Raw genomic sequence first — 112,854 nt, forward strand, 5'->3', positions numbered from 1 at the left:
CGGCGGTCACCGCGGACATCTTCGTCGCCAACCCGGCCCGCGCGTACGCCGTCGACTGGCGGCGGTGACCGCACCGCGGCCGACCCGGTGACCGGGCACGCTGCCGGCCGGCGGCAGTGCCGGGTACACCGGCGCGCAGCCCACGCCCGGCGGTGGTACCACGAGGGCCGCCCTCGGCAGCACCACGAGGGCCGCTCCCGGCGGCGGCGCTACGAGGGCCGCTCCCGGCGGCGGCGCTACGAGGGCCGCTCCCGGCGGCGGTGGGTCAGCGGGCGGCGGGGGCGCCGATCGTGGGCATGCCGAGCAGCACGCCCGGGGTGCTCGGGGTGCGGCCGGCCTCGGCGGCGTCGCCCGCGGCGGTACGCCGGTGCGAGGTCACCGGGCCGTCGGCGACCAGGTGGTGGGGCGCGCCGTAGCTGATGGTGGTGGTGACCACATCGCCGGGCCGGATCCCGTCGGCGCCGGTGAAGTGCACCAGCCGGCCGTCCCGGGCACGCCCGGACAGCCGCCCGGTGGCCTGGTCCTTGCGGCCCTCGCCGACCGCGACCAGCACCTCGACCTCGCGCCCCTCCAGCTTGCGGTTCTCCGCCCAGGAGATCTCGTCCTGCAGCGCGACGAGCCGCTCGTACCGCTCCTGGACGACCGGCTTCGGCACCTGGTCGGCCATCGTCGCGGCCGGGGTGCCGGGCCGGATCGAGTACTGGAAGGTGAACGCGGAGGCGAACCGGGCCTCGGCGACCACGTCGAGGGTGGCCTGGAAGTCCTCCTCGGTCTCGCCGGGGAAGCCGACGATGATGTCGGTGGTGATCGCCGCGTCCGGCATCGCCTCCCGCACCCGGCGCAGGATGTCGAGGTAGCGGCCGGACCGGTAGGAGCGGCGCATCGCCTTGAGCACCGCGTCGGACCCGGACTGCAGCGGCATGTGCAGCTGGTGGCAGACGTTCGGCGTCTCGGCCATCGCGGCGATCACGTCGTCGGTGAAGTCGCGCGGGTGCGGGCTGGTGAACCGGACCCGCTCCAGCCCGTCGATGTCGCCGCAGGCGCGCAGCAGCTTGCCGAACGCCTGCCGGTCGCCGAACTCCACCCCGTAGGAGTTGACGTTCTGGCCGAGCAGCGTCACCTCCAGCACGCCCTGCTCGACCAGCGCTCGTACCTCGGCGAGCACGTCACCGGGCCGGCGGTCGGTCTCCTTGCCGCGCAGCGACGGCACGATGCAGAAGGTGCAGGTGTTGTTGCAGCCGACCGAGATCGACACCCAGCCGGCGTAGGCCGACTCGCGCCTGGCCGGCAGGGTGGAGGGGAACACCTCCAGTGACTCGAGGATCTCCACCTCGGCCGCCTCGTTGTGCCGGGCCCGCTCCAGCAGCGCCGGAAGCGACCCGACGTTGTGGGTACCGAAGACGACGTCGACCCACGGAGCCCGCCGGACGATCTCGCCGCGGTCCTTCTGCGCCAGGCAGCCGCCGACCGCGATCTGCATGCCGGGGTGCGCGTCCTTGGTCGGCCGCAGGTGGCCGAGGTTGCCGTACAGCCGGTTGTCGGCGTTCTCCCGCACCGCGCAGGTGTTGAACACGACCAGGTCCGGCGTGTCCTCGGCCGGCGCCTGGACGTACCCGGCGGATTCCAGCAGGCCGGCGATCCGCTCGGAGTCGTGCACGTTCATCTGGCAGCCGTACGTGCGGACCTGGTACGTGCGGGCGGCGGCTGGGGTGTCCACGGCGATACTCATCTCGACTGCAGCACTCATCTCAATCGACCAGGGTAGCCGCGCGCGGTGCCGCCGATCCCGGCACGTCCACGGCGGCCCGCCAGGATCGAGCGCCGTCGCCCGACAGCGACGGAAAGGGATCATCTGATCACGGAAGGCGACATCGCTCGCCGGACTGCCCCTTTTTGCCCGGTCACCTGACCACAAACAGCGCTCGTTACCTCGCCGTGACACCAGTCACCGCGTGCCGTGTCGGTCGGTACCGTTACAGTTGCCGCCACGGTGCAAGGCAAGCAGACGGAAAACGCCACCCGGGATCGCCGAACCCCCGCACGATTGAGGACGAAGCAGTGGACACCCAGACCGAGGCCACCACTCCCGAGCCGACCGAGCCGCCGCACACCGGTGAGCCGCTGGTCGTGCTGGACGGCGTCAACAAGTGGTTCGGCCCTCTGCATGTGCTTCAGGACATCAACCTGACGGTGCACACCGGCGAGGTCGTCGTGGTGATCGGCCCGTCCGGTTCGGGCAAGTCGACGCTGTGCCGGGCGATCAACCGGCTGGAGCCGATCGACTCCGGCACGATCACCGTCGACGGCTCGGTGTTGCCGGAGGAGGGCAAGGCGCTCGCCCGGCTGCGCAGCGAGGTCGGCATGGTCTTCCAGTCCTTCAACCTGTTCGCGCACAAGACGATCCTGGAGAACGTCACGCTCGGCCCGGTGAAGGTGCGCCGGGAGAAGTCCGACCTCGTGCGTGAGCGGGCGATGGGCCTGCTGGAGCGGGTCGGCGTCGCCAACCAGGCGGAGAAGTACCCCGCCCAGCTGTCCGGTGGCCAGCAGCAGCGGGTGGCGATCGCCCGGGCGCTGGCCATGCAGCCCAAGGTGATGCTGTTCGACGAGCCCACCAGCGCGCTCGACCCGGAAATGATCAACGAGGTGCTGGACGTGATGACCTCGCTGGCGCGCGAGGGCATGACGATGATCGTGGTCACCCACGAGATGGGCTTCGCCCGCCGGGCGGCGAACCGGGTCGTGTTCATGGCCGACGGCCAGATCGTCGAGCAGGCCACCCCGGACGAGTTCTTCACCAACCCGCAGTCCGAGCGGGCCCGCGACTTCCTGTCGAAGATCCTGACGCACTGACGGCGTCGTGGTCGGCGGGGCGACGCACCCGCCGACGGTTCCCGTGACGGTGCGCGACGGCCATGCCGTCGCGCACCTCCCCCATCCAAGAGAGGCACTGATGAAACTGAAGCGACTCCTCGCGGTCGCCGTCATCGGCTCGCTCGCGCTCGGCACCGTCGCCGCGTGCGGTGGCAGCAAGCTCGACGAGAAGACCAAGAAGGACAAGGCCGCCTCCGGGGCCTACACCATCGTCAAGGACCCGAAGTTCCCCGCGGGCTCGACGATGGACAAGATCCACAAGGCCAAGCACATCAAGATCGGCGTCAAGTTCGACCAGCCGGGCATCGGCTACAAGAACCCGACCTCCGGCAAGGTCGAGGGCTACGACATCGAGATCGGCAAGATGATCGCCGGTCAGCTGGGCCTGGACTACAACGACAACAAGCAGGTCGAGTTCGTCGAGACGGTGTCCAAGAACCGGGAGACGTTCCTGGAGAACGGCACCGTCGACCTGGTGATCGCGTCGTACTCGATCACCGACGAGCGCAAGCAGCTGGTCGGGTTCGCCGGTCCGTACTACGAGACCGGTCAGGACATGCTGATCCGCAAGGCGGACAAGGACAAGATCAAGACGCCGGACGACCTGGCCGGTAAGAAGGTCTGCTCGGTGACCGGCTCCACCCCGCTGGCCAACATTGAGAAGAACTACCCGAAGGCCAAGCCGGTCGCGCTGGCGCAGTACTCCGACTGCGTGACCCAGCTGCAGAACTCCACCGTCGACGTGCTGACCACCGACGGTGCGATCCTGCTCGGCTACGCCGCCCAGGACCCCGACCACCTGATGGTCGTGGGCAAGCCGTTCTCCACCGAGAAGTACGGCATCGGCATGAACAAGGACCGCACCGACCTGCGGAAGTGGATCGACGACCGGCTGGACGCGTCCTTCTCCGACGGCAGCTGGAAGAAGGCCTACGACCTGACGCTCGGCAAGTCCGGCTCCGAGGCGCCGAACCCGCCGACCCTCGACCGCTACTGACCGATCGCGGACCGGGCCGGCGCCATGGCGCCGGCCCGGTCCGCGCCACCGTCCCGTGGAGGACACGTGGTTCTCGCCGAAACCGCCGGTGCGTCCACCGGCGGCCTGGAATTCCTGTGGCAACAGCGCGGGGCGTTCTTCAGCGGCCTGCTCGGCACCGTCGAGCTGTCGGTCGTCGCCGGCATCCTCGCCACCATCATCGGGCTGATCGTCGCCGCCATGCGGGTGTCGCCCATCGCGGCGCTGCGGGTGGCCGGTACCGCGTGGTCCGGCTTCTTCCGCAACACCCCGCTGACGCTGGTGTTCCTCGCGACCTCGGTGGTACTGCCGCTGGTCGGCATCCGGTTCGCCTGGGCCGACGCGATCGGCGTCGACACGTTCTTCATCTTCGCCGTGATCGCGCTGTCCACCTACACCTCCTGCTTCGTCGCCGATGCGATCCGGTCCGGCTTCAACGCGGTACCGGTCGGACAGGCCGAGGCGGCCCGCGCGGTGGGCATGACGTTCGGCCAGACGCTGCGGCTGGTGGTGCTGCCGCAGGCGCTGCGGTCCGTGCTGCCGCCCCTGGCCAGCATGTACATCGCGATGATCAAGAACTCCGCGATCGCCGAGTTCTTCAACGTCAGCGAGCTGACCAAGTTCTTCGACGACCAGGTCCGGGACCATCCCGAGCATCTCTACGCCGAGTTCATCGCGGTGGCGGTCGGCTACATCGTGCTGACCCTGCTGGTGTCCGGAGCGTTCAACCTGGCCGAACGGCGACTGGCGGTGTCTCGATGACGAGCGTGCTGTACGACAACCCCGGGCCGGCCGCGCGCCGCCGGATCCGGTTCTGGACCGCGGTGAGCATCGTGGCGCTGGCCGCGGTCGTCGCGTTCGTGATCTGGCAGGTGGCCCGCAAGGGCCAGCTGTCCGCCGCCATGTGGAGCCCGTTCGTCGACTCCGGGCTGTGGCGGCAGCTGTTCGAGTCGCTGTTCGCGACGATCAAGGCGGCGCTGCTGTCGATCGTGCTCGCGCTGGTGCTGGGGGCCATCCTCGCCACCGGCCGACTGTCCGACCGGGGCTGGCTGCGCTGGCCGGCGTTCGTGGTGATCGAGTTCTTCCGCGCCGTGCCGCTGCTGCTGCTGATCCTGTTCGGCCTGTTCACCTGGGGCCCGCCGCTGTCGTTCATCGGTACCGCGATCGGCGCCACCCCGCCGGACGCGTTCGCCGCGCTGGTGGTCGGTCTGACCCTGTACAACGGGTCGGTGCTCGCCGAGGTGTTCCGCGCCGGCATCAACGCGGTACCGCGGGGCCAGTCCGAGGCGGCCTACGCGATCGGCATGCGCAAGACCGCGGTGATGCGGATGATCCTGGCGCCGCAGGCGATCCGGATGATGCTGCCGGCGATCGTCGCGCAGTGCGTGGTGGCGCTGAAGGACTCCGCGCTCGGTTTCATCGTCGGCTACCAGGAGCTGCTGAGCTTCGGCAAGCGGATCTACCAGGGCGGCGCCGACATCTGGGAGCTGCCGCAGCCGCCGGTGGTCACCACGCTGATCGTGGTCGTCGCCATCTACATCGTGATCAACCTGCTGCTGTCCTGGCTGGCCTCCTGGCTGGAGCGGCGGATGTCGCGCTCCCGCAAGCTCGCCGCCGCGCCGCTGACCGCGATGCAGACCGGCGAGGAGCCGGTGGCCGCCGGCCCGCTCGGTGGCGGCGAAGCACCGAAGTAGCACCACACCGCTGCGTACGACTCGGCGCCCCTGTCACCGACAGGGGCGCCAAGTGCCGTCCGGCCCCGGGCCGGGTTGCCGCCGGGCCGGGTCACCGCCGGCCCGGGTGCCGCCGGGCCGGTCGCGGTCAGGCTGCCAGCGCCGGCTCGGCCACCCGCTCGCCGAGCACCTGGGCGTAGATCTCCTCGTACCGCCGCAGGGTCGCCGGCACGGCGTGCTGCTCGACCCGGCGCCGGCCCGCCGCACCCATCCGTACCCGCAGCTGCGGATCGGCGGCGAGCATCCCGAGCCGGGACGCCAGCCCCGCCACGTCGCCCGGCTGGTACAGCCAGCCGTTGTCGCCGTTGCGCACCAGGTGCGGCAGCGCCATCGCATCGGCGGCGACCACCGGGCGACCGGCCGCCATCGCCTCCATCGTCACCAGGCTCTGCAGCTCGGCGATGCCCGGGATGCAGAAGATGTCGGCCCGCTCGTACGCGGCCGGCAGCTCGTCGTCCGGCACGAACCCGCTGAACCGGACCCGGTCGCCGACACCCAGGTCGGCGGCGAGCCGCTGCCACTCGTCCCGGCGCGAGCCGGTACCCACCAGCTCGACGTCGAGCGGCAGCGCCGCCGGCAGCAGCGCGAGTGCCCGGATCAGCTCGTCGACCCGCTTCTCGGCGTCCAGCCGGCCGACGAACAGCACCGTCGGCACTTCCGCGTCCGGCGCCCGGCGGGCCTCGAACCGGTCCAGGTCGATCCCGCAGGAGACCGCCTCGGCGTGCTCGATCCCGTTCTCCTGCAACAGCTCCACCGCCCGCTGGGTCGGCGCGGTGACCGCCACCGCCCGGTGGAACACCCTGGCCGCATCCCGCCAGGCCGCCGACCGGGCCGCATCGTGCAGCACGCCGGGCAGCCGCAGGTAGCCGAACAGGTTCTCCGGCATGAAGTGGTTGGTCGCCACCAGCGGCACCCGGTGCCGGTTCGCGGCCACCGACAACGCCCGGCCGATCAGCATGTGCGACTGGATGTGCACCACGTCCGGCGCCAGCTCCGCGAGCAGGTCGTCGGCCGCGGCGGACGCCTGCCACGGTGGGCAGAACCGGAACGTCGGGTGGAACGGCGTGCGCCGCGCCCGCACCCGGTGCACGAACACACCCTCCATCATGGACACTCCAGCGGCCCCGTCCGGAGACGGCGCCAGCACGTGCACCTCGTGCCCGCGGGCCGCCAACCCCGTCGCCAGCCGGTACGAGAACCGCGCCGCACCGTTGACGTCCGGTACGAACGTGTCCGCACCCACCACGATGCGCCGAGCCGCACTGTCGCCACCGTTCACCGTCTGCTCCCTCGTCCGTGACGGCGCCGTCGCCGTCGTTCGTGATCCGTTCGATCCGCCTGCTCCCGGCACCCCCGCCGGGAGCCCGTGCCCTGCCTTGTCCCCGCGGCTCACCGCGTTCTCGCCTCCGGCCGGCGCCCGATCCCCGGTCGGCGCGGGCGACTGCGACCCGCCCGGCAGCGCGGCCGGCTCTCCGCCGTCGCGCGCCGGTCGCGGGGCCGCATCCGGGTGGAACCTGGCCAGCAGCACCACGCCGCCCGCCGCCACCAGCGCCAACGCCACCTGACCGGCCACCGTCGCCGGCGACATCGCGGCACCCTCGCCCAGCAGCACCGCACCGACCAGTACCGCGAAGAACGGGTCGGCCATGGTCAGGCACGCCACCACCACCGTCGGTGGCCCCGAGGCGTACCCGAGCTGGATCAGCGCGCCGCCGACCAGCAGCGCCACCACCAGCCCGACCAGGACCAGCACCGGTACCGCGCCGATGCCGCCGACCAGCAACCGCTGCACCACCACCCGGGTCGACACCGACACGAACCCGTACGCCAGGCCGCCCGCCGTGGCGAGCGCGAGGCACCGCGCCCGCCCCCGTACCAGCGGCGCCAACGCACCGAGCACCGCGACACCCGCCGCGGCGAGCAGTGCGGTGCGGCCGATGGCCACGTCCGAGATCACGGTGTCCCGGGCCTGCCCCGAGGTGAGCAGGACGAACCCGCCCACCGCCGCGGTCGTCGCACCGATCGCGGTCAACGTCACCCCGCCCGGCCAGCGCCGGGCCGTGACCGCCGACAGCGCCGCAACCAGTACCACCGCGAGCACGCCCAGCGGCTGCACCACGCTCAGCGGCGCCAGCCCCAGCGCGGCCGAGTGCAAACCGGCGCCGACCCCGATCAGCAGCAAGCCGCCGAACCAGCGGCGCTGCCGTACCAACCGGGCGAGCCGGCCGCGGCCCGGGGCGCACGCGGTGCGCACCGCGGCGTGCTGCACGTGCGCGGCCAACGCGTACGCCACCGCGCCGGCCAGCGCGAGCACGATCGCCACCGCGGTCATCGCGCCACCTCCGCCCCGGCCGGGGCGACCGCAGCCGCCGCCGGCACCGGCGTGGCGGGAAGCCCGGTACGGATCAGCCGGGCTGCCACGACGACCACCAGCGCCAGCTCCGGCGCGAGTACCAGCCGCTCGAGCAGTCCCTGGGCCCCCACCAGCACCTCGCCGCCCGGGAACGGCATCCCGAACAGCGGCAGGTAGCTGGTCAGGAACCCGGCGAACAGCCCGATCGACAGCCACGCCAGCCACCGCAGCGGGCGACCCACCGCCCGCCACCGGTCCCGCCGCGAGCCCGCCACCAGGGTCAGCACCGCGACCGGTACCGCACCGAACAGCAGGCCGCCGGCGAGCTTGTGCACCAGGCCGGTCGTGGTCACCGGCGCACCCGTCACGTCGGCCGGGAACAACCCGATCAGCGCCGAACCCAGCGCCGCGGCCGCGACCAGTACCCCGGTCCACCGGCCGGCGGCGCCCGCCACGAGCAACGCCCGTCGCAGCACCATCAGCCCGGCGGCGAGCACCAGCACCGCGACCGGCAGCAGCACCGACCCGAGCGGCGTGAACACGTAGTCGCTGACCATGCCGTGCACCGGGTCCACCCCGGCCGCGGCGTGCAGGTACCCGATCAGCAGGAGGGCGAGCCCCACCAGCGACAGGGACAGCACCGCGGCACCAGGTACCGATCGCACCGTCTCACCCCCGGCCGTGTCCACCGCGGTACCGGCCGCTCCGGCACCGCCAGGTACACGGTCACATCCCGGATCGGCAGGCACACTGCCGCAAGCACCTGAATCGGACCTGGCGGCAGCCGCAGCCGCGGGGTAGGGCTGACCACAGTGCGGGGACTCGACCCCAGCCGGAAGTACGGGTCCGGCGCCGGCCCGGCGCGAACCCACGGCGCCGTCCCGGCGTGCGGGCAGAACGCCGGCCTGGCGTGCGGGCAGAACGCCGGCCTGGCGTGCGGGCAGGGCGCCGGCCTGGCGTGCGGGCAGGGCGCCGGCCTGGCGCGGCGCGAGGAGATCGTCTGGCATACCTACGACCCTCGCGGGCGGGGAGCTTCGGCACATCCGGGGCGCTGCCCCGGTTACCCCCGGTGCCCGACCCCGGAGTGGCGATCCGGGTCATCCCCGATGCCGGCATCGCCGAGACGACCGGCGTCGGCGCCCGCCCCGTTCGAGCGGTCCATGGCCCGCCCGGGACCGGCGTCCGCGCCCGCTCCGTTCGAGCCGTCGATGGCCCGCCCGGGACCGGCGTCCGCGCCCGCTCCGTTCGAGCCGTCGATGGCCCGCCCGGGACCGGCGTCCGCGCCCACTCCGTTCGAGCCGTCGATGGCCCGCCCGGGGGACCGTGCCGCCACGGCGGCAGCCGGCTGGAAGGATCAGCGGGCGATCTCGGTGGCCCGCGACTCGCGCACCACGGTGACCCGGATCTGACCCGGATAGGTCAGCTCCTCCTCGATCTGCTTCGCCACGTCCCGCGCCAGGACCGCGGAGCCGATCTCGTCGACCTCGTCCGGGCGCACCATCACCCGGATCTCCCGGCCGGCCTGCATCGCGAAGACCTTCTCCACGCCGGCCTTGCCGCCGGCGATCTCCTCGATGCGTTCCAACCGCTTCACGTACGCCTCGAGGCTCTCCCGGCGGGCGCCGGGCCGGCCACCGGAGCACGCGTCGGCGGCCTGGGTCAGGACCGCCTCGATGGTCTGCGGTGCCACCTCGTTGTGGTGCGCCTCGATCGCGTGCACCACCACGTCGGCCTCGCCGTACTTGCGGGCCAGGTCGGCGCCGATCAGGGCGTGGCTGCCCTCCACCTCGTGGGTGAGCGCCTTGCCGATGTCGTGCAGGAACGCGCACCGCTTGATCACGCTCGGGTCCAACCGCAGCTCGGCGGCCATGATGCCGGCGATGTGCGCGGTCTCCACCAGGTGCTTCAACACGTTCTGCCCGTAGCTGGTGCGGTAGCGCAGCCGGCCCAGGTGCGCCACCAGCTCCGGATGCAGCTCGGTGATCCCCACCTCGACCAGTGCGTCCTCCGCCGCCCGCAGGCACAGCCGCTCGACCTCCTGGCGGGCGGCGTCGTGCACCTCCTCGATCCGGTGCGGGTGGATCCGACCGTCCAGTACCAGCTTCTCCAGCGTCAACCGGCCGATCTCCCGGCGCACCGGATCGAAGCAGGACAGCAGTACCGCCTCGGGGGTGTCGTCGATGATCAGGTTCACTCCGGTCACCGACTCGAACGCGCGGATGTTGCGGCCCTCGCGGCCGATGATGCGGCCCTTCATCTCGTCCGACGGCAGGTGCAGCACGCTGACCACGCTCTCCGCGGTCTGCTCGCTCGCCACCCGCTGGATCGCGTCGACCACCAGCGCACGAGCCCGCAGCTCCGCGGTCGAGCGGGCGTCCGCCTCGATGTCGCGGACCAGGATGGCCGCCTCCCGCTTGGCGGCGGTCTCGATCGACTCGACCAGCTCGCCCTTCGCCGCCTCCGCGGTCAACCCGGCGACCCGCTCCAGCTCCCGTCGGCGTTCCTGGTCGACCTCGGCCACCGCGGCGGACCGCTCCGCAAGTTCGGTCTCGCCGGCGGCCAGCCGGCGGTCGCGCTCGGCGAGCCGCTCGACCTCCTCGTCCAGCCGGCGTTCCCGCTCGTCGAGCCGCTGCTCCCGCCGCTCCAGCTCGGCCAGCCGCTCCCTGGCCTCGCTCAGCACCCGCTGCTGCTCCTGCTCGCCGGTACGCCGGGCCTGGGCCAACGCCTGCTCGGCATCCTGGTCGGCCTGCCGGCGCGCGCGCTGGCGCAGCTGGTCGGCCTCCTCGCGGGCGGCGACCCGCACCCGCTCGGCCTCGGTACGTGCCGCCGTCGCTTCGGCCTGAGCCGCCACGGTCTGCGCCCGCGCCCGCTCGAGCTCGACGGTCGCCTCGTCGACCGCCACCCGGGCGGAGCGCAGCGCCGCCTCGTGCCGCTCACGCTCCGCGACGACGGCCGGATCCTCCTCCGGCAACACCGCCGGGGGCTGCGGTGCGGCCTGGATCCGTCGCACCAGAACCACGGCCACGACGACCACGACCACCGCCACCACGACGAGCACCAGCGCCACCAGCACCAGCAGGTCGCTCGCGGTCATGGCCGCCTCCCTCCTTCGCGGCCGTGCGAACGCACGGCACCCGGAAAGGAGAGCCCGGCGGCGAGCATGCACGAACGCCAGCGGCGCATCACTGCACCTGCTGGACCCCAGCCAGGACCGGCAGCGCCGGTCACCTGCGTTGCTCCTCGCTCTTGCGACGGTGTGACTTCTCGCCGCCCACGACGGCGTGGCGCTGTCACTCTCGCGACGATATGGCGTTGTGTCGTGCACGCTATGTGCGGGCCCACTGCCCGCGTGGTTCGGACTGCTCCTTTGGTACGGCTGAGGCTAAGTCGCGCCGCGACCCCGGTCAAGGATCCCCACCCGCGCGCTGGGCACGGCAGCCGGCACCTCGGCCGAAGCGACGTCACCGGTGCGGACCGAACCGCAGGTCCCACCGAGAATCGGCGGTTCGCCCGAGGCACCAAGCCGCGACACATCGGGCAGCCGCGACACGCCGATGTCACCCGATCGAGTCGGCCACACACCGGTCACTATCGCCCACCAGCGCCTTCGCCACCCGAGTCATCCGTCGGTCACGGCATCACCGTCACCGACCGCGGGCATCACGATCCGGTTCGTCACCGACCGCGCGCGGCACGCTCCGAGCCGTCGCCGCCGGCAAGGGTGTCCCCGCCGACACTGTCGGCCAAAGCGTCGTTGCCGACACTGTCGGCCAAAGCGTCGTTGCCGACACTGTCGGCCAAAGCGTCGATGTCCACGCCGTCGGAGAAGTCGTCGGCGTCGGGCCGGTCGGCCAGCGCATCGCGCACGGTGCGCACCGCGAGACCGGACGAGTAGCCCTTACGGGCGAGCATGCCGACCAGTCGCCGGAAGGCGACCTCGGCCGGAACCCCGGCCATGGCACGAAGCCGACGGTCGACCAGCGCCCGCGCCGTGGTCGCCTCGGTGTCACCGTCCAGCTCGGTCAGCGCCGAGCCGATCGCCGACGAGTCGACGCCACGTTGACGAAGCTCGCGGGCCAGCGCGCCGCGGGCCAGCCCGCGACCGGTGTGCCGCGAGGTCACCCACGCCTTCGCGAAGGCCTCGTCGTCGATCATGCCGACCTCGCCGTACCGCTCCAGCACGGCGGTCGCATCCTCGTCCGGGATGCCGCGCCGGTGCAGTGCGGTGGCGAGCTCGGCTCGGGTGCGGGGACGCACCGCGAGCAGTCGCAGACAGATGTTTCGCGCCTGCTGTCGCGGATCGGCCGGCGGGGTGGATGCGGCAGCGCCGCGCTCCCCCGCCGTCCGCCGTCGGCGGCCCCGCCCGGGCTGCCGTTCGGTCATCGGCTCAGAAGTCCGCCGCGTCGTCGGCGACGGTCTCGGCCGCGTCGGCGCCCGGCACCGCACCGATGTTCAGCTTCTCCTTGATGCGCTTCTCGACCTCGTTGGCCACGTCCGGGTTGTCCCGCATGAACTGCCGGGCGTTCTCCTTGCCCTGGCCGAGCTGGTCACCCTCGTAGGTGTACCAGGCGCCGGACTTGCGGATGATGCCCTGCTCGACGCCCACGTCGATCAGCGAGCCTTCGCGGCTGATGCCCTTGCCGTACATGATGTCGAACTCGGCCTGCTTGAACGGCGCCGCGACCTTGTTCTTCACCACCTTGACCCGGGTGCGGTTGCCGACCACGTCGCCGGCGTCCTTCAGCGATTCGATCCGGCGCACGTCGAGACGAACCGAGGCGTAGAACTTCAGCGCCTTGCCGCCGGTGGTGGTCTCCGGCGAGCCGAACATCACGCCGATCTTCTCGCGCAGCTGGTTGATGAAGATGGCGGTGGTGCCGGAGCTGTTGAGCGCGCCGGTCACCTTGCGCAGCGCCTGGCTCATCAGCCGGGCCTGCAGGCCGACGTGGCTGTCGCCCATCTCGCCCTCGATCTCGGCGCGCGGCACCAGCGCCGCCACCGAGTCGATCACGACGATGTCGATCGCGCCGGAGCGGATCAGCATGTCCATGATCTCCAGCGCCTGCTCGCCGGTGTCCGGCTGGGACACCAGCAGCGCGTCGGTGTCGACGCCGAGCGCCTTGGCGTACTCCGGGTCGAGTGCGTGCTCGGCGTCGATGAACGCCGCGATGCCGCCGGCCGCCTGGGCGTTGGCCACCACGTGCAGCGCCACGGTCGTCTTGCCGGACGACTCCGGCCCGTAGACCTCGATGATGCGGCCCCGGGGCAGGCCGCCGATGCCGAGCGCGACGTCCAGCGCGATGGACCCGGTGGGTATCGCGGAGATCGGCTGCGCGGTCCGGTCGCCGAGCCGCATCACCGAGCCCTTGCCGAACTGCTTGTCGATCTGGGCGAGCGCCATGTCCAGCGCTTTCGTCCGATCGGAGCTTGCTCCCCCAGTTGCCATGCCTGCCACCCCTACTGCCGCCTTAGCGTTCGATCGCTTGGTCACGGCTGACACGCTAGGCGCCCGGTCTGACAGAAACGACCCGGCGCACCGCGTCTGTGGACAACGACCTACCCTGTGGACAGTACCCGAACGTCTGTTCGAATGCTGCGCGACACGCCCCGCCGAGGTCAGCGAAGCGTGCCGGGCACCCGATCGGCGTACGCCTGGCAGACGGCACGCCACACCGCGGCCGTCTCCTCGCCGCCGGCGAACGCCTGCTCGACGGTGCGCCCGTCGAGTTGTGGCAGCACCTGGTCGGCGGCCACGCTGCGGGCGTAGGCCGAGCCGAAGACGTGCTCCATCCGACGCCAGAAGTCGGTTCGCCGCACCGTGTCCTCCGCAAACGGGTCGTGCCGGGTGGTGGTGGCCTCGACGGTATCCCGCGACACCGGTGGGCTCCCACTCCGCGTCGCGCCACGGCGACCGCCGAGACGCCCACCACTCCGGCGCGGCGCCCCGTCGGGCTCCGACGCCGATCCGACGGCACGGGTCAGGCACCGTACCCGACGGGGCGGTCGGCGACCGCGGCGGCGATCGCGCCGGCCAGCGCGCCGACCTCCGCGACCTCGACACCGCTGATCGTGACCCGCAGCCCGGGCGTGCTGCGCAGCCGGAACGCGGCACCGGGCGCCACCACCCAGCCGGCGTCTCGCAACCGGGTCAGCGGCACGGTCTCGTCGGCCACCGGTACCCACACGTTGATGCCGCTGCGGCCGTGCGCGGTGATGCCGCGGTCGGCCAGCGCGGCGACGAGGCCGTCGCGGCGACGCGCGTACTCGGTACGGGCGGCGGCGACCTGCGCGCCGACCTGCGGGTCGCGCCACAGTTCGAGCACCAGTTGCTGCAGCACGGTGGACACCCAGCCGGCGCCGACCCGCTGCCGGCCGCGCAACCGCCCCACCGTACGGGCGTCGCCGGCGAGCACGGCGAGCCGCAGGTCCGGCCCGTACGGCTTGGAGACCGAGCGCAGGAACGCCCAGCGGTCGGTGGCGCCGGTCAGCGTGGCGAGCGGCGTCTCGGACAGCTCGGCGGCGTGGTCGTCCTCGACCACGAGCACGTCGCCGCGATTCACCAGCAGCGACCGGAGCCGGTCGGCGCGGTCGGCGGTGAGGGTGGCGCCGGTGGGGTTCTGCGCCCGGTTGGTGACCAGCACCGCGCGTACCCCGGCGGCCAGGGCGGCGCGCAGCCCGGCCTCGGTGGGGCCGTCGTCATCGACCGGTACCGGGACCGGCTCCAGCCGCAGCGCGGCGAGCAGGTCGATCAGGTTGGCCCAGCCGGGGTCCTCGACGGCGACCCGGTCGCCGGGGGTGAGCTGGGCGGTGAGAGTGCGTTCGATGCCGTCGAGGGCGCCGCCGGTGACGGCCAGCGCGTCCGCGGGCACCCCGTCGGCGGTCAGCCGGGCGGCGGCGTGGTCGAGCAGGTCGGCCAGCGGCCCGGCGGTGTCGTACCCGTGCCCGGTGCGCCAGGCGGGCTGGTCGGCGAGGCGGGCCAGCGGGGCGGCGAGGGCCGGGAGCAGCCGCGCGTCCGGACCACCGCCGGACAGGTCGCGGGCGCCCGCCGGCAGGTCCAGCCGGTACGCCATCCGGCCGGGCCGGGGTGCGCCGACGGCGGGGCGGGCCCGGACCCGGGTGCCGGCCCGGCCGGCCGTCTCGATCACCGCCCGTTGCCGCAGCTCCCGGTACGCCGCGGCGACGGTGGCCGGGCTGACCTGCAGCTGCGTGGCGAGCGCCCGCACGGTGGGCAACGCGTCGCCGGGCGCGAGCTCGCCGCTGGTGACGGAGCTCTCGATGCTCGCGGCGATGTCCACCGAGGTACTGCCGTGATATTGTGCTGTCACAATCAAGAGATTGTACTAGAACAAAATCGGGAACGCATCGAGGGCGCGCCATGACCTACCCCGCCAGCACGACCACCACCCCCCGCCGGTACCCGGACCGGATGCATCGAGACCACGAGACGGTCCACCAGATCCTCGACGAGGCGCTGCACTGCCACCTCGGCTACGTGGTCGACGGGCTGCCGCGGGTCGTGCCGACCGTGCACGTACGCATCGGGGAGACCGTCTACCTGCACGCCTCCAGCGGTGCCAGCAGCTCGCTCGCGGCCCGCGACGGCGGGCTGCCGGTCACGGTCGCCGCGACGATCCTGGACGGGCTGGTGTTCGCCCGCGCGCAGGCGCACCACTCGGCGCCGTACCGGTCGGTCGTCGCGCACGGGCTGGCCCGGCTGGTGACCGACGAGCGGACCAAGCTCGCGGTGTCCGCGGCGCTGGTCGACAAGCTCGCCGCCGGACGCTCCGCCGAATCGCGGCCGCCCAACCGCCGGGAGCTGGCCAGCGTCGGCATGCTGGCGCTGCCGCTGACCGAGGTCGCGGCGAAGATCCGGCCGGCCACCGTGGGCGACGACGAGGAGGACCTCGGCCTGCCGTACTGGGCGGGAGTACTGCCGCTACGCACCGTCGCCGAGGCCCCGGTGCCGGTCAACGACCGCCCGCTCCCCGCCTACCTGGTCGGCTGGCAGCGCGGCGCCGAGCCGGCCCGGTCACCGTGGCTGACCGCCGAGCCGATCACCGGCGAGCGGGTGCGGCTCGAACCGCTGTCGCTCGACCACGTCGACGACCTGTTCGAGGCGAGTCGCGACCCGCAGGTGTGGCGCTGGCTGACCGCGCCGCAGCCGACCACCCCGGCCGAGATGGCGCGCGAGATCACCCGTGCCCTGACCGCGGCAGCGGCCGGCGACCGGGTGCCGTGGGCGCAGATCGACCTCGCCACCGGCCGGGCGGTCGGCGTGACCAGCTACTATGAGGTGGTGCCGGCGCACCGGCGGCTGGAGATCGGCCACACCTGGCTCGGCTCGGCGTACTGGCGTTCCGGACTGAACACCGAGTCGAAGCTGCTGCTGCTGACCCGGGCGTTCGAGGCGCTCGGGGCACGCCGGGTCGCCTGGCGTACCGACATCGGCAACGAGCGATCCCAGCGGGCCATCGAGCGGCTCGGCGCCACCCGGGAGGGGGTCCTCCGGGCGCACCAGGAGCGGGTCGACGGCAGCCTGCGCGACACCGTGTACTACGCGATGACCGCCGACGAGTGGCCGGCCGCCCGCGACCGGCTCCGCGCCCGCCTCTCCCGGGGCTGACCCGGCCGCAACCGCCCAGGCCGCCGCATTCGGCCCGGACCATGCGGTACGGGGCGATGCCGGCGGGGTGGGCGGGAGCGTCACACCGCCGCGGCAGGATGAAGGGATGGCAGACGAGGAGGCGCTGGCCGGGTTCGGTCCGGCCACCCGGCAGTGGTTCGACGCCGCGTTCGCGGCACCGACCGCGGCGCAGGCCGGTGCGTGGTCGTCGATCCGGTCCGGCGCCAACACGCTGGTGGTCGCACCGACCGGGTCGGGCAAGACGCTCGCCGCGTTCCTCTGGTCGCTGGACCGGCTCGCCGCCGCGCCCGCGACCGAGCCGGCCCGACGGTGCCGGGTGCTCTACGTCAGCCCGCTCAAGGCGCTCGCGGTCGACATCGAGCGCAACCTGCGCGCACCGCTCGCCGGCATCGGCCAGGCCGCCCAGCGGCTCGGCCTGGACCGGCCGGACATCACGGTCGGCATGCGCACCGGCGACACTCCGGCGGCGGAACGACGCAGCTTCGCGCGCACTCCACCCGACATCCTGATCACCACACCGGAGTCGCTGTTCCTGCTGCTGACCTCCGCCGCCCGGGAGTCGCTGCGCGGCGTCGAGACGGTCATCGTCGACGAGGTGCACGCGGTGTGCGCCACCAAGCGCGGCGCGCATCTCGCCCTGTCGCTGGAGCGGCTCGACGCGCTGCTACCGGCCCCGGCGCAGCGGATCGGGCTGTCCGCCACGGTGCGGCCGGTCGACGAGACCGCCCGGTTCCTGGCCGGCAGCCGGCCGGTCGAGGTGGTGGCACCGGCGTCCGGGAAGACCGTCGAGCTGTCGGTGCAGGTACCGGTGGCCGACATGACCGCGCTCGACGAGGTGCCGGCCGACGAGGCCGATCCGTACGATCCGGCGTCGCCGCCGCCGCGCCGACCGTCGATCTGGCCGGCGGTGGAGAGCCGGGTGCTGGACCTGATCCTCGCGCACCGCTCCACCATCGTGTTCGCGAACTCCCGCCGGCTCGCCGAGCGGCTCTGCGCCCGGCTCAACGAGCTGCACGCCGAACGACTCACCGGCACCCCGCCGCCGGACGAGCTCGGCCCGGTCGCCGTCGAGCCGGCCGGGTTCGCCCCGGACACTCGACCGCCCGGCGTCGACGGGCCCGGCGGCGGAGCCGAGGTGGCGGCGCCGCAGCCGATCCTGGCGGGTGGGCCGGCCGAACGGTTCCCGGCCGAGGCGATCGGCGAGTCCGGGGTCGCGGCGGGCGCGGCGGCGGTCATCGCCCGGGCGCACCACGGCTCGGTCTCGCGCGAGGAGCGCAAGCTGATCGAGGAGCAGCTCAAGTCCGGGCAGCTGCCGGCCGTGGTCGCCACCTCCAGCCTCGAGCTGGGCATCGACATGGGCGCGGTCGACCTGGTGGTCCAGGTGGAGGCGCCGCCGAGCGTCGCCTCCGGGCTGCAGCGGGTCGGCCGGGCCGGGCACCAGGTGGGTGCACCGAGCCGTGGCGTGGTGTTCCCGAAGCACCGCGGCGACCTCGCCCCGTGCGCGGTGGTCGCGACCCGGATGCGCGGCGGCGAGATCGAGGAGCTGCACTACCCGCGCAACCCGCTGGACGTGCTGGCGCAGCAGATCGTCGCGATGGTGGCGCTGGACGACTGGACCGTGCCCGACCTCGCCGCGCTGGTGCGCCGGGCGGCACCGTTCGGCGAGCTGCCCGACTCGGCGCTGCACGCGGTGCTGGACATGCTCTCCGGGCGGTACCCGTCGACCGCGTTCGCCGAGCTGCGTCCCCGCCTGGTGTGGGACCGCGCCACCGAGCAGCTGTCCGGCCGGCCCGGCGCGCAGCGGCTCGCGGTGATCTCCGGCGGCACCATCCCCGACCGCGGCCTGTTCGGCGTCTACCTGGCCGGGGCGGAGAAGGCGGCCCGGGTCGGCGAGCTGGACGAGGAGATGGTGTACGAGTCGCGCGTCGGCGACGTGTTCCTGCTCGGCTCGACCAGCTGGCGTATCGAGGACATCACCCCGGACCGGGTTCTGGTCTCCCCCGCGCCGGGCGTGCCGGCCCGGATGCCGTTCTGGAAGGGTGACACGGCCGGCCGGCCGGCCGAGCTGGGTCGGGCGATCGGGGCGTTGCAACGGCAGCTGGCGGGCGCCGGCCCGGCCGAGGCGACCGAGGCGCTGCGGGCTGCCGGGATGGACGAGTGGGCCGCCGGCAACCTGGTGCGCTACGTCGGCGAGCAGCGGGAGATCGCCGGGCACGTGCCGGACGACCGGACGATCGTGGTGGAGCGGTTCCGCGACGAGCTGGGCGACTGGCGGCTGGTCGTGCACTCGGTGTTCGGCGAGCGGGTGAACGCGCCGTGGGCGCTCGCGATCGCCGCCCGGCTGCGCGAGCGGTACGGGCTGGACGCGCAGGCACAGCCGGCGGACGACGGCATCGTGGTGCGGCTGCCGGACACCGCGGACGAGCCGCCCGGCGCCGATCTCGTCGCGTTCGACGCCGACGAGCTGACCCAGCTCGTCCGCGACGTGGTCGGCACCTCGGCGCTGTTCGCGTCCCGGTTCCGGGAGTGCGCGGCGCGGGCGTTGCTGCTGCCGCGGCGCGATCCGCGGCGCCGCCGGCCGTTGTGGCAGCAGCGGCAGCGGGCCGCCCAGCTGCTGGACGTGGCCCGGGAGTACGACGACTTCCCGATCACGCTGGAGGCGGCCCGGGAGTGCCTGCGCGACGTGTTCGACCTGCCGGCGCTGGGCGAGCTGGCGACCGCGATCGCGTCCCGGTCGGTACGGCTGGTGGAGGTGGAGACGCAGCGGCCCTCGCCGTTCGCCCGGTCGCTGCTGTTCGGCTACGTCGGGGCCTTCCTGTACGAGGGGGACGCGCCGCTGGCGGAGCGGCGGGCGGCGGCGCTGGAGCTGGATCCGGTGCTGCTGGCCGAGCTGCTCGGCGCGGCCGAGCTGCGCGAGCTGCTCGACCCGGAGGTGGTCGCGGAGACGGAGCGCCGGTTGCAGTGGCGTACCCCGGACCGGCGGGCCCGCGACGTCGAGGACGCGGCCGAGATCCTCCGGTTGATCGGCGATCTGTCCACTGTGGAGGGCTCGGAACGCGGCATCGACCCGGCGTGGCTCGACGAGCTGGTCGCCGCCCGCCGCGCCATCGTGGTCCGCATCGCCGGGGTCGACCGGGTGCTCGCGATCGAGGATGCCGGCCGGGTCCGGGACGCGCTCGGGGTCGCGCTGCCGGTCGGGGTGCCGGAGGCGTTCACCGAGCCGGTCGCCGATCCGCTCGGTGACCTGCTCTCCCGGTACGCGCGCAGCCACGGGCCGTTCCACCCGGCGAGCTGCGCGGCCCGGTTCGGGCTGGGTGTGGCGGTGGTGGAGCAGGCGCTGCACCGGCTGGCGGCCACCGGGCGGGTGGTGACCGGCGAGTTCACCCCGGGCGGTACCGGCGTGGAGTGGTGCGACGCGGAGGTGCTGCGGATCCTGCGCCGCCGGTCGCTCGCCGCGCTGCGCCGCGAGATCGAGCCGTCCCCGCCGAAGGCGCTCGCCGCGTTCCTGCCGCAGTGGCAGCAGGTCGGCAGCGGCGGGCGCGGGGTCGAGGCGGTCGCCGCCGCGATCGAGCAGCTGGGCGGGGTCGCCATCCCGGCGAGCGCGCTGGAGCGGCTGGTGCTGCCGGCCCGGGTGGCCGACTACACGCCGGCCTACCTCGACCAGCTGTGCTCGTCCGGCGAGGTGGTGTGGGCCGGTGCCGGCGCGCTGCCGTCGTCCGACGGCTACCTGGTGCTCGCGTTCGCCGACACCGCCGAGCTGCTGCTCCCACCACCGGTGCCGGATCTCGCCGTCGGCGAGCTGCACGCCGCGCTGCTGGACGCGCTCGACGGTGGGCAGGCGCTGTTCTTCCGCGACCTGGCCGACCGGGTCGCCACCGCGCTCGGCGCACCGCCGGCCGACGAGGAGCTGACCGCGGCGCTGTGGGACCTGGTCTGGGCCGGATACCTGTCCAACGACACGCCGGCGCCGCTGCGCGCGCTGCTGTCCGGCGGCGGCGCGCACAGGTCGCGCCCCGCCCCGGCCCGCGCCCGGTACCGGCGGGGTGGCCGGTCCGGCATGTCGCTGCGGCGCGGCGGACTGCCGTCGCGGGGTGGGCCGCCGAGCGCCGCCGGCCGGTGGTACCGGCTGCCCGAGCCGGACGCCGACCCGACCCGCCGCGGCGCGGCCCGGGCCGAGGCGTTGCTGGAGCGGCACGGGGTGCTGACCCGCGGCGCGGTCGCCGCCGAGCAGGTGCCGGGCGGTTTCGCCGCGGTGTACCCGGTGCTCGCCGCGCTGGAGGAGCGCGGCGCGGCCCGGCGCGGGTACTTCGTCGAGTCGCTGGGCGCCGCGCAGTTCGCGGTGCCGGGGGCGGTCGACCGGCTGCGCGCGCTCGCCGACCGCTCGTCCGACGTGGACGGCGCCGGCTGGGCCCGTCGCCCCGGTCCGCCCGCGCCGCCGCTGGTGCTCGCGGCCACCGACCCGGCCAACCCGTACGGGGCGGCGCTGGGCTGGCCGACCCGACCGGTCGCCGAGTCCGGTACCGGGCACCGGCCGGGGCGCAAGGCGGGCGCGGTGGTGGTGCTTTCCGCCGGTGATCTCGCGCTGTACGTGGAGCGCGGCGGGCGGACGATTCTGTCCTATGCGGACGACACGGACACGTTGCTCGCCGCGGCCCGGGCGCTCGCCGACGCGGTCCGGTCCGGCGCGCTCGGTGCCCTCGCGGTGCAGCGCGCCGATGGCGAGCCGGTGACCGCGACGCCGCTGTCCGCGGCGCTGACCGAGGCCGGGTTCCGACTCACCCCACGCGGGCTGCGGCTGCGCGCCTGAACCGCACCCGATCAAGTAACCAGTGAAATCGCTATACCGGTTGCACGCACTCGAACGCAACCGGCATACTGCGTTCACTGGTTACCAGCGTGAACCGTCGACCGGTTCGACACGCTGTCCCGCGCACACGTCCACACTGCCGCCGGGCGCAGCGCGCCACCGGCAGAACGCCAGTTCTCCACCCGACGCACGAGGAGGCCCCACGCCATGACCGGCATCGCCCGACTCACCACGATCGTGCTCGACTGCCCCGATCCGCGGGCGCTCGCCGCGTTCTACGCCGAGCTCACCGGCTGGCCGGTCACCGAGACCGACGACGAGTGGGTCGACCTCGCCGACGACGGCGCCGGCGTACGGCTGGCGTTCCAGCGGGTCGACGACTACCGGCCGCCGCAGTGGCCCGGCCAGGACCAGCCGCAGCAGTTCCACCTCGACCTGCACATCGAGCCGGCCGAGGTGCAGGCCGCGCAGGACAAGGTGCTCGGCCTCGGCGCGACGCTGGCCGACACACAGCCCGGCACCAGGTTCCGGGTCTTCCTCGACCCGGCCGGTCACCCGTTCTGCTTCTGCTGGTGACGCCGCCGAGGCTTCGGTCGCCCGGCCGGTGACCCGAGCGACGCCGGCAACGACGTCCCGGCGGTCGGCCGGCGGTGACGGCGATCCCGCCACGGCCCCGCTCGGGACGGCAGCTGGTGTGCCGGGGAACAGCCGCAGCCGATGCCGGCGGACCACCCGGTACCGGCGACGCCGCGGTCGACGTCGACCCGGCTCACGTCGTACGGGAGCCGGGCCGGTGGCGGCTCACAACTTCGCGACCTGTGGCATGACCTCGGCCGCCACCAGGTCCAGATGGTCCAGATCGGACAGGTCGAGCGTCTGCAGGTACATCCGGCTGGCGCCGCGCTCGGCGAACGCGCCGAGCTTGTCGACCAGCTCGTCCGGAGTGCCGGCCAGGCCGTTGGCGCGCAGCTCGGGCAACTCGCGACCGATCGCGGCAGCCCGCTCGCGCAGCTGCGCCTCGGTCCGGCCACAGCACAGCACCTGCGCCGCCGAGTACCGCATCGAGTCCGGGTCGCGGCCGGCCCGCTCGCACGCCGCCCGTACCCCCGCGAACAGCCGGGCGGTGTCGTCCACCCCGGCGAACGGCACGTTGAACTCGTCGGCATAGCGGGCCGCGAGCCGCGGCGTGCGCTTGGCCCCGGAACCGCCGATCAGGACCGGCGGGCGCGGCGACTGGGCCGGCCGGACCAGCGGCGGCGCCTCGGTGAGCTGGTAGTACTCCCCGTCGTAGGAGAACGTCTCGGTGGCCTCCCACAGCCCGGTGATGATCGCGAGCTGCTCGGTGTACCGGTCGAAGCGCTCACGCAGCGACCCGAAGCCCATCCCGTACGCGGTGTGCTCCCGCTCGTACCAGCCGCTGCCCAGGCCCAGCTCGACCCGCCCGCCGGACATCTGGTCCACCTGCGCCACCGCGATCGCGAGCGGCCCGGGCAGCCGGAACGTGGCCGCCGACATCAGCGTGCCGAGCCGGATCGTGGACGTCTCCCGGGCCAGGCCGGCGAGCGTGATCCAGGCGTCGGTCGGCCCCGGCTCCCCCGACACGTCGCCCATCTTCAGGTAGTGGTCGGAACGGAAGAACGCGTCGTAGCCACACTCCTCGGCCCGCTGCGCCACCCGCAGCAGCTCGTCGTAGCTGGCACCCTGCTGGGGCTCGGTGAACACCCGAAGCTGCATGACCCACCCGTCCGTACGGCATCGCAGACCAGCACGACGCTACCCCGAGCGGGTGCCCGGTCGTTGCGGCGTGGTTCACGACGACCGCGCGCCGTATCCTGCGCCCGACGCGAGTCCCCGCGCTGTCCTCGGCCGACGCGACCCGGCACGGGAGGGCGAGCGCCGGCGGCGCCAGCCGAGCATCCCGGCGACCGGCGAGAACGGCATCGCCCTGCACGACGAGATCCGGCTGGAAGGGCAGGTCAGCGCGGCAGGCGACCGGCATCGGTAGGCTGACCGGCGTGACCGACACGGGCGGGTACAGGTGGATCAGCCTCACCACCGACTACGGCACCGTCGACGGATTCGTCGCGGCCTGCAAGGGCGTCGTGGCGACCATCGCACCGGACGTCTCGATACTGGACGTCACCCACCACGTGCCCCCCGGTGACGTGCGCCGCGGCGCTCTGGTGCTCGCGCAGACCCTGCCGTTCCTGCCGCCCGCCGTGCACGTCGGCGTCGTCGACCCCGGCGTCGGTACCGCCCGGCGCGCGGTGGCGATCCGGGTCGGCGGCAGCGTGCTGGTCGGCCCGGACAACGGCCTACTGCCCTGGGCGGCGACGGAGCTGGGCGGCGCCGACCGGGTCGTCGTGCTGGACCGACCCGACTGGCACCTCACCGCGGTGCGGGCCACCTTCCACGGCCGCGACATCTTCGCCCCGGTCGCCGCGCATCTCGCGACCGGCCGCCCGTTCGAGCAGGCCGGTACCCCGATCGACCCGGCGGAGCTGGTCACCCTCACCGACCCGGTCGTGCGCGCCGGCCACGGGTACGTCGAGGTCGAGGTGCTCACCGTGGACCGGTTCGGCAACGTGCAGTTGGCGGCCGGGCCGGAGGTTCTCGCCGAGCTGGGGCCGAAGGTCGCGGTCGCCGTCGCGGCCGGCGCCGCCGCGTTCCAGGTGCGTACCGGCGACACGTTCGGCTCGGTGCCGCCCGGGGTACTGCTGCTCTACCTCGACTCGGCCGACCACGTGACCCTGGCGGTCAACGGCGGCTCGGCGGTGGAGCGGCTCGCGCTCGCCCCCGGCGACGTGATCCGGCTGTCCCCGGCCTGACCCACCGCTCGGTGCCTCCCGGCCGGGAGGGTCGGCCGGCGCCACGCGCGGCCGGCCGTCGCGGCCCGGGCCGGGCCGTCGCGGCGTGCGGCCCGCCCCGCCTCGCGCCGTTCGGCGACCGCGCCGTGCCGGCCGGGCACGAACCGCCGGGTGGCCAGCGGATGCGGGGCGAGCTGGCGGGTGCCGAGCCGTGCGGCCGGTGTCCAGGGCAGCCGGCCCGGCCAGAGGGTGCCGACCAGGCCTCGGCGGGCCAGCACCGGCCAGAACCCGACGCCGACGAACAGGCAGAGCAGGTGGCCGAGCGAGGTGAGGTCCGCGGCCACGGCCAGCGCGCCGCCCGCCGCGGCAGCGGCGAGGCCGAGTATCGGCCAGCGCAGCGTCCGGGGCAGCAGCCCGAGCACCGCGCCGAGGGCGGTCAGCAGCAGGTAGCTCGCTCCGACGTCCAGCCGGCTCAGCGCGGCCGCCGGCATCGCCCCGGTGTGCACCGCGACGGCCACCCCGGCCTCGGTCGCCAGGCTGACCCCGACGTGACCGCCGCCGACCAGCGCCAGCGCCCGCAGCCCGCCGAGCCGGCGCTCCAGCGGAGCGAGCGTCACCGCGAACCCCACCGCGTACGGGAGCCAGGCGCCGTCGGGCAGCCACACGGCCGAACCGATCAGCGCCCGCACCGGATGGCTGGTCAGCTCCACCACGTTGGTACTGGAGGCGGCCAGCAGCCGCGTCGCGTCGTCGGCGCTGAGCGCCCGGAGCAGGATGACGCCCGCCAGCAGCGCCAGCAGGTAGCCGACGGTGACCGGGGTCTCGCGCGGTCCGGGCAGGGCACGCCGCATGGTGCGGATCACCCGGGCCCAGCGTGGGGGGTTCTGCGGCACTGCCACCTCCCGGTGCAGCACGCCTCGGCTGCGACGCACCGACCTGGGAGACGCGGGGCCAGGGGGCGCGGCGGCCGGTGCGCCCGGCCACCGCAACGACTGTCGCCGAGAACCGGACGGGGCGCCAAGTCACGACCCGGACAGCGCGGAACACACCACGCGTGAATCCGGCCACTTCCGGCCGGCGCGAGGCGGGGAGGTCAGCTGGCGGGCTCGCGCAGCTCGGCGAGGCCCGCGGCGAACGCGGCCATCCGATCCGCCGCCTCGGTCAACCGGTACTGCGCGCCGGTGTCCGTGCCTGCGCCACTGGCGGCCGCGGCGGCCGTCGCGGCCGCCAGCCGTTCGTAGGTGGACACACCGTCCGCGAGCTGGCCGGACAGCGTCTGCTTCGCCGCGGCCAGCGTGGGCGCGGCATCCGGGCCGGCAAACCGGGACGCCTTCTCCACCGTGAGCAGCCGATGCGCCAGGTCGCGCAGCGCGCGCTCGCCGTCGGCGGCCTCGGCGAGCGCCTCGTCCACGTACTCGCTGCGGGTGCCGGCGCGGACGTCGTCGAGGGTGCGCACCGCGGTGCCCAGCCGCGCCATCGGGGCCGCCGCGGCCGTCCCGCCGTACTTGCGTCGCTCGGCTCGCCGGCCGACCTCGTCCACCGCGGCCCGTGCGAGCGGGTTGGCCGTGAGCGCCGCTCGCATGGCCTGCCGCACCGCCTCGCCGGCACCGACCTGCGGCCGTTCCGGCGGCAGGGGCTCCGCGGCGAGCGCGTGGTAGTCGCGCCAGCGGAACACCGCGAGCGCCACCGAGACGCCCGCCCCGGCCGCCCAGGCGGCGTCCGGCAGCCCGATCCCCGCGTACGGCGTGAGGACGGCCGCAGCGCCGGTCAGCCCGGCGCCGAGCACCACCCAGCGCCGAAAGGCGCGCCGCAACCTGCCCAGCCGGCGCAGCCGCTGCTCCCGCGTCTCGGCCATCCGGTGCCCTCCCCGACCGGCGTACGCCGCGGGCGACCAGCCCGCCCCGACGTCGGGCGATCTACCGCCCGGGCGTCGCTTCGCGGGCGGTCAGCCCGCCGAGGCGTCCTGGCTGCCGTTCTTGTTCATGTTGGCGCGCAGCTGCTCCAGCCGGGCCACGCCGGCGGTCTGCTCGGCGTCGGCGGCCTGCGTCGAACCGGACTCGACCGCCTTCTGCGCGGGTGCACTGGTCAGCTGCTCGCCGGCCATGCTGGCCCGGATCTGCTCCAGCCGAGCGTTGCCGGCCATGTCCAGGCTGGACTTCTGCACCTCGAGCATCCGGCCCTCGACCGAGTTCTGCGCGAGCTCGGCACGGCCCATCGCGTTGGCGTAGCGGCGCTCGATCTTGTCCCGCACCTCGTCCAGCGACGGGGTGTTGCCCGGCGCGGCGAGGTCGGACATGCTCTGCAGCGAGTTGGCCACCTGCTCCTGCATCTTGGCCTGCTCGAGCTGACTGAGCAGCTTGGTGCGCTCGGCGAGCTTCTGCTTGAGCATCATCGCGTTGTCGTCGACCGCCTTGCGGGCCTGCTGGGCCGCCGCGATCGACTGGTCGTGCAGCGTCTTCAGGTCTTCCATCGACTGCTCGGCGGAGACGAGCTGGGTGGCGAGCACCTGCGCGGTCTGCTCGAACTGCTGCGCCTTGGTCTCGTCGCCGTCGGCGCGCGCCTTGTCGGCCATCACCAGTGCCTGCTTGGCCTGCCCCTGGAACTGCTCGACCTGCGACATCTGCCGGGACAGCTTCATCTCCAGCTGCCGCTGGTTGCCGATGACCGCCGCAGCCTGCTGCGTGAGCGCCTGGTGCTGGTGCTGCGCGTCTTCGATCGCCTGCTGGATCTGCACCTTCGGATCGGCGTACTCGTCGATCTTGGCGCCGAACAGCGCCATCAGGTATCGCCAGCCCTTGACGAACGGGTTCGCCATTGTTCGCGGTCCTCTCTGCGGCTCTAGCAGCGCCGGCCTCGACGCGTTCGTCCCATCGTGTCAGGCGAGTGCGACCGTCGTCACGCCGCCCCCGGCGGGCGATCGCGGAATCCTCGGTAGGAAACCGCCGAAACACCACGATGTCCCCGGTGCCGAAGCGCCCGGACCTCGCTTGCCCTGCGGCACGCCGACCCGACTCCACGCCAACCCGCGCACCAGATCAAGTGTGCCTGAACTCGCCGGCAAGTGAGAGACCCGAAGCCGCTTTATCCGCAATGCCCGGGACACTTCAGGGGCGCCCCTGAGACCGGCGGCTCAGGCCGCGCACACCACTTCACGTGCCGGGCGCCGCGGCGCCGGACCGACCGAGCGAGCCAGCGTGGGCCGCCCACGCATCGCCACCGAGTTGGTCACCGCGCCCGGCGGCACCGCACCGGCGGGCACCGCACCCGCCGGGACCGGCTCGGCGGGCGCCGGATCGGCCGTTCCGGGCTGGTCGGCACCGACCGGGGCAAGCACCCCGGCCATCTCCTCGGCCAGCGCGACCGTGTCGCTCACCTCGCGCAGCACGTCGGACAGTTGCACTCCGAGTGCCTCGCAGATCGAGCCCAACAGCTCGCTGGAGGCCTCTTTCTGACCGCGTTCCAGCTCGGACAGGTAACCCAGGCTCACCTTGGCCTCGGTCGACACGTCCCGAAGCGTGCGGCGCTGGTCCAACCGCCGTTCACGCAGCGTGTCACCCAGGACCCTGCGCAGCAGGACCATCGCACACCTCCTCCGGCGACCGACACCACTCGGCCCGACCGTGGCCCGAGGGCGTCGCACCCGGACCGGGATGTTCGCCACGGTACCGCGCCGAGCCGACACCGACACCGTGCCCCACGACGTGATGCAACACAGTACCGCGGGATGATCTTCCCGAACGAGGTACGCAACCGGGCCGGATCACGCTGCCGGCAGCGACCGCAGCAGCAGATCCAGCGCGGCGGCGACGGTCCCGGAACGCACGGCGGCCCGATCACCAGGCAGGGCGAGCCGCTCGGCCAGCAGCACCTCCGGGCCGGCCAGGCCGACGTAGACGGTGCCCGCCGGCTGCCCGCCGTGCGGCTGTGGCCCGGCCACGCCGGTGGTCGCCAACGCCCAGGTGGCGCCGCAGCGCTCGCGAGCGCCGCGGGCGAGCTGCCGGGCCACCTCGGGGTGCACCGGGCCGTGTTCGGCCAGCAGCCGCTCGTCCACGCCGGCGAGCGACGCCTTCAGGTCCACCGCGTACACGATCAGGCCGCCACGCAGCACCGCACTGGCGCCCGGCACGTCGGCGACCGTACCGGCGAGCTGGCCGGCGGTCAGCGACTCGGCCGTGGCGAGCGTCTCACCTCGCCGGGCCAGCTCGGTGACCACCTCCGCCGGTGCGGTCACGACCGGTCGGCGGCGCCGCGACGTAGCGCGAGCGCGCGGAACAGGTAGTCGATGCCGGTGCCGACGGTGACCAGCAGCGCGGCCAGCATGATCCAGAAGCCGACGGCCGACACCGGATCGGGCCACGGGGCGAGATACCAGGCGATACCGAGGATCTGCAGTACCGTCTTGAGCTTGCCGCCCCGGCTGGCTGCGATCACGCCGTGCCGCAGCACCCAGAACCGCAGGAGGGTGACCCCGGCCTCCCGGAACAGGATCAGCCCGGTCATCCACCACGGCAGCCCCGCGTACACCGACAGCACCAGCAGCGCGGTACCGGTCAGTGCCTTGTCCGCGATCGGGTCGGCGACCTTGCCGAACGGGGTGACGAGATTGCGCGCGCGGGCCAGCCAGCCGTCCGCGAAGTCGGTCACCGAGGCGACGCAGAACACCACGCAGGCGAGGATCCGCCAGTCGGCGGCGATCAGGCCGGAGGAGACCGAGATCCATACGAACACCGGCACGAGCACCAGCCGCAGCGCGGTCAGCGCGTTGGCCGGGTTCACCAGCGGTGCGGTGGGTGGCGGCGGCTCCCGCCGGGCCGGTGGTACGGCCCGGCCGGGCGCGCTCGATGCGGCCTCAGTCACGGCCACCACTCTGCCCTCCGGCGGCCGCCGGGTCGAGTACCCGCTCGACCACCGCGGTCAGATCGACCCCGATGGTGCCGGTCACCCGGGCCCGGACGAGATCACCGGGACGCAGCGTCGCGGGGTCCACGGAGCCGCCCGCCAGCAGCGCGGTGCTCCCGTCGACCTCCGGCGCCTGGTGCGCCGCCCGGCCCTCGACCTCGTCGCCGTCGGTGCGGTCGACCAGCACCTCGACCACGCTGTCGAGCCGGTCCTCGGCGCGCTGCGCGACCAGTTCGTCGACCAGCGCGGAGATCCGGTTGACCCGGGCGTCCACCTCGTCGGTGGGCACCTTGTCGGGCAGCCCGACCGCCTCGGTGCCCTCCTCGTCGCTGTAGCCGAACACCCCGATCGCGTCCAGGTCCGCGCCGGTCAGGAACCGCTCCAGCTCGGCGACGTCGGCCTCGGTCTCCCCCGGGAACCCGACGATCACGTTGGTTCGGGCGCCCAGCTCGGGCGCGATCTTGCGGGCCGAGGCGAGCAGGTCCCAGAACCGCTCGGTGGAGCCGAACCGGCGCATCCGGCGCAGCAGCGGCTCGCTCGCGTGCTGGAACGACAGGTCGAAGTAGGGCGCGACGCCGGGCGTGCCGGCGAGCACCTCGACCAGGCCGGGACGCATCTCGGCCGGCTGCAGGTAGCTGGCCCGCACCCGCACGATGCCCGGCACCGCGGCGAGCTGCGGCAGCAGCTTCTCCAGGGCCCGCGGATCGCCGAGATCCTTGCCGTACGACGAGGAGTTCTCGCTGACCAGCACCAGCTCCCGGACGCCCTGCCCGGCCAACCATTCCGCCTCGGCCAGCACCTCGTCCGGGGTACGCGACAGGTACGCGCCGCGAAACGACGGGATGGCGCAGAACGCGCAGCGCCGGTCGCAGCCGGAGGCGAGCTTCAGCGAGGCGACCGGGCCGTCGTCGAGCCGGAAGCGCAGCACCTTCAGGTGCGCCGGGGCGTGCTCGTCGACGTCACCGTGGCCGGGCACCGGCGCCGGATGCGCGTGCCGCTCGACCGGGGTGATGGGCAGCAGGGTGCGCCGGTCCCGGGGCTCGTGCGCGGTCAGCGAACCGCCGGCGAGCACGGTGCGCAGTCGGTCGGAGATGTCCGGATAGTCGTCGAAGCCGAGCACCGCGTCGGCCTCGGGCAGGCTGTCCGCAAGCTGCTTCCCGTACCGCTCGGCCATGCAGCCGGCGGCCACCACCTTGGCGCCGTTCTCCCCCGCGTCCAGCAGCGTCTCGATCGAGTCCTGCTTGGCCTGTTCGATGAAGCCGCAGGTGTTGACGAGGACCACGTCGGCGTCGGCGCTGTCGCCGGTCACCTGCCAGCCGTCCGCGGCGAGGCGGGCGGCGAGCTCCTCGGAGTCGACCTCGTTACGGGCGCACCCGAGGGTGAGCATGGCGACACGGCGGGGGGATTCGGCGGCTGACACGTACCGAGCGTACCGACCGATCCTGGGTGCCAGCGCAGACACCGCCCCGCGGCGGCGGCAGGTCGGTGAAGTTTGCCACCGATGATCGTCGCCTCGACGACACACGGCTAGCCTGGGCGACGAACGGTGGATCTGCCACCGGTCCCGGACGAGCAGCGCGACGTACCCGGCCCAGCAAAGACGCCGCGCCACCTACCATGACCGACATTTTGCAGATCGTGGGCGCTGTTCTGGTGCTCGCCGGATTCTTCGCCAGCCAGATCGGCGCCGTCGACGCCCGCTCACTGGCCTACCTGATCGTCAACGCGCTCGGCTCCGGAGTGCTCGCCGTGCTCGCACTGCTGGGGCACGAATGGGGCTTCCTGCTGCTCGAGGGCGTCTGGTGCCTGGTCGCGCTCGCCTCCCTGCTCGGGGTGCTCGGCCGGGCCCGACGGCAGCGCCCGCACCTGCTGCGGGCCGGACACCGCTCCGCACCCACCGACTGAGCCGGCGCGGCCGGGCGGTCGACGGTCCGGATCTCCGGGTCGTCGGCGGGCTCCGGCCTCGCGGCTCATTCGATGTTCAGCGCCGACACCAGCCACCGATCGTGCGGCCGTACCAGCGAGAGTCGGATCCGGTAGTGCACCGTCCTACCCTTCGGTGTGCTGGTGTTGCGCACCGTGGCATCGGCCGCGACCAGAACGGTTGCCGCCGTCGAACCGGCCTGCGTCGGCGCGACGCCGAGCACCTTCCCGGTCTGTTGCACGTGGTTCTGCACGATCCCGCTGCGCAACTGCGTCCGGCGCGCCTGGTACTGCGCGCGGAACTTCCCGGTGCTCAGGTCGAGCATCCGCTTCAGGTCGGCGTCGACGTGATCCGCGCTCACGTTCAGGAACACCAGCGTCGCGGTACGGGCGGCCTTCGTCGCCGCCGGCACGTACGCGGCGCGGCCGGCGGCGGTGCGCGTCCCGGCGAGGCCCACGAGTAGGGCGAGGGTCAGCAACAACGCCAACCCCAGCGCGCCGATCGCGATCAACCAGCCGACCGGGCGCCGGTGGGGCGCGGGCACGGTGGTCACAGCGACTCCAGCTTCTCGATCCGCCAACCGTCGCCGGTACGGCGCATGACCAGCCGAACCCGGATCTGATCGAGCCTGGCTTCGGTACTGGTGCGGTTGGTGCTGTGCAGGTCCACGTAGGCCAGCAACGTCACGGTGTCGGTAGCGGACGACACGACGCCGATCTCCTTCGCCTGGGCGGAGACCATCGCGTGCCGCTCGGAGATGTCCTTGCGCAGCCTCGTCATGGTCTTGGTGTAGTTCGCCCGCATCGACCCGGTGCACCACTTGCGGGCGGCCGCCACGTCGGCGTCGAGCGACCGGTAGTCGTAGCCGAGTACTGCCGGGACCGCCTTGCTCGCCGTGGCGGTGGCGGCCTGCACCGAAGCGTCCGGCCAGCTGGTGGGCGGCGACGAGGTCAACCGGTCGACCCCGAGCACCGCGGTCGTGCCGCCGGCCGCCAGCAGCAGCACGGCCAGCACCAGCACGGCCATCAGGTACCCGATCCGGCGTCTGGCCGCCGGCGGGGCCGCACCCCACGCCGGTGGTTGCGGTGGCAACGCGCCGGCCGGCGGCGGCGGTACCCGCAGCGCACCCTCGGCGACCACCAGCTCCGGTTGCTCCAACACCACCGGGGCGATGCCGAGCCGCTCGTGCAGCAGGGCGGCGAGCATCGGCACCCGGCTGGCCCCGCCGACCAGGAAGACACCGGTCAGCTGCGGTGCCGACAGGCCCGCGTCGGCGATCGAGCCAGCCAGCAGTTCGACCACCCGGTCGAGCCGGGGCCGCGCCACCTCTTCGAACTCGCCGCGGGTCAGGTGCAGCGCCGCTGCACCGGGCACGTGCACCGGCGCCGACGACAGCCGGGACAGCGCCTCCTTCGCGCCGCGCACGTCGTCCCAGAACAACCAGCGGTCCCGGTGGTCCTCCGGCGAGGACGGCTCGGTCAGCCTCATCCACGGCGCCGCGCCTTCGACGACCGCGGGCCGATCGTCGGAGGCGGCCCCTTCGGTGGACCCGGTCGGCGGCCCGGACGCCGGCGTGCCGGTCCGGTCGGCCTCGACCGGCGCCAGCGCGTCGGCCTCGACCGGTGCCGGCGCGTCGGCGTCGACCGGTGCCGGCGCGTCGGCGTCGACCGGTGCCGGCGCGTCGGGCAGCATCGTGCCGATCCGGTCGACCAGCGCGGCATCCAGGTCGAGACCGCCGAGGTCGGCCAGACCGGCCGTGGCGAGCACCTGGTAACCGCCCGGAGCCAGCCGGACCAGCGCGGCGTCGGTGGTGCCCGCGCCGACGTCGAGCACGGCGAGAACGCCATCCGCGGGCAGGGTCGACGCGAGCACCGCGGTGAAGTACGCGGCGGCGGCCACCGGCTCCGGCAGCAGCGCGGCGACCGTCAAGCCGGCCCGCGCGGCCGCCGTGGCGAGCCGGTCGCGGCGGGGCGCGCCCCAGTCGGCCGGATGGGTCAGTACGACCGGCGGCAGTTCGCCGGCCACCCGGACCGCTTCGTCGGCCACCCGGCGCAGCACGGCGGCGAGCAACTCGACCACCGGCACCGAAACGCCGAGCAGCACCGTCTCCTCGTCGATGCGGCGCTTGGGATTCGGTTCGTACCGCCCGGGATCGGCGCGGCCGGCGCGCACCGCGTCGCGACCGACCGAGGGCACGCCGGCGGCGTCGACGAACGCCGCGGACGGCAGCAACTCGGCGCCGTCGAACAGCAGTGGCCGGGTGTGGCCGTCCGGCCATCGCAACACCGCGACAGTGTTCGAGGTGCCCAGATCCACCCCGAGTAGGAACGCGCCCGCCATGTCCCTCCCTGTGCCGCAATCCGGCACAGCCTAGGACATCGACGCCACCGTGCGGTCAGCCGTTCTCGCCGCGGATGCTGGCCAGCATGTCCTCCAGCTCGTCCGGCTTGATCAGCACGTCGCGCGCCTTCGAGCCCTCCGACGGGCCGACGACGCCGCGGGTCTCCATCAGGTCCATCAGCCGGCCGGCCTTGGCGAACCCGACGCGCAGCTTGCGCTGCAGCATCGAGGTCGAGCCGAACTGCGAGGTCACCACCAGCTCGGCCGCCTGCAACAGCAGGTCGAGGTCGTCGCCGATGTCCTCGTCGATCTTCTTCTTGCTCTCCTGGGCGACCGTCAGCACGTCGTCGCGGAACTCCGGCTGCCGCTGCTCGATGCAGTACTTGACCAGGTCGTGGATCTCCGGCTCGGTGACCCAGGCGCCCTGCAACCGGACCGGCTTGCTCGCGCCCATCGGCAGGAACAGCCCGTCGCCGCGGCCGATCAGCTTCTCCGCGCCGGGCTGGTCCAGGATGACCCGGGAGTCGCCCAGCGACGAGGTGGAGAACGCCAGCCGAGACGGCACGTTCGCCTTGATCAGGCCGGTGACCACGTCGACGCTCGGCCGCTGGGTGGCGAGTACCAGGTGGATGCCGGCGGCGCGGGCGAGCTGGGTGATGCGCACGATCGCGTCCTCCACGTCGCGCGGCGCCACCATCATCAGGTCGGCCAGCTCGTCCACGATCACCAGCAGGTACGGATAGGGCCGGTACTCGCGCTCGCTGCCGGGCGGCGCGGTGATCTCGCCCTTGAGCACCTTGCGGTTGAAGTCGTCGACGTGCCGCACCCCGGCCGCGGCCAGGTCGTCGTAGCGCATGTCCATCTCGCGGACCACCCAGGCAAGCGCGTCCGCCGCCTTCTTCGGGTTGGTCACGATCGGCGTCACCAGGTGCGGGATGCCCTCGTAGCTGGTCAGCTCGACCCGCTTCGGATCGACCAGCAACAGCCGCACCTGGTCCGGCGTGGCCCGCGCCAGGATCGACACCAGCAGCGAGTTGATGCAGGACGACTTGCCGGAACCGGTGGCGCCGGCGACCAGGAGGTGCGGCATCTTGGTCAGGTTGGCCACCACGTTGCGGCCCTCGATGTCCTTGCCCAGCGCCACCACCATCGGATGCGGATCGGCGGCGGCCTCGGCGCTGCGCAGCACGTCGCCGAGGACCACGTCCTCCCGGTCGGTGTTCGGGATCTCCACGCCGACCGCGGACTTGCCCGGGATCGGGCTGATGATCCGCACGTCCGGGCTCTTCACCGCGTAGGCGATGTTGCGCGACAGCTGGGTGATCCGCTCGACCTTCACCCCCGAGCCGAGCTCGATCTCGTACCGGGTGACCGTCGGGCCACGGGTGAACCCGGTCACCGCGGCGTCCACGTTGAACTGCTCGAAGACGCCCTGCAGCGCGGCGATCGCGTCGTCGTTGGCCCGGCTGCGGGTCTTGCCGGGGCCGCCCTTGCGCAGCAGTTCCGGTGGCGGCAGCCGGTAGTCGCCCTCCGCCGCGCTGAGCACCGGCTGCTCCACCTTCGGCGGTGGCAGTGGACCGTGCTCCGGCGGGGTCAGCTTCTTGCGCGGCTTGCGCTGGACCGGCAGCTCCGGCTCGTCGGCGGCCTCCTCGCCCGCCGGCGACACCGTGGCCGGGTCCTCGGCCCGGCTGCCCTGCCGGCGCCGGGACGGTCGGCGCAGCCGCACCGGCGGCCCGGAGACCTCGTCCGCCTCGTCCGCGTCGTCCTCGGCGGGCGCCGCGGCCCGGCCCAGGGCGAGATCACGCAGCCGGCGGAACCGCTCCGGGATCCGGTTCAGCGGGGTCGCGGTCACCACCAACAAGCCGAACAGCAACAGCAGGACCAGCAGCGGTACCGCCACCCACGAGGTCACCGCGCGAGCCAGCAGGCCGCCGACCAGGTCGCCGACGATGCCACCGGCGTACGCCCGCCCGTCCGCGGTACCCGGACCCCCGCGGAACAGGTGCAGCAGCCCCAACGCGGCGAGCAGCAGCGCGCTCCAGCCGACCAGGTGCCGGCCACGGTGCGCCGGGTCGGGGGCCTGGCGCAGCACCCGGACGGCGGCGAAGGCCAGCAGTACCGGCAGCGCCGCGGCGGCCGCGCCGACCACCCAGCGCACCGCGTACGCCACCCAGGAGCCGACCGGGCCGGCGGCGTGGAACCAGACCGCGACGGCCAGCACGATACCGAACGCCAGCAGGGCGAGGCCGAGGCCGTCGCGCCGGTGCGCCGGGTCCAGCTCACGCGCGGTGGCGGCCTGCCGACCGACCGCCCGGGCGAGGAACCCGACCCCACGGGCCAGGCCGCCGAACGCGCCGCTCGCGACCCGCGCCGACGCCGACCGCTTCGGCTTGCGCCGAGCGGGGCGCCGGGCGGGGCTGCGGCGCGGGGTGGCACGGCTAGCCGTACCCGTCTTCTTCTTCGCCGAGGTGCGGGCACGGCTCGTGGCAGACGTGCGGCCAGCCATGACCGCCACGCTAGCCGGAACCGAACGCAAACCCCCGGTCCGACACGGCCGGTGACAGAATTCCCTGGTCGGCCCGGGGGCTCAGCCGCTACGCCGGCCGGACCGGCGCTGCCAGGCCGGGCGCCACCAGCGCAGCGCCACCAGCACCCAGGAGACGAGTACCACCGTGCCGAGCAGTACCTGGGCGAGCGTCTCGGCGCCGCTGGGGTAGAGCACCCCGCGCACGTAACTGGCCAGGAAGCCACCGGTCAGCGGCGGCAGCCCGGCGGCATGCCGGGCGGCGTCCTGCGCGGCGGTCAGCGGGCAGGACAGGTGGCCCGCGACCACCACGACCGCCCACCCGGCGGCGAGCAGGTGCAGCACGAGCGTGCGCGGCCGGCGGATCGCGACGAAACCGCCGAGCAGCAGGTACGCCAGGTAGCCGAAGTGCACGGCGACCAGCGCCCAGCCGAGCCATCGATAGCCCATGGCCGCAGCGTATGCCCGTTTTCACTGGCCGGGACGTTTCGGCGGGCAGCCCGCCGGCCAGGTAGCCTGCGGCTCATGCGTATCGGGATTGTCGGAGCAACAGGCCAGGTCGGCGGCGTGATGCGCCGCATCCTCGCGGAGCGCGAGTTCCCCGCGGACGAGCTGCGGCTGTTCGCCTCGGCGCGGTCGGCGGGGCGCACGCTGCCCTGGCGGGACGGCGAGGTGACGGTCGAGGACGCCGCGGCCGCGGACTTCCGCGGGTTGGACATCGTGTTGTTCTCCGCCGGCAAGGGCACGTCCAAGACGCTCGCGCCGAAGGTCGCCGCGTCCGGCGCCGTGGTCGTCGACAACTCGTCGGCGTGGCGGATGGACCCGGACGTACCGCTGGTGGTGGCCGAGGTGAACCCGCGGGCGCTGGCGAACCGGCCGCGCGGCATCGTCGCCAACCCGAACTGCACCACGATGGCCGCGATGCCGGTGCTGCGGCCGCTGCACGACGAGGCCGGGTTGACCAGCCTGGTGGTCGCCACGTACCAGGCGGTGTCCGGTTCCGGTCTGGCCGGCGTGGCCGAACTCGACGAGCAGGCCAGGAAGGTCGTCGACGGCGCGGCCGGACTCACCTTCGACGGCGCGGCGGTGCAGTTCCCGACGCCGGAGAAGTTCGTCCGACCGATCGCGTTCAACGTGCTGCCGTACGCCGGATCGCTGGTCGACGACGGGCTGGGCGAGACCGACGAGGAACAGAAGCTGCGCAACGAGAGCCGCAAGATCCTGGCGATCCCGGACCTGAAGGTGTCCGGTACCTGCGTCCGGGTGCCGGTGTTCACCGGGCACTCGCTGCAGGTCAACGCCCGGTTCGCGGCGCCGCTGAGCGTCGAGAAGGCGCGCGAGCTGCTGGCCGACGCGCCCGGGGTCGCGCTGTCGGACGTCCCGACGCCGCTGCAGGCGGCCGGCCAGGACCCGACGTTCGTGGGCCGGATCCGGCCGGACGAGACGGTCGACAACGGCCTCGCACTGTTCCTGTCCAACGACAACCTGCGCAAGGGCGCGGCGCTCAACGCGGTCCAGATCGCCGAGCTGCTCTGCGCGTAGCCCTGAGCCAATCGCCGCGCAGCCCTGCGCCATTTGGCGCGCAGCGCTGAGCCCATCTGGCGCGCAGCGCTGAGCCCATCTGGCGCGCAGCGCGGGGCGGCTCGGTGCGGCACGAAACAGGCCCCGGCCGGGTGGCCGGGGCCTGTTTCGTGCCACCCTGTGACTTACATCGTAAGGTATTGCCGCCGCAGCCGAGGCCGGCCACCCTGTTCCTTACGGCGTAAGTCAGATCAGGGAGGCCCTCATGACCAGCACCGAACAGCTCGCCCGCCGCTTCGTCGAGACGATCAACGAGCGCGACTTCGACGCGCTCGACGCGTTGCTGTCCCCCGACCTCGTCGCACCGCCGCTGGTGGTGGACGCGCCGGCCGAGTCGTTTCGGACCGGGCTGGAGATGGCCGTCGCGTCGTTCCCCGACGTGCGGCTCGACCTCGACGACCTGCTCGTCGCCGGCGACCGGGCCGCGCTGCTGCTGCGCATCTCGGCGACCAACACCGGCCCGTACCGGCGGGGCGCGGCCACCGGTCAGCGGGCCAGCTGGCCGGCGGTGTTCGTGCTCCGGTTCGCTGGCGGGCAGCTCACCGAGCTGGGCGGGGTCTCCGAACGGTTCGGCTGCCTACAGCAGTTCGGGCTGATCGGCTCCGACGACGAGATCGCCGCGGCCGCACCGGACGACCCGAACGCCGGGCGCTACCTGGTGGTCGACTCGGTCGCGCTGGACGCTGCCGCCGACCCGGACCGGGCGCTCGAGCTGTTGCGGCACCGGCGGACCGGCCCGGCCGGCGCGCGCGTGTACACCGCCCGGCACGTCGACGACCCGCGCCGGCTGATCCGGTACGCACACCTCGCCGGTTCGCGCGAGCAGGTGTCGGCCCGGGTCGCCGCCGCCGGGCCCGCAGCCACCGGTACTAGCATCGCCACCTACCGGGTGGTCGCCATCGACGACCTGCCCTGAGCGACGAGGAGCATGGCGTGGCCGGTAGTGCGTCCCGTCGGCGCGCCGGGCTGAGCCGCGACCGGGTGTTCGAGGCCGCGCTGCGGATCGCCGACGCCGAAGGCGTCGAGGCGCTGTCGATGCGCCGGCTCGGCCGGGAACTCGGCGTCGAGGCGATGTCGCTGTACCACCACGTGCCGGACAAGGCAGCCATCGTCGCCGGGCTGGCCGGCCGGGTGTTCGCGGAGGTCACCGTCCCGACTGCCGATCCGGCGGCGGACTGGCGCACGGTGCTCGGCCGCCTGCTGTGGTCGCTGCGCGGCACGCTGCTGCGGCACCCCGGCGCGCTGCCGGCCGTGGCCACCCACGAGGTGACGGCCGGCCCGGGGCTTGCGCTGTACGAGGCGGCGATGCGGCTGCTACACGACGCCGGGTTCGACCTGGCGCGGGCCAACTACGCGCTGAACAACCTGGTCACCTACACGATCGGGCACTGCCTGGCGATGGCCGGGCGACCGCCGCTCGGGGTTGCCGAACCGACCGCGGCGCAGCGACGCGAGACCGCCGCCGCGCTGGATCCCGACCGGTACCCGACCGTGGCCGCGTGGCTCGCACAGCTCGGCGACACCGGCTACGACGCGGACGCGCTGTACGAGCAGGGCCTGACCGCGCTGCTCGACGGTCTCGCCGAGCCGCACGGCCACGGCTGAGGCCCGCGGTGTCGCGGTCCCGCCGCCCGGTCAGTGCCGGCGGCGGTGCCGCAGGTCGACCGCCGCCGCGGCCAGCACGGCGACACCGGTCAGCGCGAACGGCAGTACCCCGGCGGCCAGCCGGGCGGTCGTCACCAGCAGCGCGGACACCGCCGCCCCGGCCAGCATCGCCGCCACCAGCAACACCAGCCGGGGCAGCCCCCGGCCCGCTGCGCCACCGGTGATCCGGCTGACCACCGTGGTCAGCGTGCTGGTCAGGTAGGTGGTGGACCCGGCCGGCAGGGCGAGCGCCTGCACCGCGCGGGCCTGGAAGCCCATCGCCACCGCGGACACCGCGACGAGCACCCCCGCGCCGATCCCGGTGGGCCGGCCGTCGGCGACCAGCCAGCCGACGAACAGCAGCAGTTGCAACACCGCCTGCACGCCGAGCGCGTGCGTGACCCGTACCGGCCAGGGGTCGAGGTCGGTGGCCCTGGTGCGACCGAGAAACCGGGTGCACACCGCCACGCCGACCACGTACCCCGCGAGCGACACCACCGAGCGCACCGCGGCGGCGCCGGAGCCGGTACCGGCCGCGATGCCCAGCAGCGCCAGGTTGCCGGTCATCACCGCGGTGAACACGTGCCCCAACGCCAGGTAGCTCAGCGCGTCGGTGGCGCCGGCGCCGGCGGCGAGCACCAGCAGCAGCGCGTCCGGGATCACGCGCAGGGCCGGCGGCCCCACGCGTTCCTGTTCGTCCTCGGACCGCTCGGCAGACATCGCTGTGAGCATCGCATCCGTGACCATTGGTACGGGTCGGAACCGCGATGCTCACCACGCGACGTGCCGGATCACACCTCGACGACGTTGGGCACGATCATCGGGCGGCGCCGGTACGTGTCGTTGACCCACCGGCCGACCGAGCGCCGGACCAGCTGCTGCAGCTGGTGCGGATCGGACACGCCGTCCTTCGCCGCCCTGTCCAGCACCTCGGTGATCAACGGCACCACCGGGTCGAAGGCGGCCGGGTCCTCCGAGAACCCCTTCGCCGACACGGTCGGCCCGCCGACCACCTTGCCGGTCACCGAGTCGACCACCACCGTCGCCGCGATGAACCCGCCGTCGCCGAGGATGCGCCGCTCGGTCAGCGCGCTCTCCCCCACGTCCCCGACCGCGAGGCCGTCGACGTAGACGTACCGGTTGGGCAGGTGGCCGACCAGCCGGGCCCGGCCGTCGACCAGGTCGACCACGTCGCCGTCCTCGCACAGCACGACGCCCTCGGCCGGTACCCCGGACTCGGCCGCCAGCCGGGCGTGCGCCCGCAGGTGCCGCCACTCGCCGTGGATCGGCAGGAAGTTGCTCGGCCGCACCACGTTGAGCAGGTACAGCAGCTCGCCGGCCGGCGCGTGCCCGGAGACGTGCACCCGGGCCACGTCCTTGTGGATCACCGTGGCGCCGGCCCGAGACAGCGCGTTGATCACCCGGTACACCGAGGTCTCGTTGCCCGGCACGAGCGAGGACGCCAGTACGACCGTGTCGCCCGGCTCGATCTTGACGTGCCGGTGGTCGCCGGAGGCCATCCGGCCCAGCGCGCTCATCGGCTCGCCCTGCGAGCCGGTCGACATGAACACGATCTCGTCCGCCGGCAGGTTCGTCGCCTCCTCCAGCGACACCACCAGACCGGCCGCGATGTGCAGCAGCCCCAGATCGCGGGCGATGCCCATGTTGCGCACCATGGACCGGCCGATCAACGCCACCTTGCGGCCATGCTCGGCCGCCGAGTCGAGCACCTGCTGGACCCGGTGCACGTGCGAGGCGAACGAGGCGACGATGATCCGGCCGCGCGCGCGGCGGAAGATGCCGTCGATGACCGGCCGGATCTCCTGTTCGGAGGTGACGAACCCGGGGATCTCGGCGTTGGTCGAGTCGGACAGCAGCAGGTCGACGCCCTCGCCGCCCAACCGGGCGAAGCCGGCCAGGTCGGTGACCCGGCCGTCCAGCGGCAGCTGATCCATCTTGAAGTCGCCGGTGTGCAGCACCGTCCCGGCGCCGGTGCGCACCGCCACCGCCATCGCGTCCGGGATCGAGTGGTTGACCGCGAAGAACTCGCAGCTGAACGGACCGAGCTGCTCGATGCCGCCCTCCCGGACGGTCAGCGAGTACGGCGTGATCCGCCGCTCGGCGAGCTTCGCCTCCACCAGCGCCAGGGTGAACTGCGAGCCCACCAGCGGGATGTCCGGCTTGCGCGCCAGCAGGTAGGGCACCGCGCCGATGTGATCCTCGTGCCCGTGCGTGAGCACGATCGCCTCGACGTCGTCGAGCCGGTCGGCGATCGGCGAGAAGTCCGGCAGGATGACGTCGACGCCCGGTTGGTCCACATCCGGGAACAGCACGCCGCAGTCGACGACGAGCAGCCGCCCCTCGTACTCGTAGACGGTCATGTTGCGGCCGATCGCGCCGAGGCCACCCAGCGGAATGACCCGCAGGCTGTGCGCGGCGAGCGGCGGTGGTGGGGCCAGCTCCGGATGTGCCTGGCTCACTGAGCTCTCCTATTCACTTCGTACAGTCTTCTGGTACCGGCGGTCCGGCGCCGGCGTCGCGGCCCCGCCGGCCGCGACGCGGCACGAGGAGCGCCTGTCGTTCGCATCGTGCGCGCGGCCGCAACGGTCAGAGTTCGATACCGGCCCGCTCGCAATCGGCGCACAGCTGGCGGATCTCCGCCTCGGTGGCGTCCACCAGCGGTGAGCGGACCGGGCCGGCCGGCAAGCCACGCAGCCGCATCGCGGCCTTCACCAGGATCACGCCCTGGGTGCGGAAGAAGCCGGTGAACACCGGCAGCAGCCGGTGGTGCAACGCGAGCGCGCCGGCATGGTCGCCGGCCTCGAACGCCTCGATCATCTGCCTGGTCTCCCGGCCGGCCACGTGCGTCGGGGTACCGACCACGCCGACCGCGCCGACCGCCAGCAGCGGCAGGGTGAGCTTGTCCTCGCCGGAGTAGACGGCGACCCCGCCGTGCCCGGTGACCGCCGAGGTCGCGGCGGGGTCGCCCTTGGCGTCCTTGACCGCGGCGATGTTGCGATGATCGGCCAGCCGCAGCAGCGTGTCGGTGGCGATCGGGGTCGCCGTCCGGCCGGGTATGTCGTACAGCATCACCGGCAGGTCGGTCGCCTCGGCGACGGTGGTGAAGTGCGCGAGCAACCCGGCCTGCGGCGGCTTGGAGTAGTACGGAGTGACCACGAGCAGGCCGTGCGCGCCGGCCTTGGCCGCGGTGTGGGCGAGCTCAACGCTGTGCGCGGTGTCGAACGTACCGACGCCGGCCACGATCCGGGCCCGGTCACCGACCGCCTCGACCACGGCGCGCAGCAACGTCTCCTTCTCCGCGTCGGAGGTGGTCGGCGCCTCGCCGGTGGTCCCGCTGATCACCAGCGCGTCGTTGCCCTGCACGTCGACCAGGTACTCGGCCAGTTTCTGCGCACCGGCGACGTCGAGCGAGCCGTCGGCGGCGAACGGAGTGACCATCGCGGTCAGCAGCCGACCAAACGGTCGGCGCGGGTCGTGCGTCATGCCACCAACCTATCGGACCGACCGGCGGGCACGGGCGGATCATCCGGTGAGACGTCCGTCCCCCGGAGGGCTGACTCCACCCGGCTCAGCCCTCCGTGACGAACGGGCTGGCCGCGATCTCGGTCCCGTCGTCCAGCGCCGAGATGGTGAAGTCGCCGAACACGTTCGGCGCCACCTGCTGCAGCTGCCGCAGGCAGGCGATCGCCAGCGCCCGGATCTCGACGTCCGCGTGCTCGGAGGCCCGCATCGCGACGAAGTGCCGCCAGGCGCGGTAGTTGCCGGTGACCACGATGCGCGTCTCGGTCGCGTTCGGCAGTACCGCCCGGGCGGCCTGCCGGGCCTGCTTGCGGCGCAACGTCGCGTTCGGCACGTCGGCGAACTTCTTCTCCAGGCCTTCCAGCAGCTCGGTGTAGAGCTTGACGGCGGCCTCGGCGCCCTCGACGAACTTGGCGTGCAGCTCCGGGTCCTCGGCGATCACGTCCGGCTCGACCATCGCCGCGTTGCGCTCCGGCACGTACCGCTGGGACAGCTGGGAGTAGGAGAAGTGCCGGTGCCGGATCAGCTCGTGGGTCAGCGAGCGCGAGATGCCGGTGAGGTAGAACGTCACGCTGCCGTGTTCGAGCACCGACAGGTGGCCCACCTCGAGGATGTGCCGCAGGTAGCCGGCGTTGGTCGCGGTGGCCGGGTTCGGCTTCTTCCACGACTGGTAGCAGGCCCGGCCGGCGAACTCGGCGAGCGCCTGGCCACCGTCCGCGTCGGTGCTCCAGGGCACGTCCGCGGGCGGCGCGAACTGGGTCCAGGCGATGGGCTGCACGGTGGGCGGAACGATCTCGGGCACGGCATCCCCCTCGAAGTCTGGCGACGCGGCGAGCCGGTCCCCTGCGCCACTGCCGCGCCTCGAATTTACCGGCAGCCCCGATGCCTGCCGGAACCGGCTGGTTGCGGGCTCGGTGGGCGGTTCGCGGTCCATCCGGCCGCTGCGGCGACCGGAGACGGCACGCTAGACGGCAATCAGGCATTGACTGGCGTCGAAAGTGATGTCATGATGGCGTCATGAACGCATCAGCACTGGAACTGGAACTGGTCCGCCGAGACCTGAACACCCACCGCGGGGCCATCGACCACGAGCCGGCCACCCGCCGCACCGGAGACCACCGGTGGGACGGCTGGCTGTACCGGAAGGGCACGGGCACCGGGCTCGAGTCGGAGAACGGGAGCCGGGATCGGTACGCCGACCGCGGCGGCAGACCCACGCCACGGCGACGTCCTCGGCATCGACGGGCGCGCCCCCGCTTGGTTGACATCACCCGTGCTGTCAGGATAGTGCCATGGACCTGAACCCGTACCTGGAAACGTTGCGCCGCGACCTGGAGGCCAGCGCGGCCCCCGGCGACGACGACGTCCGGCGGGCGGCCGGGCTGCTTTCCGGCTCGCTGGAGGCCGCCGCGCGGCTCAGCCTGCTGGAGGCGCTGTCCGACGCCGCGGCCGAGATCACCACGAAGCTGGACAACGCCTCGGTCGAGGTACGGCTCCGCGGCCGGGCGGCCGACCTGGTCGTCAACGAGACCGCGCCACCCGGCCCGCCGGAGCCGCCGCCCGCCACCGAAGCCGAGTCCGGCGACGTCGCCCGGATCACGCTGCGGCTGCCCGAGGGCCTCAAGTCTCAGGTCGAACGGGCCGCGTCGACCGAGGGCATCTCCGTCAACGCCTGGCTGGTCCGGGCCATCGGTGCCGCCGTCCGCGGCGGCAGCGGCGGCCCGACCACCCGGACCCGCCTCGGCCGCCGGGTCACCGGCTACGCCCAGGCCTGACCCGCCGCGGTCGACCCGCACCGCGCCACCCGACCGCACCGGTCGACCCGCACCCGCGACGGCCGCACCGGCCGGCCGCGGGGCCACCCGCACCCTCAGCGGGCACCCCTGTCCTTCGCACCGTCAGGCGAGCGCGCGGCCGACGCCGTGCGCCGACATTCAGGAGCAGACATGTACGAGTTCGCGACCGACACCCCGGTCAGCATCGACCTGCGTGTCGCGGCCGGCCGTTGCGAGCTGACCGCCGAGCCGCGCGACACCGCGACGGTCGAGGTGGAACCGCTCAACCCCGGCGACGACCGGGCCGTCCAGGCCGCCGCCGACACGATCGTCCAGCTGTCCGGCGGGCAGCTGACCGTCAAGACGCCGGACACCAGCGGCGTCGGCTGGCTGTTCGGCCGGCGTACCGCGAAGCTGCGGATCACGATCGCCGTGCCGACCGGCTCCTCGCTGGAGTCCAAGGTCGCCTCCGCCGATCTGGTGTGCACCGGCACCCTGGCCACCGTCAGCGTCAACAACGCCTCCGGGGACGTCCAGCTGGACCAGGTCACCGGTGACGTCTCGATGAACTCCGCCTCCGGCGACGTGCGCGTCGCGTACGTCGGCGGCAACCTGAAGGCCAACTCGGCATCCGGCGACATCGACGCCGGTCGGGTCGACGGCGACGTGGCCCACAACTCCGCCAGCGGCGACACCCGGATCGGCGAGACGCACGGCACCGTCAAGGTGCACAGCGCCTCCGGCGACGTGCGGATCGACGCGGTGGTCGCCGGATCGGTCCGGGCCAACACCGCCTCCGGCGACCTGATCTTCGGCGTACCGGCCGGGACCGGGGTGTGGATGGACCTCAACACCGCGTCCGGCAGCACCTCCAGCGACCTGTCCATCGGCGGCGAGCGCCCGCTGGCCGGTCACGACGTGGAGCTGCGCGGCAGCACCGCCTCCGGCGACATCGAGATCCGCCGGGTACCGGCACCGGCGGCGTCCTGACGGCGCCGCGTCGCCGAGGGTGTCGGTGTCGGCCGGCACCCCTGCGACAGGACCGGCCGACGGCCTCAGACGTACAGGAAGGTGAACGGCGCCCAGGGCAGGTTGCGCATGATGAAGAAGGCCGCCCAGGCGCCGGCGAACAGGGCGAACGCGACCGGCGGGACGCGCAGCCGCGGCATGGCGATGCCGAAGACCCGGCGCAGCGCCCAGGCAAGGTAGGCGTACACCACGAACGGCGCGGCGAACACCGCGAGCACGTGGTTGCGGGCCGCCTCCGGCAGGTTGCCGTGCAGCAGGTACCAGAAGGCGCGGGTGCCGCCGCAGCCCGGGCAGTCGAGCCCGGTGAGCGCCTTGAACGCGCAGCCACCGGTGGGCCCCTCCTCGCCGGTGGTGGGGTTGAAGTGCTCGACGTAGACCACCGACATGCCGAAGCAGGCCAGCAGCGCGAGCGGCGCCAACCAGGTCTGTCGCACGAACAGGAACTGGATGAGGCGCCCGACCGGCGTTCGCGGCCGCCGCGGCGACGCCTGCTCGGCCCCGGTCGGGCCAGGGTAGGCGTAGCCGGCCGCGGAGACCGGGTAGCCATAACCGGGCGGCGGGGTCCGCGGGCCGTCGTCGACCGGCTCCCCGATGCCGGTGGCCGGGATCGCCGCAACCGCTCCCCCGGACATCACTTGCTGCGCGCTGCCGATGTCGCTCACCGACGCCATGGCCTCCCCTTCGCCGAACCTCCTCACCGTACCGGACCGGCGCCCGTGGCCGCGCCGACGCCGGTCACCGTTCCAGCGCGGCCGCGAGCGGGCCGGCAAGATCACCCTGCTGCGGCCGGGCGACGTCGGTCAGGCCCAGCCAGCCCGCCATCGTGCGCAGCTCCGCGGCGAGCTCACCCGCGACCCGGTCGATGCCGCCGGGTGGCCGCGGCTCGATCCACGCCGCCGGCACCCGCAGCAGCCCGGCGGCCCGGTCCGCCTTCAGGTCGACCCGGGCCACCAGCGCGTCGTCGAGCAGGAACGGCAGCACGTAGTAGCCGTGCACCCGGCGGTGCGGCGGCACGTAGATCTCGATCCGGTAGCTGAACCCGAACAGCCGCTCCGCCCGTGATCGCAGCCAGATCAACGGATCGAACGGGCTGATCAGGGTGCGGGCGGCGATCCGCCGCGGCCGGCGCGCGCCCGGATCGAGGTAGGCCGGTGCCGGCCAGCCGTCCACCTCGACCTCGATCAGCTCACCGGCCGCGACCAGCGCTGCCACCGCCGGCCGGCTCGCCGCGGCCGGCAGCCGGAAGTAGTCGCGCAGATCGGGCTCGGTGGCCACGCCGAGCGCGGTCGCGGCGGTGCGGACCAGCTGCTGGTACGCCTGGGCGGGCGCGGGAGTCGGGGTGGCCAGCACCTCGGCCGGCAGCACCCGCTCGGGCAGGTCGTAGAGCCGCTCGAAGGTGGGTAGCCGGGCCGCCGAGGTGACCTCGCCGCAGTAGAACAGCCATTCCAGGCTGGTCTTGACCGCGGACCAGTTCCAACCCCAGTCGCTGCGATCCCGGACCGTGTCGTCCTGGATCTCGCGGGCGGTCAGCGGCCCGCGTTGCGCCACCTCGTCGCGAACCCGGGCGACCAGGTCGGGGCGTTCCGCGGCGAGCCGGCGCACCCCGTTCCAGGCGTGTTGCTCGGCCTCGGCCATCCGCCAGCGCAGCGCCGGTTGCAGCCGGACCGGCACCAGCGACGCCTCGTGGCCCCAGTATTCGAACAGCTCGCGCGGCGCGCTGTGGGCGGCGCGGTCCAGCAGCCGGGTCGGGTAGGGACCCAGCCGCGAATAGGCCGGCAGGTAGTGCGCGCGCTGCAGCACGTTCACCGAGTCCATCTGGATCACACCGATGCGGCGTAGCACCCGGCGCAGGTGCCGGACGTCGGGGACCCCGATCGGGCGCGGATCGGCGAAACCCTGCGCGCCCAGCGCGATGCGGCGGGCGGTCGCAGCCGACAGGTGCGGTACGCGTGCGGTGATCACCTGCGGCAGGCTACCGGCGAGGTCCGACATGCGGTGCCGGCGCCGTCAGGATGCCAGGGCGGTCGGGGCGAACCGGGCGCCGATCGCGATCAGCGCCATCCCGGCCAGGAACACCAGGCCGGACAGCACCCAGCGACGCGCCGTGGCCAGCGCGCTCGCCGCCACCTCCGGCCTGTCCGGCGCCTCCACCTGCGCCCGGATCGCGAACACGACACCGCCGATCCCGAGCACCTCGGCCAGCACGAACACCGCGATCACCCCGCGGGTACCCAGCACGGACAGGCCGAGCGAGCGCAACCACAGCAGGCCCACCGCGAGGACCGAGACGGCGATCGCCAGGGCCAGCCAGAGCGCCCGCTCGGTCGGCCCGGACAGCCCGCCGCCGCGGCCGGAACCGCTCTCCCGGTGCGCCACCCGGCCCTCCCCTCGACGCCGGTCGCGGTCGCTTCGCCCACGCCGACCCGCCCGGACCCGTCTCGCCGGGACGGCATCAGCGTACGGCCGGGGCGCCGGCCCGAACCGCCGGACGCGCCAACCCGCCCCGGGCTCCGGGCGTACCGGCGGCGGGTCCTAGGGTGGGTGGCATGGCGCTGGGTTACGTTCGTACCGCTCGTGTGGCCGAGGCCGCGGAGATCGCCCGGCTGCAGCTGGCCACCTGGCGCGCCGCGTACGCGCGCATCGTCCCGGCCCGCATCCTCGACGAACTCGACGGCGAGGCGCTCGCCGCCCGCTGGCTCGCCGCGATCACCGAGCCCCCGTCGACACGCCACCGGGTGCTCGTCGCGATCGAGCAGGGCGGCGAGGCGAACCTGGTCGGCTTCGCCGCGATCGGACCGGCCGACGAGACGGCCGCCGCGCCGGACGAGCCGGCCGACGCGCTGCCGAGCGGTACCGCTGCCATCACCGACCTGCTGGTCGAGCCGCGCTGGGGCCGGCGCGGCCACGGCAGCCGGCTGCTCGCCGCGGCGGTCGACCTGTGGCGCGACGACGGCGCCGAGCGGGCCGTCGCCTGGCTGTTCGACCGGGACGCCGCGAGCCGGGCCCTGCTGGGTTCGGCCGGCTGGCAGGACGACGGCGCGGTCCGGGCGCTGGACATGGACGGCACCCTGGTCCGGCAGCGCCGCCTGCACGTGGCTCTCGACCCCGACCCCGACGGCTCGGCCGCCGACTCCGGCTGACCGCCGCGCCGGCATCGCCGGCACGCGGGACTCCGAACAGACCCTAGGCGTCGAGCAGCGAGCCGAGGCCGACGGTCAGGCCGGGCCGATCCGGTACCGCCCGCACCGCCATCAGCACGCCGGGCATGAACGACGCCCGGTCGTACGAGTCGTGCCGCACGGTCAGGGTCTCCCCGGGCGCGCCGAACAGCACCTCCTGGTGCGCCACCAGGCCGGCCGAGCGCACCGAGTGCACGTGCACCCCGGCCACCTCGGCCCCGCGGGCGCCCGGCAGCGCCGTGTCGGTCGCGTCCGGTACCGGCCCCAGGCCAGCGCGCTCGCGCGCCGCGCCGATCAGCTCGGCGGTACGCACCGCGGTCCCGCTCGGCGCGTCCAGCTTGTTCGGGTGGTGCAGCTCCACCACCTCCGCGGAGGCGAAGAACCGCGCCGCCCGTTCGGCGAACTCCATCATCAGCACGGCGCCGAGCGCGAAGTTCGGCGCGACGAACACGCCGACCTCGGGGTGCCCGGCGAGCCACTGCCGCACCCGGTCGAGTCGGTCCGCGTCCAGCCCGGAGGTACCGACCACGGCATGGATGCCCCGGTCGATGCACCAGCGCACGTTGTCCAGCACCGCCTGCGGGGTGGTGAAGTCGACGACCACCCGGGCACCCGCGTCGGCCACCGCGTCGATCGGGTCGCCGGACCCGACCGTCGCCACCAGCTCCAGGTCGTCGGCCGCCTCGACGGCACGGCAGACCTCGCTGCCCATCCGGCCGGCGGCGCCCAGCACGCCGACCGGGACCGGCCGGCCGTTGCCCGTCTCGCTCATCGACGTTCCTCCTTCTCGTGGCAGCCGGGCGTCAGGTCCAGCCGAGCGGGGTCTCGAAGTCGTGCCCGGCGAACGGGCCGACCACCGCGAGCGACATCGGCCGGGCCATCAGGTCCGCCGCGACCGCGGCGACCTCGTCCGGGGTGACCTGGTCGATGCGGGTGAGCAGCTCGTCGACGCTGAGCAGGTCGCGGTAGAGCAGCTCACCCTTGCCCAGCCGGGTCATCCGGGATCCGGTGTCCTCCAGGCCGAGCACCAGCGAGCCCTTCACCATGCCCTTGCCGCGGGACACCTCCTCGGCGGTCAGGCCGTCCGCGGCCACCTTGGACAGTTCGGTGGAGACCAGCGACAGCACCTCGTCGGCCTTGCCCGGTGCGCAGCCGGCGTACACGCCGAACAGGCCGGTGTCGGCGAAGTGGCTGCCGAACGAGTACACCGAGTAGGCCAGCCCGCGCTTCTCCCGTACCTCCTGGAACAGCCGGCTGGACATGCCGCCGCCCAGCGCGGCGTTGAGCACGCCGAGCGCGAACCGCCGCTGGTCGGCGCGCGAGTAGGCCTGGGAGCCGAGGACCAGGTGCGCCTGCTCGGTGTCCCGCGCGTCGACGACGGTACGAGACCGGCGCAGCGGCGGCGCGGCACCGGCGCGGCGCTGCGCGACCTCGTGCCCGGTGCCGATCAGCGGCCCGAAGGCCGCCCGTACCGACCTGAGCACGGCGCGGTGTTCCAGGTTGCCGGCGACCGCGACGACGATCTGGTCGGCCCGGTAGCGCCGGTGGTAGAAGTCGAGGATCTGCCGGCGGGACATGGCCGACACCGACTCGGTGGTGCCGGACACCAGCCGCCCCAGCGGCTTGTCACCGAACACCGCCTCGGCGAACCGGTCGTGCACCACGTCGCCCGGCTCGTCGTCGGTCATGGCGATCTCCTCCAGGATCACGCCCCGTTCGGTCTCCACGTCGGCCGCGGCGAGCACCGACGAGGTGATCAGGTCACCCAGCACGTCCAGCGCCAGCGGCAGGTCGTCGTCGAGCACCCGCGCGTAGTAGCAGGTGTACTCCTTGGTGGTGAACGCGTTGGTCTCGCCACCGACCGCCTCGATCTCGGCCGAGATGTCCAGCGCCGAGCGCCGCTTGGTGCCCTTGAACAGCAGGTGTTCCAGGAAGTGCGAGGCGCCGGCCTGGCGCGGCGACTCGTCCCGGGAGCCGACCCCGACCCAGACGCCGACCGCGGCGCTGCGCATCGCCGGCACCGCCTCGGTGATCACCCGCAGCCCGCCGGGCAGCACGGTACGGCGCACCGCACCGCTCAGCGGGTCGGCGACCAGGGTCCGGGTCTTGGCTCGTTCGCTCACGCGTTCCTCACGTTCCTAGGGCGTGTTGTGAACCCCGGCCGGGGCGAGAGTCGCCGCAGCCGCGCGGGAGTCCGCCGCGCCCTGGGGCGGCATCGTTGCCGACCGGTACGTCCGGATGCGCCGAGGCGTCGGGGCCCGGTGACCGGGATCCCGACGCCTCGCCGCGGTGCCAACCGAGAATCAGTGGTGCCGGCTGCGCCGACGGCGACGCTCGCCGCCGTCGCGGGACTCGCCGGCCTTGTGCTCGCCGTCGCCCTCGCCGTCCTCCGCCGGGGCCGCCTCGGCGGCGGGCTCCGCCGCCTGCTCGGCCTGCTCCTCCTCCGGCTTGACCAGGTCGAGGTAGACCTTGCCGCGGTTGTCGACGTCGACGATCTCGACCTCGACCTTGTCCCCGACGTTCAGGTAGTCCTCGACCCGCTCGACGCGCTTGTTGCCACCGAGCTTGGAGATGTGCAGCAACCCGTCGCGGCCCGGTACCAGCGAGATGAACGCACCGAACGCCGCGGTCTTGACGACGGTCCCGAGGAACCGGTCGCCCTTCTTCGGCAGTGTCGGGTTCGCGATCGCGTTGACCCGCTCCACCGCGGCGGCCGCGGACGGACCGTCCGAGGCGCCGATGTAGATCGTGCCGTCGTCCTCAATGGACAGCTCGGCGCCGGTCTCGTCCTGGATCGCGTTGATGGTCTGGCCCTTCGGCCCGATCACCATGCCGATCTTGTCGACCGGGACCTTCACCGTGGTCACCCGCGGCGCGTAGTCGCTCATCTCGGCCGGCTGCGCGATCGCCGCGCCCATGACCTCCAGGATCGTCGCGCGGGCCTCGCGGGCCTGCTGCAGCGCCTGCGCCAGCACCTCCGACGGGATGCCGTCGAGCTTGGTGTCCAGCTGCAGCGCGGTGACGAACTCGCTGGTCCCGGCGACCTTGAAGTCCATGTCGCCGAACGCGTCCTCGGCGCCGAGGATGTCGGTGATGGCCAGGTATTCGGTCTTGCCGTCGACGGTGTCGCTCACCAGGCCCATCGCGATGCCCGCCACCGGCGCGGCGATCGGCACGCCGGCCGACATCAGGCTCATGGTCGACGCGCAGACCGAGCCCATCGAGGTCGAACCGTTGGACCCGAGCGCCTCGGAGACCTGCCGGATCGCGTACGGGAAGTCCTCCCGCTTGGGCAGCACCGGCACCAGCGCCCGCTCGGCGAGCCGGCCGTGGCCGATCTCGCGCCGCTTGGGCGAACCCACCCGGCCGGTCTCACCGGTCGAGTACGGCGGGAAGTTGTAGTTGTGCATGTAGCGCTTGGACTTCTCCGGCGCCAGGGTGTCCAGGGTCTGCTCCATCCGCAGCATGTTCAGCGTGGTGACACCCATGATCTGGGTCTCGCCGCGCTCGAACAGCGCGGAACCGTGCACTCGCGGCAGGATGTGCGTCTCGGCGCTCAGCGGCCGGATGTCGCGCGGGCCGCGGCCGTCGATGCGGACCTGGTCGCGCAGGATGCGCTGCCGGACCAGCTTCTTGGTGACCGCCTTGACCGAGGCGCCGATCTCCTTCTCGCGGCCCTCGAAGTCGGCCCCGACACGCTCGTAAGCGAGCTCCTTGACCCGGTCCAGCTCGCTCTCGCGCTCCTGCTTGGCGCCGATCTTCAGCGCCTCGGCCAGCTCGCCGGAGATCGCCTGCTCGACCGCGTCGTAGACGTCCTGCTCGTAGTCGAGGAAGACCGGGAACTCGATGGTCGCCTTGCCGGCCGCGTCGGCCAGCCGCTGCTGGGCCCGGCACAGCTCGGCCAGGTGCGGCTTCGCCGCCTCCAGTCCCTGCGCGACGATCTCCTCGGTCGGCGCGACCGCGCCGCCCCGGACCAGGTCGACGGTCGCCGGGGTGCCCTCGGCCTCGACCATCATCACCGCGACGTCGCCGTCGTCGAGCAGCCGCCCGGCGATGACCATGTCGAAGGTGGCGCGCTCGCGCTCCTCCTGGGTCGGGAACGCCACCCACTGGCCGTCCACGTGCGCGACCCGGGTCGCGCCGATCGGGCCGGAGAACGGCAGCCCGGACAGCTGGGTGGACATCGAGGCCGCGTTGATCGCGACCACGTCGTACGCGTGCTGCGGGTCCAGCGCGAGCACCGTCTCGACGACCTGGACCTCGTTGCGCAGCCCCTTGACGAAGCTGGGCCGCAGCGGGCGGTCGATCAGCCGGCAGGTGAGGATCGCGTCCTCGCTGGGCCGGCCCTCGCGGCGGAAGAACGAGCCGGGGATCCGGCCCACCGCGTACATCTTCTCCTCGACGTCGACCGTCAGCGGGAAGAAGTCGAACTGCTCCTTCGGGTGCTTGCCGGCGGTGGTGGCGGACAGCACGACGGTGTCGCCGAGCTGCGCCAGCGCCGAGCCGGCCGCCTGCTGGGCGAGCCGCCCGGTGGAGAACGTGATGGTACGGGTGCCGAAGTCACCGTTGTCGATCACGGCCTGGGCGGAGTGCGTGCCCAGGTTGACGACCTCGGGTTCGTACCCGGTGGTTTCTGTCATGGTGCGGATGCTCCTTGCATGTCGGGCTTCCCGACAGGCCGGTCTGCCACCAGACGACGTGCGGAGCCACTGCGCGTCCGGTCTTCGATCGAAGCACCCGGTCGTCGCCGTTTCGGATTCGGCGACGCGCCGAGGGCCACTACCGAGGACCGGTGCGAAGCTCCCCGCCGGTCACGGTCGGCGGATGCCTGCCGGGGATGCGGCGGCACTCTGCCGACCGCATCGGGTCCTTCGCGCCGGCCGGGCCGCAGGCAGCGGCGGCGGCACCAAGAACCGGGCGGGGACGCCACCGGCGTCGGTGGCGTCCCCGCCCGTCACGTCAACGCCGCAGGCCGAGCCGCTCGATGAGCGCCCGGTAGCGGTTGATGTCCTTGCGGGTCAGGTACTTCAGCAGCTTGCGGCGACGGCCGACCAGCTGCAGCAGACCACGCCGGCTGTGGTGGTCGTGCTTGTGGGTCTTGAGGTGTTCGGTCAGATCCTGGATCCGCCGGGTCAGCAGCGCCACCTGCACCTCGGGCGAGCCGGTGTCGCCCTCCTCGGTGGCGTAGTCGGTGATGATCTGCTGACGGGTCTCGACGTCGAGCGCCATGTTCTCCCTTGTCGTTGTCGCCTTCGTGTGTCCGGTCGGGGCGAACTGTCGTCCGCGCCGCGAAACCGGCCCCGCACCCACGGCGCCGTGCAGGCATGCGGGTCACCACCGCTGACACGGTGTGCGATCCCACGGTACCAGTCAGGCGGCCCGCGCCCGCCGCAGCCCCACCCGACGGGCCGCTCAGAGCGACCGGGGCAGACCGAGCACCCGGCGACACTCCCGCACGTCCGACTCGATCTGCGCCACCAGCAGCTCGACCTGGTCGAACCGGCGTATCGGACGCAACCTGGCGATGAAGTCCAGCTCCACCCGGTCGCCGTACAGATCGCCGTCGAAGTCGAGCACGTACGCCTCGACCCGGCGGTCCTTGCCGGAGAACTGCGGGTTGGTACCGATGCTGATCGCGGCCGGCAGCCGGTCGGTCGCGCCGTCGCGCATCAGCCAACCCGCGTACACCCCGTCGGCCGGCACCGCCGCCTTCGCCGGGGTGAGCAGGTTCGCGGTGGGGAACCCGAGCAGCCGGCCGCGACGGTCGCCGCGGACCACCACCCCGCCGAGCCGGTGCGGCCGGCCGAGCGCCGCCGCGGCCGCGCCGACGTCACCAGCGTCGATGCAGGACCGGATGTAGGTCGAGGAGAAGACCGTGTCGTCCTCGGCGATCAGCGGGGCGCCCTCGACCGTGAAGCCGAACTTGCGGCCCAGCTCGCCGAGCAGCGCCACGGTGCCGGCGGCCTTGTGCCCGAACCGGAAGTTCTCCCCCACCACGACCGCCTGCGCGTGCAGGTGCTCGACCAGCACGTCGTGCACGAACGTCTCCGGCGACAGCTTGCTGAACTCGACGGTGAACGGCAGCAGGCAGAACACGTCCGCGCCGAGCCGTTCGATCAGCTCCGCCTTGCGTTCCGGGTCGGTCAGCACCGCCGGATGGCTGCCCGGCCGGACCACCTCGGACGGGTGCGGGTCGAAGCTGATCACCACACTGGCCACGCCGAGCTTGGTGGCCAGCGCGACGGTGTGTTCGATGATCGCCTGGTGGCCGCGATGCACCCCGTCGAACACGCCGATGGTGACCACCGAACGACCCCAGCCGTTCGGTGCCGCATCCACCCCTCGCCAGCGCTGCACGCCGCCCTCCCCTTCGTCGATGGTCGGCGTTACCGACCGGTATCCACCGTACTCAACGGCGATCCCGCCGCATCGGGTGCGGCCGGCGCCGGGTCACGGCGTCGCGTCGGCCGGGGCCAGCACGATCTGCGGCCGGGCACGGCCGTCCCGCTCCGCCGCCACCGCGAGCAGCGTCCCGTCCGGTCCGTACACCGCGTACGGGCCGGTGCGCTCCTCGCCGGGCAGCGAGCCGCCGTGCCCCAGCACCCGCGCCGCGTCGGCGTCGACCGTACGGCCGGGCAGGATCCGGGCCGCCGCGGCGGCCGGCGACAGCGGTACCGGGTCGGCGCCGTCGAGCAGCGCGTCCAGCGTGACCGCCTCGGCCAGGGTGAAGTCGGCCACCCGGGTCCGGCGCAACGCGGTGAGGTGCCCGCCGACGCCCAGCCCGGCGCCCAGGTCGCGGGCGATGGCCCGGATGTAGGTACCGGACGAGCAGGCGACCCGCACGTCCACGTCGAGCAGCCCGCCGGGCACCCGGCGCAGCGCGTCGACCTCCAGCCGGTACACGGTGACCGGGCGGGGCGGCAGCGACACCTCGTCGCCGTCCCGGACCCGCTTGTACGCCCGCTGGCCGTTGATCTTGATGGCGCTGACCGCGCTGGGCACCTGCTGGATCGCGCCGGTCTGGGCGGCGAGCCCCTTGCGTACCTGCGCCTCGGTGACCGCATCGGCGCTCGTGCCGCCGGTCGGCTCGCCCTCGGCGTCGTCGGTGACGGTGCTCGCGCCGAGCCGGATCGTCGCGTGGTACTCCTTGTCCGCGCCGGTCAGGTAGGTCAGCAGCCGGGTGGCCCGGCCGATCGCGAGTACCAGCACGCCGGTGGCCATCGGGTCCAGCGTGCCGGCGTGCCCGACCCGGCGGGTACCGGCCAGCCGGCGCAGCCGCGCCACCACGTCGTGCGAGGTCATCCCCGCCGGCTTGTCCACCACCACGAACCCGGCCCTGTCCACGACCAGGCAGCTTAGAGGCTTCGTCCGGACCCCTGGGAAGCCGGCCGGCGGTGCGGTTTCGACGGTGCGGCACGTCACCCGCCGGACCGGGGCGCGTGCCGGAATATTCGCTGCTTTCCGGGCGATACTCCAAGTGAGGCCGTTGGCCTCGCGAAAGCCGAGAGCCCCGTCGAAGAAGGGGCCGGCCCGAGCATTCGAGGAGGAAGCCATGGTGTTGACCGCATTGCTGGTGGAAGCCGTAGCAGCGGTGTTGGTGGCGGGTGCGTTGGCGATGTGGTCGCGGCGCCACTTCGCTCCCCGGACGGTCGCCGCCAACCGGCACGACCACGAGCTCTGATGCAGCGCCGGCGCCGAGCGCGCCGGCCCGCCGGGCAGCCGGCCCGGACCGAGCAACCGCGGCGCCCGACCTGACCGGTCGGGCGCCGCGTCGCGTCAACGGGGCAGCGGTTCGAGCTTCTGCCCGACCCCGCTCTCGTCGATCGCGGCCATCGGGACCCGGGCCGTCTCCGGGATCCGGATGATCGGCACCAGCGCGATCACCGCGGCCGCCATCAGGTAGTACGCCGGCCAGTCGTCGTTGCCGGTGGCGTGGATCAACGCGGTGACCACGACCCCGGTGGTACCACCGAACAGGGCGGTCGAGACGTTGTAGCCGATGGCGAACGAGCCGTACCGCACCCGGGTCGGGAACATCGCCGGGAACGTCGAGCCGATGACCGCGAGCATCAGCAGCAACAGCAGCGCCACGATCAGGAAGCCGACGAACAGCAGTACCGTGCTGCCGCTCTGCATCAGCTTCAGGCTCGGCCAGCTCAGCAGGATGAACCCGATCGCCGCGGTCAGCAGCAGCGGCTTGCGGCCGACCCGGTCCGACAGCGCGCCCAGCGGGCCGATCAGGGCGATCTGGATCGCCTCGACCACGATGATGATCAGCACCGAGGTGGTGTCGCTGATCTTGAGCGTGTCGGTGAAGTAGCTGGGCATCGTGGTCAGCAGCATGTAGTCGGCGACGTTGAGCAGGATGACGATGCCGACCAGGTTGAGGATCATCCGCCAGTTGCGCGCCAGCGTCTCCCGGATCGGCGCCTTCTCCGCCTTCTGACCGGACTCCTCCAGCCGCTGGAACTCCGGCGTGTCCTCCAGCTTGGTCCGCAGGTACAGCCCGACCAGGCCGAGCGGGAGGGCGATGAAGAACGGGATCCGCCACGCCCAGGCATGGATCTGCGGTGTGGTGAAGCCCAGCGTCACCGCGAGCACCACGATGTTGCCGAGGATGTAGCCGGCCAGCGTGCCGGCCTCCAGGAAGCTGCCGAAGAAGCCGCGGCGTTTGGTCGGCGCGTACTCGGCGATGAACGTCGCCGCCCCGCCGTACTCACCGCCGGTGGAGAAGCCCTGGATCAGCCGTAGCAGCAGGACCAGGATCGGCGCCGCGATGCCGATGCTGTACGCGCCGGAGTAGGTGGGCAGGCAGCCGACCAGGAACGTGCAGCCGGACATCAGCAGGATCGTGATCGACAGCACCCGCTTGCGGCCGAGCTTGTCGCCGAGCGGGCCGAAGAAGGCGCCGCCGAACGGACGGACGATGAAGCCGACGGCGACCAGCGCGAGCGACTTGAGTACGGCGGTACCGCCGCCGCCACCGGGGAAGAAGACGGTACCGATCGTCGCGGCGATGATGCCGGAGGTGAAGACGCCGTAGTCGTACCACTCGGTGGCGTTGCCCATCGCGGACGCCAGCACCGCCTTGCGGACCGTGCCCGGGTCCACCGGCGGCTTCGTAGCCTGCGCTTCGGCCATGTTCGTCATCGACCTCCTCGTGCCTGGTGCTGCCCGGAGGCTGGGCGCCGCACCGGCAGGGTTTTCCGCTGCATTCGTCAAGGCAATCAATATCCAGCCGGGAAAGTAGGCAAACGCGGGTAATTGCCCGACTACCCGCAGTTGCCGTGATGCGGCGGAGGGAGACACCGGCACCGCGTCGCCCACCGCCGCGGAGCCCCTCGTCAGGGCGTGTTGTTGGCCAGCGCGAGCAGCCGGTCGGCCGAGCCGTTGAACACGTCGGTGTCCACCGCACCCGAGATGCCCGGCACCGAGCCGTTGTCGGCGTACTGCCAGAACGTGTACGTGCCCCAACCAGCCGGCATGCTCGGGCTGCTGACGCCCCAGTGCGCCACCCACATCGGGTTGGACGAGCCGAACGCGGTGCTGCCACCGGTACAGCTGGACCACCAGGACGCGGTCGTGTAGAGCACCGCGTCGCGCCCGGTGTCCGCCCGGTAGGTGGTGGTGAAGTCCTTGATCCAGCTGACCATGGCGGACGCGGAGAGCCCGTCGCAGCCGGACACTTCCAGGTCCAGCGCGCCGGGCAGGGTGAGGTTGTCGGCCGACCAGGCCCCCCCGTGCGCGGCGAAGTAGTTGGCCTGCGCGGCGCCGGAGGAGCTGCCGGGCCGGGCGAAGTGGTACGCACCGCGGATCACGCCGGCGTTGTACGCGCCCGTGTAGTTCGCCGAGAACGCCGAGTCGATCACCGACGTTCCCTCGGTGGCCTTGATGTAGGCGAACCGGATCCCGGAGCCCTTGACCGAGCTCCAGTTGATGCTGCCCTGGTAGTGCGACACGTCGATGCCGGGCAGGCCGGCCGGCGCCGCCTGCGCGGGGGCGGCGCCGAGGAGCGCCGCGCTCGCGGCGACGAGCATCCCGGCCGCGGTGGCCAGCGCCCGGAACCTGCGGGGAACACGTCTGACGACGGCAGGAACTTTCATGTGCCCTCCATGTCGGGTAGCTAACTGCCGCCTCATTAGAGCCCACTTTTCCTATAAATGCCACATCTGAAGCAAATCCGTTGTAACGGATTCATCGCCCGGAACGAACGTGCGGCCCCGACCGTCGGTCGGCTCGCGGGTGCCCCGTCGGTCGGCTCGCGGGTGTCGCCGGCTCGGACCGCCGGTCGGCTCGCGGGTCTCGGTTCGTACCTTCGGCCGGCCCGCGCTGGCCGGACGGACGATCCGGGGCAGCGAGCGTGATCGCGACAATCACCTGTCGCCGCCCGCACCGGAACGAAGAGAGCAGCCGTGTCCGAACCGAACGACTGGTGGAAGCGAGCGGAACGCCGCGCCGTACGCGCGAACCGGCGGCGCCGACTCGGCCGCGCCCTGCTCGCCCCGTTCCGCTTCGTCGTGGCGCCGCGCTCCCCCGGCGTCGTCGCGGTCACCGCGCTGCTCGCGGTCGCCGCGGTGCTCGCCGGCGGCTACCTGTGGCGGCACCCGGGCCGCCTCACCGACCGGTTCGCCGCCCACCAGACGACCCCGCCGAAGCCGGTCACCGACCCGTTCGTGGGCACCCCCGCGTACGACTACCGGTCCGGCGCGGCCGGCATCACGCTGCCGACGCCGCACGCCGTCGGCGGCTACTCGGCGTCGACCGTACGCACGGCGCTCGACGCGGTACGGACCACGCTGATCCGCGGGCATCTGGACCACCGGATGCTCGTCGACCACGACGACTCGGCGCTGCTCGCCTCGCTGGTAGCGGAGGACCGGCACCATGCACACCGCGCGGTGCTGCAGGGCAACCTCGGACTGCGGGTCGCCGACGGTGCCCGGCTGAGCGACCGGCAGGCCCGGGTGAAGGGCGCGCTGAAGGTGTCGATCACGCGCGAGCGCGGCACCCGGTACCTGACCGTCACCAGCAACGTCGTCTGGGCCTACGCGTTCCGGCAGGCGAGCGACCCGGTCGTGGTGCACGACAGGCTGGTCTTCTGGTACCTGACCGGGGCGCACCGCACCGCCGCGCACCGCGGCCTGTGGGTCCGGGAGTACCACGAGTACCTGTACGACATGGACTGCGCCGCCGCGGATGCCGGCTTCCTCAAGCCGCACCCGGCCATCGACCCGTCCGCCAGCCCGGGCGCCGGGATCGCCGACGGCGCCGCGCTGTACGACCCGAAGCACACGATGAAGATCCAGAACAGCTGCCGCTGATCAGCCGGAGCCCGGTACCGCCCAGCGGCCGCGGACGGTGCGGCCGACGGCGAGCACCAGCCGCAGCGCGATGAAGACGCCCAGCCCGGCCCAGACGCCGCCCAGCCCGAGCCGCAGCACGTACGCCAGCCAGATCGCCGGCAGGAATCCGGCCAGCGTGGAGATCAGCGTCAGGTTGCGCAGGAAGCCCACATCGCCGGCGCCGATCAGCACCCCGTCCAGGGCGAACACGACGCCGGCCAGCGGCAGCAGCCCGACGAACCATGGCCAGGCGAGCATCGCCTGCCGGTGCACGGCCGGATCGGCGCTGAACACCCCGGGCAGTACCGGTGCGCCCAGCCCGACCAAAAGAGCCAGGCCGGCGCCACAGACCGCACCGGCGATGCCGATCCGCCGGGCGGTCAGCCGCGCCTGCACCGGGCGGCCGGCGCCCAGGTCCGCGCCGATCAGCGACTGTGCGGCGACCGCGACCGAGTCCAGCAGCAGCGAGCAGAAGTTCCACAGCTGCAGCGCGATCTGGTGGGCGCCCAGGGCGGCGGCGCCGAACCGGGCGGCGACCGCGGCCGCCGAGGTGAAGCACAGCTGCATCGACAGGGTCCGCAGGACCAGGTCGCGGCCGACCGACAGCTGGGCGCGCAGCAGCGCCGGGCGGGGCCGCAGGTCGACCCGCTCGGCCAGCAGGGCGGCGACGAACAGGATCGCCGAGATCGTCTGGGCGGTGACGTTCGCGATCGCGGAGCCGACCAGGCCGAGCCCGGCCGGGTAGACGAGTACCGGTGCCAGGACCGCGGACAGCAGGTTCGCGGTCAGCACGAACACCACCGGACGGCGGGTCGCCTGCACGCCGCGCATCCAGCCGTTGCCGGCCAGCGCGAGCAGGATCCCGGGCGCACCGAAGGCGGCGATGCGCAGCCAGCGCTCGGCGCCGGCCGCGATCTGCGCCCCGCCGGCGCCGCCGCCGGCGAGGGCGTGCGCCACCGGCTCGGCGAGCAACTGGGCGACCAGCACGAACGCCAGCCCACCGGCCAGCGCGAGCCAGCTGGCCTGGACGCCCTCGACGACCGCGCCGGTCCGGTCGCCCGCACCGTACCGGCGGGCCGCCCGGCCGGTGGTGCCGTAGGCGAGGAAGTTGCCGAGGATGGCCGCGGCGGACAGGATGTTGCCGCCCAGTGCCAGGCCGGCCAGCGGGACCGCGCCGAGGTGGCCGACCACGGCGGTGTCGACCAGCACGTACAGCGGCTCGGCGGCGAGCACGACCAGCGCCGGCAGGGCCAGCGCGGCGATCCGGCGTCCGGAGGCCACCTCGGCCCGTACGGTCGATGTCACGCCGTCATCATGACACGGCGCGGTAATCAGCGAAAGCCGCACCCACTGCTTACATATCGGGGCCGGTCAGCTCGATGACCTGGTCCTCGTCCGCGACCAGGATCGGCCCGGAGAAGTGCTCGGCCGCCTCCGCCGCGGCCCGGCTCCGGTCCGCGCCGGGCCAGAAGTGGGTCAGCAGCAGCCGCCGGGCACCGGCCTGGGCGGCGAACCCGGCCGCCTCCCGGGCCGACAGGTTGAACCGCTGGTCGGGTATCACCGTGCTGACCGGACGGTCCTGGAACGTGGCGTCGACCGCGAACAGGTCGGCGCCGGCACCCAGCCGGGCCACGGCCGGATCCGGCCCGGTGTCGCCGGTGTAGGCGAACACGCCGCCCGGCCCGGTGACCCGGACCCCCGCGTTCGGCACGTAGTGCGGCAGGGCGACCAGCTCGATCCGCACCGGGTCGAGGTCGATCGAGCTACCCGGCCGGTACTCGTGCCAGTCGAACGCCGCCGCCAGCAGCTCCGCGCCGTCCGCCCCCTCCAGCGGCGCGAGCACCTCGGCGAGACCGGCCGGTGCGTACACCGGCAGCCGGGGCAGGCCGGCGCCGCGGAAGCCGTAGTGCCGGGCCCGCAGCAGCGCGTGCACGTCGAGCATGTGGTCCGGGTGGGCGTGCGTGAGCACGACCGCGTCGAGCCGGTCGGCCGGCAGCGCGGCGAACAACCGCGGCGCGGTGCCGTACCCGAGGTCGACGACGAGATGCCGGCCCGCGTCACTGATCAGAAAACCGGTGCAAGCGCGGCCCGGTTCGGGCCAGGCGCCGCAGCTGCCGAGGACACGGATCCGCACCCGGCGCAGGCTACCAGCGGCTCTCCAGCGAGCGCTGCAACGCGCGCTGCGCCTCCCGGCGTTGCTCGTCGCGCTCCTGCTGGCGGGTGCGCTCCGGGTCGGTCGCGGCCGGCTTGGCCGGTGGCTGAACGGTGGTGGTCGGCATGGCAGTTCCCCTCACCCCCGGCCGCATGGCGGCCGGCTGTCGGATCGGCTGTGGGGCCCGGCATCGGATGTCGGGCCGTGCTGTCGAGGCCCGACATCGCCGTCGGGTCGCACCGTCGGACCACGGCGGGGGTGACCCGCGCGTCGGCCGGACGGACGCTCCTCGACCCGCGACCGCGGCGCGAAGACGCCGCCACGGCTACGAGCGAGGCGCTCGGCACGGCTGGAGCCGACGGATCCGCGTCGGCTCCGGGTGAACCGTTGAACGCGCTGCGTTGCCGCGCGCGTCCCGACCCAAGTTAACGTTCGTTCCAGTGGATGCACCCGACTTCCCACCATGCGGACTGTGATCGTGGCGTCATCCAGCGCAGCCGGCGGTACCGGGGTGCCGCCAACGACCTCAGCGGGCGAAGAAGTGGAAGCCGACCCACCACCAGAAGCCGAGCAGCGCCACCCGGCCGAGCGGGACCCGGCCCACCCGGTACCGCATGACGAAGCCGCACAGCTGGGCGAGCGTCGGTACCCGGGAACCCTCGCGGCGGCCGGCCACCTCCAGCGCCACGATCGACACCAGGGCCAGCCCGTACGCGACGAGCGTCGCGATACGCGTAGCGCTCATCGCCGTTCCTCCTTCGTCGGAACGCCGATCAGGCACGACGACGCGCGATCCCCATGACTCACTCGCTCACGCTCGCTCATCGCCGTTCCTCCACGCGCGCACGCTCGCTCATCGCTTCACCAGCGCCCAGTACCCGGTGATCCAGCCCAGGAACACCGCCGCCCGCGCCCAGTAGTGCTGCAGCACCGGGTCCGCCAGCGCGGACAGCGTCGGATGCGCCGGCGTCGACCCGAGCGCGAAGCTGACCAGCTCGAAGGTGGCGAAGACCAGCACCGGTACCAGCCACCACAGCGCCTGCCGGGCGACCTTCCGGACGGCCGGATGGCGGGTCAGCCGGCGGGTGACGCCGAGCCAGAAGAACGCGCCACCGATCCCGATCATGGTGATGGTCGAGCGCAGCGAGAACGACGGGAACGCACCGACGGCGAGCGAGGCGCCGACGAAGCCGACCACACGGGCGGGCGCGTACCAGCGCGGCGGCGCGGACTCGGCCGCGGCCGGAGACTGTTGATCCACGTCTTCCGATTCTCATCCGCCGACCGGCGGCGGGACAGCCCGTTGCCGCGATCCGTCGCTCACAACGGACGAAACGCCGGACCGCCGGCCGCTCAGCGATCCAGCGGGCAGTCGGCAAGCGCGGCGGTGACCGAGGCGAGCACCTCGTCGACGCTGCCGTGGCCGGTGAAGCCGGCCGCGAACCGGTGCCCGCCACCGCCGAGCGCCACCGCCACCCGGCTCACGTCCACCGCGCCCTTGCTGCGCAGCGACACCACCCACTCCTCGGCGGCGGCCTGCTTGGCGAGGCAGGCGACCTCGGCCTCCTGCGCGGTACGCAGGTCGCCGATCAGCGTCTCCAGCACCTGCGGCGGCTGGCCGTGCCGGGCCAGGTCGTCGAGGGTGGCGTGACTGGACACCAGGCCCGCGCCGGAGGCGGCGCCCGGGTCCAGGCGCGCCCGACCGAGCACGTCGGCGAGCAGCCGCAGCGCGCCGAACGGACGCGTGTGGTACAGCTTGCGGCTCAGCTCGGCGTGCGGGATGCCGGTGGCCACGAGCCGGCCGGCCAGCTCGTGCACCGCCTGGGTGGTGGCGGCGAACGCGAACGAGCCGGTATCGGTGGACAGCGCGACGTACAGGCACTCCGCGATCGGCGCGGTCAACCGGACGCCGAGCCGGCGCAGCAGCTCGTCGACCAGGACCGCGGTGGCGGCGGCGGACGGGTCGACCAGGTTCAACTCGCCGAAGCCGGGGTTCGACGCGTGGTGGTCGAACACCAGCGTGTGCCCCGCGGTACCCAGCCGGTCGGCGAGGTCACCGAGCCGTTCGACGCTGCTCGCGTCGAACGACACCAGCAGGTCGGGTGCGCGCGGCGCCTCGCCCGGCGGTACCAGCAGCTCGCGGCCGGGCAGCTCGGCCAGCACGCCGGTCAGCTCGAACGGGCTGGGGAAGCTCGCCTGCACCGGTAGCCCCAGCTGGGCCAGGCCGAGGCCGGCGCCCAGCATGCTGCCCAGCGCGTCGCCGTCCGGGTTCAGGTGGCAGGTGAGCAGGATCGAGCGGGCCGACCGGAGCCGGTCGAGCGCCGCCGCCCAGTCCGCCTCGGCGATCGGGGCGGGTGGCGTCACGCGGGTCCGCCGGGCCGGGCGTGCGAGAGGTCACGATCCGGCTCGTCGGCGACCGGCTCCTCGGCCTCGTCGCCGGTCTCGTCCTCGTCGTCCTCGTCCACCTTGTACGGCTGGGCATCGCCGGCGTACTGCGCGTCGACCGCCTGCCGTTGCACCTCGGCGTCGGCGGCGCGGGCGGCGGCGAGCAGCTGCTCGATGTGGTCGGCCTGCTCCGGCACCTCGTCGACCACGAACGTCAGCGTCGGCGCGAACCGCAGGCCCAGCCGCTTGCCCACGATGCTGCGCAGCAGCCCGTTCGCGCTGGCCAGGGCGGCGGTGGTGGCGGCCTGCTCGGTCGGGTCACCCAGCACCGTGTAGAACAGCGTGGCGTCGTGCAGGTCGTTGGTGAGCCGGACGTCGGTGATCGTCACCATGCCCAGCCGCGGGTCCTTGACCTGCTTGCGCAACGCGGACGCGACCAGCTCCTTGATCCGTTCGGCGTACCGGCGCACCCGGGCGGGGTCCGACATGATTCCTCCAGCTCTCGTTTCGAACCCTTCGACAGTACTGGGGATGCGCCGAACGACCGCAGGGGCCCGTCGCCCATTCGATGCCAAGTACTCTTTCCAAAGCTAGCTTTCCAAAGATATGGTGGCATGCATGTCGAAGCCCATCGTGGAGCTGACCGACCCGCGCGCCCTCCGCGCCCTCGCCCACCCGCTGCGCCTCGCCCTGCTCGGCCTGCTCCGCCGGGAAGGGCCGCTCACCGCCACCCGTGCCGGCCAGCTGCTCGACGAGTCGTCCGCCAGCTGCTCGTTCCACCTGCGCCAGCTCGCCAAGTACGGCCTGGTCGAGGAGGCCGCCGGCGGCACCGGCCGGCAGCGGCCGTGGCAGGCCACCGCCCGCGCCACCACGTGGCCGAGCCGCCCGGACAGCCTGGAGGTACGGGCCGCCACCGACGCGCTGTCCGCGGTGATCGCGGAGCGCTATCTGGCGGCGATGCTGAACTGGATCGGCCGCCGCGACGCGGAACCGGACGAGTGGCGCCAGGCGCCGTTCGGCGACCAGGACGTGTACCTGACCGCCGCCGAGATGGCCGACCTCGCCGAACGGACCACCGCGCTGTTCGCGCCGTACCTGCCGCGCACCGACGACGAGTCGCTGCGGCCGGCCGGTGCCCGCCGGGTGATGTACCTCGACGTCGCCCTCCCCCTCGGCCGCTGACATGGCGCGGGCCGACACGCTGCGCATGCTGCGCGCGCCAGACTTCCGCCGGCTGTGGGGCAGCCACACCGTCTCCCTGCTCGGCGACCAGATCCGCACCCTCGCGCTGCCGCTCGCGGCGGTGCTCGTGCTGCACGCCGGCCCCGCCCAGATGGGGTTGCTGACCGCGGCGGGGACCCTGCCGGCCCTGCTGTTCTCGCTGCTCGCCGGCGCCGCGAGCGACCGGTACGGGCGGCGGCGCCGCACCATGGTGCTCGCCGACCTGCTGCGCGCGGCGCTGCTCGCCACGGTGCCGGTCGCCGCCGTGTTCGGCACGCTGAGCCTGACCCAGCTGTACCTGGTGGCCTTCGGGACCGGCACGCTGTCGGTGCTGTTCGACGTGGCCGACGCGAGCATGTTCGTCGCGGTCGTGCCGCGGGAGCGGTTCGTCGCGGCCAACTCGCTGATCCACGGCAGCCGGGCCGCGTCGTACCTGGCCGGGCCGAGCCTGGGCGGCCTGCTGGTGCAGGCGGTGGGGGCGCCGCTGGGACTGCTCGCCGACGCGGTGTCGTTCCTCGCCTCGGCGGTGCTGCTGCGCGGGATCCGGACGCCCGAGCCGCCCACCGAACGCGCCGGGCTGGCCGGCCTGGTGGGCGGGCTGAGCTACCTGCGCCGGTCCGCCACGATCCGCGCCACGCTCACCGGTACCGCGGTGATGAACCTGTTCAACTTCGCCTTCGCCGCGCTGTTCACGCTGTACGCCACCACCGCGCTGGGCATCTCCCCCGGCACGCTCGGGCTGGTGCTCGGCGCCGGGGCGGTCGGCAGCCTGCTCGGCGCGTTCCTGACCCCGCGGCTCGGCCGGCTGATCGGGATCGGGCCGGCAGCGCTGCTCGGGATGGTGCTGTTTCCCGCCCCGCTGATCCTGGTGCCGCTGGCGGACCGGCCCGGGCCGACCGCGCTGCTGCTGGTGTTCGGCTCGGAGTTCGGCGCCGGGCTCGGCGTGATGATGCTCGACATCGCGTTCGGTTCGATCACCGCGGCGATCGTGCCGGCCCGGTTGCGGGCGCGGGTCTCCGGCGCGTTCCAGTCGGTCAACTACGGGGTGCGACCGATCGGATCGCTGCTGGGCGGGGCGCTCGGCGCCGCGCTCGGGTTGCGCCCGGCGCTGTGGATCGCCACCGTGGGCGCCCTGGCCGGCGTGCTGTTCGTGCTGCCCAGCCCGGTGCGGCGGCTACGCCGGCTCCCGGACGAACCCGAGGAACAGCCGACCGGCGGGCCGCTGCGCGCCGGGGCACCCGCCTGACGCCACCGGTAGCCGGGCCCGACCGAGCCGCGCGCGCTCACCCGGTGCTGCGCACGGCACCGGGGAGCCGCGGTCGGTCAGTCGTCGGCGCCGTACCGGCGGCGGCGCACCGACAGCAGCTCCAGCTCGGGCCGGCCGGCGACCAACCGCTCGCACGCGTCCAGCACCTCGGTGAGGTGCCCGCTGTCGCCGGAGACCGCGGCGACACCAAGCTGGCTGCGCCGGTGCAGTTCCTGGTCGCCGACCTCGGCGACCGCCACGTCGAGCTTGCGCAGCGCGGCGACGACGGGCCGCACGTACGCCCGCTTGGCCTTCAGCGAGTTGCTGTCGTCGGGCAGCAGGACGTCGAACAGCGCGGTACCGGTATACACGTGCTCACGGTAGCGGGCGGCACCGAGCGCGGCGCGGCCGGTGCGGCGGGATCGCCGCTCAGTCCACCGGTCCCGGGACGCCACCGGTGTCTCCGGACGCCGGCTCCGCCCCGACGTCCGGCCGGCCCGGTTCGGTGCCGGGCCGCACGCGTGCCGGCACCGGCTCGCTCTCCCGGCGGGCGACCAGCAGGTCGCGCACGATCGCCTGGTCCACCCGGTGCTCGAACCCCTGGTACGCGGGACCGTCCAGCACCGTGAGCCCGGCATCGGTGAGGATCGCGGCGAGGTCGGCCCGGCGGGACACGTGGGTGTTGAACGACAGCCCGAACGCGCCGCCCGGCCGCAGCAGCTGCGCCCAACTCGGCGCCGACGCGGCGATCAGCTCCACCGGGCTGCGCGACACGCTGCGCCCGTGGCTGCCGTGCGCCACGCCGTACGGCGCGTCCGCGACCAGCACGTCGAACGACCGGTGCCGGAAGAACTGTCCGATGTGGACGGTGTCGCCGATGATGGCGGTCAGCTCGATCGTCTCGCCGGCCCGGTACTGCTCCTTGGTCGCCGCCAGCTCGACGTCGAACCGGCGAGCCAGTACCGACCGGTTGCGCCGGATCGGCGCCCACTGCGCCTTGTGCTTGATCCGTGCCGCGCGCAGCCACGTCTTCAGAAACGCCGCGTACGCGTCGATGTCCTTGCTGTCGATGTCCACACCGGCGACCGACAGCCCGTACATCAGGGCCTGGTTGAGCGTGGTGCCGCGGCCACACATCGGGTCGAGCACCCGCAGCTTGCGGGCCAGCAGGTCGCCCGGCCGGTCGGTGGACAGCGCCGTGACGTTCAGCAGCAGCTTGGTGAACTGCTCGTTCGTCTTCCCCGGATACTTGAGGATGGTGAGCAGATCCGAGCCGAACAGGTCCAGCGGGGTCGCGGTCACCGGCCGCAGCAGCCCACCGACCCGCTCGAACATCGCGTACCGCGAGGACAGGTTCGCCAGGTGGGCCAGGTCGGTGTCGGTCAGCGCCTCGGCGGTGAACGTCACGTACGGCACGCCGGCGATCTCGGTCTCGGCGACGTCCGCGAGCTTGCCGCCCAGCACCGTCGCATCGAACACCGCCAGCTCCCGCCGGGTCAGCGTCACCGCGGTCTGCGAGTACACCCGGTTCAGCGACGGCAACAGCAGGATCGCGTACTCGGCCATGACGGTGCGGTGCTCCTCGCTGTCGGTGGGTCGCCGACGATTGTGCCAGCGTCCCGCCGAGACGACCCCGGCGGCCGGTCACCGGTGGCAGCATGAGGCCGTGCCCGACGAGCCCGCACCCGACGCCGACCGGCCCACCCTGGACCGCAGCGCCGCCTGGCGGGACCACCTGGCCAACGAACGCACGTACCTGGCCTGGCTGCGCTCGGCGCTCGCGGTGCTCGCGCTGGGGCTCGCCGCCGCCCGGTTCGGCGGCCGGGGCGGCGTCGCGGCCGGCGCCATCCTCACCGTCGTCGCGATCGCCGGGCTGGTCTTCGGCGCGGCACGGTACCGGCGGGGCCGGCGCACCATCACCACGGGCGTCCTGCCGGCCGGTGGCGGCACCGCGCCGATCATCGCCGGCGTAATCCTGGTGGTCAGCTTCCTGCTCGCCTTCCTCGTACTCGAACTCGCCGACTGACGGAGCCACCGCACACCGTGCCCGTGCCCCGCGTACCGGTCAGGGCACGTCGGGCAGCGGCGGGCAGCGCCTCGGCACCGGTGTGGAGACGACCACCGAGGTGGTGGTCTGCCCGTACAGCAGGAAACGGTCCAGGATCGACTCGATGTGGGCCATGCTCGCCGCGTGCAGCTTCAGCAGGAAGCAGTCCTCACCGGTGATCCGGTGACACTCGCTGATCTCCGGCAGTTCCTCGGCGAGTGCGACGATCCGGGCCAGCTGGCCGGCCACCGGTCGAATCCGCGCGAACGCCGTCAGCGGCAGGCCGAGCGCCGCCGGATCCAGCGTCACCCGGTAGCCGCGGATCACCCCGGCCCGTTCCAGCCGCTGCACCCGCTCGGTCACCGCCGGTGGCGACATGTCCAGCCGGCGGGCCAGCGCCGACATGCTCATCCGCGGGTCGGCGGACAGCTCGCGCAGCAGCCGGACGTTCGTCGCGTCGAGCAACTCGTGCGGGCCGGGTCCACCGTTCGCCGAGTGCCGGCGCACGGCTCCCGGCACGGTCTGCTGCCGCCGTGAATTCTGAGGCAATTGATCGCCACCACCTTCAGATTGCCATTCTCTCCCGCCAGAGTGCCTCCCAGGATGGCGTCATGACCACACTTCAGCCTGGACCCACCCGGGTCGGGCTCGTCGGCCGGACGGTCGGCCGGCTGCCTCCCACCACCTACTTCCTGACCAGCGCCGTGTTCCACTACCTCGGCCCGTCGCTTGCGGTACTGCTGTTCGTACACGTCGGCGCGCTCGGCGTGGCGTGGCTCCGGATCGCCAGCGCCGCGCTGCTGCTCGGCCTGTGGCGCCGCCCGTGGCGGCTGCTCGCGCGGCTGGACCGGCGGCAGCGCCTGCTGCTGCTCGCCCTCGGCGCGGTACTCGCCGCGATGAACTCGCTGTTCTACCTGGCGGTGGCGCGGCTGCCGCTGGCCACCGTCGGCGCGGTCGAGTTCCTCGGCACCATCCTGCTCGCCGCCCTCGGCGTGCGCAGCCGGCGGAACCTGATCGCCCTCGCCGTCGCCGTGGGCGGTGTCGCCACCCTCACCGAGGTACGCGTCGACGGCAGCGGGCTCGGGTTCCTCTTCGCGTTCGGCAACTGCGCGCTGTTCCTGCTCTACGTCGTGCTCGCGGCCCGCATCGCGACCGCCGACCGGGCCGACGGCAAACCCGGGCCGGGCGCGTCCACCGGCGGGATCGACCGGCTCGCCGCGGCCATGGTGATCGCCGCGGTGGCCGCCACCCCGATCGGCCTGCCGGCCGCGATCCCCGCGTTCGGGCATCCGTGGTGGCTGCTGTGGGGTGTCGGGGTGGGCATCTGCTCGTCGGTCATCCCGTACCTGACCGACCAGCTCGCGCTGGCCCGGCTGCCCCGGGCGACGTTCGCACTGCTGCTCGCGCTGCTCCCGGCGGCCGCGGCCGTGCTCGGCCTGATCATCCTGCACCAGGTACCCACGCTGACCGAACTGGCCGGCATCGCGCTGGTGGTCGGCGGCATCCTGCTGCATCGCGAGCGCGGCTGACCCGTCGCGGCGCCCCGGTACGTGGCCCCGACATGGCACTGGCCGGACCCCGGGCGGGGTCCGGCCAGCGCCGTCACGCGTCGCGCGTCAGGCGCGCGGCTTCTCGCGCATCTCGAAGTTCTCGATGACGTCACCGACCTTGATGTCGTTGTAGCCACCGAGCGTCAGACCGCACTCGAAGCCCTCGCGGACCTCGGTCGCGTCGTCCTTCTCCCGCTTCAGCGAAGCGATCGACAGGTTCTCCGCGACCACGGCGCCATCGCGCAGCAGGCGCGCCTTCGCGTTGCGCCGCACCACACCGGAGCGGACCATGCAGCCGGCGATGTTGCCGATCCGGCTCGACTTGAAGACCGCACGGATCTCCGCCGAACCGAGCTCGACCTCCTCGTACTCCGGCTTGAGCATGCCCTTGAGGGCGGCCTCGATCTCCTCGATGGCCTGGTAGATCACCGTGTAGTAGCGGATCTCCACGCCCTCGCGCTCGGCCAGGTCGCGCACCTTGCCCTCGGCCCGGACGTTGAACCCGATGATCGTCGCCGTCGAGTCGCTCGTCGCGGACGCCAGGTTGACGTCGTTCTCGGTGATCGCACCGACGCCCCGGTGGATGATGCGCAGCTGCACCTCTTCCGGGATGTCCAGCTTGACCAGGGCGTCTTCCAACGCCTCGACCGAACCGGACACGTCGCCCTTGAGGATGAGGGCGAGGGTGGCCTTCTGGCCCTCCTTCACCTGCTCCATCAGGGTCTCCAGCGTCGCGCGGCCACGCGAGTACGCGTTCGCGGCGGCACGCTTGCGGGCCTCCCGCTGCTCGGCGATCTGCCGTGCGGTGCGGTCGTCCTCGGCCACCAGGAACGTGTCCCCGGCACCCGGCACCGCGGTCAGACCGAGCACCAGCACCGGACGCGACGGCCCGGCCTCCTCGACCGGCCGGCTGTACTCGTCGAGCATCGCCCGGACCCGGCCGTGACCGGTACCGGCGACGATCGAGTCACCGACCCGCAGCGTGCCCTGCTGGACCAGCACCGTGGCGACCGGGCCGCGGCCCTTGTCGAGGTGACCCTCGATCGCGACGCCGTGCGCCGACCCGTCCACCGGAGCGGTCAGCTCCAGCGACGCGTCCGCGGTCAGCAGGACGGCCTCCAGCACACCGTCGATGTTGATCCGCGACTTGGCGGAGATGTCGACGAACATCGTGTCGCCGCCGTACTCCTCGGCGACCAGGCCGTACTCGGTCAGCTGCTGGCGGACCTTCGCCGGGTTGGCGCCCTCGACGTCGATCTTGTTGACCGCCACCACGATCGGCACCTCGGCCGCCTTGGCGTGGTTCAACGCCTCGATCGTCTGCGGCATCACGCCGTCGTCGGCCGCGACCACCAGGATCACGATGTCGGTGACCTGGGCACCGCGGGCACGCATGGCGGTGAACGCCTCGTGGCCCGGGGTGTCGATGAAGGTCACCTTGCGCTCTTGACCCTCGTGCTCGACCTCGACCTGGTAGGCACCGATGTGCTGGGTGATGCCGCCGGCCTCGCCCTCGACCACGTGCGTGGACCGGATGGCGTCCAGCAGCTTGGTCTTGCCGTGGTCGACGTGACCCATCACGGTCACCACCGGCGGCCGGGACACCAGCCGGTCGGCGTCCACGTCGGCCTCGAGGTCGATGTGGAACTGCGCGAGCAGCTCGCGGTCCTCGTCCTCCGGGCTGACGATCTGCACGTCGTAGCCGAGGTGCTCGCCGAGCAGCAGCAGGGTGTCGTCGGTGCACGACTGGGTCGCGGTCACCATCTCGCCCAGGTTGAACATCTCCTGGACGAGCGAACCCGGGTTCGCGTCGATCTTGTCGGCGAAGTCGGACAGCGAGGCACCCCGCGGCAGCCGGACCGTCTGGCCCTGACCACGCGGCGCACCCGAACTCATCGTCGGTGCCGACAGGTTGTCGAACTCCTGCCTGCGCTGCTTCTTCGACTTGCGGCCGCGACTCGGGCGGCCACCCGGCCGGCCGAACGCACCGCTGGTGCCGCCGCGACCGCGACCCCCACCACCGGGGCGACCGCCACCACGGAAACCACCACCGGCCGGCGCGCCGCCGCCACCGCGGTAGCCACCGCCGCCACCGGCACCGCCGCCACCGCCGCGGTAACCGCCACCGCCACCGGCGCCGCCACCACCACGGAAGCCGCCGCCACCGCCGCCCGGACGGCCACCGCCGCCACCGGGGCGACCGCCACCGGCGCCGCGGCCACCACCCGGCCCAGCGGGCCGGGCCGGACGCTGCGACGGCATCTGGGACGGGCTGGGCCGCGGCGGCATCGACGCCGGGCTCGGCCGCGGCGGACGCTGGTCACCGCCGGGCCGCGGGCCGCCGGGGCCGGCGGCCGGACGCGCCGAGCCGCCACCCTGGCCGATACCGAACGGGTTGTTGCCGGGACGCGGTGCCGGACGGCCGCCAGGCCGCTGGCCGGGCCGCTGGGCCGGGCGCGGACCGGGGGTCGCCTGCGGGGCCGGCCGCGGGCCGGGGCGCGGCCCCGGACGGGCCGGTGCACCGGTGCCGCCGGCGGCCGGCGGCTGCTCCTCCGGGCCGGACTCGGCACGCTGCCGGGCGGCCTCCTGGGCAGCCCGAACCGCCGCCTCCTGGTCCTTCTTCAGCTGGGCGGCACGGGCTTCCGCCGCCGCCACCTCGATGTCGTGCGCGCTCGCCGGCTTGCTCGGCGCGGCCGGACGCGGACGCGGACCCGGGCGCGGCCCCGGCTTGGGCAGCGCGCTGGGCTTCGCCGCGGGCTTGTCGGCCGCGGGCGCCTCCGGCGCCTTCGCGGTCGTGGTCGCCGCCTTCTTCGCCGGTGCGGCCTTCTTCGCCGCCGGCTTCGCCGGCTGGTCACCGCCGCCGGCCGCCTTCTGCTGCTCCGCCGCGAGAACGTCACGGAGCCGCCGCGCCACCGGTGCCTCCACCGTGCTGGACGCGGACTTCACGAACTCGCCCATGTCTTTCAGCTTTGCGAGCACGCTCTTGCTGTCGGTACCGAACTCTTTGGCGAGCTCATGTACGCGGGCCTTGCCTGCCACTGCACTCCTCATCTTGAGGCCGGGCGGGCAGACCCGCTCGACCTCACTCGTGCAACACCCGAAGCCTGTTCATCACAGTGACTTCATCGTGCGCTCATGTCGGTCGACCTACCTAGTTCGTTCGGGCCGGATCGGGGCGATCCGTGCCGTCGGCTGTTCCGCTTGCTGCGTGCTCACGCACGTGCTCCGTGACCGGTGTGTCGTCGACACCCGATCCGGAACTGATCCGCAACGCGCGAGCGAAGGCCCGACGTTTGCGGGCTGACGCGACGCAGGCCGGATCCTGGTGCACGTGAGCACCCCGACCCGGCAGTCTGCGCAGCGGATCGGGAACCAACCGGAAACCGGCCGGATCCGCAACCGCCACGACACGCAGCAGAACGGTGGCTGGCGCACGACGCCGGCAGCCCACACACGTGCGGACCGGAGACGCGCGACGTACCGCGATCAAGCTTACTCCTCAGCCGTCGGGCAGGCTGAACCCGGTGCATCTGGCCGATCCTCCCGGACCGGATGCACCGGGGCGTGCCCGATATCGGGGTCAGCGAGCGGTGTCCGCCGCGCCGACCGCTCCGCCCGCCACCTCAGGCGGTGCGCTTCCGGCCTGCTCGGCGTCGGACCGGATGTCGATGCGCCAACCGGTCAACCGGGCGGCCAGGCGGGCGTTCTGCCCCTCCCGGCCGATCGCGAGCGACAGCTGGTAGTCGGGCACCACCACGCGCGCCGCCCGGGCGGCCGCGTCCACCACTTCGACCCGCAGCGCCTTCGCCGGCGACAGCGCGTTGCCGACGAACTCGGCCGGATCCTCGGACCAGTCGATGATGTCGATCTTCTCGCCGTCCAGCTCGCTCATCACCGAGCGGACCCGGGCGCCCATCGGGCCGATGCAGGCACCCTTCGGGTTCACCCCGGGCACGCTGGAGCGCACCGCGATCTTGGTCCGGTGGCCGGCCTCGCGCGCGATCGCGGTGATCTCGACGGTGCCGTCGTTGATCTCCGGCACCTCCAGCCCGAACAGCCGCTTGACCAGGTTCGGATGCGACCGGGACAGGGTGATCTGCGGGCCGCGCAGGCCCTTCGCGACATGCACGATCACGCACTTGATCCGCTGACCGTGCTCGTAGGACTCGCCGGGGACCTGCTCGGCCGGCGGCAGCAGCGCCTCGATCTTGCCCAGATCGACGACGACGATGCCCTTCTCCGCCCGCGCCTCGTGCGCCTGGATCACGCCGGTGACGATGTCGCCTTCCTTGCCGACGTACTCGCCGTAGGTGACCTCGTCGGTCACCTCCCGCAGCCGCTGCAGGATGACCTGCTTGGCGGTCATCGCGGCGATGCGGCCGAAGTCGGCGGGGGTGTCGTCCCACTCGCGCACGACGGTGCCCTCGTCGTCGACCTCCTGCGCGTACACCCCGGCGATGCCGGAGCGGCGGTCGATCTCGACCCGGGCGTGCGGGTGCGCCCCCTCGGTGTGCCGGTAGGCGGTGAGCAACGCGGTCTCGATGGTGCTCAGGATCGTCTCGTACGGAATGTCGCGCTCGCGCTCCAGCGCGCGGAGGGCGGCCAGGTCGATGTTCATGCCTCCTCCTCCTCTGCCTCGGAAACGCCCGTCCCGGAACCATCCACCGCGGGACCGTCGGGTCCGGCGCCGGTGGACCGGCCGAACTCGATCTGTACCTTGCCCGGCCCCAGTTCGGCGTACCGGATCCGGCGCGGCGCGCCAGCCACGTCCATCTCGACCCCCAATTCACCGGCCTCGACCGGTATGTCCGCCGCGGTGATCCGCCCCACCACCGTCTGCTCCGCCACCGACACCGAGACCAGCCGGCCGACGTTGCGTCGCCAGTGCCGCGGCTCGCGCAGCGGCCGGTCGACGCCCGGCGAGGTGACCTCCAGCGTGTACGCCTCGGCACCGAACGCGCCGTCGGACTCGGCGCCGTCCAGCGCCCCGGAGATCGCCCGGGACAGCTCCGCCACGGCGTCCAGGTTGACGCCGGTGTCGGAGTCGACCACCACCCGCAGCACGCTGCGCCGGCCGGCCCGGGAGACGTCCATGTCCTCCAGGTCGTACCCGGCCGCCTCGACGACCGGCTCGACCAGCGACCGCAGCCGCTCGGCGTGCACGGCGAGACCGCCACCGCGGGGTGCCCGGGCGGCCGGCTCGTGCCGGGCCCCGGCGCCGCGCGCCGCACTCGTGCGACCGGCGCGTTGCGGGCGAGAACTCATACCGCACCTCCCCTCGACGACGGCGGCGGACGCTGCCGGCGTGACCATCCCCAGATCCGCTTCAGGCCGCGTCAGAACATCCAACGCGGCTCGACGAGAAGCGTAACCCGCCGTAGCGAGAAAGAACGGCCACCCACCCGGTTCCGGCCGCAACGGGTGGTTGCGACCACGGTCCGGGCGGAGCTGGGCGCATCGCGTAGGGTCGTGGGACACCATGACCGTGTCCGTCCGGTCGGCCCGGTGGGTGCCGCGGCCGAGCGGCGCACCGTCCGAGGATGGGGAATGGTTTCGTCGAACGTGCCGCGTCGCGGCGTGCTGACCGGCGGGGTCGCCGCCGCGGTGGCGCTGACCGCCGGCCTCACCGGCTGCCGGGACACCCCGAAAGCACAGCCACCGAGCCCGATCCTGCCGGTACGGGCGGACAGCCTGGCGCTGCTCGCCGCCTACGACGCCACGCTGCGTCGCCATCCGGACCTGGCCGACCGGCTCAAGCCGCTGCGCGAGGACCACCACCGGCACGTCCGGGAACTCGACCGCGAGCTCGGCAGCGCCACCCCCAGCGCGAGCGGTTCGGCGACCCCGTCGCCCTCGACCAGCCCGGTACCGGCCGGCGCCGACGCCGCGCTGGGCGCGCTGACCGGGCAGGAAAAGCGGTGCGAGCAGCACGCCCGGCGATCCTGCCTGACCGCCCCGGACCGGTACGCCACCCTGTTCGGCTCGATCGCGGCCTGCCGCGCCAGCCACGTGGAGGCGCTGCGATGACGCCGGCACAGCAGCGACTCCAGCAGGCGCTCGCGGCCGAACACGCCGCCGTGTACGGCTACGACGTGCTCGGGCCGCGGTTGACCGGCGCCGAGCAGACCGCCGCCCGCAACGCCGAGCAGGCCCACCGGGACCGCCGGGATGCGTTGACGCTGGCCCTGACCAAGCAGCGGGTGACGCCGGTGGCGGCCGCCCCGGGGTACGCGCTGCCCCGTCCGGTCACCGACCGGGCCAGCGCGCTGCGGCTCGCGGTGTCGTTGGAGGAACGTACCGCCGAGGCGTGGGGCGCCGGACTGCCGGCACTGTCCGCGGCGCAGCGCAGGCAGGCGGTCGAGGCGATCAGCGACTGCGCGGTGCGCGCCACCCGCTGGCGCCGGGTCGCCCGGATCACCCCGGCGACCGTGCCGTTCCCCGGCCGCCCCTGACCGCGGTCGCCGGCGCGATCTGCGCGGTCAGCCGTGGTGCCAACCGTCCAGGACGGGGAGCAGCTCGGACAGCCGCCGGACCACGGCGTCCGGCACGCCGTCGGTGTGTCCGCGCTGGGTCGCCGGGATGGTGCTGTGCGGCACGAGCACGGTGCGCATGCCGACGCTGCCGGCGCCATGGATGTCGTCGAACGTGCGGTCGCCCACGAACACGCAGCGGGCCGGGTCGGTGACCCCCACCGCGGCCATCGCGGACCGGAACGCCGCCGGATGCGGTTTGGTCACCTCGATCTCGCTGGTGTAGACGGCGCCGTCGATCAGCTCCAGCACGCCGTCCCGGGCGAAGATGCGCTCGTGGTGCGCGCGGGTCCAGGTGGTGTTGGACAGCACCCCGACCCGCACGCCGCGCTCGTGCAGCGCGGTCAGCAGCGCCACCGCCTCCGGATCGGTGTGGGTGGCGTGCTCCACCTCGGCCGCGAACACGTCGTAGGCCGCCGGGGTGGGGTCGATGCCGGCCGCGGTGAAGATCTCGGCCATGGTGCCGGAACGCTGCTGCAGCCGGCATCGCTGCCACACCGCGAACTCGGCGGCGGCGAGTGCGGCGGCGGCGCGCTCGGCGCCGGCCGGGACCAGCCGGCGGGCGACCCGCAGCCAGCTCTGCTCGTCCGGTGGGCACCACGGGGTGAGCGTGCCGCCCCAGTCGAACAACACCGCCTCGACGACCATCGCGCTCCTCTCGCCGCCGGAACCGTACCGCGTGGGTACGACGATCCCGGTTCGCCGACTGTGCCGCATCGGGCCCACGGTGGGTCGCCGCGGGCCAGAATGGCCGGATGACGACGGATCAGCTGGGTACCTCGCCGCGCTGGCAGGTCGCGGAGGCGCTGGCCGACGCGGTACGGGCCCGGCATCCCGCGCAGGTGCTCGCGGCCGGCGTGCAGGGCGCGCTCGCGCACGACGAGGACACCGGTCACAGCGAGGTGGAACTGGTCGTCGTCACGCACGGCTCCGGCGCGGGGCCGCGGCCCGCCCGCCGGCGCATCGACGGGGTGCTGCTGGATCTCGGCGTGATCGGGGCCGCCGAGTACCTGCAGCACGCCCGGACGCTGTCCACGTCGTGGCCGCTCGTGGCCGACCGGTACCTGACCACCGTGCCGATCTACGACCCGCAGGGCTGGTTCCGGCAGTTGGCGAACGCGCACCTGGCCCGGCTGGCCGAGGCGAGCGACGGCGAGTTCGCGACCCTGGCCCGGGAGGCCTGGTGCGAGGCGAAGGGGCGGCACGGCGTCGCCGCCCGCCTCGCGGAGTGGTACGACACCGACGCCGCGGTACTGGTCCTCGCCGAGGCGCGGACGGCGACGGCGGTGGTGCAGGGCCTGCTGCAGCGCACGTACTTCCGGGACAGCGTGGACGGGGTGCGCCGGGTGGGGCTGGCCGAGGCGAACCTGACCGCGGTGGCGGAGCGGCTGGCCGCCCAGGCCGAGGAGCTCGCCGCCGCCGGCCGCCCGGTCGACGGCACCATCGACGATCTCCTCGGCTGACCCGTACCGCGCCGCAACCGATGCCGGGATCGGTTGCGGCACACCAGGACCCGCGACCGCCGGACCGTGCTCACCCGCGACCGTCCGACGGCGGCGAACCGGGCTCGCCGGCGAGCTACTCGCCGCCGCCGGGGTGGCCGATGGAGATCATGCGGGTGACCGCGGCGCGGGCGGCGTCGGCGGTCGCGGCGGGCACGTCGACCTCGTCGGTGCCCTCGCGCAGCGAGCGCACCAGCTTCTCCGGCGTGATCATCTTCATGTACTTGCAGGAGGCGCGCTCGTTGACCGCCTGGAAGTCGACGCCGGGCGCGGCGCGGCGCAGCTGGTGCAGCATGCCGACCTCGGTGGCGACCAGCACCGCGGTGGCGCTGGTGTGCCGGGCCGCGGTGGCCATGTCGCCGGTGGACAGCACCTTGACCTTCTCGGCCGGTACCACGCCCTCGCCGGCGAGGTAGAGCGCCGAGGTGGCGCAGCCGCACTCCGGGTGGATGTACAGCTCGGCGCCGGGCACCGCGGCCACCCGCTCGGCGAGCTGGTCGCCGTTGATGCCGGCGTGCACGTGGCACTCCCCCGCCCAGATGTGCATGTTGTCGCGGCCGGTGAGCCGCTTGACGTGCGCGCCGAGGAACTGGTCGGGGCAGAACAGCACCTCGGTGTCGGCCGGGATCGAGGCGACCACGTCGACGGCGTTGGACGAGGTACAGCAGATGTCGGTCTCGGCCTTGACCTCGGCGGTGGTGTTGACGTACGAGACGACCACGGCGCCGGGATGTTCGGCCTTCCAGGCGCGCAGCTGGTCGGCGGTGATCGAGTCGGCGAGCGAGCAGCCGGCCGCGGCGTCCGGAATCAGCACGGTCTTGTCCGGGGCGAGGATCTTCGCGGTCTCCGCCATGAAGTGCACCCCGCAGAACACGATCGTGCTCGCCTCGCTCGCCGCGGCGAGCCGGCTCAGCGCGAGCGAATCGCCGGTGTGGTCGGCGATGTCCTGGATCTCCGGGAGCTGGTAGTTGTGCGCGAGGATCACCGCATCGCGCTCGCGGGCCAGCGTTCTGACCTCGTCGGCCCAGTCGGTGTCCACCATCGGTCCTCCCCCTCGCGGCGCGGTACGGCCGCACCGCCGGTTTTCGCCTGCTAGTCTAAAACTATGGTTCACCACGCTACCAGCGGGCCGCCCGGAGCGGAACACGAAGTCCTCGCCGCGGTGCTGTCGGTGCGAGCCGGATCACTTCGGGTACTGCTCTGGCAGCGCGCCCGCGACCCGCAGTCGGGCCGCTGGTCGCTGCCCGGCGGGCGGCTCGGTCCGGACGAGGACGTGGACGCCTCGATCCGCCGCCACCTGGCGCAGAAGGTCGACGTCGCCCGGCTGGCGCACCTGGAGCAGATCGCGGTGTTCTCCGACCCCGCGCGGATGCCCGGACGCCGGGTGGTGGCCACCGCGTTCCTCGGCCTGGTCCCGACCGACCGCGACCCGGCGCTGCCCGCCGACACCGCCTGGCAACCGGCGGACGCGCTGCCCCCGCTGGCCTTCGACCACGCCGCCATCGCCGACCGGGCCCGGGGCCGCCTGCGCGCGAAGCTGTCCTACACCAACCTCGGGTTCGCGCTCGCGCCGCCGGAGTTCACCATCTCCCAGCTGCGCGAGATCTACGCCGCGGCGCTGGGCTACCGGGTGTCGGCGACCAACATGCAGCGGGTACTGACCCGCCGCGGCGTGCTGACCCCCACCGGTGCGGCGGCACCACCCGGCCGGACCGGCGGACGACCGGCCGCGCTGTACCGGTTCGCCGAGCGCACCCTGCGGGTGACCGACCCGTTCGCGGTGCTCGGCCCGCCACGCCGCCGGTAGCCGCCGGGCGTCGCCCCGGTGGTGGCGTGGCCGGCCGCTACGATCGCGCGGTGACCGACAGCGTGCTGCTCGTGCTGCCCGACCGCGACCACGCCGACCGCATCGCGGCCCAGCTGCGCGACGCCGGGTACCGCCCGGCGTCGGTGCACCGCGACATGCTGCTCGGCGAGGACGACGCCGAGGACGTCGACTGGGTGGTCGAGCTGACCACCGGGCCCGGCGGGGCCCCCGCCGGCGACACCCTCGCCGCGCTGCGCGAGCTCGCCGACGACCACGACGGCTTCGTCACGTCCTGACCCGCAGGCCGCGCGGCGGTCAGGACAAGGCGACGCCGATCAGGGTGCCGACCAGGTACGTCGCGGCCGCGGCCAGCCCACCCAGGACCAGCTGGCGCAGCCCGTTCAGCAGCCAGTTGCGCGCGGTGAACCGGGCGAACAGCGCGCCCGCGGCGAACAGCCCGACCCCGCCGACCGCCAGCCCCAGCCACAGCTGGGAGAACCCGAGCAGGAACGTGATCAGCGGGAACATCGCACCGACCGAGAAGCACACGAACGACGAGACCGCGGCGAGCCACGGGTTCGGCACCTCGGTCGGGTCGACGCCCATCTCCTCCTGCGCGTGTACCCGGACCGCCTCGTCCAGGTTGCGGCCGACCGTCTCGGCCACCTCCCGGGCCAGCTGCTCCGGCAGCCCGCGCCGGATCCACGCCGCGGCGAGCTCCTCCGCCTCCTCGGCGGGATGCCGTTCGAGCTCGCGCCGCTCCTTGGCGATCTCGTGCGCGACCTGCTCGTTCTGGGTGCGCACCGAGGTGTACTCGCCGAGCCCCATCGAGATCGCGCCGGCGATCAGGCCGGCGACACCGGTGAGGACGATCGTGTGCCGGGAAACCCCGCCACCGCCGACCCCGGCGATCAGCGAGATGTTCGTGACCAACCCGTCCATCGCGCCGAACACGGCGGCGCGCAGCCACCCGCCGGACACGTCGGCGTGGTGGTCGGGTATCAGTGCGGCCGGTGTCACCGGCCGGTCGTGGCCGTTCATGCCACCGTCAGGATCTCGGCGCCGTCGTCGGTGACCACCAGGGTGTGCTCGAACTGGGCCGTCCACCGGCGGTCCTTGGTCACCACGGTCCAACCGTCGTCCCAGGCGTCGTGCAGGTAGGTACCGAGGGTGATCATCGGCTCGACGGTGAACGTCATCCCGGTCTCGATCACCACGTCGAGGTCGGGCCGGTCGTAGTGCGGCACGTACAGCCCGGAATGGAACGCCTCGCCGATGCCGTGCCCGGTGAAGTCGCGCACCACGCCGTAGCCGAAGCGCTTCGCGTACGACTCGATGACCCGGCCGACGACGTTGAGCGCCCGGCCCGGTTTGACCGCGCGGATGCCGCGCATGGTCGCCTCGTGGGTGCGCTCCACCAGCAGCCGTGCCTCCTGCGACACGTCGCCGGCGAGAAACGTCGCGTTCGTGTCGCCGTGCACGCCGTTCAGGAACGCGGTCACGTCGATGTTGACGATGTCGCCGTCCTCGACCACCGTCGAGTCGGGGATGCCGTGACAGATCACCTCGTTCAGCGAGGTGCAGCACGACTTGGGGTAGCCGCGGTAGCCCAGCGTCGACGGGTACGCGCCGTGGTCGCAGAGGAACTCGTGCACCACCCGGTCGATCTCGTCGGTGGTCACGCCGGGCTTGACCACCCGGCCGCCCTCGGCGAGCGCCCCGGCCGCGACCCGGCTCGCCACCCGGATCTTCTCGATCAGCTCGGGCGTCTTCACCTCAGAGCCGGTGAACGGCGCCGGCGCGGGCTTGCCGACGTACTCGGGGCGCGCGATGGTGGCCGGCACGGCGCGCTGCGGCGACAGGGTGCCGGGGGTCAGTGGAGCACGGTCAGCCATGCTCCGAGACTATCCGCCGCCGGCCCCCGCCCTGCGCCCGCGCCACCGGCCGCCCGTCCCGGCGCGCGATCACCCGATCGGGGGATGGCGATCGGCCGCGCGGTAGGGTCGGAAGCGCCATGAGTAAGCGAGCCCTCAGTGAGCGATGCGAGCAGGTCACGGGCATCGCGCCAGGATTCCCCCCGGGCGCCCGGACGAAGTCGAAGCACCGGTGAGCCATTCCCGGCACCCCCGACGCCACGCCGATGCGCAGCACGCCGATGCGCAGCACGCCGGGTCACCCCGAGCCGGTGCGGCCCGCGGAGCCGCGGCCCGCACGCACGACGCGGTCGGTACGGCGGCTCATCGCCGGCAGCGGCACGCCCTGGTCTGGTACGCGGCCTACGGGTCGAACATGTCCAGCCGGCGGTTGCGCTACTACCTCGCCGGTGGCCGGCCACCGGGCAACTCCCGGCGCTACCCGGGCGCCCGGGACGGGCGGGCGCCGGCCCGCAGCCGGGCGCTGCGCATCCCCGGCGGGGTCTACTTCGCCGGGCACAGCCGGGCCTGGGGCGGCGGCCTCGCCCTGTACGACCCGCAGCTGCCCGGCGCCGCCGCGGTGCACGCCCACCTGATCACCATCCAGCAGTTCAGCGACATCGCCGCGCAGGAGATGGCCCGGACCCCCGGGCGTGACCTGGACCTGGCCGAGGTGCTCGGCACCGGACGCGCCCAGCTCGGCCCCGGCCGTTACGAGACGCTGCTGCGCGCCGGGCCGGACGTCGACGGGATCCCCGTCCTGACGTTCACCGCGCCGTGGCAGGCGCACCAGACGCCGTGGCGCTCGCCGGCGCCGCACTACCTCGCCCTGGTCGTGCGGGGGCTGCGCGAGGCGTACGGCTGGGCGCCGGAGCGCACCGCCGCCTACCTGCGGGAACTGCCGGGCGTGCGCGGCGAGCAGGTACCCGCGGTGGTCGACCGCGTCTACGCGATCGCCGCGCCCCGGCCGGCCCGTCCCACCGCGCGGCCCGACATCGTGCTGCGCCCGAGCCCCGGCGTGCCCGGCAGCCTCAGGCCTGGACGGCAAGGGTGAACGGGAGAACCTGAGCCGCGCCGGCGACGCGCAGCGCGGACGCCGCCACGGTCAGCGTCCAGCCGGTGTCGGTCACGTCGTCGACCAGCAGCACCGGGTCGTCCGCGCCCAGCTCGGCCAGGCCGGCCGCGAGATCGTCGCCGACCGCGAACGCGTCGTGTACCGCGGCGAGCCGGTGCACCGCGTTGCCGCCGGCCCCGGCGCCCGGCGCGCCACCACCGACCCGGGACAGCTCGCCCAGGTCGCGCAGCCGGCCCACCCGGGCGAGCCGCCGCGCGAGCGAGCCGACCAGCCGCGGCCGGGTACGGGACGGTACCGCGACCACGGCGCCCGGGCGGCGCTGCCACGGCCAGTCGGCGAGCACCCGCACCACGCCGGCGAACACCTCGTCGTCGATCTCGGCGTCCGGGGCGCCGGGCCGCAGCAGGGCGCGCAGCCTCGTCCCCCAACCGATGTCGGACAGCCGGCCGAGCGCCCGGCCGGGCTCGGCCAGCTCCTCCGGGGCGATCTTGCCGGTGCGTTCGATGCCCAGCGCGGCGCCGCCGGTGGGCCACAGCTTCCGCGGCTCCACCGGTACGCCGGGGCGGCCGAGATGCTGCTGCGCCGCATCCAGCGCAGCCGCCGACACCTCCGGCTCGTACCACCGGCCGCGGCAGTTGTCGCAGCGCCCGCAGTCGGTGGCGTACGGGTCGTCGAGCGCCTCGCGCAGGAACCGTAACCGGCAGCCGTCGGTACCGACGTAGTCGCGCACCGCCTGCTGCTCGGCGGCGCGGGCGGCGGCGATCCGGGCGTAGCGCTCCGCGTCGTACCGCCAGGGCGTGCCGGTGGCGAGCCAACCGCCGCGGACCCGGCGCACCACCCCGTCCACGTCGAGCACCTTGAGCATCAGCTCCAGCCGGCTGCGGCGCAGCTCCACCCGCGACTCCAGCACCGGCGTCGAGGTCGGCTGCTCGGCCGACAGGGCGGCGAGGGTGGCCCGCACCTGGTCCTCCGGCGGGAACGCCAGCGACGCGAAGTAGCGCCAGATCGCCTCGTCCTCCGCCCCGGGCAGCAGCAGCACGTCGGCGTGTTCGACCGCGCGGCCCGCCCGCCCCACCTGCTGGTAGTAGGCGATCGGGGACGCCGGCGTGCCCAGGTGCACCACGAAGCCGAGGTCCGGCTTGTCGAAGCCCATGCCCAGCGCCGAGGTGGCGACCAGCGCCTTCACCCGGTTGGCGAGCAGGTCCTGCTCGGCCGCGGCCCGCTGGTCGGGGTCGGTACGCCCGGAGTAGGCGGCGACGCTGTGCCCGCGGGAGCGCAGGAAGTCGGCCACCTCGTCGGTGGCGGCGACAGTCAGCGTGTAGATGATGCCCGAGCCGGGCAGGTCGGCCAGGTGGTCGGCGAGCCAGGCCAGCCGGTGCGCCGGGCTCGGCAGCGGCAGCACCCCCAGCCGCAGGCTGTCCCGGTCCAGCGGCCCGCGCAGCACCAGGGTCTGGTCCGGCATCCCGCGCGCCGACTGCGGCGGCCCCAGCTGCTCGGCCACGTCGGCGGTGACCCGGGCGTTCGCGGTCGCGGTGGTGGCGAGCACCGGCACGTGCGGCTTGAGCCCGGCGAGGAACGTCGCGATGCGGCGGTAGTCGGGCCGGAAGTCGTGGCCCCAGTCGGAGATGCAGTGCGCCTCGTCGACCACCAGCAGGCCGGTGGTGGCGGCGAGCTCCGGCAGCACCCGGTCACGGAAGTCCGGGTTGTTGAGCCGTTCCGGGCTCACCAGCAGCACGTCGACCGCGCCGGTGGCGATGTCGGTCTCGATCGCCTGCCACTCGGTGACGTTCGCCGAGTTGATGGTGGCGGCCCGGATGCCGGCGCCGGCGGCGGCCTCGATCTGGTTGCGCATCAGCGCGAGCAGCGGCGAGACGATCACGGTCGGCCCGGCACCGGCGGCGCGCAGCAGCGCGGTGGCGACGAAGTACACCGCGGACTTGCCGAAGCCGGTGCGCTGCACCAGCAGGACCCGGCGCCCCATTCCGCCCTCGCCGGGCGAGGTCAGCGCCTCGATCGCCCGCCACTGGTCGTCCCGCAGCACCGCGCCCGGGCCGGCCAGCCGCTGCAGCACCGCCTCGGCGGCCGACCGTCCCGTATCGGCCGCGATGCCGGAATCGGCGGGATCGGGGCTCGCCTGGTTCGTCATCCCGCCTTGATACCAGCTACCCCCGACGACGTCGGCCGACCGGTCAGATCGGGGTGACGTAGGCGCCGGAGATGCCGCCGTCGACCAGGAACGTGGCGGCGGTGATGAACGACGCATCGTCGGAGGCGAGGAACGCCACCGCCGCCGCGATCTCCGCAGGCTCCGCGAAGCGCCCCATCGGTACGTGCACCAGCCGGCGCTGCGCCCGCTCCGGATCGGCGGCGAACAGCTCTTTCAGCAGCGGCGTGTCGACCGGCCCCGGGCAGAGCGCGTTGACCCGGATGCCCTCCCGGGCGAACTGCACGCCCAGCTCCCGGGTCAGCGCGAGCACGCCGCCCTTGCTCGCGGTGTACGAGATCTGCGAGGTCGCCGCGCCCATCACGGCCACGAACGACGCGGTGTTGATCACCGAACCGCGGCCGGCGGGGCGCATCTGCTCGATGGCGTACTTGCTGCACAGGTAGACCGAGGTGAGGTTGACCCGCTGGACCCGCTCCCAGGCGTCCAGGTCGGTGGACAGGATCGAGTCGTCCTCAGGCGGCGAGATGCCGGCGTTGTTGAACGCCACGTCGACCCGCCCGTACTCGCGGGCTACCGAGCCGAACAGCTCGCGTACCGCGGCCTCGTCGGTGACGTCGACGTGCCGGTAGGCGCCCCCGACCTGCTCGGCGATCGCGGCACCGGCGGCGTCGTCGATGTCGACGACCACGACGGTGGCGCCCTCGGCCGCGAACCGGCGGGCGGTCGCGGCGCCGATGCCGCTGCCGCCGCCGGTGACCACGGCGACCCGGCCGTCCAGACGTTCAGCCATCGCTTGCTCCTTCGTGTGTGGGCCCGGCCGGCTCAGCTGTCGGCGAGGAAGACGTTCTTGGTCTCGGTGAACCCGGCGAGCGCGTCCGGGCCGAGCTCGCGACCCAGCCCGGAGGAGCCGAACCCGCCGAACGGGGTGGCGTAGCGCACCGAGGCGTGCGAGTTGACCGACAGGTTCCCGGCCCGTACCTCGCGACCGACCCGCAGCGCCCGGCCGAGATCCCGGGTCCAGATCGAGCCGGACAGCCCGTACGCGGTGTCGTTGGCCAGCCGGATCGCGTCGGCCTCGGTGTCGAACGGCAGTACCGACGCCACCGGGCCGAAGATCTCCTCGTGCCAGGCCCGGTCGGTGCCGGCACCTCCGGCGAGCACGGTCGGCGGGTACCAGAAGCCGGGTCCGTCCGGTGCGGTGCCGCGCAGCAGCACCTCGGCATCGTCCACATAGGACCGTACCCGGTCCCGGTGCGGCGCCGAGATCAGCGGCCCCACCTGGGTTTCCGGCTCGCGCGGGTCACCCACCCGGACCGCGGCGAGCGCGTCGGCCAGCGCGGCGAGGAACGGCTCGTAGGCGCTGCGCTGCACCAGGATCCGGGTCCGGGCGCAGCAGTCCTGGCCGGTGTTGTCACAGAACGACATCGGCGCGGCCGCTGCGGCCGCCGCCACGTCGGCGTCCGCGAACACGATGTTCGCGGACTTGCCGCCGAGCTCCAGCGTCACCCGCTTCACCTGGTCGGCACAGCCGGCCATGATCTGCTTCCCCACCGCGGTCGACCCGGTGAAGCACACCTTGCGTACCGCCGGGTGGGCCACGAACCGCTGTCCCACCACCGGCCCGGCACCCGGCAGCACGGTGAACACGTGCTCCGGCAGGCCGGCGTCCAGCGCCAGCTCACCCAGCCGCAGCGCGGTCAGCGGGGTCAGCTCGGCCGGCTTGAGCACCACCGTGTTGCCGGCGGCGAGCGCCGGCGCGAAACCCCAGGACGCGATCGGCATCGGGAAGTTCCACGGCACGATGATGCCGACCACGCCGAGCGGCTCGTGGAACGTGACGTCCACCCCGCCAGCGACCGGGATCTGCCGGCCGCACAGCCGTTCCGGCGCGGCGGAGTAGTAGTCGACGACCGCTGCCGCGTTACCCGCCTCCCAGCGCGCGTTGCCGATCGGGTGGCCGGAGTTGCGCACCTCCAGCTCGGCCAGCTCGTCGGCGTGCGCCTCGATGCGCGCGGCAAACCGGCGCAGCAGCCGCCCACGGTCGGCCGGCGCCACCGCCCGCCAGGCCTCGAACGCCGCCGCCGCGCGCCCGATCGCGGCGTCCGCCTCCTCGACCGACGCCAGCGGTACGTCGCCGATCGACTCCCCGGTCGCCGGGTTGACCAGTTCCATCGCACTCCCCGGTACGTTCGCTCCCGCGGCCGCTCGACCGCCTCTTCCCGCCCGGATCATCCACCGCGTTCCCGGCCGGCCCACCGCCGGGCCGGCCCGTTCGTCACATCCGCTCGAACCCGCGGCGCAGTTCCCAGTCGGTGACCGCGGCGTCGAACGCGGCGAGTTCGACCTCGGCGCAGTGCGCGTAGTGCTCGACCACGTCGGCGCCGAACAGCTCGTGCGCCACCGCGCTGTTCCGCCACACCGCGACCGCCTCGCGCAGCGTCGCCGGCACCCGCGCGCCCGGCTGCCGGTACGCGTTGCCCGTGCACGGCGGCTCCAGCGCCAGCTCGTGCTCGATCCCGTACCGGCCGGCGGCGGTGATCGCCGCGACCGCCAGGTAGGGGTTGACGTCGCCGCCGGGCACCCGGTTCTCCACCCGCAGCGAGTCACCGTGCCCGACCACCCGCAATGCACAGGTACGGTTGTCCAGCCCCCAGCGCACCGCGGTCGGCGCGAACGAGCCGTCCCGGAACCGCTTGTAGGAGTTGACGTTCGGCGCGTACAGCAGGGTCAGCTCGGGCAGGCAGTGCAGCTGCCCGGCGAGGAACTGGCGCATCACCGGCCCGAAGCCGTACTCGCCGTCGCCGGCCAGCGCGGCCCCGCCGGCGTCGTCGCGCAGCGAGCAGTGCACGTGGCAGGAGTTGCCCTCCCGGTCGTTCGGCTTGGCCATGAACGTCAGCGACCGGCCCTGCGCGGCGGCGATCTCCTTCGCCCCGGTCTTGTACACGGTGTGGTTGTCACAGGTGGTCAGCGCGTCGGCGTAGCGGAAGGCGATCTCGTGCTGGCCGAGGTTGCACTCCCCCTTCGCGCTCTCCACCGTCATGCCGGCACCGGCCATCCCGCGCCGGATCGCCCGCAGCAGCGGCTCGACCCGTCCGGTGGCGAGGATCGAGTAGTCCGCGTTGTACTGGTTGGCCGGCGTCAGCTCGCGGTAGCCGCGCCGCCAGGCATCCTCGTACGAGTCGTCGTAGACGCAGAACTCCAGCTCGGTCCCGACGTACGGGTGCAGGCCGTGCGCGGCGAGCGCGGCCAGCTGGTCGCGCAGCACCTGCCGCGGCGCCACCGCGATCGGCTTTCCGTCCACTGTGGACACATCGGCCAGCAGCAGCGCGCTGCCGTCCCGCCACGGCAGCGACCGCAGCGTGGCGAGATCCGGCGTGAGCACCAGGTCGCCGTACCCGGTGTCCCAGCTCGACGTCGCGTACCCGTCCACGGTGTTCATCTCGACGTCGACCGCGAGCAGGTAGTCGCACGCCTCGGTGCCGTGCTCGACCACCTCGGCGAGGAAGAAGTTCGCGTCGAACCGCTTGCCCACCAGCCGCCCCTGCAGGTCGCAGGCGGCGAGCACGACGGTGTCGACGCTCTCCCCGGCCACCCGCCGCCGCAGCTCGTCGATCCCCAACGCCGGCTCCCGCCGAATCGGCGCCCCAACCCCCATCGCCGTCCCTCCCGCCCGCCGGCAGCAACTCGGTCGGGATCGAGCCTAGATTGGCGTTGCTTCGTGCCGATGACGAGGTTCGGTGATTTTGCCGGTATCAGTCCGCTTGCCGGTATCAGTCCGCGGGCTGCTGGTCCCACTTGGCGCGTGCGGCCACGAAGTGGCCCCGCCCCGGGATGGACACGACGAGCCCACGGTCGCGGAGCACGGCGACCGCCTTGCGCGCGGTGCCCCGCGCGATGCCGTACTCCTGGACCATCGAGGCTTCCGAGACGATTCGATGCCCGACGGCCCACTCGCCCGACCGGATGCGCTCGTCGACCGCGTCTGCGACCTGCACGTACACCGGATCGGGTACGTCGTAGTGGATCTCCACGTCACGAGCATGAGCCGGCGCAGGCTTACCATGATGACCAAAGGGTGACATGCCAGTCCATAGACGTACGTGGTCAGGTCATATACTCTTCGTGGTCAAGGAGAGCTACACCGTGCGCCGCCGCGCAGGGCGGCCGATGGTTCGAGAAGGGAGTGCCATGAGTCGGCCTTCGATCCGGTACGCGAGGCCCCGCGCGGGCGACGAGTGCTTCATCTGTCCGGCCGCCGGGGTGCCCGGCGTCGGATCGTGGTGGGCGCTGGTCGTGTCGACGGTGGACACGCTGACCGAGGGCACCATGTACCTGCGGGTCGTTCCGCTCGACCAGGTCGGCAGCGCCGACGCGCGGGTGCGCACCTACTTCGTCCGGCTGTCCGGACTGCTGGTGCGGCGGACGGCGTGAGCGTCCGCATCGCGCTGGGTTGGCTGTTCACCCTCGTGCTGGCGTTCGTCCTCGGCTGCTGCCACGCGTACCGGGGGCGCTGAGGCGCCGAGCTAGAGGTGGCGGAGCATGCGGGTGTTGCCGAGGGTGTTGGGCTTGACGCGTTCCAGCTCCAGGAACTCCGCGACGCCCTCGTCGGCCGAGCGCAGCAGTTCCCGGCGCACGCCGGTGTCGACCGCGGAGTCCGAGTCGATCACCGTGAAGCCGTGCCGGGCGAAGAAGTCGACCTCGAAGGTGAGCACGAAGACCCGGCTCACCCCGAGGTCGCGTGCCGCCTCCAGCAGCTCGGTGACGAGCCGGTGACCGATGCCGTGGCCGCGCTGCGTGGGGTCGACCGCGACGGTGCGGATCTCGGCCAGGTCCTCCCAGAACACGTGCACCGCGCCGCAGCCGACGACCCGGCCGTCACGCTCCGCGATCCGGAACTCCTGGATGCCCTCGTACAGGGTGACGGCGGGCTTGGTGAGCAGCCGGCGCTCCGGCGCGTACCGGTCGATCAGCGCACCGATCGCCCGCACGTCGGCGGTCCTGGCCCGCCGCACCGTCAGCGTTGGAATCTCTATGCATTGAGTTGCATGTTCATCCACCAGGGCAGCATACACGCGAGCGGGAACCGGTTACCGTCGCGGCGCGTCCGATCCGTGACCGAACACACCCGTACGCCGAGGAGCGCCATGACCCGCATCCTGCGCCGAGCCGCGGCCGCGCTCGCCGCCGTCGTACTCGGGCCACTCGCGCTGATCGCCACCCCGGCGTGGGCCTGTGCCTGCGGCGCGGTCCTCACCCACGGACCGGCGGCCACCGTGGCCGACGAGACCTCGCTGGTCAGCTACGACGGGCACACCGAGACGATCACGATGAGCCTCACCCTCACCGGCGAGCCGACCGCCGCCGCGTGGTTCCTGCCGGTACCGGCGAAGCCGAGGTTCGCGCTCGCCGACGTGGAGCTGTTCAACCAGCTCGCCAACCTCACCGCGCCGCAGGCCAAGCGGGTGGGGAGCGACGGCTGCGACCACGGCGCGTGCGCGGTGCCGGGGCGGCCCGCACCGCAGGTCAGCGTGCTGCAACGGGTCCCGGTCGGGCCGTACGACGTGGCCACGCTGCGGGCCTCGGACGGCTCGGCGCTGCACGACTGGCTGGCGAAGCACGGCTTCACCCTGCCGGACAGCCTCGCCACCGGCGTCGCCCCGTACGCGAAGCAGGGCTGGGACTACGTGGCCGTCCGGCTGCGGCCGGCCGAGGGCACGACGTCGCTGGGACGGAACCTGCCGCCACTGTCGGTCAGCTTCGCCAGCGACGAGCTCGTCTACCCGATGCGGCTGAGCGCCCTCGCGAGCCACCCGCAAACGGTCCGGCTGTACGTGCTCGCCGGGCACCGGATGCGGGCCACCGGGGCGCTGCCGACCCCGTCGGACGTGCGCTACGCGGGCTGGGTGACGCCGAGTTCGGTCGACGATCCGCTCGCCTCGATGCTGCCGCGGCGATTGTTCCTCACCCGCTTCGACCTGGTGAACCTGTCCCCGGCGCGGATCACCGACGACTTCCACTTCGACCGGGCACCGGCCGACACGACCTACCGGGACACCACGTACTACGCCGACGGCGGTCCCGGCGGTACCACCCATCCCCGGTACGACCCGGCGCAGCTGCTCCTGCCGGCGCTCGGCGCCGGGGCCGTGCTGTTCCTGCTGCTGACCGGGGTGGGCCTGACCATCGGCCGGCGCCGGACCCGGCACCCCGCGGCGTGACCCGGCCCGGCCGGGCGGCCCCGGCCGGCGCGAGCCCCGGCGGCGGTCAGGCGGCGTTGCTGGTCGGCTCGGCGGCGCGGGCGCGCAGCGGGGTTGCCTCGACCGCCTGCTTGCGCGCCGCGGCGTCCTCGGACATCCGCTCGGCGATCATGCCGGCCTGGTGCGCGAGCGCCCCGACCACGGCCGGTACCAGCGGAAGCAGCCAGTCGGCGACGAAGCCGTGGCTGGACATGTTCGCCACCAGCACCGCGGCACCCGCCGCACCGCAGCCCTTCACCATCGCCCGCCACATCGCCCGGCCGGTGTCGACGATCGCCGCCTTGCGCGCGGAGGCGATGTCCGGCAGGTCCCGCAGCGCCCGGGCGTCCCGGCGGCCGAAGTTGAGCCCGGCGACCGCGGCGGTCACCGACGTGCCGAGCACGGACGCCCACAGTCCGCTGTGCGTGAACAGAGCGACCAGGGCAAGGACCACCAGCCCGGCGCCGACGGCGACCGCGGCCCTGATCCAGTCCGCCTTCTCCCCGGATACCAGTAGTACTTGGTGACGCCCTCGCCACGGGTCTTGACGATCCGCCCCATCACGCTCACCTCGTCTGCCCTCGGATTCGAGGAACCATCGGTAACTCTGAGTGGTCCCCTGATTATCCCAACGTAGTGAGCGCGCTGTCACGAGCCCGACCGAGGATGCGCATAAATCTGACAGAAAATTCGGACTCTAAGGCATTAAAAGGATTCCTTTGTCGTAACATACGCCGCCGAGACGGTTCCCGCCAGGATGCTCCTTCAGTACCCACCGTGCCCGTCGGGCGGCACTGCCCGCGCCCGCAGCGCGGTCAGAACAACACCGTGGCGAACGCCCCGACGGCGCGGAACCCGCACCGCTCGTACACCCGGCGGGCGGAGGTGTTGAAGTCGTTGACGTACAGGCTGACCGTCGGCGCGACCCGCTCCAGCGCGTCGGCCACCACCGCGGCCATCCCGGCGGTACCGAGGCCACGGCCGCGCCACTCCGGCGCCACCCACACGCCCTGCACCTGCGCCGTATGCCGGGTCACCACCGCGAGCTCCGCCTTGAACACCACCCGGCCGTCCACGAACCGGGCATACGCGCGGCGGGAGCGCACCAGCTCCGCGACCCGCTGCCGGTAGACCCGGCCGCCGGCCTCGGCGATCGGCGACACGCCGACCTCCTCGGTGTACATCGCGACCGAGGCCGGGAACAGCGTGCCGACCTCGTTGGCGCGGACCAGCCGCACGTCCGGGTCCGGGGCGACCGGGGCCCGGTCGGCGGTCATCAGCAGCGGCTGACAGGACCGGATCTCCCGGGCCGGCGACCAGTGCGGCGCCAGCCGCTCCCACAGCTGCAGCACCGCCGCCGACTCGCCCACGATCGACGAGCAGCGCCGGCCCTCCCGCCGGGCCAGCTCGGCGAACCCGGCGATCGCGTCCGTACCGGCGCGAACCGGGATCAGGTTGGCGCCCAGCCAGCACAGCGACTCCAGCCGGCCGGGCGGGCCGTAGCCGAACACCCGCGCGCCCGTCCGCCACCAGGTCAGGCCGCCCGCCTCCACCCGCTCGGCGACCTGGGCCGCCGCGATCGGCTCGGCGTCGAGCAACCGATGCACCTCGGCCCGGTCGGTGTCGCCCAGCAACCGGACCGGAACCGTCAACACGCCCCGTCTCCGAGCGCTTCGTCCCGCACGCATCAAGCGTGCCAGACGACGGCCGCCGGTGTCGGCCGCATCCGCGGGACCATCGGCACGATCCGCCGTCCGACCCGGACCGATCACCGACCTCAGTGCACCTCGACCGTGGGGCCGAGACCGCGCAGCTCCTCGGGCAGCTCGGCGCCGGACTCCTCGGCGATCCGCAGCGCCTGCTCGATGAGCGTCTCCACGATCTGCGACTCGGGCACCGTCTTGATCACCTCGCCCTTGACGAAGATCTGGCCCTTGCCGTTGCCCGACGCCACGCCGAGGTCGGCCTCGCGCGCCTCGCCCGGACCGTTGACCACGCAGCCCATCACGGCCACCCGCAGCGGCACCGGCAGCCCGTCCAGGCCGGCATGCACCTCCTCGGCCAGCTTGTAGACGTCGACCTGGGCCCGGCCACAGGACGGGCAGGAGACGATCTCCAGGCCCCGCTCGCGCATCCCCAGCGACTCCAGGATGGCGATGCCGACCTTGACCTCCTCGACCGGCGGCGCCGACAGCGACACCCGGATCGTGTCGCCGATGCCCTCCGCCAGCAGCGCGCCGAACGCGGTGGCCGACTTGATCGTGCCCTGGAAGGTCGGTCCAGCCTCGGTGACGCCCAGGTGCAGCGGGTAGTCGCACTGCTGCGCGAGCTGCCGGTACGCCCGGATCATCACCACCGGGTCGTGGTGCTTGACCGAGATCTTGATGTCGCGGAAACCGTGCTCCTCGAACAGCGAGCACTCCCACAGCGCCGACTCGACCAGCGCCTCGGCGGTGGCCTTGCCGTACTTCTCCAGCAGCCGCTTGTCCAGCGAACCGGCGTTGACCCCGATCCGGATCGGGGTACCCGCGTCGGCGGCCGCCTTCGCGATCTCCTTCACCTTGTCGTCGAACTGCTTGATGTTGCCGGGGTTGACCCGCACCGCGGCGCAGCCCGCGTCGATCGCGGCGAACACGTACTTCGGCTGGAAGTGGATGTCGGCGATCACCGGAATCTGCGACTTCTTCGCGATCGCCGGCAGCGCCTCGGCGTCGTCCGCGGACGGCACCGCGACCCGCACGATCTGGCAGCCCGACGCGGTCAGCTCGGCGATCTGCTGCAGGGTGGCGTTGATGTCGGCGGTGACGGTGGTGGTCATCGACTGGACGCTGACCGGCGCACCGCCACCGACCGGGACACCACCGACGTCGATCTGGCGCGACTGGCGACGTTCCGCGAGCGCCGGCGGCGGAACCTCCGGCATGCCAAGACTGACCGTGGTCATACTGCGCCTCAATTCAGGGTGACCGGATTGATGATGTCCGCGGCCACGGTGAGCACGGACAGCCCACCGAAGATGATCACGACCGCGTACGTGATCGGCATGAGTTTCAGGTAGTCGACCCGGCCCGGATCCTTCCGGCCGCGGCGGGCGGCCCACCAGGACCGGAGCTTCTCGAACCAGGCGATCGCCACGTGCCCGCCGTCCAGCGGCAGCAGCGGCACCAGGTTGAACACCCCGACGAACAGGTTGAGCTGCGCCAGCAGCATCAGGAAGAACCACCAGGCGTGCAGCTCGACCGTCTCGCCGCCGAGCCGGCTCGCACCCACCACGCTGATCGGAGTGTCCGCGCTGCGCTGGTGGCCGGCCAGCGCCGACACCAGGTTCGGGATCTTGCTCGGGATGCGGGTGACCGCCTGCCCCATCTGCTTCGCGGTCTGCCCGTACAGCTCCGCCGCGTGCGGCACGCCGGCGAGCGGCCCGTACGTGGTGGTGGTCGGGACGCCCGCCTGCTGCGGGGTGACCAGCACGATCCCCATCACCGTCACGTCCGACATGGTCGGGTCGTCGGCCGTACCGCCGGTCGGGCGCGGCGCGGACACGAGCGTCACGGTGGTGGTGCGCGTGGTGCCGTCGCGCCGGAAGGTCACCTTCGCCGGGCCGGCCTTGGTCTTCTTGATCCGGTCGGCCAGCTTCGCGTACGTCGGGGTCGCGACGCCGTTGAGCGCGGTGATGGTGTCCCCGGGCCGCAGGCCCGCCTTCTTCGCCGGGCCGGTGATGTCCTTGGGCGTGCACCGGTCCGGATGCTTCGCGTCGTAGGTGCGCTGCACGCAGGTGCTGACCTGGCCGAGCGTGGCCGGCACGTTGCCGGTGACGAAGTCGGCGTACTTCGGGTTCGGCACCCCCACGAACGCGGCGGCGATCCAGAAGATCACGAACGCCAGGACGAAGTGGGTCACCGAGCCGGCGATCAGGACCAGGGTGCGCTGCCAGACCGGCTTGCGCCAGAACACCCGGTGCCGGTCGGCCGGTGCGACCTCTTCCTCCTCCTCCAGCGGCGTCATCCCGTCGATCTTGACGAACGCGCCCGCCGGGATGGCCTTGAGGCCGTACTCGACCTCACCGCGGCGGAAGGAGAACAGCGTCGGCCCGAAGCCGATGAAGTACCGGCTGACCTTCATGCCGAAGCCCCGCGCGGTGAACATGTGTCCGGCTTCGTGGATCGCCAGCGACACCACGATGCCCAGGGCGAACAGGATCACCCCGATCGCGTACGCCATCAACGTCCCTTCTCAGAAGGCGGAGCACAGCTGCCGCGCCCGCTCGCGCGCCCAGCGTTCGGCGGTCAGCACGTCCTCGACGTTACCTGGTACCCCGAAGGCCGGCGCCTGATCAACAACCGCCGCAATCGTGTCGACGATCGCAGGAAACGGTAGATGGCCGGCAAGGAACGCGGCCACGCACTCCTCGTTCGCCGCGTTGAACACCGCCGGCCGGCAGTGCCCGGCGGCGCCGACCTCGCGGGCCAGCGCGACGGCCGGGAACGCCGCCTCGTCCAGCGGCAGGAACTCCCACTGCTGCGCCGCGGTCCAGTCCATCGCCGGCGCGGCGTCGCTCACCCGGTCCGGCCAGCCCAGCGCCAGCGCGATCGGCAACCGCATGTCGGGCGGGCTGACCTGCGCCAGCGTCGACCCGTCGGTGAACTGCACCATCGAGTGCACGATCGACTGCGGGTGCACCACCACGTCGATGCGGTCGTACGGAATGTCGAACAGCTCGTGCGCCTCGATCACCTCGAGGCCCTTGTTCACCAGGTTGGCGCAGTTGATCGTGACGACCGGGCCCATCTCCCAGGTCGGGTGCGCGAGCGCCTGCTCGGGTGTGACGTCGGTCAACTCGTCCCGGCTGCGACCCCGGAACGGGCCGCCGCTCGCGGTCACCACCAGCCGGGCCACCTCGGTGGCGCGGCCGCCGCGCAGGCACTGGGCGAGCGCGCTGTGCTCGGAGTCGACCGGCACCAGCTGGCCCGGTTTGGCCACGGCCCGCACCAGCTCGCCGCCGGCGACCAGCGACTCCTTGTTCGCCAGCGCGACGGTACGGCCGGCGCGCAGCGCGGCGAGCGTCGGGCCGAGGCCGACCGAGCCGGTGATGCCGTTGAGGACCAGGTCGCAGGGGTGTTCGGCGAGCTCGGTCGCGGCCTGCGGGCCGGCCAGGATCTTCGGCAGCCGGTAGTCGCCGGTCGCCCAGCCGCGCCGCTGGGCCTCGGCGTAGAAGGCGAGCTGCAGGTCCTGGGTGACGCTGGCCCGCGCCACCGCCACCACCTCGACCGACAGTTCCAGCGCCTGCCGGGCGAGCAGCTCGACGTTGCCGCCGCCGCCCGCGATGCCCACCACCCGGAACCGGTCCGGGTTCCGGGTGATCACGTCGATCGCCTGCGTACCGATCGACCCGGTCGATCCGAGCAACACCAGCTCGCGTGTCGTCATGCCGGCCATTGTTCCGTACCGACCTGACAGCTCACCGGGAGCCGACGGACAGCCCGCGCCCCGCCAGGAACGCGCGCAGTTCGACCAGGTCCGCGGCGCCGAGAAGGTGCTTCGGAAGCTGCACCGCGAGGTACCTGCCCACCAGCAGGTACACGTCGTCGGGGGTCTCGTGGGCGCGCTGGATGCCGTCCCAGGCGAAGTACTGGGTCGCCGGCGCGCCGGTGATCTCCACCCCGTCGTCGCCGAGCCGGTACTGCCAACTCTGGGCGGCCCACGGCTGGGTCCGGCGGATGTGCCGCTCGGCCCACGCCGGGTAGCCGAGGGCCGCCACCGCGATGACGATCGCGCCGACCAGCACGACCACGTCCGTCGCGGTCACGCCGGCGAAGGCCATCGTCACGACGAGCGCGGCCACGGCGACGAGCAGGATCGCGCCACACACCCGGACGACGCGAAACTGCCGTCCGTACAGGAATCGGACGAGCCGCGTGATCCGCTCGTCACCGGCGGGCAGCACGAACCGGATGTCCATCACGATCCCTTCGGGGTGGCCGCGGCACAGCGTACGGGCCGCCGCCCGGGCGCGGTACGCCGGCACGGCCGCATCACGCGACGGGGCCGGTATGTCCCAGCCGGGTGTACGTTTGTCCACAGAATTTGTGGACGCATGTACACAGAATGTGGACCGAGACATGCCGTACGTTCTGCTCGCCGTCGCGATCGGCGCCGAGATCACCGCGACCAGCCTGCTCAAACTCTCCGCCGGGTTCACCCGGCTGTGGCCGAGCGTCGGCGTCGCCGCCGGATACCTGCTGTCGTTCCTGCTGCTGTCGTTGACGCTCAGGAGCGTGCCGGTCAGCGTCGCGTACGCGATCTGGTCCGGCGCCGGTACCGCCGTGGTCGCCGCGATCGGCATGGTGGTCTTCGGCGAGCCGGTCAGCCTGGCCAAGATCGGCGGCATCGCGCTGATCATCGCCGGAGTGGTCGCGCTGAACCTCGGCGGTACGCACGCCGGCTGATCCGTTGTCGGCGGCGGCTCCTCGACCGAGCGAGCCAGACCACCGGCAGCATCCTGGCACTGCCAGACTGGAGCGATGAGCGAGCGCGAAGCACCGGCGGGCCGGCGCGGGCGCAACGACCCGGGCCGGCGTGACCGGCTGGTCGACGCGACGGTCGCGGTGATCGCGGCGCGCGGGGTGGCCGGCCTGACCCACCGGGCCGTCGCCGACGCCGCGGGTGTGCCGCTCGGGTCCACCACCTACCACCTGGGCAGCCGGGACGAGTTGCTCGGCGCCGCGCTGCGGGCCGCCGCGGACGACTACAACCGCCGGCTGCGCGACCGGTTCGCGTCGCTGACGCCCGACGCCGACCTGGCCGAGGCGCTGGTCGAGGCGATGCTCGACTGGCTCGGGCCGCAGCGCGACCGCACCGTGGTGGAGTACGAGCTCTACCTCGCCGCGGTGCGCCGGCCGGCGCTGCGGGCCGCCGCCACCGCCTGGGTCGAGCAGATCGCCGCGATACTCGCCGAGCACGTCGATCCGGTCACCGCCCGCGCGGTCACCGCCACCGTGGACGGGCTGCTGATCGAGTGGCTGGTCGCCGAGCGTGCACCAGGCCGCGACGACCTGCTCCCGGTCCTCCGCCACACCCTCGCCCCCCGTTGACCAAGCCTCGCCCGCAATTGACCAAGCCTCGCCCCACAATGTTGATCAAGGGATTCGTTCACATCGTCCGAGAACGGAGCGTCCCGATCCCTTGATCAACGTTGCGGGCCCTTGATCAACGTTGCGGGCCCTTGATCAACTTGGCGGGGTGAGCAGGGTGCCGGGATTCATGATGCCGGTCGGGTCGAGCGTCGCCTTGACCCCGCGCAGAACCGACAGACCCGCGGTACCGATCTCGGCACCGAGAAAGTCACGATGGTCGGTCCCCACGGCGTGGTGGTGGGTCAGCGTGCCGCCGGCGGCCAGGATCGTCTCGGTGACCGCGCGCTTCGCCGCCGTCCACTGGCCGACCGGGTCGGCCGGATCGCGCGCGGCGAGCACCGTGACGTACAGCGACGCGCCGCCGCGGTACAGGTGCGAGACATGGCTGAGCACCATCACCCGGCCCAGCGAGTCGCGCAGGCTGCGCCGGATCCGCGCATACAGCTGGGGCAGTTCACCGAAGCCCGCCGCGGTCTCCAGCGTCTCCACCAGCAGCCCGTGGTCGAGCAGCGTGTCGCGCAGGTTCGGCGCCGCGAACCGGCCGTGCAGCCAGGACCGGCCGGCCGCGGCCCCGAGCGAGACGCCGCCGTGGGCGCGCAACACCCGGGTCGCGGCGCGGTGCCGGAAAGCCACCTGACCCGGCTCCCCCTCCCAGCCGAAGATCGCCAGGCAGCCCGGGTTGCGGCCCCGAGCGGCGAGGTAGCCCCGGACGAGCCGGGTCGGCAGCGACCCGGACAGCAGGAACGTCGACCGGGTCTCGTCGGGGTCGGACAGCCGGCACACGTCCGGGGCCAGCCCCGGGCCGAGCCGCTGGGCCATCTCGCGCAGCGCCCTCAGGCCCGCCGGCAGATCCGGCAGCGACCAGCCCTCGTACCGCTGCTGCGGCGGGATGCGGCGCACCGTCAGGGTCGCCTCGGTGATCACGCCGAGGGCACCCTCCGACCCCACGACCAGCGCGAGCAGGTCCGGCCCGGCGGCGCTCGCCGGCCCCCGGCCCAGCCGTAGCTCGCCGGTCGGGGTCACGCAGCGCAGCGCGTGCACCAGCTCGTCGATCCGCCCGTACCCGGTGGAGGCCTGGCCGGCCGACCGGGTCGCCACCCAGCCGCCGAGCGTCGAGTACCGGTAGCTCTGCGGGAAGTGGCCCAGGGTGTACCCGCGGTGCGCGAGCGCGCGCTCCACGTCCGGCCCGCGCATCCCGGCGCCGAACGTCGCGGTCTGCGCCACCTCGTCCAGCGCGACCAGCCGGTTCAGCCTCGACAGGTCCAGCGCCACCACCGCGGCGTGACCCCGGTCCGCACCGGACACGCCGCCCACCACGCTGGTACCCCCGCCATAGGGCACCACGGCCGTGTCGGTGTCGACGCAGGCGGCGAGCACGGCGGGGATCTCGTCGGCGGCCGGGGTCAGTACCGCGTCCGGCGCCCCGGAGGCGTCCCCGCCGCGCAGCCGGATCAGGTCGAGGTAGCTGCGCCCGCCGGCGTGCGCCAGCCGCGCCGCCCGGTCGGTTCGTACGTGTTCGGCGCCGAGCAGCTCGACGAACCGGCGGCGGGTGTCGGCCGGCAGCGCCGAAGGTGGCAGCCGCACCTCGCTCACCGGTACCGACGGGGTGTCGGCGGCCGCCCCGAGCAGCCGGGCCAGCGCCCGCCGGGTTCGCGCCGGCAGTGCGGGCGCCGCGCCCGGTTCCCACCCGTTCCAGGCCGGCCCGCCGGGCTCGCCCCCGATCGATCCTCCCCTGGCCGGCCCGTGCCCGGCACCGTCAGTCCCAGCCGGTTCAGCCCCGGCCGGTTCGTGCCCGGTTCGTTCGTGGCCGGTCGGCTCACGCTCGGGCAGCTCGTGCCCGGTCGGTTCAGCCCGGGCCGGTTCGTGCCCGACCGACCCGCGCGCGGCACCTTCAATTCCGGCCGGTTCAATCCCGGCCGGTTCAGTCCCGGCCGGTTCAGCCCCGGCCGGTTCGTGTCCGGTTCGTTCGTGGCCGGTCGGCTCGCGCTCGGCACGGTCGGTCCCAGCCGGTTCAGCCCCGGCCGGTTCGTGCCCGGTTCGTTCGTGGCCGGTCGGCTCACGCTCGCGCCGCTCGTGCCAGGGCGGTTCGGTCCGGGGCGGTTCGTCGGCGGTCGGCGCGGGCGCGCGGGATTCCGGGTCGGCGGGCCCCGGAACGTCCGGTCCGGTGGGGTGCTGCGACGTCTCGGCCGACTGCGACGGCACGGCTTCGGGACTCGACGGTGTCGGGTTGCGCGACTCGGCTGGGCTCACGCGGTACAGTGTGACACATGACGTCGCTTCGTAACACCAACTCCGGCAGCGATGCCGCGATCCTGGACGCGGCCCGCGAGTCCGTCCTGCAGGTGGGCGTCCGCCGGACCACCGCGACCGAGGTGGCGCGGCGCGCCGGCGTGAGCCGGATGACGCTGTACCGCCGGTTCGGCGACGTCGAACAGCTGCTGGTCGCGCTGCTGACCCGGGAGATCGGCGCGCTGCTGGCCGACCTCGCCGGTCAGACCGACGGGTTGGGCAACGGGCGGCAGCGGCTGGTCGAGCTGTCGCTGCGCGGCGTCGACCGGCTCGCCGCGGATCCGCTGCTGGCGCGGCTGATCGAGCTCGATCCGGAGCTGCTGCTGCCCTACCTGGTCGACCGCGCCGGTACCAGCCAGCTGCAGGCCCGGTCGGCCCTCGCGGCGGTGCTCGCGGAAGGGCAGGCGGACGGGTCGATCCGGCCCACCGACTCCGACGTGGTCGGCTGGGTGCTGCTGGTGGTGTTGCAGGCGTTCGTGTTCGGTGCCCGGATGCTCGCCGCGCAGACCGACCCGGCCGAGGTGCGCGCCGAGCTCGGCATCCTGCTCGACCGGTACCTGGCTGTTCGGTGACGGAGGTGGGTCGATGAGTGCCGTGACGTTCCGGGCCGGCGCCGCCGCGCGGCAGGCGCCCCGCAGCTGGCTGTCCGCGGCCCGGCGGGATCGCGAGCTGGCCCGGCTCGCCGCCGGGGGCACCCTCGACGTCCTGGTGGTCGGCGGCGGCGTGGTCGGCGCCGGGGTCGCGCTCGACGCGGCGTCCCGCGGGCTGTCGGTGGCGCTGCTGGAGCGCGACGACCTCGCCGCCGGTACCTCGTCGGCGTCGAGCAAGCTGGTGCACGGCGGGCTGCGCTACCTCGCCGCCGGTGACGTGCCGCTCGCCTGGGAGTCGGCCGCCGAGCGGCACATCCTGATGCAGCGGGTGGCGCCGCACCTGGTGCGCTCGTTGGCGTTCGTCACCCCGTACGGGCCGGGGTTCGTCAGCCCGCACGGCGCCCTGGCGACGGTCGGTACGCACCTGGCCGACCTGCTGCGGCATGCCGCCCGTACCCCGGGCGCCCGGCTGCCGGCGCCGCACCGGATCGACGCGGCGGCGGCCACGGCGCTCGCCCCGGCACTGCGCCGGGACGGCCTGGCCGGCGCAGTGCAGCACTGGGACGGCCAGCTGTACGACGACGCCCGGCTGGTGGTCGCGCTGGCCCGGACCGCGGCACTGCACGGCGCGGCGATCCTCACCCGCTGCGCGGTCGAGAGCGTCGACGGCGGGCGGGTGGCCGGGCTCGACCGGCGCGGCGGCGGGCGGTTCGAGCTGCGCGCCCAGGTGGTGATCAACGCGGCCGGGGTGTGGGCGGGCCGGCTGGATCCGGCGATCCGGTTGCGGCCGAGCAAGGGCACCCACCTGGTGGTCCGGGCCGGCACGCTCGGGCTACCCCGCGCCGGGCTCAACGTGGCCGTGCCGGGCGAGCACAACCGGTACCTGATCGCGCTGCCCGAACCGAACGGCACCGTCTACATAGGACTCACCGACGATCCGGTGGACGGGCCGGTGCCGGACCGCTGCGAGCCGACCGAGGCCGACGTGGACTACCTGCTCGGGGTGCTGTCCACCGCGCTGGACCGGCCGCTGACCCGCGCCGACGTGGTCGGCGGGTACGCCGGGATGCGGCCGCTGGTCGACGACGGCACGCACCCGCAGTCCGGTACCGCCGACCTGTCCCGCCGGCACGTGGTGTCCGACAACGGCGAGCGGCTGATCACCGTGGTCGGCGGCAAGCTGACCACCTACCGGCGGATGGCCGCCGACGCCGTCGACCTCGCGGTCCGTGCCTACCGGTTGCCCGCCGACCGGCGCGGCAACACCGACCGGCTGCCGCTGGTGGGTGCCGCGCCGGCCGACCGGCTCGCCGCGGTCCGCGCGCCGCGCCGGCTGGTCGCCCGGTACGGGACCGAGGCGCCGCAGGTCGCCGCGCTCGCCGAGGCCGACCCGCGGCTGCTCGAACCGATCGCCGACGGGATCCCGGTACTCGGGGTCGAGCTGGCCTTCGGGGTGCGCGCCGAGGGCGCCGTGGACGTCGACGACCTGCTGCAACGCCGTACCCGCTGCGCCCTGGTCGCCGACTGGCACGCCGCGGCCCGCCCCGCCGCCCGGGCCGCCCTCGGCTGACCGCCACCGGACGGCACCGCCGGGAGGTGGCCGGCCATCTCGTCCGCGCGGCGCCGGCGTCGCGGCGATCGCGCCCGGCGGCGAGGCGGGCTGGTCGCGGCCGCGGCCGATGAGGCAGGCTGGCGGCCATGACGACGTACCGCCTGCGCGCGACCGGGGTGATCGGCGCGCTGCTGCCCGCCCTGCTCGGGCTGGGTGTGGTGGCGGTCGGCATCGACGCGGTGGTCCGGGCCGGCGGGCCGGTCGCGTGGGCCGTTCTCGGCGTCGGGCTGCTCGGCACCCTCGCCTGGCTGCGGCTGCCCTGGGCGCTGCGGCTCGACCGGGCCGCCGGCACCGTGCTGTTTCTCGGTCCGCTGCGCCGCACGACCGTACCGGCCGGGCAGCTCGCGGCGATCTCGGGCAGCTGGACCGGCGGGATGAACCGCTGGTTCCTGGCGTCGGTGTGGGTGCAGCGCGCCGACCGTCGGCTCGGTTTCCCCCTGCTGTCCGGCTTCCGCGACCCCGAGCAGGTCCGCGACGACCTGCTCGAGCTCAACCCGGCGATCCGACTGCAGTCCTGACCCGGCCGCGCAGGGCCACGCCGACCCGCGATCCCACCGGCGCGCATCAGCTCCCAGCGCGCCGCCGCCCGGCCTGTCCGGTCGCACCGGCGCGCCACGAGCCCCTGTGCGCGGCGCAGCCCGGCCGCTCGGTCGCACAGGCGCGGTCCAGGCCCTCAGTCGCGCAGCCGGAACGCGAGCTGGGTCTGCCACTGGTTGAGGTCGGGTTGCTGCGCCGGATCGGTCAGGAAGCGCTCCAGCCGGCAGCCCCAGTGCTCGCCGTCGGTCGCCCAGGTCATGTCCCAGCGCAGCCCCTGCCCGGCCGCCCAGCCGAGCAACCAGGCCGTCACCGGAACCAGGTCGTCCGGCCGGCCGACGTGGTCGAGCGTCGCGAACCGGCCACCGGGCAGTTCGCCGGCCATCACCTCGCCGCCCGCCGGTACCGGCTCGGCCACCGGAACCCCGGCCTCGATGCGCAGCGTCGCCGCCATGTCGATCACCCGGTACCGCAGGAACGGCGCACCAGCCGGCGGCACCCCACGGGCGGCCAGCCAGCCGAAGATCTCGGGGATCCGGTCGGCGACCGCGCCGATCGTACGCATCGTGACGGCGCCGGCGATTCCGACGTACGGCTGGGGCTCGCGGCGGACCACCTGGGGCAGGGCGTGGATGCTCATACCGGCGCAGACGATCGACCCCGCCCCGACTCATCGGTGGCCGGTCAGGTCACGCAGAACTCGTTGCCCTCCGGGTCGGCCAGCACGATCGCCCGACCGGTCGGCTCGTCGGTCTCCCACAGCCGCCGCGCGCCGGCCGCGACCAGCGTGTCGACGTGCTCGGTCACCCGCCGCCAGGCGTGCGCGCCGCGATCGCCGCCGGTGAGCTGGATGTCGAGGTGGACGCGGTTCTTCGCGGTCTTGCCCTCCGGCACCCGCTGGATGAAGATCCGCGGTCCGGCGCCGTCCGGATCGATCACCGCGGCCATGTCCCCGGCCCGTTCGGGCGGCACGCCGATCCGCTCGGCGAACCGCTCCCAACTGTCGAACCCTGCCGGCGGCGGCTGCGCCACGTAGCCCAGGGCAAGCGCCCAGAACTCGGCCAGCCGGGCCGGATCGGCCGCGTCGAAAGTCACCTGTACCTGATGTGCCATGCCGGCCACGCTAACCGGCGTTGCGGTCACGTCCTGACCGCAACGACGCGGGTCAGCTCTCCGGCTTGGCCGGCGCGTCGCGGCGGCTGGACCGGATCTCGTGGCCGACGCTGGTGATGCAGCGTCCCGACGCCAGGTCGAACTTCCAGCCGTGCATCTGGCAGGTGAGCACGCCGTCCTCGATCTTGCCGAACCGGGTCAGGTCCGCCTTCAGGTGCGGGCAGCGGCGCTGCACCACCCAGTCGCCCAGCACGATGTCCTCGGCGTCCGGCTTCTGCTCGGCGTACCAGCCCTCGGCGTAGTTGATCCGCTCCTCGGACAGGCACTTGAAGAACGCGTAGACGAACTCGTTGTACTGCCCGATCCGGGCCGCAGAGAACCGGCAGGACAGGAACAGGCTGTTCACCCAGTCGACCTCACCGGTGTACAGCAGGTGCTCGATCAGCCGGCGCTCGGTGCGGAACCGGTACCGCACCTTCTCCCCCGCGTACGGCCGGACCTGGCGGTCCAGAAAGTCGACCACGATCGACTCGACCTGCTCGGCGTCGGTGTCGTCGTCGCCGTTCTTGCCGGTGACCAGGTCGAACCGGACCGGGCCGCCGATGCCCTTCGCCATCTGCTCGGCCTCGGAAAGGATCGGCTCGATCCGCTCCTTCATCGTCGCCAGCACGTCGATCTCCGGATGCGACCAGGACGCCTTCTCCGCCTCGATCACGATGCGCTGCCGCTCGCGATAGTCCCGGAGGTGCTGCTCCTTGTTGGCGAAGAACTCGGCGACGTCCGGCACCGGCTGCGTCACCTCGCAGCCGTCCGCGGTGATCTCGGCGACCGTGCCCGGCAGCGGGATCACCGCGTTGTCGTACCCCAGCTCGCGCAGATGGTCGACGAACACCTGCTGGTCGGGGAAGATGTTCCCCTCGTCCCCGAAGATGTCGTTGAACTGCCACAGCTCGTCGTCCAGGAAGCAGGGCGGGCCGGCGATCGGGAACACCCAGCTCGCGTTCAGGTCGTCGATGTAGCGCACCGTGCGGTCGAACTGGCGGGCCCGCTTCTGCTTGCCGAACGCGGTCTTCGCCGCCTGCGGCAGCTCGTAGACCATCGGGTACCAGATGGCGCCGGAGAACTGGAGCATGTGCGCGTGCACGTGGCCGAGGTCGCGGAACACCGACAGGTCGGTCGGCCGGGCGTCGTTCTGGTTCAGCAGCCGGACCCCGTCGTACTCCACCCACAGCGACGAGTCGCCGATCGGGCCGTCGGTCGGCGAGGTCAGCGCCTGGATCATGACCTTCAGGCCGCCGTCGAGCTCCAGCACCTCGTCGCTGACGGTCTCGATGAAGTGCCGGAACCCCAGTGCCTCCAGCTCGTCACGCAGCTCGCTGGTCGGGTACGCCGGGAGCAGCACCGTGGTGTTCTTCGAGATGCGTTCCTTCAGGTTCTTCGCATCGAAGTGGTCCCGGTGCAGGTGCGAGACGTAGAGGTAGTCGGCCTGCCCCAACCGGTCCCAGTCGAGCCCGGAGTTGTCCGGGAACGGAAACCACGAGGCGAAGTAGGCCGGATTGACCCACGGATCGGTCAGGATGCTGCCCGCGCCCGTCTCGATGAACATGCTGGCGTGACCGGTACCCGTCACTCGCACCGCTGCGGTCCTCCCCTAGCGTGCCTGCGTCCGCCCGCGACGGTTGCCGCGCTCCCCGGACCCCTCCCCATCGGCGCCGCCACCGGGTGCGGCACGACGAGTGCGGCACCCAGAGTAGTGCGCACCGCCGCCTGCCGGGCGCGTGCCCACACCTCACCCGCTGCGGGGTCTGCCGGATACGACACCGGCGGGCATGTCAAACTGACAGACGTTCATGCGCGTACAGGAGGCTGCCCCGTGTCCGGATCGTCCGAACAGATCACGTCGCCCGACCAGCGCAAGCCGCTCAACCGCAAGGCCGCCCGGGCCGGCGCGATCATTTGCGCGATCATCTGCCTGCTGATGACGATCGGCAACCACGAGGGCCACGTCGAGGACGTGTTCCTCGTCGTCACCGCCGCGCTGCTGGTGCTCGCCGTCGTCCTCGACTGGCTGCTGCGCAAGAACGGCCTGCGCCGCTGACCGCGACCTCGCCGAACCACACGAACGCCCGGGTGCCGCGCGCACCCGGGCGTTCGTCGTCTCGCTGCCGCGCTGGCTGAAGCGAGGTGGCCGAGTGCTGCCGGCCCGGTGCCGCCGGGCTGAGGGCGGTGGCCCGACGCTTCCCCTCGCCGGGCCGTACCGATTCAGCGGGCGATGCCGCGGCGGGAGAACATGTCCCGCACGTCGCGTAGCGCCCCGTCGACCTCGGCCTCGAACAGGCCGCCCTGCACCAGGCTGAACTGGCCCGGGTCCAACTCGCTGTCCGAGACCTGCACGGTGGCACGGCCCGACATCGTCGCCGCGATCGCGTCGAACAGCCGGTTCACCTGCTGCGGGTCGTAGCCGCTGCCGAACCGGCGCACCTGGAACGTGCGCCGGGCCTGCTCCAGGCGGTGCAGGTCATCGGGGGTGAACGGCGAGTCCGCCGCCGGTATCTCGGTGGTCATGTCGACCTTGCCGTGCCGGCCCGGCTCGAAGCCGGTCTCGAACCGGCCGGTCGGCGCCGGCTGCTGCTGCTGCTCGTAACCGTGCCGGATCTCGCCGGTCGGCGGCTCGAACCGCGGCGGCTCCGGCTCGTACCCCCGGGGCTGGTCGAACGCGGGCGGCGGGTAGCCGGCCGGGTCGAACCCGGCGGCCGGCTGCGGTGGCGCCTCGTAGCCGCGATGCGCGTCGTAACGCTGTTCCGGGGCGAACGACGGCGGCTCGGGCTCGAACCGCTCCGGCTCCTGCTCGTACCGGGACTCGCGCCGGCGGCCGTCCGCAGCCACCGGATAGTCGCCGGTCGGCTCGTAGTCCGACCGCACCGGCGGCAGCTTCTGGGTGAAGTCCTCCGGCTGCTGCGGCGCCGGCGGGCGCGGCATCGCCCGGCCAGGCGCGGCCGGCACCTCCGCCCGCCCGGCACCGGCCGGGTCGGCGGGCGGCACCGAGGCGGCGGCGCGCGCCGGCCGGACCATCGTCGGCTCGTCCTCGCGGACCGGGCGCGGCCGGTCGTCCCGGCCGCCGTACCCGTCCCGACCGTACGGGTCGTGCTGTTGCGGGGCCGGGTCGTAGTCGCGCTGCGGAGGCGGGGCGTCGAAGTCCCGGCGCGGCGGCGGCGCGTCGTACCCACCGTCGTAGCCGCCACCGTCGTAGCCGCCACCGTCGTACCCACCGCTCTCGTAGCCGCCCGGCTCCGGCCGCGGCGCCGGCTCCCGGTAGGCGCCGAGGCTGTCGTCGCCCGGTGGCAACGCGAACGCCGAGCCCGGGCCGGCCAGCTGGGCCGGCTCGGCGGCCGGCATGCCGCCGCCCTCTTCCAGCGCGGTGAGCTGTCGCTCCACCCGGTCCAGGTGCATGTCGACCTGCCACTCGTCGTAGCCGCCGAACCGGACCCGGAACACGAAGTCGTGAACGTCGCGCGAGGTCACCGGCGACCCGAGGGGGCTGCCGGCCAGGGTGGCCTCAACGCGCTCGAGGAACTCGTCGACCTCGTCGACCTTGTATCCACGTCGCAACGCGCGCCGACGAAACCGTTGACCCTGTTGACTCACTCGCCCACCTCCGCAGCCGCAAGCTGTCCACACGCACCGTCGATCTCCCGCCCCCGAGTGTCACGCACCGTGGTCGGCACGCCGGCCGCGCGCAGCCGCCGGACGAACTCCCGCTCCACCGGCTTGGGACTCGCGTCCCACCGGCTTCCCGGGGTCGGGTTGAGCGGGATGAGGTTGACGTGCGCCAACCGATCCGACAGCAGCCGACCCAGCAGGTCGGCCCGCCACGGCTGGTCGTTCACATCTCGAATCATGGCGTACTCGATCGACACCCGTCGTCCCGTTCGGGACGCATAGTCCCATGCTGCGTCCAGCACCTCGGCGACCTTCCAGCGGGTGTTGACCGGGACCAGCTCGTCACGCAGCTCATCGTCCGGGGCATGCAGCGACACCGCGAGCGTGACGTTCATCTCCTCCTCGATCAGCCGGCGGATCGCCGGCACCAACCCGACGGTCGACACGGTGACATGCCGCTGCGACAGGCCGAGCCCGGTGGGGGACGGCTCGGTGATCCGGCGCACCGCGGCGACCAGCCGGGCGTAGTTCGCCAGCGGCTCGCCCATGCCCATGAACACGACCCGGGACAGCCGGTGCGGCGCCCCGGTCAGCCCGCCGGCAGCGGCCAGCCGCGCGGCCGCGACGACCTGCTCGACGATCTCGCCGGTGGACAGGTTGCGGGTCAGCCCGCCCTGGCCGGTGGCGCAGAACGGGCAGCCCATGCCGCAACCGGCCTGCGAGGAGACGCACACCGTCACCCGATCCGGGTAGCCCATTGCGACGCTTTCCACCAGCGCGCCGTCGTGCAGCCGCCACAGCGTCTTGTGAGTGGCGCCGTCGTCGGCGGCCTGCTGGCGGACCGGCGTGGCCAGCACCGGCAGCAGCGCCTCGGCCAGCCGGCCCCGGGAGGCGGCCGGGATGTCGGTCAGCGCCCCGGCGGCATCGTCCGCCGCGGGGTCCAGCAGGCGGCCGAAATAGTGCTGGGACAACTGGTTGGCGCGGAAAGCGGGCTCGCCAAGGGCGACCACGGCCTCCCGGCGGGCCGCCATGTCCAGGTCGGCCAGGTGCCTCGGGGTGGGGGGACGGCGTCGGGTCGTGGGCTCGGTGATCAACGGCAGGGCTGTCATGTCCTGGCCAGTGTCCCACGTCCACGCACGATTGCCCGCCCCGGCAGGTTGCACCCGACGCGCCCGTCACCCGGCCGGCGCGAGCACGCTCAGCAGCGCGAACGAGACGGGTACCGCGAACAGGATCGAATCGAGTCGATCCATCACGCCACCGTGCCCGGGCAGCAGGTTGCCCATGTCCTTGATGCCCAGGTCGCGCTTGATCATCGACTCGGTCAGGTCGCCCAGTACCGAGACCAAACTCACCGCGACACCGAACACCGCGCCGGCCCACAGCGGCTGGTGGAACACGAAGTACATCAGGATGGCGCCGGCGATCGCACAGGTGAGCACGGAGCCGGCGAAGCCCTCCCAGGACTTGCCGGGGCTGATCCGCGGTGCCATCTTGTGCCGGCCGAGCAGCACCCCGACCGCGTACCCGCCGGTGTCGCTGCAGACCACCATCGCCAGCGCCGCCACGACCCGCGCGGCGCCGTCCTCCGGCCGGGCCAGCAGCACCGCGAAGCCGGCCAGGAACGGCACGTACGCGGCGATCAGCGCACCCGCCGCAACGTCTCGCCGGTAACCCGGAGGACCGTCGGCGAGCCGCCAGATGAACACCGCCACCAGGGTGAACACCAGCCCGATGGTCAGCGCCTCCAGGCCGCCGAACCAGGCCAGTCCCTGCATCGCCACCGCACCGGCGAGCAGCGGTACCAGCGGCGGGCGGGTGCGCTTGGCCGGTTCCGCGGCGCGGCCGAAGGCGCGCACCGTCTCCCAGGTACCGAGCACCACGCCGGCCGCCACGACGAGCAGGAACGCCGCCCGCTGCACGTACAGCGAGGCGAGCACGATCGCGCCGAGGCCCACGCCGACCCCGATAGCGGCCGGCAGGTTGCGGCCGGCTCGCGGCTTGTGGTCGTCGGCCGGGGCCGGGGTGCCGAACGGTGCCGGATCCCGGGCCGGGTCCGGCGACGCGTCGCGGTGCGCCGGGTCGGCGGCCGGCGGGACCGGCAGCTGACCGGTCGCCGCCCAGTCGCCGTCCGCGGCGTCGGCGGCCCGATCCGGCCGCGGACCTGCCTCGTACGTAGCCGGGTCGATCGCGGGCTGCGCCGCGGTGACGTCCCAGCCGGGCCCCGCCGGGGCGTCCCAGTCCGGCGCCGGGTGGTCGGCCGGGGTCGCCGGGGGCACCGATGCCGACCCGTCGGGGTCATCGGCGTCCGCAGCGCGGTGCCGGCCGTGCGAGGGCCGGGGCTGCTCGTACGAGGAGAACGGTCCGCTGCCTGCCATCAGACCTCGAGAAGCTCGTCTTCCTTGCGCTTCAGGATCTCGTCGACGCTCCCGGTGTACTTGTGCGTGACGTCGTCGAGGTCCTTCTCGGCGCGGCGGACCTCGTCCTCACCGGCTTCGCCGTCGCGCATGATGCGGTCCAGCTCCTCCTTGGCCTTGCGCCGGATGTTGCGCACGGCGACCTTGGCCTCCTCGCCCTTGCCACGGGCGACCTTGACCATCTCCCGGCGCCGCTCCTCGGTCAGCGGAGGCAGGTTGATGCGCAGCTGGGTGCCCTCGTTGGCCGGGTTGACGCCCAGGTCCGAGTCGCGCACCGCCCGCTCCATCGCGCCGATCTGGGACGCGTCGTACGGCTTGATGATCGCCATCCGCGCCTCCGGGACGGCGATGGAGGCGAGCTGCGGCAGCGGTGTCGGCGCCCCGTAGTAGTCCACCATGATCTTGGCGAACATCGCCGGAGTGGCCCGGCCGGTGCGCACCGTGGCGAAGTCCTCCTTGGCGTGTTCGATCGCCCGTTCCATCTTCTCCTCGGCTTCGAGGAGTGTGTCGTCGATCACCTTGTCGCCTCCTTAGGCGCGGTCTTGAAGAAGATTGTCGCCGACCGGCCGGGATGCGACGCGGGCGGCCGGCGGAGCGGTTCGGGTCACTTCGCCCGGGCGGGCGTGAGCAACGTACCGATCTTCTCGCCGAGAATCGCGTGCACCACGGTGTCCGCCCCCTCCGCACCGAACACGAGCATGGTCAGGCCGTTCTGATCGCACATCGCAAACGCGGCCGCGTCGGCGATGGTCAGACCGCGCTGCAGCGCCTCGGCCAGGCTCATCGTGTCGACCTTGGTCGCGGTCGGGTCCTTGCGCGGGTCGGCCGTGTAGACCCCGTCCACGCCGTTCTTGCTCATCAGCACGACGTCGGCCTTGATCTCCAGGGCTCGCTGCACGGCGACCGTGTCGGTGGTGAAGTACGGCATGCCGGCGCCGGCGCCGAAGATCACCACGCGGCCCTTCTCCAGGTGCCGGATGGCGCGACGCGGGATGTAGGGCTCGGCGACCTGACCCATCGTGATCGCGGTCTGCACCCGGGTCTCGACCCCGCGCTGCTCCAGGAAGTCCTGCAGCGCCAGGCAGTTCATTACGGTACCCAGCATGCCCATGTAGTCGGCCCGGGCACGGTCGATACCGCGCTGGTTGAGCTCGGCGCCGCGGAAGAAGTTGCCGCCGCCGACCACCACGGCCACCTGGACGCCCTGCTGCTGCACGGCGGCGATCTGGCGGGCCAGGTCGGCGACCACGTCCGGGTCGACGCCGACCTTGCCGCCGCCGAACACCTCGCCGGACAGCTTCAGCACCACCCGCCGGTACTTCCCGGACGGGGTCGGCGGAACCGCCGGGGCCTTCTCCGCGTCGCGCTGCGCCGCCGTGCTGCCTGCCGCCATGCTCTCGCCCTTTCCTGCCGCCCTCGATTGTCCGCGCTATGCACGGTACCGACCCGCCCGGTTTCCGCCGTGGGCGGCAGGCCGCCGGGCACGGCGCCGATCGCGGGCGCGAACACGGTGCCGACCGCACCGCGCCGGACACGACCCGGCGCCCCCGCGACGGTGTCCGCCGGACGGGGGCGCCGGGTCGACGTACGCGCCTCGAGACCTGGGTCAGTCCTGGCCGACCTCGAACCTGGCGAACGCGGTCACCTGGACGCCGGCGGCCTCCAGGA

General features: G+C 73.3%; 111 protein-coding genes and 1 riboswitch (2 of these 112 cut by a window edge). Of the genes, 36 read left to right on the plus strand and 75 right to left on the minus strand.

Annotation, left to right across the window (positions count from 1 at the left end):
• Nucleotides 1-68, plus strand: the final stretch of a protein-coding gene (locus Asera_RS25200; protein WP_030446347.1) for a phosphotriesterase family protein. The gene continues 871 nt to the left of window position 1, outside the view; 68 of the gene's 939 nt are visible here — the last part of the coding sequence; its start codon lies beyond the left edge, outside the window; its stop codon occupies nt 66-68.
• A 197-nt stretch (nt 69-265) separates the two neighbouring features.
• On the opposite strand, the gene miaB is transcribed toward Asera_RS25200, so the two are convergent.
• On the minus strand, nt 266-1,729 hold the full coding sequence (miaB, locus tag Asera_RS25205) for a tRNA (N6-isopentenyl adenosine(37)-C2)-methylthiotransferase MiaB (protein WP_030446348.1): 1,464 nt from the start codon (nt 1,727-1,729) through the stop codon (nt 266-268).
• A 392-nt stretch (nt 1,730-2,121) separates the two neighbouring features.
• Here miaB and Asera_RS25210 point away from each other — a divergent pair, with 392 nt between their 5' ends.
• The 4 genes from Asera_RS25210 to Asera_RS25225 all read left to right on the plus strand — a co-directional run bounded on the left by Asera_RS25210 (nt 2,122) and on the right by Asera_RS25225 (nt 5,580).
• Nucleotides 2,122-2,850, plus strand: a complete 729-nt coding sequence (locus Asera_RS25210; protein WP_030446349.1) for an amino acid ABC transporter ATP-binding protein — start codon at nt 2,122-2,124, stop codon at nt 2,848-2,850.
• A 100-nt stretch (nt 2,851-2,950) separates the two neighbouring features.
• A complete protein-coding gene (locus tag Asera_RS25215) occupies nt 2,951-3,868 on the plus strand; it encodes a glutamate ABC transporter substrate-binding protein (RefSeq protein ID WP_030446350.1) in 918 nt (305 codons plus the stop codon).
• 66 nt (nt 3,869-3,934) lie between these two features.
• Nucleotides 3,935-4,648, plus strand: a complete 714-nt coding sequence (locus Asera_RS25220) for an amino acid ABC transporter permease (RefSeq protein ID WP_211255582.1) — start codon at nt 3,935-3,937, stop codon at nt 4,646-4,648.
• Nucleotides 4,645-5,580: an amino acid ABC transporter permease gene (locus tag Asera_RS25225; protein WP_030446352.1), complete on the plus strand. Its 936-nt coding sequence runs from the start codon at nt 4,645-4,647 to the stop codon at nt 5,578-5,580. The genes Asera_RS25220 and Asera_RS25225 overlap by 4 nt, the downstream gene beginning before the upstream one ends.
• A gap of 127 nt (nt 5,581-5,707) precedes the next feature.
• Here Asera_RS25225 and Asera_RS25230 read toward each other — a convergent pair whose 3' ends face one another.
• The 7 genes from Asera_RS25230 to Asera_RS25260 form a co-directional block, all read right to left on the minus strand.
• Nucleotides 5,708-7,951 (minus strand): glycosyltransferase, encoded by a 2,244-nt coding sequence (locus tag Asera_RS25230; protein ID WP_030446353.1) that lies wholly within the window; start codon nt 7,949-7,951, stop codon nt 5,708-5,710.
• Nucleotides 7,948-8,637 carry a DUF998 domain-containing protein gene (locus Asera_RS25235; RefSeq protein ID WP_169745839.1) on the minus strand — a complete coding sequence of 230 codons (690 nt, stop codon included), beginning with the start codon at nt 8,635-8,637 and terminating at the stop codon, nt 7,948-7,950. Before Asera_RS25235 ends, Asera_RS25230 begins: the two co-directional genes overlap by 4 nt.
• A gap of 689 nt (nt 8,638-9,326) precedes the next feature.
• Nucleotides 9,327-11,066 (minus strand): ribonuclease Y, encoded by a 1,740-nt coding sequence (gene rny / locus Asera_RS25240; RefSeq protein ID WP_030446356.1) that lies wholly within the window; start codon nt 11,064-11,066, stop codon nt 9,327-9,329.
• 581 nt (nt 11,067-11,647) lie between these two features.
• Complete coding sequence (locus tag Asera_RS25245) at nt 11,648-12,355, minus strand: regulatory protein RecX (protein WP_084131561.1); 708 nt, start codon at nt 12,353-12,355, stop codon at nt 11,648-11,650.
• 4 nt (nt 12,356-12,359) lie between these two features.
• Entirely contained in the window at nt 12,360-13,418 is a 1,059-nt protein-coding gene (gene recA, locus Asera_RS25250) for a recombinase RecA (RefSeq protein WP_030446358.1), read from the minus strand.
• 170 nt (nt 13,419-13,588) lie between these two features.
• Nucleotides 13,589-13,789, minus strand: a complete 201-nt coding sequence (locus Asera_RS25255; protein ID WP_030446359.1) for a DUF3046 domain-containing protein — start codon at nt 13,787-13,789, stop codon at nt 13,589-13,591.
• 161 nt (nt 13,790-13,950) lie between these two features.
• Nucleotides 13,951-15,297 carry an aminotransferase class I/II-fold pyridoxal phosphate-dependent enzyme gene (locus tag Asera_RS25260; protein WP_030446360.1) on the minus strand — a complete coding sequence of 449 codons (1,347 nt, stop codon included), beginning with the start codon at nt 15,295-15,297 and terminating at the stop codon, nt 13,951-13,953.
• 50 nt (nt 15,298-15,347) lie between these two features.
• On the opposite strand from Asera_RS25260, the gene Asera_RS25265 reads away from it, so the two are divergent.
• From Asera_RS25265 to Asera_RS25275, 3 genes are all read left to right on the plus strand, one after another.
• Nucleotides 15,348-16,595, plus strand: coding sequence for a bifunctional pyridoxamine 5'-phosphate oxidase family protein/GNAT family N-acetyltransferase (locus Asera_RS25265; protein WP_030446361.1), 1,248 nt, complete (start codon nt 15,348-15,350; stop codon nt 16,593-16,595).
• Nucleotides 16,596-16,701: 106 nt separating this feature from the next.
• Complete coding sequence (locus Asera_RS25270; RefSeq protein WP_030446362.1) at nt 16,702-21,423, plus strand: Lhr family helicase; 4,722 nt, start codon at nt 16,702-16,704, stop codon at nt 21,421-21,423.
• 207 nt (nt 21,424-21,630) lie between these two features.
• Entirely contained in the window at nt 21,631-21,999 is a 369-nt protein-coding gene (locus Asera_RS25275; RefSeq protein WP_030446363.1) for a VOC family protein, read from the plus strand.
• A gap of 225 nt (nt 22,000-22,224) precedes the next feature.
• Here the strand turns inward: Asera_RS25275 and Asera_RS25280 are convergent, their stop codons facing one another.
• Nucleotides 22,225-23,157 carry an LLM class F420-dependent oxidoreductase gene (locus Asera_RS25280; RefSeq protein ID WP_030446364.1) on the minus strand — a complete coding sequence of 311 codons (933 nt, stop codon included), beginning with the start codon at nt 23,155-23,157 and terminating at the stop codon, nt 22,225-22,227.
• Between the two features lie 281 nt (nt 23,158-23,438).
• On the opposite strand from Asera_RS25280, the gene Asera_RS25285 reads away from it, so the two are divergent.
• The gene (locus Asera_RS25285; protein WP_030446366.1) at nt 23,439-24,251 is read left to right on the plus strand and encodes an SAM hydrolase/SAM-dependent halogenase family protein; all 813 of its coding nucleotides are present in this window, start codon (nt 23,439-23,441) and stop codon (nt 24,249-24,251) included.
• On the opposite strand, the gene Asera_RS25290 is transcribed toward Asera_RS25285, so the two are convergent.
• From Asera_RS25290 to rimO, 7 genes are all read right to left on the minus strand, one after another.
• On the minus strand, nt 24,146-25,123 hold the full coding sequence (locus Asera_RS25290; RefSeq protein ID WP_157034814.1) for a rhomboid-like protein: 978 nt from the start codon (nt 25,121-25,123) through the stop codon (nt 24,146-24,148). The genes Asera_RS25285 and Asera_RS25290 overlap by 106 nt on opposite strands.
• A gap of 200 nt (nt 25,124-25,323) precedes the next feature.
• Nucleotides 25,324-26,085 (minus strand): phage shock envelope stress response protein PspM, encoded by a 762-nt coding sequence (gene pspM, locus Asera_RS25295; RefSeq protein ID WP_030446368.1) that lies wholly within the window; start codon nt 26,083-26,085, stop codon nt 25,324-25,326.
• 90 nt (nt 26,086-26,175) lie between these two features.
• Entirely contained in the window at nt 26,176-27,045 is an 870-nt protein-coding gene (locus Asera_RS25300; protein ID WP_030446369.1) for a PspA/IM30 family protein, read from the minus strand.
• 315 nt (nt 27,046-27,360) lie between these two features.
• On the minus strand, nt 27,361-27,810 hold the full coding sequence (locus Asera_RS25305) for a helix-turn-helix domain-containing protein (protein WP_030446370.1): 450 nt from the start codon (nt 27,808-27,810) through the stop codon (nt 27,361-27,363).
• Between the two features lie 180 nt (nt 27,811-27,990).
• Nucleotides 27,991-28,461 (minus strand): CinA family protein, encoded by a 471-nt coding sequence (locus tag Asera_RS25310; RefSeq protein ID WP_035296685.1) that lies wholly within the window; start codon nt 28,459-28,461, stop codon nt 27,991-27,993.
• Nucleotides 28,458-29,087, minus strand: a complete 630-nt coding sequence (gene pgsA, locus Asera_RS25315) for a CDP-diacylglycerol--glycerol-3-phosphate 3-phosphatidyltransferase (protein WP_084131593.1) — start codon at nt 29,085-29,087, stop codon at nt 28,458-28,460. The genes Asera_RS25310 and pgsA overlap by 4 nt, the downstream gene beginning before the upstream one ends.
• Nucleotides 29,080-30,516 carry a 30S ribosomal protein S12 methylthiotransferase RimO gene (gene rimO / locus Asera_RS25320; protein ID WP_051802251.1) on the minus strand — a complete coding sequence of 479 codons (1,437 nt, stop codon included), beginning with the start codon at nt 30,514-30,516 and terminating at the stop codon, nt 29,080-29,082. The genes pgsA and rimO overlap by 8 nt, the downstream gene beginning before the upstream one ends.
• 153 nt (nt 30,517-30,669) lie before the next feature.
• Nucleotides 30,670-30,739, plus strand: a riboswitch (guanidine-III (ykkC-III) riboswitch).
• A gap of 7 nt (nt 30,740-30,746) precedes the next feature.
• Between rimO and Asera_RS25325 the strand changes: the two genes are divergently transcribed.
• Nucleotides 30,747-31,034 (plus strand): CBU_0592 family membrane protein, encoded by a 288-nt coding sequence (locus Asera_RS25325; protein WP_051802252.1) that lies wholly within the window; start codon nt 30,747-30,749, stop codon nt 31,032-31,034.
• A 65-nt stretch (nt 31,035-31,099) separates the two neighbouring features.
• Here Asera_RS25325 and Asera_RS25330 read toward each other — a convergent pair whose 3' ends face one another.
• From Asera_RS25330 to Asera_RS25345, 4 genes are all read right to left on the minus strand, one after another.
• Nucleotides 31,100-31,606, minus strand: a complete 507-nt coding sequence (locus tag Asera_RS25330; RefSeq protein ID WP_035296688.1) for a hypothetical protein — start codon at nt 31,604-31,606, stop codon at nt 31,100-31,102.
• Entirely contained in the window at nt 31,603-33,393 is a 1,791-nt protein-coding gene (locus tag Asera_RS25335) for an Hsp70 family protein (RefSeq protein WP_051802253.1), read from the minus strand. Before Asera_RS25335 ends, Asera_RS25330 begins: the two co-directional genes overlap by 4 nt.
• 55 nt (nt 33,394-33,448) lie before the next feature.
• Nucleotides 33,449-35,899, minus strand: coding sequence for a DNA translocase FtsK (locus Asera_RS25340; protein ID WP_030446375.1), 2,451 nt, complete (start codon nt 35,897-35,899; stop codon nt 33,449-33,451).
• A gap of 81 nt (nt 35,900-35,980) precedes the next feature.
• A complete protein-coding gene (locus tag Asera_RS25345; RefSeq protein ID WP_030446376.1) occupies nt 35,981-36,367 on the minus strand; it encodes a DUF2784 domain-containing protein in 387 nt (128 codons plus the stop codon).
• Between the two features lie 75 nt (nt 36,368-36,442).
• Between Asera_RS25345 and Asera_RS25350 the strand changes: the two genes are divergently transcribed.
• The 3 genes from Asera_RS25350 to Asera_RS25360 all read left to right on the plus strand — a co-directional run bounded on the left by Asera_RS25350 (nt 36,443) and on the right by Asera_RS25360 (nt 39,103).
• A complete protein-coding gene (locus Asera_RS25350) occupies nt 36,443-37,459 on the plus strand; it encodes an aspartate-semialdehyde dehydrogenase (RefSeq protein WP_030446377.1) in 1,017 nt (338 codons plus the stop codon).
• 244 nt (nt 37,460-37,703) lie between these two features.
• Nucleotides 37,704-38,414 carry an ester cyclase gene (locus Asera_RS25355; RefSeq protein ID WP_030446378.1) on the plus strand — a complete coding sequence of 237 codons (711 nt, stop codon included), beginning with the start codon at nt 37,704-37,706 and terminating at the stop codon, nt 38,412-38,414.
• Between the two features lie 17 nt (nt 38,415-38,431).
• Nucleotides 38,432-39,103: a TetR/AcrR family transcriptional regulator gene (locus Asera_RS25360; RefSeq protein WP_035296691.1), complete on the plus strand. Its 672-nt coding sequence runs from the start codon at nt 38,432-38,434 to the stop codon at nt 39,101-39,103.
• Nucleotides 39,104-39,133: 30 nt separating this feature from the next.
• Here Asera_RS25360 and Asera_RS25365 read toward each other — a convergent pair whose 3' ends face one another.
• From Asera_RS25365 to thyX, 4 genes are all read right to left on the minus strand, one after another.
• On the minus strand, nt 39,134-39,862 hold the full coding sequence (locus tag Asera_RS25365; RefSeq protein WP_169745840.1) for a YoaK family protein: 729 nt from the start codon (nt 39,860-39,862) through the stop codon (nt 39,134-39,136).
• A gap of 71 nt (nt 39,863-39,933) precedes the next feature.
• Nucleotides 39,934-41,622, minus strand: coding sequence for a ribonuclease J (locus Asera_RS25370; RefSeq protein ID WP_030446381.1), 1,689 nt, complete (start codon nt 41,620-41,622; stop codon nt 39,934-39,936).
• A 127-nt stretch (nt 41,623-41,749) separates the two neighbouring features.
• Complete coding sequence (dapA, locus tag Asera_RS25375) at nt 41,750-42,646, minus strand: 4-hydroxy-tetrahydrodipicolinate synthase (protein ID WP_030446382.1); 897 nt, start codon at nt 42,644-42,646, stop codon at nt 41,750-41,752.
• Nucleotides 42,647-42,731: 85 nt separating this feature from the next.
• The gene (thyX, locus tag Asera_RS25380) at nt 42,732-43,475 is read right to left on the minus strand and encodes an FAD-dependent thymidylate synthase (RefSeq protein ID WP_211255589.1); all 744 of its coding nucleotides are present in this window, start codon (nt 43,473-43,475) and stop codon (nt 42,732-42,734) included.
• A gap of 499 nt (nt 43,476-43,974) precedes the next feature.
• On the opposite strand from thyX, the gene Asera_RS25385 reads away from it, so the two are divergent.
• Nucleotides 43,975-44,457 carry a toxin-antitoxin system HicB family antitoxin gene (locus Asera_RS25385; protein ID WP_030446384.1) on the plus strand — a complete coding sequence of 161 codons (483 nt, stop codon included), beginning with the start codon at nt 43,975-43,977 and terminating at the stop codon, nt 44,455-44,457.
• A gap of 171 nt (nt 44,458-44,628) precedes the next feature.
• Nucleotides 44,629-45,447 (plus strand): DUF4097 family beta strand repeat-containing protein, encoded by an 819-nt coding sequence (locus Asera_RS25390; protein WP_030446385.1) that lies wholly within the window; start codon nt 44,629-44,631, stop codon nt 45,445-45,447.
• Nucleotides 45,448-45,512: 65 nt separating this feature from the next.
• On the opposite strand, the gene Asera_RS33305 is transcribed toward Asera_RS25390, so the two are convergent.
• From Asera_RS33305 to Asera_RS25405, 3 genes are all read right to left on the minus strand, one after another.
• Nucleotides 45,513-46,157 carry a DUF2752 domain-containing protein gene (locus Asera_RS33305; RefSeq protein ID WP_244844018.1) on the minus strand — a complete coding sequence of 215 codons (645 nt, stop codon included), beginning with the start codon at nt 46,155-46,157 and terminating at the stop codon, nt 45,513-45,515.
• Nucleotides 46,158-46,221: 64 nt separating this feature from the next.
• Nucleotides 46,222-47,445 carry a winged helix-turn-helix domain-containing protein gene (locus Asera_RS25400; RefSeq protein WP_030446387.1) on the minus strand — a complete coding sequence of 408 codons (1,224 nt, stop codon included), beginning with the start codon at nt 47,443-47,445 and terminating at the stop codon, nt 46,222-46,224.
• 48 nt (nt 47,446-47,493) lie between these two features.
• On the minus strand, nt 47,494-47,862 hold the full coding sequence (locus tag Asera_RS25405) for a hypothetical protein (RefSeq protein ID WP_030446388.1): 369 nt from the start codon (nt 47,860-47,862) through the stop codon (nt 47,494-47,496).
• A gap of 170 nt (nt 47,863-48,032) precedes the next feature.
• Here Asera_RS25405 and Asera_RS25410 point away from each other — a divergent pair, with 170 nt between their 5' ends.
• A complete protein-coding gene (locus Asera_RS25410) occupies nt 48,033-48,626 on the plus strand; it encodes a GNAT family N-acetyltransferase (RefSeq protein WP_030446389.1) in 594 nt (197 codons plus the stop codon).
• A gap of 43 nt (nt 48,627-48,669) precedes the next feature.
• On the opposite strand, the gene dapB is transcribed toward Asera_RS25410, so the two are convergent.
• The 6 genes from dapB to truB all read right to left on the minus strand — a co-directional run bounded on the left by dapB (nt 48,670) and on the right by truB (nt 56,009).
• A complete protein-coding gene (dapB, locus tag Asera_RS25415; protein WP_030446390.1) occupies nt 48,670-49,437 on the minus strand; it encodes a 4-hydroxy-tetrahydrodipicolinate reductase in 768 nt (255 codons plus the stop codon).
• A gap of 31 nt (nt 49,438-49,468) precedes the next feature.
• Complete coding sequence (locus tag Asera_RS25420; protein WP_030446391.1) at nt 49,469-50,788, minus strand: M16 family metallopeptidase; 1,320 nt, start codon at nt 50,786-50,788, stop codon at nt 49,469-49,471.
• Nucleotides 50,789-50,968: 180 nt separating this feature from the next.
• The gene (locus Asera_RS25425) at nt 50,969-53,305 is read right to left on the minus strand and encodes a polyribonucleotide nucleotidyltransferase (RefSeq protein ID WP_030446392.1); all 2,337 of its coding nucleotides are present in this window, start codon (nt 53,303-53,305) and stop codon (nt 50,969-50,971) included.
• A 319-nt stretch (nt 53,306-53,624) separates the two neighbouring features.
• Nucleotides 53,625-53,894: a 30S ribosomal protein S15 gene (gene rpsO / locus Asera_RS25430; RefSeq protein ID WP_030446393.1), complete on the minus strand. Its 270-nt coding sequence runs from the start codon at nt 53,892-53,894 to the stop codon at nt 53,625-53,627.
• 183 nt (nt 53,895-54,077) lie between these two features.
• Complete coding sequence (locus Asera_RS25435) at nt 54,078-55,022, minus strand: bifunctional riboflavin kinase/FAD synthetase (protein ID WP_030446394.1); 945 nt, start codon at nt 55,020-55,022, stop codon at nt 54,078-54,080.
• Between the two features lie 93 nt (nt 55,023-55,115).
• Nucleotides 55,116-56,009 carry a tRNA pseudouridine(55) synthase TruB gene (gene truB / locus Asera_RS25440; RefSeq protein WP_280529743.1) on the minus strand — a complete coding sequence of 298 codons (894 nt, stop codon included), beginning with the start codon at nt 56,007-56,009 and terminating at the stop codon, nt 55,116-55,118.
• 208 nt (nt 56,010-56,217) lie between these two features.
• Here truB and Asera_RS33670 point away from each other — a divergent pair, with 208 nt between their 5' ends.
• A complete protein-coding gene (locus Asera_RS33670) occupies nt 56,218-56,346 on the plus strand; it encodes a hypothetical protein (protein WP_280529744.1) in 129 nt (42 codons plus the stop codon).
• A 95-nt stretch (nt 56,347-56,441) separates the two neighbouring features.
• On the opposite strand, the gene Asera_RS25445 is transcribed toward Asera_RS33670, so the two are convergent.
• Complete coding sequence (locus tag Asera_RS25445; protein ID WP_211255584.1) at nt 56,442-57,815, minus strand: MFS transporter; 1,374 nt, start codon at nt 57,813-57,815, stop codon at nt 56,442-56,444.
• A gap of 194 nt (nt 57,816-58,009) precedes the next feature.
• Nucleotides 58,010-58,768: a GH25 family lysozyme gene (locus Asera_RS25450; RefSeq protein WP_030446397.1), complete on the minus strand. Its 759-nt coding sequence runs from the start codon at nt 58,766-58,768 to the stop codon at nt 58,010-58,012.
• A 309-nt stretch (nt 58,769-59,077) separates the two neighbouring features.
• Between Asera_RS25450 and Asera_RS25455 the strand changes: the two genes are divergently transcribed.
• Nucleotides 59,078-59,986, plus strand: coding sequence for a hypothetical protein (locus tag Asera_RS25455; RefSeq protein ID WP_030446398.1), 909 nt, complete (start codon nt 59,078-59,080; stop codon nt 59,984-59,986).
• Here the strand turns inward: Asera_RS25455 and Asera_RS25460 are convergent, their stop codons facing one another.
• The 7 genes from Asera_RS25460 to rbfA all read right to left on the minus strand — a co-directional run bounded on the left by Asera_RS25460 (nt 59,987) and on the right by rbfA (nt 65,032).
• On the minus strand, nt 59,987-61,312 hold the full coding sequence (locus Asera_RS25460; protein WP_030446399.1) for an MATE family efflux transporter: 1,326 nt from the start codon (nt 61,310-61,312) through the stop codon (nt 59,987-59,989).
• A gap of 49 nt (nt 61,313-61,361) precedes the next feature.
• Nucleotides 61,362-62,141, minus strand: coding sequence for an MBL fold metallo-hydrolase (locus Asera_RS25465; RefSeq protein ID WP_030446400.1), 780 nt, complete (start codon nt 62,139-62,141; stop codon nt 61,362-61,364).
• 10 nt (nt 62,142-62,151) lie between these two features.
• A complete protein-coding gene (locus Asera_RS33675) occupies nt 62,152-62,286 on the minus strand; it encodes a hypothetical protein (protein ID WP_280529745.1) in 135 nt (44 codons plus the stop codon).
• 399 nt (nt 62,287-62,685) lie between these two features.
• Nucleotides 62,686-62,904 carry a DUF6186 family protein gene (locus Asera_RS25470; RefSeq protein ID WP_030446401.1) on the minus strand — a complete coding sequence of 73 codons (219 nt, stop codon included), beginning with the start codon at nt 62,902-62,904 and terminating at the stop codon, nt 62,686-62,688.
• Between the two features lie 108 nt (nt 62,905-63,012).
• Nucleotides 63,013-63,420, minus strand: a complete 408-nt coding sequence (locus tag Asera_RS25475; RefSeq protein WP_030446402.1) for a hypothetical protein — start codon at nt 63,418-63,420, stop codon at nt 63,013-63,015.
• Nucleotides 63,421-63,512: 92 nt separating this feature from the next.
• On the minus strand, nt 63,513-64,523 hold the full coding sequence (locus Asera_RS25480; RefSeq protein WP_030446403.1) for a DHH family phosphoesterase: 1,011 nt from the start codon (nt 64,521-64,523) through the stop codon (nt 63,513-63,515).
• Complete coding sequence (rbfA, locus tag Asera_RS25485) at nt 64,520-65,032, minus strand: 30S ribosome-binding factor RbfA (RefSeq protein ID WP_051802258.1); 513 nt, start codon at nt 65,030-65,032, stop codon at nt 64,520-64,522. Before rbfA ends, Asera_RS25480 begins: the two co-directional genes overlap by 4 nt.
• Nucleotides 65,033-65,162: 130 nt before the next feature.
• Here rbfA and Asera_RS25490 point away from each other — a divergent pair, with 130 nt between their 5' ends.
• A complete protein-coding gene (locus Asera_RS25490) occupies nt 65,163-65,726 on the plus strand; it encodes a helix-turn-helix domain-containing protein (protein WP_051802259.1) in 564 nt (187 codons plus the stop codon).
• A 1-nt stretch (nt 65,727) separates the two neighbouring features.
• A complete protein-coding gene (locus Asera_RS25495; RefSeq protein ID WP_051802260.1) occupies nt 65,728-67,011 on the plus strand; it encodes an MFS transporter in 1,284 nt (427 codons plus the stop codon).
• Between the two features lie 77 nt (nt 67,012-67,088).
• Here Asera_RS25495 and Asera_RS25500 read toward each other — a convergent pair whose 3' ends face one another.
• Nucleotides 67,089-67,382 (minus strand): DUF503 domain-containing protein, encoded by a 294-nt coding sequence (locus Asera_RS25500; protein ID WP_030446407.1) that lies wholly within the window; start codon nt 67,380-67,382, stop codon nt 67,089-67,091.
• Between the two features lie 58 nt (nt 67,383-67,440).
• The gene (locus Asera_RS25505) at nt 67,441-68,577 is read right to left on the minus strand and encodes a TRM11 family SAM-dependent methyltransferase (protein WP_157034815.1); all 1,137 of its coding nucleotides are present in this window, start codon (nt 68,575-68,577) and stop codon (nt 67,441-67,443) included.
• A gap of 100 nt (nt 68,578-68,677) precedes the next feature.
• Between Asera_RS25505 and Asera_RS25510 the strand changes: the two genes are divergently transcribed.
• Nucleotides 68,678-69,037, plus strand: coding sequence for a DUF202 domain-containing protein (locus tag Asera_RS25510; RefSeq protein WP_035296693.1), 360 nt, complete (start codon nt 68,678-68,680; stop codon nt 69,035-69,037).
• A gap of 39 nt (nt 69,038-69,076) precedes the next feature.
• On the opposite strand, the gene Asera_RS25515 is transcribed toward Asera_RS25510, so the two are convergent.
• Nucleotides 69,077-69,523: an Lrp/AsnC family transcriptional regulator gene (locus Asera_RS25515; protein ID WP_030446410.1), complete on the minus strand. Its 447-nt coding sequence runs from the start codon at nt 69,521-69,523 to the stop codon at nt 69,077-69,079.
• 146 nt (nt 69,524-69,669) lie between these two features.
• Here Asera_RS25515 and Asera_RS25520 point away from each other — a divergent pair, with 146 nt between their 5' ends.
• Nucleotides 69,670-70,587 carry an EamA family transporter gene (locus Asera_RS25520; RefSeq protein WP_030446411.1) on the plus strand — a complete coding sequence of 306 codons (918 nt, stop codon included), beginning with the start codon at nt 69,670-69,672 and terminating at the stop codon, nt 70,585-70,587.
• Nucleotides 70,588-70,674: 87 nt separating this feature from the next.
• Here Asera_RS25520 and infB read toward each other — a convergent pair whose 3' ends face one another.
• From infB to rimP, 4 genes are all read right to left on the minus strand, one after another.
• Nucleotides 70,675-73,647, minus strand: a complete 2,973-nt coding sequence (gene infB, locus Asera_RS25525; protein WP_030446412.1) for a translation initiation factor IF-2 — start codon at nt 73,645-73,647, stop codon at nt 70,675-70,677.
• Between the two features lie 112 nt (nt 73,648-73,759).
• The gene (locus Asera_RS25530; RefSeq protein WP_084131599.1) at nt 73,760-74,095 is read right to left on the minus strand and encodes a YlxR family protein; all 336 of its coding nucleotides are present in this window, start codon (nt 74,093-74,095) and stop codon (nt 73,760-73,762) included.
• Between the two features lie 93 nt (nt 74,096-74,188).
• Nucleotides 74,189-75,226 carry a transcription termination factor NusA gene (gene nusA / locus Asera_RS25535; protein WP_030446413.1) on the minus strand — a complete coding sequence of 346 codons (1,038 nt, stop codon included), beginning with the start codon at nt 75,224-75,226 and terminating at the stop codon, nt 74,189-74,191.
• Nucleotides 75,223-75,873, minus strand: coding sequence for a ribosome maturation factor RimP (gene rimP, locus Asera_RS25540; protein ID WP_084131570.1), 651 nt, complete (start codon nt 75,871-75,873; stop codon nt 75,223-75,225). The genes nusA and rimP overlap by 4 nt, the downstream gene beginning before the upstream one ends.
• Nucleotides 75,874-76,155: 282 nt before the next feature.
• On the opposite strand from rimP, the gene Asera_RS25545 reads away from it, so the two are divergent.
• Both Asera_RS25545 and Asera_RS25550 read left to right on the plus strand, forming a co-directional pair.
• A complete protein-coding gene (locus Asera_RS25545; RefSeq protein ID WP_157034817.1) occupies nt 76,156-76,635 on the plus strand; it encodes a hypothetical protein in 480 nt (159 codons plus the stop codon).
• On the plus strand, nt 76,632-77,060 hold the full coding sequence (locus tag Asera_RS25550; protein WP_030446416.1) for a ferritin-like domain-containing protein: 429 nt from the start codon (nt 76,632-76,634) through the stop codon (nt 77,058-77,060). The genes Asera_RS25545 and Asera_RS25550 overlap by 4 nt, the downstream gene beginning before the upstream one ends.
• 27 nt (nt 77,061-77,087) lie before the next feature.
• Here Asera_RS25550 and Asera_RS25555 read toward each other — a convergent pair whose 3' ends face one another.
• A complete protein-coding gene (locus tag Asera_RS25555) occupies nt 77,088-77,786 on the minus strand; it encodes an HAD family hydrolase (RefSeq protein WP_030446417.1) in 699 nt (232 codons plus the stop codon).
• Between the two features lie 107 nt (nt 77,787-77,893).
• Here Asera_RS25555 and Asera_RS25560 point away from each other — a divergent pair, with 107 nt between their 5' ends.
• Nucleotides 77,894-78,601 carry a hypothetical protein gene (locus tag Asera_RS25560; RefSeq protein ID WP_030446418.1) on the plus strand — a complete coding sequence of 236 codons (708 nt, stop codon included), beginning with the start codon at nt 77,894-77,896 and terminating at the stop codon, nt 78,599-78,601.
• Between the two features lie 115 nt (nt 78,602-78,716).
• On the opposite strand, the gene nadA is transcribed toward Asera_RS25560, so the two are convergent.
• Nucleotides 78,717-79,682 (minus strand): quinolinate synthase NadA, encoded by a 966-nt coding sequence (nadA, locus tag Asera_RS25565; protein WP_030446419.1) that lies wholly within the window; start codon nt 79,680-79,682, stop codon nt 78,717-78,719.
• Nucleotides 79,683-79,745: 63 nt separating this feature from the next.
• Here nadA and Asera_RS25570 point away from each other — a divergent pair, with 63 nt between their 5' ends.
• Both Asera_RS25570 and Asera_RS25575 read left to right on the plus strand, forming a co-directional pair.
• Nucleotides 79,746-80,447, plus strand: a complete 702-nt coding sequence (locus tag Asera_RS25570) for an NUDIX hydrolase (protein ID WP_030446420.1) — start codon at nt 79,746-79,748, stop codon at nt 80,445-80,447.
• Between the two features lie 50 nt (nt 80,448-80,497).
• Nucleotides 80,498-80,743, plus strand: coding sequence for a hypothetical protein (locus Asera_RS25575; protein ID WP_030446421.1), 246 nt, complete (start codon nt 80,498-80,500; stop codon nt 80,741-80,743).
• Nucleotides 80,744-80,762: 19 nt separating this feature from the next.
• On the opposite strand, the gene Asera_RS25580 is transcribed toward Asera_RS25575, so the two are convergent.
• Nucleotides 80,763-81,488: a VIT1/CCC1 transporter family protein gene (locus Asera_RS25580; protein ID WP_030446422.1), complete on the minus strand. Its 726-nt coding sequence runs from the start codon at nt 81,486-81,488 to the stop codon at nt 80,763-80,765.
• A complete protein-coding gene (map, locus tag Asera_RS25585) occupies nt 81,485-82,342 on the minus strand; it encodes a type I methionyl aminopeptidase (protein WP_030446423.1) in 858 nt (285 codons plus the stop codon). The genes Asera_RS25580 and map overlap by 4 nt, the downstream gene beginning before the upstream one ends.
• 211 nt (nt 82,343-82,553) lie before the next feature.
• Here map and Asera_RS25590 point away from each other — a divergent pair, with 211 nt between their 5' ends.
• The gene (locus tag Asera_RS25590; RefSeq protein WP_211255585.1) at nt 82,554-83,414 is read left to right on the plus strand and encodes a histone deacetylase; all 861 of its coding nucleotides are present in this window, start codon (nt 82,554-82,556) and stop codon (nt 83,412-83,414) included.
• Here the strand turns inward: Asera_RS25590 and Asera_RS25595 are convergent.
• The 5 genes from Asera_RS25595 to Asera_RS25615 all read right to left on the minus strand — a co-directional run bounded on the left by Asera_RS25595 (nt 83,392) and on the right by Asera_RS25615 (nt 89,633).
• On the minus strand, nt 83,392-85,581 hold the full coding sequence (locus Asera_RS25595; protein WP_211255586.1) for a RecQ family ATP-dependent DNA helicase: 2,190 nt from the start codon (nt 85,579-85,581) through the stop codon (nt 83,392-83,394). The two genes, Asera_RS25590 and Asera_RS25595, sit on opposite strands and share 23 nt — an antisense overlap.
• A gap of 43 nt (nt 85,582-85,624) precedes the next feature.
• Nucleotides 85,625-86,392, minus strand: a complete 768-nt coding sequence (locus Asera_RS25600) for a 3-oxoacyl-ACP reductase (RefSeq protein WP_030446426.1) — start codon at nt 86,390-86,392, stop codon at nt 85,625-85,627.
• Between the two features lie 32 nt (nt 86,393-86,424).
• A complete protein-coding gene (locus Asera_RS25605) occupies nt 86,425-87,774 on the minus strand; it encodes an aldehyde dehydrogenase family protein (protein WP_030446427.1) in 1,350 nt (449 codons plus the stop codon).
• A gap of 103 nt (nt 87,775-87,877) precedes the next feature.
• Entirely contained in the window at nt 87,878-89,221 is a 1,344-nt protein-coding gene (locus Asera_RS25610) for a glutamine synthetase family protein (protein WP_425305956.1), read from the minus strand.
• A gap of 151 nt (nt 89,222-89,372) precedes the next feature.
• Nucleotides 89,373-89,633 (minus strand): GntR family transcriptional regulator, encoded by a 261-nt coding sequence (locus Asera_RS25615; RefSeq protein WP_244844020.1) that lies wholly within the window; start codon nt 89,631-89,633, stop codon nt 89,373-89,375.
• Nucleotides 89,634-89,790: 157 nt separating this feature from the next.
• On the opposite strand from Asera_RS25615, the gene Asera_RS25620 reads away from it, so the two are divergent.
• On the plus strand, nt 89,791-90,033 hold the full coding sequence (locus tag Asera_RS25620; RefSeq protein WP_030446430.1) for a hypothetical protein: 243 nt from the start codon (nt 89,791-89,793) through the stop codon (nt 90,031-90,033).
• Nucleotides 90,034-90,125: 92 nt separating this feature from the next.
• On the opposite strand, the gene Asera_RS25625 is transcribed toward Asera_RS25620, so the two are convergent.
• Entirely contained in the window at nt 90,126-90,635 is a 510-nt protein-coding gene (locus Asera_RS25625) for an amino-acid N-acetyltransferase (protein ID WP_157034826.1), read from the minus strand.
• 111 nt (nt 90,636-90,746) lie between these two features.
• Between Asera_RS25625 and Asera_RS25630 the strand changes: the two genes are divergently transcribed.
• Complete coding sequence (locus Asera_RS25630) at nt 90,747-91,820, plus strand: DUF2330 domain-containing protein (RefSeq protein WP_051802264.1); 1,074 nt, start codon at nt 90,747-90,749, stop codon at nt 91,818-91,820.
• A 46-nt stretch (nt 91,821-91,866) separates the two neighbouring features.
• Here the strand turns inward: Asera_RS25630 and Asera_RS25635 are convergent, their stop codons facing one another.
• The 6 genes from Asera_RS25635 to Asera_RS25660 form a co-directional block, all read right to left on the minus strand.
• Nucleotides 91,867-92,241 carry a hypothetical protein gene (locus Asera_RS25635; protein ID WP_212804729.1) on the minus strand — a complete coding sequence of 125 codons (375 nt, stop codon included), beginning with the start codon at nt 92,239-92,241 and terminating at the stop codon, nt 91,867-91,869.
• 412 nt (nt 92,242-92,653) lie between these two features.
• Nucleotides 92,654-93,493, minus strand: coding sequence for a GNAT family N-acetyltransferase (locus Asera_RS25640; protein ID WP_030446434.1), 840 nt, complete (start codon nt 93,491-93,493; stop codon nt 92,654-92,656).
• Between the two features lie 122 nt (nt 93,494-93,615).
• On the minus strand, nt 93,616-94,782 hold the full coding sequence (gene ispG / locus Asera_RS25645) for a flavodoxin-dependent (E)-4-hydroxy-3-methylbut-2-enyl-diphosphate synthase (RefSeq protein WP_030446435.1): 1,167 nt from the start codon (nt 94,780-94,782) through the stop codon (nt 93,616-93,618).
• Between the two features lie 8 nt (nt 94,783-94,790).
• Entirely contained in the window at nt 94,791-96,059 is a 1,269-nt protein-coding gene (locus Asera_RS25650; protein WP_030446436.1) for a M50 family metallopeptidase, read from the minus strand.
• A 12-nt stretch (nt 96,060-96,071) separates the two neighbouring features.
• The gene (gene dxr, locus Asera_RS25655; protein ID WP_030446437.1) at nt 96,072-97,265 is read right to left on the minus strand and encodes a 1-deoxy-D-xylulose-5-phosphate reductoisomerase; all 1,194 of its coding nucleotides are present in this window, start codon (nt 97,263-97,265) and stop codon (nt 96,072-96,074) included.
• Nucleotides 97,266-97,296: 31 nt separating this feature from the next.
• Entirely contained in the window at nt 97,297-97,797 is a 501-nt protein-coding gene (locus tag Asera_RS25660) for a YcxB family protein (protein WP_169745841.1), read from the minus strand.
• A 160-nt stretch (nt 97,798-97,957) separates the two neighbouring features.
• Here Asera_RS25660 and Asera_RS25665 point away from each other — a divergent pair, with 160 nt between their 5' ends.
• Entirely contained in the window at nt 97,958-98,284 is a 327-nt protein-coding gene (locus Asera_RS25665; protein WP_030446439.1) for a DMT family transporter, read from the plus strand.
• 75 nt (nt 98,285-98,359) lie between these two features.
• The gene (locus Asera_RS25670; protein ID WP_030446440.1) at nt 98,360-98,929 is read left to right on the plus strand and encodes a TetR/AcrR family transcriptional regulator; all 570 of its coding nucleotides are present in this window, start codon (nt 98,360-98,362) and stop codon (nt 98,927-98,929) included.
• Between the two features lie 135 nt (nt 98,930-99,064).
• Here Asera_RS25670 and Asera_RS25675 read toward each other — a convergent pair whose 3' ends face one another.
• The gene (locus Asera_RS25675; protein ID WP_211255587.1) at nt 99,065-100,555 is read right to left on the minus strand and encodes an FAD-binding oxidoreductase; all 1,491 of its coding nucleotides are present in this window, start codon (nt 100,553-100,555) and stop codon (nt 99,065-99,067) included.
• A 683-nt stretch (nt 100,556-101,238) separates the two neighbouring features.
• Here Asera_RS25675 and Asera_RS25680 point away from each other — a divergent pair.
• From Asera_RS25680 to Asera_RS25690, 3 genes are all read left to right on the plus strand, one after another.
• On the plus strand, nt 101,239-101,832 hold the full coding sequence (locus Asera_RS25680) for a TetR/AcrR family transcriptional regulator (protein ID WP_030446443.1): 594 nt from the start codon (nt 101,239-101,241) through the stop codon (nt 101,830-101,832).
• Between the two features lie 13 nt (nt 101,833-101,845).
• Complete coding sequence (locus Asera_RS25685) at nt 101,846-103,420, plus strand: glycerol-3-phosphate dehydrogenase/oxidase (protein WP_051802265.1); 1,575 nt, start codon at nt 101,846-101,848, stop codon at nt 103,418-103,420.
• 128 nt (nt 103,421-103,548) lie between these two features.
• On the plus strand, nt 103,549-103,980 hold the full coding sequence (locus tag Asera_RS25690) for a hypothetical protein (RefSeq protein ID WP_030446445.1): 432 nt from the start codon (nt 103,549-103,551) through the stop codon (nt 103,978-103,980).
• 155 nt (nt 103,981-104,135) lie between these two features.
• Here the strand turns inward: Asera_RS25690 and Asera_RS25695 are convergent, their stop codons facing one another.
• Genes Asera_RS25695 through Asera_RS25705 form a run of 3 tightly spaced genes read right to left on the minus strand, consistent with a single transcriptional unit; the run spans nt 104,136 to nt 106,745 of the window.
• The gene (locus Asera_RS25695; protein WP_030446446.1) at nt 104,136-104,636 is read right to left on the minus strand and encodes a GyrI-like domain-containing protein; all 501 of its coding nucleotides are present in this window, start codon (nt 104,634-104,636) and stop codon (nt 104,136-104,138) included.
• 44 nt (nt 104,637-104,680) lie between these two features.
• Nucleotides 104,681-105,109 (minus strand): VOC family protein, encoded by a 429-nt coding sequence (locus Asera_RS25700; protein WP_030446447.1) that lies wholly within the window; start codon nt 105,107-105,109, stop codon nt 104,681-104,683.
• 52 nt (nt 105,110-105,161) lie between these two features.
• Nucleotides 105,162-106,745 (minus strand): Rieske 2Fe-2S domain-containing protein, encoded by a 1,584-nt coding sequence (locus Asera_RS25705; RefSeq protein WP_030446448.1) that lies wholly within the window; start codon nt 106,743-106,745, stop codon nt 105,162-105,164.
• Between the two features lie 237 nt (nt 106,746-106,982).
• Here Asera_RS25705 and Asera_RS25710 point away from each other — a divergent pair, with 237 nt between their 5' ends.
• Nucleotides 106,983-107,207 (plus strand): DUF2631 domain-containing protein, encoded by a 225-nt coding sequence (locus tag Asera_RS25710; RefSeq protein ID WP_030446449.1) that lies wholly within the window; start codon nt 106,983-106,985, stop codon nt 107,205-107,207.
• Between the two features lie 164 nt (nt 107,208-107,371).
• On the opposite strand, the gene Asera_RS25715 is transcribed toward Asera_RS25710, so the two are convergent.
• From Asera_RS25715 to tsf, 6 genes are all read right to left on the minus strand, one after another.
• Nucleotides 107,372-108,754 carry a DivIVA domain-containing protein gene (locus Asera_RS25715; RefSeq protein ID WP_084131577.1) on the minus strand — a complete coding sequence of 461 codons (1,383 nt, stop codon included), beginning with the start codon at nt 108,752-108,754 and terminating at the stop codon, nt 107,372-107,374.
• Entirely contained in the window at nt 108,751-109,878 is a 1,128-nt protein-coding gene (gene rlmN / locus Asera_RS25720; RefSeq protein WP_030446451.1) for a dual-specificity RNA methyltransferase RlmN, read from the minus strand. The genes Asera_RS25715 and rlmN overlap by 4 nt, the downstream gene beginning before the upstream one ends.
• A gap of 66 nt (nt 109,879-109,944) precedes the next feature.
• Nucleotides 109,945-111,147 (minus strand): phosphatidate cytidylyltransferase, encoded by a 1,203-nt coding sequence (locus Asera_RS25725; RefSeq protein ID WP_051802266.1) that lies wholly within the window; start codon nt 111,145-111,147, stop codon nt 109,945-109,947.
• Nucleotides 111,147-111,704 carry a ribosome recycling factor gene (gene frr, locus Asera_RS25730; RefSeq protein WP_030446453.1) on the minus strand — a complete coding sequence of 186 codons (558 nt, stop codon included), beginning with the start codon at nt 111,702-111,704 and terminating at the stop codon, nt 111,147-111,149. Before frr ends, Asera_RS25725 begins: the two co-directional genes overlap by 1 nt.
• Nucleotides 111,705-111,790: 86 nt before the next feature.
• Entirely contained in the window at nt 111,791-112,579 is a 789-nt protein-coding gene (gene pyrH / locus Asera_RS25735; protein ID WP_030446454.1) for a UMP kinase, read from the minus strand.
• Between the two features lie 213 nt (nt 112,580-112,792).
• Nucleotides 112,793-112,854 carry the end of a translation elongation factor Ts gene (tsf, locus tag Asera_RS25740; protein WP_030446455.1) on the minus strand. The gene runs 757 nt beyond the window's last position, so only the last 62 of its 819 coding nucleotides appear in the window; the start codon falls outside the window, past its right edge; it ends in the stop codon at nt 112,793-112,795.

The organism is Actinocatenispora sera (assembly GCF_018324685.1).
In the GTDB taxonomy this organism is placed as follows: domain Bacteria; phylum Actinomycetota; class Actinomycetes; order Mycobacteriales; family Micromonosporaceae; genus Actinocatenispora; species Actinocatenispora sera.

Excerpts from the sequence above, each read along its gene's own strand:
- miaB (WP_030446348.1), bottom strand. The coding sequence starts at position 1,729 with ATGAGTATCGCCGTGGACACCCCAGCCGCCGCCCGCACGTACCAGGTC.
- Asera_RS25215 (WP_030446350.1), top strand. The coding sequence starts at position 2,951 with ATGAAACTGAAGCGACTCCTCGCGGTCGCCGTCATCGGCTCGCTCGCG.
- Asera_RS25225 (WP_030446352.1), top strand. The coding sequence starts at position 4,645 with ATGACGAGCGTGCTGTACGACAACCCCGGGCCGGCCGCGCGCCGCCGG.
- Asera_RS25230 (WP_030446353.1), bottom strand. The coding sequence starts at position 7,951 with ATGACCGCGGTGGCGATCGTGCTCGCGCTGGCCGGCGCGGTGGCGTAC.
- rny (WP_030446356.1), bottom strand. The coding sequence starts at position 11,066 with ATGACCGCGAGCGACCTGCTGGTGCTGGTGGCGCTGGTGCTCGTCGTG.
- Asera_RS25245 (WP_084131561.1), bottom strand. The coding sequence starts at position 12,355 with ATGACCGAACGGCAGCCCGGGCGGGGCCGCCGACGGCGGACGGCGGGG.
- recA (WP_030446358.1), bottom strand. The coding sequence starts at position 13,418 with ATGGCAACTGGGGGAGCAAGCTCCGATCGGACGAAAGCGCTGGACATG.
- Asera_RS25265 (WP_030446361.1), top strand. The coding sequence starts at position 15,348 with ATGACCTACCCCGCCAGCACGACCACCACCCCCCGCCGGTACCCGGAC.
- Asera_RS25270 (WP_030446362.1), top strand. The coding sequence starts at position 16,702 with ATGGCAGACGAGGAGGCGCTGGCCGGGTTCGGTCCGGCCACCCGGCAG.
- Asera_RS25275 (WP_030446363.1), top strand. The coding sequence starts at position 21,631 with ATGACCGGCATCGCCCGACTCACCACGATCGTGCTCGACTGCCCCGAT.
- Asera_RS25280 (WP_030446364.1), bottom strand. The coding sequence starts at position 23,157 with ATGCAGCTTCGGGTGTTCACCGAGCCCCAGCAGGGTGCCAGCTACGAC.
- pspM (WP_030446368.1), bottom strand. The coding sequence starts at position 26,085 with ATGGCCGAGACGCGGGAGCAGCGGCTGCGCCGGCTGGGCAGGTTGCGG.
- Asera_RS25300 (WP_030446369.1), bottom strand. The coding sequence starts at position 27,045 with ATGGCGAACCCGTTCGTCAAGGGCTGGCGATACCTGATGGCGCTGTTC.
- Asera_RS25305 (WP_030446370.1), bottom strand. The coding sequence starts at position 27,810 with ATGGTCCTGCTGCGCAGGGTCCTGGGTGACACGCTGCGTGAACGGCGG.
- rimO (WP_051802251.1), bottom strand. The coding sequence starts at position 30,516 with ATGCTCACCCTCGGGTGCGCCCGTAACGAGGTCGACTCCGAGGAGCTC.
- Asera_RS25325 (WP_051802252.1), top strand. The coding sequence starts at position 30,747 with ATGACCGACATTTTGCAGATCGTGGGCGCTGTTCTGGTGCTCGCCGGA.
- Asera_RS25335 (WP_051802253.1), bottom strand. The coding sequence starts at position 33,393 with ATGGCGGGCGCGTTCCTACTCGGGGTGGATCTGGGCACCTCGAACACT.
- Asera_RS25340 (WP_030446375.1), bottom strand. The coding sequence starts at position 35,899 with ATGGCTGGCCGCACGTCTGCCACGAGCCGTGCCCGCACCTCGGCGAAG.
- Asera_RS25345 (WP_030446376.1), bottom strand. The coding sequence starts at position 36,367 with ATGGGCTATCGATGGCTCGGCTGGGCGCTGGTCGCCGTGCACTTCGGC.
- Asera_RS25350 (WP_030446377.1), top strand. The coding sequence starts at position 36,443 with ATGCGTATCGGGATTGTCGGAGCAACAGGCCAGGTCGGCGGCGTGATG.
- Asera_RS25355 (WP_030446378.1), top strand. The coding sequence starts at position 37,704 with ATGACCAGCACCGAACAGCTCGCCCGCCGCTTCGTCGAGACGATCAAC.
- Asera_RS25365 (WP_169745840.1), bottom strand. The coding sequence starts at position 39,862 with ATGTCTGCCGAGCGGTCCGAGGACGAACAGGAACGCGTGGGGCCGCCG.
- dapA (WP_030446382.1), bottom strand. The coding sequence starts at position 42,646 with ATGACGCACGACCCGCGCCGACCGTTTGGTCGGCTGCTGACCGCGATG.
- Asera_RS25385 (WP_030446384.1), top strand. The coding sequence starts at position 43,975 with ATGGACCTGAACCCGTACCTGGAAACGTTGCGCCGCGACCTGGAGGCC.
- Asera_RS25390 (WP_030446385.1), top strand. The coding sequence starts at position 44,629 with ATGTACGAGTTCGCGACCGACACCCCGGTCAGCATCGACCTGCGTGTC.
- Asera_RS33305 (WP_244844018.1), bottom strand. The coding sequence starts at position 46,157 with ATGGCGTCGGTGAGCGACATCGGCAGCGCGCAGCAAGTGATGTCCGGG.
- Asera_RS25410 (WP_030446389.1), top strand. The coding sequence starts at position 48,033 with ATGGCGCTGGGTTACGTTCGTACCGCTCGTGTGGCCGAGGCCGCGGAG.
- dapB (WP_030446390.1), bottom strand. The coding sequence starts at position 49,437 with ATGAGCGAGACGGGCAACGGCCGGCCGGTCCCGGTCGGCGTGCTGGGC.
- Asera_RS25425 (WP_030446392.1), bottom strand. The coding sequence starts at position 53,305 with ATGACAGAAACCACCGGGTACGAACCCGAGGTCGTCAACCTGGGCACG.
- rpsO (WP_030446393.1), bottom strand. The coding sequence starts at position 53,894 with ATGGCGCTCGACGTCGAGACCCGTCAGCAGATCATCACCGACTACGCC.
- Asera_RS33670 (WP_280529744.1), top strand. The coding sequence starts at position 56,218 with ATGGTGTTGACCGCATTGCTGGTGGAAGCCGTAGCAGCGGTGTTGGTG.
- Asera_RS25445 (WP_211255584.1), bottom strand. The coding sequence starts at position 57,815 with ATGACGAACATGGCCGAAGCGCAGGCTACGAAGCCGCCGGTGGACCCG.
- Asera_RS25450 (WP_030446397.1), bottom strand. The coding sequence starts at position 58,768 with ATGAAAGTTCCTGCCGTCGTCAGACGTGTTCCCCGCAGGTTCCGGGCG.
- Asera_RS33675 (WP_280529745.1), bottom strand. The coding sequence starts at position 62,286 with ATGCCGACCACCACCGTTCAGCCACCGGCCAAGCCGGCCGCGACCGAC.
- Asera_RS25470 (WP_030446401.1), bottom strand. The coding sequence starts at position 62,904 with ATGAGCGCTACGCGTATCGCGACGCTCGTCGCGTACGGGCTGGCCCTG.
- rbfA (WP_051802258.1), bottom strand. The coding sequence starts at position 65,032 with ATGTCGGACCCCGCCCGGGTGCGCCGGTACGCCGAACGGATCAAGGAG.
- Asera_RS25490 (WP_051802259.1), top strand. The coding sequence starts at position 65,163 with ATGTCGAAGCCCATCGTGGAGCTGACCGACCCGCGCGCCCTCCGCGCC.
- Asera_RS25495 (WP_051802260.1), top strand. The coding sequence starts at position 65,728 with ATGGCGCGGGCCGACACGCTGCGCATGCTGCGCGCGCCAGACTTCCGC.
- Asera_RS25505 (WP_157034815.1), bottom strand. The coding sequence starts at position 68,577 with ATGGCCGAGTACGCGATCCTGCTGTTGCCGTCGCTGAACCGGGTGTAC.
- Asera_RS25520 (WP_030446411.1), top strand. The coding sequence starts at position 69,670 with ATGACCACACTTCAGCCTGGACCCACCCGGGTCGGGCTCGTCGGCCGG.
- nusA (WP_030446413.1), bottom strand. The coding sequence starts at position 75,226 with ATGAACATCGACCTGGCCGCCCTCCGCGCGCTGGAGCGCGAGCGCGAC.
- rimP (WP_084131570.1), bottom strand. The coding sequence starts at position 75,873 with ATGAGTTCTCGCCCGCAACGCGCCGGTCGCACGAGTGCGGCGCGCGGC.
- Asera_RS25545 (WP_157034817.1), top strand. The coding sequence starts at position 76,156 with ATGGTTTCGTCGAACGTGCCGCGTCGCGGCGTGCTGACCGGCGGGGTC.
- Asera_RS25550 (WP_030446416.1), top strand. The coding sequence starts at position 76,632 with ATGACGCCGGCACAGCAGCGACTCCAGCAGGCGCTCGCGGCCGAACAC.
- Asera_RS25555 (WP_030446417.1), bottom strand. The coding sequence starts at position 77,786 with ATGGTCGTCGAGGCGGTGTTGTTCGACTGGGGCGGCACGCTCACCCCG.
- Asera_RS25560 (WP_030446418.1), top strand. The coding sequence starts at position 77,894 with ATGACGACGGATCAGCTGGGTACCTCGCCGCGCTGGCAGGTCGCGGAG.
- nadA (WP_030446419.1), bottom strand. The coding sequence starts at position 79,682 with ATGGTGGACACCGACTGGGCCGACGAGGTCAGAACGCTGGCCCGCGAG.
- Asera_RS25570 (WP_030446420.1), top strand. The coding sequence starts at position 79,746 with ATGGTTCACCACGCTACCAGCGGGCCGCCCGGAGCGGAACACGAAGTC.
- Asera_RS25580 (WP_030446422.1), bottom strand. The coding sequence starts at position 81,488 with ATGAACGGCCACGACCGGCCGGTGACACCGGCCGCACTGATACCCGAC.
- map (WP_030446423.1), bottom strand. The coding sequence starts at position 82,342 with ATGGCTGACCGTGCTCCACTGACCCCCGGCACCCTGTCGCCGCAGCGC.
- Asera_RS25595 (WP_211255586.1), bottom strand. The coding sequence starts at position 85,581 with ATGACGAACCAGGCGAGCCCCGATCCCGCCGATTCCGGCATCGCGGCC.
- Asera_RS25600 (WP_030446426.1), bottom strand. The coding sequence starts at position 86,392 with ATGGCTGAACGTCTGGACGGCCGGGTCGCCGTGGTCACCGGCGGCGGC.
- Asera_RS25605 (WP_030446427.1), bottom strand. The coding sequence starts at position 87,774 with ATGGAACTGGTCAACCCGGCGACCGGGGAGTCGATCGGCGACGTACCG.
- Asera_RS25620 (WP_030446430.1), top strand. The coding sequence starts at position 89,791 with ATGAGTCGGCCTTCGATCCGGTACGCGAGGCCCCGCGCGGGCGACGAG.
- Asera_RS25630 (WP_051802264.1), top strand. The coding sequence starts at position 90,747 with ATGACCCGCATCCTGCGCCGAGCCGCGGCCGCGCTCGCCGCCGTCGTA.
- ispG (WP_030446435.1), bottom strand. The coding sequence starts at position 94,782 with ATGACCACGGTCAGTCTTGGCATGCCGGAGGTTCCGCCGCCGGCGCTC.
- Asera_RS25650 (WP_030446436.1), bottom strand. The coding sequence starts at position 96,059 with ATGGCGTACGCGATCGGGGTGATCCTGTTCGCCCTGGGCATCGTGGTG.
- dxr (WP_030446437.1), bottom strand. The coding sequence starts at position 97,265 with ATGACGACACGCGAGCTGGTGTTGCTCGGATCGACCGGGTCGATCGGT.
- Asera_RS25660 (WP_169745841.1), bottom strand. The coding sequence starts at position 97,797 with ATGGACATCCGGTTCGTGCTGCCCGCCGGTGACGAGCGGATCACGCGG.
- Asera_RS25665 (WP_030446439.1), top strand. The coding sequence starts at position 97,958 with ATGCCGTACGTTCTGCTCGCCGTCGCGATCGGCGCCGAGATCACCGCG.
- Asera_RS25670 (WP_030446440.1), top strand. The coding sequence starts at position 98,360 with ATGAGCGAGCGCGAAGCACCGGCGGGCCGGCGCGGGCGCAACGACCCG.
- Asera_RS25680 (WP_030446443.1), top strand. The coding sequence starts at position 101,239 with ATGACGTCGCTTCGTAACACCAACTCCGGCAGCGATGCCGCGATCCTG.
- Asera_RS25685 (WP_051802265.1), top strand. The coding sequence starts at position 101,846 with ATGAGTGCCGTGACGTTCCGGGCCGGCGCCGCCGCGCGGCAGGCGCCC.
- Asera_RS25690 (WP_030446445.1), top strand. The coding sequence starts at position 103,549 with ATGACGACGTACCGCCTGCGCGCGACCGGGGTGATCGGCGCGCTGCTG.
- Asera_RS25695 (WP_030446446.1), bottom strand. The coding sequence starts at position 104,636 with ATGAGCATCCACGCCCTGCCCCAGGTGGTCCGCCGCGAGCCCCAGCCG.
- Asera_RS25700 (WP_030446447.1), bottom strand. The coding sequence starts at position 105,109 with ATGGCACATCAGGTACAGGTGACTTTCGACGCGGCCGATCCGGCCCGG.
- rlmN (WP_030446451.1), bottom strand. The coding sequence starts at position 109,878 with ATGACAGCCCTGCCGTTGATCACCGAGCCCACGACCCGACGCCGTCCC.
- Asera_RS25725 (WP_051802266.1), bottom strand. The coding sequence starts at position 111,147 with ATGGCAGGCAGCGGACCGTTCTCCTCGTACGAGCAGCCCCGGCCCTCG.
- pyrH (WP_030446454.1), bottom strand. The coding sequence starts at position 112,579 with ATGGCGGCAGGCAGCACGGCGGCGCAGCGCGACGCGGAGAAGGCCCCG.